This is a genomic window from Hymenobacter koreensis (genome assembly GCF_039541855.1).
Classification (GTDB): domain Bacteria; phylum Bacteroidota; class Bacteroidia; order Cytophagales; family Hymenobacteraceae; genus Solirubrum; species Solirubrum koreensis.
This window is the reverse complement of sequence record NZ_BAABHA010000001.1, coordinates 461,374-572,916: the sequence shown is the minus strand read 5'-3', so window position 1 is coordinate 572,916 and position 111,543 is coordinate 461,374. Positions and strand designations below refer to the sequence as shown.

Below are 111,543 nucleotides of genomic sequence, written 5' to 3'. Positions count from 1 at the left end.
CGTGGCCGGCGGCCCGGTTATCGACTGGCGCATGTACGAAATCATGTACACCGAGCGGTACATGGACACGCCCCAGCAAAACCCCGAGGGCTACCAGCAAGCCAACCTGCTGAACCACGTGAAGAATCTGAAGGACCCGCTGCTCATGATTCACGGCACCGTTGACGACGTGGTGGTGTGGCAGCACAGTCTCTCTTACCTCAAAAATGCCGTTGATAACGGCGTGCAGCTCGATTACTTCGTGTACCCCGGCCACCCGCACAACGTAGGCGGCAAAGACCGCGTGCACCTCTACACCAAAATCACGAACTACCTGGACATGTACCTGAAGCCGGAAGCAGCGCCGGCCGGTACAGGTGCCAGCAGCGGGCAATAGAACCTTAAGAGCATAAATACCGTCATCCTGAGCGCAGCGAAGGACCTTACCACGCGTGAACAGCTTGTTCTTCTGTGGTGAGGTCCTTCGCTGCGCTCAGGATGACGGCAATGATTGCCATCAATTCGTTTCCTCCGATTCCGTTTCTCATGCCCGCTCCTTCCGCCGACTTTAAACGCGCCCTGAAACAGCTTTCCGATAAAGAGAAGGAAGACCTGCTGCTGAAAGCCGTGCGCCGCGACGCTGAGCTCTACGACCTGCTGCGCTACGACATTCTGCCCGACGTGGACCTGCGCACCGTGCAGGACGAGCACGCCGAGCGCATTGCCGCGCTGCTGGAAAAGGCCAACGGCCGCGTCATGAACCGGGCCCTGTCGCGCAACCTGGGCAAGGCCGCCAAGGAAATCGCCCGCGCCAAACGCATCACCAAAGACAAGCGCTTGGAAGTGGAACTGAACATGTACACCCTGCGGCTTATCCTAGACGAGTACAGTCAGTACTTCGAGGGATTCGTGTATGCGTTTTACGTGGCTACGGTGCGCCTGCTGCTGCGTACGGCCAAGCTCATCCCCAAGCTGCACGAAGACCTGTGGCTGGAGTACAAGCCCGAATTCGACGAGATTCTGACGACGCTTCGCAAACACGAAAAACACCGCCAACTCCGTTACCCCTTGCCTACGGAGTTAGAATTACCCCATTAAACGCAAAACGGCCCCTTCCACCGCGGTGGGAGGGGCCGTTTAACTTCTGGTCAGCGGTTCGGTGAAATTACTGGGCCTGCTGCTTGGCTACTACGTTGAAGTTCAGCGTGAATTCATTGTCGATGGCCTTGTCGGCAGCAGCGCCAAACAGGGTCGAGCCGTACTTCACGTCGTACTTGGTGCGGTCGATGGTAGCTACGCCCGAAGCTGCAGCTACACCGTCTTTCACGCCTACTTTGGCGGGGAAGGTTACGGGGTTGGTTTTACCTTTAACGGTCAGGTTGCCCGTTACCAAAGCGTTGTTGCCTTTGGCATCAGCCTTGGTCGACTTCACGTTGGTAATAACAAACGTGGAGGTCGGGTATTTGTCGGCGCTGAAGAAGTCGTCGTTCTTCAAGTGGCCTACCAATTTGGCGTTGTATTCGGCGTTTTCGATGTCCTGCACCTTAATGGCGTCCATATCGAAGGTGAAAGTGCCACCCACAATCTGGTTGCCTTTCACCTGCACCTGGCCGTCTTTCAGCGCGATGGTGCCGTTGTGCTGGCCGCCTACTTTCTTACCTACCCAGCCCAAGGAGCTGAGCTGAGGCTGTACGGCGTATGCGTTGCCGCCTTTGGTGGCTTTAACCGCCTTGGTTTGCGGTTCGCCTACTTTTTGAGCCTGGGCCGGAGCAGCGAACAAAGCGCCTACGGCGAGCAGCGAAAAGAGAACTTTTTTCATGATGGGTAAGGGAACTACGAAAAGTTGAGAGGCAAAAAAAGACGGGCAGAACTGCCCTTAGTCGCGAATTTTATCGAGCAAGGCGCTGAGCTGAGCGGCCTCCTCCTCGGTTAGATTGTGCAGGCCCAGGTGACCTTGGCCTACGGTTTCGTCCAGCTGTTTTAGCAAGTCCAGGCCGCTGTCGGTAATGCGGATGTCTACGGCGCGCCGGTTGCTGGGGCAGGTGGTGCGGGTAACCAGCTGCTTGGCCTCCAGCTTATCCACAATGCGCGAGGCGTTGCTGGTTTTATCGAGCATGCGCTCAATGAGCAGGTTTACCGTGGCGGGCTTGGGGTGCTGGCCGCGCAAAATGCGCAGCACATTAAACTGAGGCGGCGTAATGCCATACGGGCGGAAGGCACAGGCTTGGCGCAGCCCCATCCAGTTGGCCGTAAACATCAAATTGATGAGGGCTTTCTGGTGTGGACCTCTGAAGGTGTGCTGTTGGATTTCTTCTTCGATCTTCATCATTAGCTGGATGATGCTGCAAATATATGTACATACATTTAATGTAACAACATTGGTTCAATAATTTTTTACTTTTTCCAGAGTCGCAGCCACAAGGGCCTGGTTGCCGTATGCACGATGCAGAAACCAGACCACCTTCATCCGCCATGAAACAGCTGACTTCCCTGCTATTGTTTGCGGTGGCCCTGCTTGCCGCTCCTGCCCTGCAAGCCCAAAGCAAAGCCACTCCCGCCAGCGCCGCCGATAACAAACGCATCGACCTGCAAAACGGCGACCAGTTTGTGATGCAGAACGGCAGCGTGGTGCGGCGCCGCAACGGCCAAACCACCGGCCTGAACCAGAACGTGATGCTGCCCAACGGCACCAAGGTGAACGTGAAAAGCGGTATCGTGGAGTTGCCTACCGGCAAAATCACAACCCTGAAGGAGGGCGACTACGTGAAGGCCGATGGCGGCATTATGTTCGCTACACCGCAAAGCGCCGCCGAGGCCCGCGGCACCACCGCCCCCGCCGATGCCAAATTTGGCGAATACGTGGAGCGCGGCTCCGTAGTCACCACCAACGACCTCGATACGCGCCTCACCGACATGAACCGGCGCATGGAACTTATGGGCCAGAAAATTCAGCTGCTGAACCAGAAAATTTCCCTGCTCAGCCAAGGCAATACCAAAGCCCCCGACACCAGCCAGCTCGACGGCCAGATTCGCAGCCTCGACGAGCAGCTACGGGCCGTTAAGTAATGACCACCGTGTAAACCGCAGCGGCGCCTCAACTTTCAGTAGTAGAGGCGCCGCTGCGGTTTTTGAATGGTGCTGGTCCGTGTAGCTTAGGATGGTTGCGGAACCTTGGTTTGCGCCATAAGTTGGCCCTCCGCTTCGGTTACCACCCCAAAGGGTTCGTTGCGCACGATGAGCAGGCCATCCAGGTCGCACACCTCCGCAAGCGAGCTAAGCTGCAACGCCGACCAAATGCCCAGCGAGGTTTCCACCATGCAGCCGATCATGGTACGCAGCCCGTGGGCCTGGGCTTCGCGCAGCAGCCGCACGCCGTTCAGGTAGCCGCCGGCTTTCATGAGTTTCATGTTCACCATGTGAAACTGCCGGCCGATGTCGGCAAAGTCGGCCGCATCCGTTACCGATTCGTCGGCAATGAGCGGCCAGGGCGAGCGGCTGTGCAGGTAGCGGTAATCGTCGGTGAGGGCGGCGGGAAGGGGCTGTTCCAGCAGCTGCACATTCAGGCCGGGCAGGCGCCGGGCGTGCTCCGCGAATTGCAGTAGACTGTCGGCGTCGTGCCAGGCTTCGTTGCCGTCTACCAGCAGCGGGTGGCCGGGTAATTCCTGGTTTATGGCATGCAGCAGTGCCACGCCGCTTTCCTGATTCACTTTCACTTTGATGAGGGCGAACCGCGCTAGGCCGTGCTCGTGCACAAACCCGGCTACGGCTTCGGGCGCCATAATGGGCAGCGTGAAGGCGGTGGGCACTTGTGCAGCCGGCAGGGCCAAGCCCAGTAACTCCGCTACCGATTTTCCCTGTTGCAGTGCTTCGCGGTGCACATACGCCGATTCCAGGGCAAAACGCAGAGCATGCGCGGGCTGATGAGCTTCCAGCACGGCCGTTAATTCAGCCACCGTTTTTACCCGCGCTAAATCGGCTTGCAGGCTTTCAAACTGGGTTAGCAGCAGCTCCGGGGTTTCGCCGTAACGCACATTGGGAGCGGCTTCGCCCCAGCCAACAACTTGAGGCGCAACGGCATCGGCCACGCGTATGAGTAGATTGGTTTTGGTATCGGAGGCGTTGCGGGAGATTTTCCAGGTGAAGCGCAGGGGTAACTCCAGCGTTTGGATGGTCCAGTTCAGCATTAGAGGGTAATTAGGACGCATAAGTAGGAAATCGAGACGGAAAAATCAGCTGCCGGGCAAACGGTTATCTTTGCTCAGTTTCGTCGGGCTACCCCGCCGGAAATTACCCGAACTTTCCCCTCTATGAAGTTGAACCGCGTGGCCTTGTCGGCACTGGCCCTGCTGTTGGTGGCCGCACTGCTAACCGCTCTGTCTCATTACGGCATTCTGGCGCTGCCGGCTGCCGTTCCGCTGGCTGCCCGCTGGGTGGCGCTGGCTGCCATGGTTACGTGGGCCGCGCAACGCCGCTCCCTCACGTTCTGGATTGTGGTGAGCATGTTGGTAGGCGCTGAAGTAGGCGCCGATTTCCCCGAAACGGCCCAGAAGTTCAAGGTGCTGAGCGACGTATTCCTGCGCCTCGTTAAAACCATTATTGCGCCGCTGGTATTTGCTACCCTAGTAGTCGGCATTGCCGGCCACGCCGACCTTAAGAAAGTGGGCCGCATGGGCGTAAAGTCCCTCGTGTACTTTGAGGTGGTTACCACGTTTGCCCTCTTTATTGGCTTAGCGGCCATTAACCTCACCAAAGCCGGCCGCCTCGACCCCGAGGTACTGGCCGCCGCCCGTGCTGGCAACGTTACGGAAACCATAGCCGCTGCGCCCACCCAAACCGCAGCCGATATCATCCTGCACATCTTCCCCGATAACATTGCCAAATCCATTGCCGAAGGGCAGGTGCTGCAAGTGGTGGTGTTTGCCATCATCTTCGCCATTGGCCTGGCCATGGTAACTGATAAGCACCGCCGCCCCATGCTGGAATGGTCGGAAAGCCTGTCGGAGGTCATGTTCAAGTTCACGAACGTGGTCATGTTTTTCGCGCCGCTGGGCGTAGGCGGTGCCATTGCCTACACGGTGGGCAAAATGGGCTTCGCTCCTCTCATTAACGCAGCGCAGCTGCTGCTCACGTTGTACGCGGCGCTCATTGCCTTCATGATCTTGATTCTGCTGCCGGTGGCACTCATTGCGCGCATTCCGCTGAAGAAATTCATCAAGGCCATTGCCGAGCCGGTGAGCATTGCCTTCGCCACTACCTCCTCGGAAGCGGCGCTGCCGCGGGCCATGGAGGCCATGGAAAGCATTGGCGTACCGCGCCGGGTAGTAGCCTTCGTAATGCCCACGGGCTACTCGTTTAACCTCGATGGCACCACGCTGTACCTCTCACTGGCAGCCGTATTCGTGGCCCAGGCGGCGGGCATTGAGCTTACGCTGGGGCAGCAGCTGGTAATGGTGTTCACCCTCATGCTCACCTCGAAAGGCGTGGCCGGCGTACCCCGCGCGTCGTTGGTAATTCTGCTGGCCACGGTGGCCTCGTTTAATCTGCCCGCCTGGCCGGTGTTCATCATCCTCGGTATCGACGCGCTGATGGATATGGCCCGCACGGCCGTAAACGTTATCGGCAACTGCCTGGCCTCGGCCGTTATTGCCCGCTGGGAAGGCGAGTTCGACGACAACTACCAGGGCGAAGCCGTACTGGACTACCACGTGCAGCCCGATGCAGCCCCCGCTGAACTCCACCATTAAGGTGTGATTTACTCTTGACTTTAAACGACCAGCCTGCGGTTATTAGCGGGCTGGTCGTTTACCATAAAGAAGGTTTATCTAACTACTGAGCAGGGTAATTATCAAGGAGAAATACACATAAGTATGTTTTAATATATTTCATATTAATTATTAAAATACCTATAATTGTTCCCCCGCTTCGTGCGGGGCACGATTCTCTTTTTCCAGCTCCTTGCTCCCATCCTGTATGGGCTTCACCTTATGACACACGCATTACGCTTTTTATTGCCTGTGCTGCTGGTTACTGCCCTTCTTGGTGGCTGTAAATCGGCTGAAAAGGTGATGTTCCAACCTTCGTCGGTGGCGCTGTCGAGCCGGCTGCCTTCCCTGGAAGTTTCAGTGGATAACGGACCACTCAACAATTCCGACGGAGCCTGGCCCGACGACGCGCAAACGTTGTTTGAGCGGGAAGTACGCATGAACTTGGCCGAGCCCGAGGACACAATTCGCTTTGGTTACGCCAGGCTTCAGATTACCGAAGTGGCCAATAACCGCGCCGGCAAAGCGCTACAAGCATTTCAGCTGATGACGCTCATGACCCCGGCCCTGCTGGGCGTACCGCTGGAATGGTACCGCACGGCGGTAAAAGCAGAGGTGCAGATTGTAAACTCCCGGGGCAAAGTTCTGGGCACTTACGCCGAAACGGGCGAATCGAGCATCCGCGTGGCCATGTACCACGGGTATTCCCAAACCCAGGCTCCACGCTTGGCCGACATGGAAGCCCTTCGGCAGGCCATTGCCAAAATCAAGCTAAAAGTTGAGGTGGACGCCGTTCGGCTAGGCTCCGAGTTGCTAACGGCAGGTCCCTTGGAAGCCGGCAAACCCGATGTAGAAGCAGCAGCGGAAGCTTCGCTGGAGGAGTAAACCTGCAAGGCTTTTTCCTCAACTGCATTTTCCCACGCAGCTTGCGCTGTTTAAAATTAGGTGCCCTATTCTAACAAAATAAGGAGTAGCTGGTCATAAGCTTTACATGCCAGAACGCCTATATTAGCTAGGCTAAGCTTATGACCACACCTCCCACTTCTCCCGCCGGAGAACTGCTGTGGGCGCAGCCACAAACAGCGCAGCCTGCAGTTGAACTCCGTCCTTTTATCACCGCTTACAGTGCTTTTGAGGCCGCCTTGCCGCCCGGCGAAGAAATACACGCGCAGGTAATTCCGCCCGGCGTCCCCGTTATTACACTATTGTTAAGTGGGCACATTCGAATTACGGATGGCCCTGCCGCTGGCCAAACGGCGCCGCCGGCTGCTTTCACCGGCCAGCTTACCCGCAGCGGTGGAACAGCCTGCGGAGGCCACTTGCACACGTTTATGGTGCATTTTTCGCCGGCTGGCGCGCATGATTTGCTGGGCATCGATATGAAGCCGCTGCAAAACACTACCGTGGAGCTGTCCGCAGCCGCGGGCGCGGGCACCGAGGCCTATTTGCAAGCCATTCAAAAAGCACCAGACTTTGTCACCCGTTGCCACTTAACGGACGCTTTTTTTGAAGACGTACGCCAGCGTTCCGGGCAAGCCCCTGGCCTGGGAGCCGCCGCAGCCCAGCTTCTAATGCAGCACGCAGGCAAACTAGAGGTGGAAAATTTGGCGCAGCGCCTGGGCATATCGGCCCGCACCCTGCTGCGCCGCTTCACCCACGAGGTGGGCGTTTCGCCCAAAAGCTTCGCCCGCCTGATGCGTTTTCGGGCGGCCCACAACTACCTACAGGCGCCCAACGCCACCTGGGCCGATGCGGTGCTGAAGTTCGGCTACACCGATCAGTCGCATTTGATTCGCGACTACCGCGACTTCGCCGGCGAAACTCCGCGCCAATACGACCCCGAGGCGCGCGTGCTGGACCGCTCGGCGACCGTAACCAAAAAACCCGAAGCCGACGCGCGGTAGATGGTCAAGCAGGAGCGTGTCCGATTTTTACAATACTACCCTTTTTAAACCCTATATAATTAGGCCCTTGAATCGTGTCATCGACCAATGGCTTTATCTTATTTAGTTCGTAGAACACCGCTCCTAAGCTGTTTTGCCTTGGGAGCTGCGTTGCTCCTTACCATCTCCTGCCAGCGCCCCGCTACCACGGCTAAACCGCTGGCTCCCGCCTCGTTAACCGGCACCTGGACGGCCACCGGCTACACCTGCGGCGGCCCTACCCCGCCCCAGCTCGTGCGTGTAGTGCAGCAGGGCACTCTGGCCAAGGCCACCAAGCTGCGCGGCGACGACTGCGTAGGCGAAAACGAACCTACCTGGGAAGCCATCTACCTCGGCCGCAGCCCATTCCAGGCGCGCCTGTTCAACCGCATGGGCGAGAACCCGGCCACCGTGCGCGTGCTCGGCCCCGACAAGCTGGAAATGCGCGATGGGACGGAGCAGGTCATTGTGTTTGTGCGGCAGCCCGCGCCGGTGTCGGCGGCGCCCACTACAACGCCCGCTCCTGCCCCGAAAACGCCGGCTAAAGCCGCTCCGTCTCCTTCCTCAAAAAAACCAAAATCTTAACGCGCACCATGATTTCCATTGCACTTCTGCAACTGGGCACTTCGGCCCTCCTGGCTTTCAACAATTGGCCGGCGCCGCCCAGCACGTTTGGGGCCAAGGTAGACGGCAAAGCCCTGACGGGCAACCCCGGTTCCAACAACTGCCTGCTGATGATGAACGCGCTGAACGTAGGCGCCAACATGGCCGACGGCAGCTACGTGACGGTTGAGATTATGCCGGCGGCTTTTCCCAAACTGCCCGTGACCTTGTCGGCAAGCGGGGGCAGCCTGGAGAAATACGCCAAGATCTTCTACTACCCCAAGGGCATTAAAGACGCGATGAACATGTACACCTCCGTCGGCAGCACCGGTACGGTTACCATCACGCGCTATAATGCCGCTGCGCGCACCATTGCGGGCACATTCAGCGGCCAGTTGGTGCGGGGGCCCGGCTCCAAGGCAACGGTTAAAACGGTGCAGCTCACCGACGGGCGCTTCGACGTCACTTTCAACAAAATGTAATTATGATCCGACCCCTACTTTCCTCTGCCCTGCTTTACGGCCGGGGGTTACTGCTGGTGATGCTCCTGCTGGCGACTTTGGGCGCCGCCCCGGCCCAACTGACGGGCGGCACCTTCCGCTGCAAAATCAACGGCAAAGCCGCCGCCAGCAGCACCGAAGCTCCTCGGGCCATGCTGATGGGCAACGCGCTGTCGTTTTTTGGCAACGCCGGTGCGGTCGGCGGCATTTCCATCAGCATCTACCCGGCCAATTTTGCCAAGTTGCCGGTCACGCGCCCGGTCACGAGCGCGCAAGAGATGGAGAAGTATGCCCAGGTCGATTATTTTCCCAAAGGAACGTGGGGCCAAGAACGCATTCGGGCCCGGGGCGGCAACGTCACCGTGACCAAGTTCAACGCGGCGGGCGGCACGGCCTCGTGCACCATCACGGGCTGCACGGCCAAGCTGGCCAACGGGCAAACCATCGCCCTTAACGACATCGTGTTCGAGAACGTGCCCGTAACCAAAATGGGGCGCTAGCCGCAGCTGGGCCGAGTTGCGTTGGCTTACCTAAACTATTTACCTGCAAACGACCTATGCGCAATTTTTACCTGAAACTCGTCGGCTTGGTGGCGCTGCTGGGGCTGATGACGACGCTGGCCTTTCGTCCAGCCGCGGCCCCGGCGGCCGGCGGCACGGTGGCCCTTAAGCTCAACGGCAAAGCCTACAGCTTGGTGCCCACCAGCCGCTACCTCACCATGGGCACGGCCAACATCCACGCCAACCTGGGCGCCGGCGACGTGTCGTTGGCCTTCTACCTGCCCGATAACCTCAAGCTGCCCCTGCGCCTGACCTTGGGCGACGCCATGGCTTCGACCAGCGTCATCTACACCCCCGATAACGCCCAAGCCGGTAAGTTTTTCTACTGGTCGTCGAAGGGTACGCTTACCGTCACGCGCTACGACGCGGCCACGCGCACCGTGTCGGGGACGTTCAGCTGCACGGGTCAGCTGCGCAAAAACCTGAAGGACGTGCCCGGCAGCACCGTGCAGCTCACCGACGGCCGCTTCGACAACGTGCAGCTCGTTAAGTAACCCGCCCAATCTGCTTCCGCCCTCATGAAAAAACTGCTATTCGCGCTGTTCCTGGTCTTGAGTTGTCAAGCCCAGGTGTTGGCCCAGGGCCTGAACCTGGCCGCCGAAGACCCCAACAAACCCACCGACCTAGCCCTGGCCCCCGACCCGGACCTGCCCCACGGCAAAACCGCGACCGTGCGTGGACTGGCCAACGTCGAGGGTCAGCGCATGCTGGTGCGGGGCCTGGGCGTAATGCAGCCCGTGGTGGTAACGGTTTTTCCCGAGCAGAAAGACGCGCGGGTGCGCGTAGAGTTGTTCAAGGAAAACTGGCAGCAAGCCGAGCGCAGCGAAGTCAGCGCCGACTCCGGCCGGGTGCAGCTGCGCTTCCGCACCGAGGGCGACCTGGGCATTTGGGTGAAAGGCGAAGACGGCGCGCCGGTGCCCTTTTACGCGGTGGTTTGGGTGGGCGACGAAGTGGAAGCCCCCGTACCCAACCCCTTCACCCCCACTCCCGTGGCGGATATGCAAAGCGGCCCGTCCAGCGCCCCCAGTGCTGCCGCCGGCGGCTTGGGCACCACCGCTTGGCTGGCCATAGTGGCGGGGCTGTTGGTGGTTATAGGAGGGTTGTTGGTGCTGGTACTGCGCGGGCAACGCCGCGGCCAAACCGGCGCCACCGTGCTGCTATTGAGCCTGCTGAGCACATCTGCCTGGGCCGATCCGGTGGAACCGCTGCAGCCGGTGTCGGCGCGCGCGGCGGCGGAGGCCTTTGCGCGTAACCAAGGTTTAGACGCCGCCAATGCGGCAGCTGGCGCGGCGGGCGGAGTCGTGGCGTCCACGCTTACCTCCTTCGGCGGTATTCTGCTGAACGCGCGCGAGTTTCTGGACTCCTGGCGGACGCTCACGGGCCGCGACGCCGATAGCCAGCCCATTCTGATGCCCGACGGCATGCCCCAAGTGCCTTCGGCCTGCGCCGGCAATGCGGCGTGCGCGAGTTGCTACGGCGAAGCCCAGGAAAACCTGAAGAAAACGCGCATCGTGCTGGAAAAGCTGCGCCTGATTGGCAAGCGCACCAAGGAATTTTCCGATAAGTCCATAGCCCTCGGCGACGCCGCCTCCACGGCCGTGCCGGGCAGCGCCAGCGGCTTAGCCTGGATTCAGGAGAAGCGAAAAATTCAGGACGAGATGAAAAATTTCGAACCCGTGTATGACCGCAAATACCGCGAGCTAATGGGTAATCTGCGCGACAACCTGCAGGCTATTGGCCGCTGCGAAGCGCAACTGGGCGTGCCCGATTGGTACAACCGCTACGGCTTCTTGTACTTCCAATTCATGGAAGGTCACTACAAACGCAACTGGTAATGAAGCTCCGGTTCGTAATGGTTGTGGGAAGCAGCTTACTTGCCGCTTGCGGTTCCAACGACCAGCCGGCTGCTCAAACGCCGGCTTTGCCCGACACCGAAGCCGGCCGGTCCGTAGCCGATGCCCGCCATTTGCCCGCGCCCTCCGGCGACCCGCAGGACGACGCGCCCTCCGCGGACGTGCCACCGGGTCCCACGCCCATGCAGCGCCAAGCTGGCGCCGCGGTTCAACTTACCGCCGACAGTCAGCCTTGGGTAGCCGACAGCCTGCTGGCGCAATCGGGCCCCGGTTTGCTGGGCGACTACGAGGAGGTAACGCTGCGTGTGCGGGCAGGCACGCCAGTAAAGGACGTGTTCTTCAGCGAGCTAGTATTGCGCCTTCCGCTGACGCCCGAAATCATAGCGCACGTACCCGTTGCCATTCCGCTCGACCAAGGGCTGCGGGCTGAGTTCTTGGCCTGGAGCCGGCGCCGCGGTTCGGGGCCGCCCCTTTTCGACGCGGCCGCGCGGCAGGCCGGCTTGCACCAAGACTACGGCGAAGCCCCCATGGCCGCGCCAAAGGGCACGTTTACGCTGCAAACCCTCGACCGGGCCGGCCGTGTCTTTTCGGGCCAGCTCGACGTGACGTTCACCACCAACCCCGACGGCCCGGACTCGCGGCCGGTGCGGCTGCAGGGTCAGCTGACCGACGTGCGTTACTAACGCGCTGGCTGTCATTTTACCCTAACGCGAGGTTTCTCCTTGCTCGGCATCTTAGCGGCACAGCTGCGCGGGGCAAGCATCATTCTGCAAAGCCAAGTACGCTGCTATGTACCACTCTCCTGCTTTGCCCGAGCCCCTTCTCCATTGTCACTTTCCTCTCTGCTCCATGAAACACCTGTACTGCTACTGCTTGGCGGCCGCACTGCTCAGTGCCTGCTCCTCCGATTCGGCCACTCAGACGCCTGAGCAAAGCGCCGGTACAACCGGCTCCAACGCCGCTGCGGCTGACGCCAATGCGGCCACGACCGATGTATCACCAGCCACCAGCACCGCCTCCGACCAAGCGGCCGACCCCACCGCCGGCGTTCAGCCCGACGAGCCGTGCCAACTGCTGTCGGCAGCCGAAGCCGGAACCGCCTTGGGCGTATCAGGCACCTTGCAACCCATAACCAACCAGAACGACGTGACGAGCAAGTGCCTGTACCAAACCGCCCCCGACGCGCAAGGTGCCACCACCACGCCGCTTGCGCTGGAGTGGACCCGCGACGTGGCTTCCCACCGGGCCTACGCCAGCAGCAAAGAAGGATTGAAAATGCTCAACATGACACCGGAACTGGTGTCTGACCTGGGCCAGGAGGCGTTCTGGGGCATCGAATCGGAGCTGTTTGTGCAGTTACCGGGTGGCATGCTCACCGTCCGAACCACCGGCAGCTCACCTGCCGAGCAACGTGCCCGCTGCCTGAAAGTGGCCCAGATGGTGCTACCCCGCCTTAAGGCTTAACACAAGCGGATTCGGCTTTACGCCCTGCCTCGAGTTTATCGACTTCGGTTGGCCAGCTAGCTTGCTGCTGACCCCAAAACCACGGGTTCGAAACACTCGCAGGGCACGCTTTCAAACCCATGACTTTTCATTTTTGCCGGGCCGGCTGGCTTAGCAACCATTTTAGTTTCCAGATGAAATACCTGACCTTGATTTGCTTAATGCTGGCATTTGGTTCGGCCCAAGGCCAAACCACAACCCAAGCGCCTGCCGCAGCGGTGAAAGCAGAGACGCCGGTGCAAGTGGTGGAACGCCAGCTGAAAGCCTACAACGCCCGCGACGCGGCTGCATTTGCTGCTACTTACGCCGACAACGTGGAGCTGCTGGACTTTCCGGCCCAGTTGCAGCTAACGGGGCGTGCGAAGCTGCAAGCAGCTTATACGCAGTTTTTTGCCTCAGCCCCAAAGCTGCGCTGTGAGATTCTGCACCGCAGCGTCTTCGGTAACCGCGTAATCGACCACGAACGCGTGACCGGCATGCCCGATGGTAAGCCGCTGGAAGCAATGGCCGTGTACGAAGTGGAGAACGGCCTAATTCGGCGCGTCACGTTCATCAAATAAGCAGCGCCGCTTCGGGCTCGTTCACCATGCGTGTTACTCGTTTAGATCTTTTGCTTTGTTGGTCCCGCCGACCTACTACCTGGACTGCGTTGCTGCTGGGGCTAAGTCTCGTGTCGGGTGTAGCCAATGCCCAACGCCGCCCACCGCCGCTGCCTGCGCCGGGCAACGCGCGGCCGGCGCCCACGCCGCCCAAAGTAAACGTGGTTCCGGCGCCCAGTTTCCCCACCGATTTCACCAAGCTGGCGGCCTTGGCCGGCGGCGGACCCTACGACCTGGTGCTGGTGGCGGTGCGCAGTCGCCTGCCCTTCGAGCCCAAGGATGGCAGCGCCGCGGTCGTGCGCGAGGTGTACTACGCCGAAGCCCTATGTCGCGCCAACGCCGACCCCGGCCTGAAACTGTTGTTTTATGGCCAGCCTTTGCGAGTGGAAAACGGCTACGGCCAACCCAACAATACCCACCTGCGAACCTACACCCAAGCCTTTGCCCCGGCCGCCCGCCCCGACCAACCCGACGGCCCGCTGTGGGAAACGTTTGGCACGCCCGGTGCGCCCCTGGCCAAGTACCGCTCCGACGCGCCAGGCGCCGCCCTCTACCCTTACCCGCACCGCTACAATTTACAAGCTCCTACGGTAGACCAGTTGGTCTACAACGACGAGCGGCAGCAGGTCTACGAGTTCAAAATCAGCCACGACTTGCCCCTGCAGGCCAAGCCCCGCCCGCTGCCAGTGGGTTTTGTGCGCACGGCAGCCCCGCAAGACGCCTACTACTTTCTGTCGGTGCCCAAGGCCAAGCAGACGCTCGTTTTCCCGCAACAGCCGCCCACCGCCGACAACGGCATTTTCCGCTACACCGTGCCCGGCAAAACGGTGGTGTACGGCGGCGCCGGCGTGCCCCAACGCCAGGAAATCTACGCTGTGTGCCGCACCTATGCTTGGCAAAGCGCCACCGTGCGTCACCACGTGCCCGGCAAGCAGGCTCAACGGTGGTTGTTCGTCACGGCCGACGAGGTGGCCCAGTTGGTTAGTCCGCGTTGAGCGCCGGTATAAGTATCTATATTGTTGTATATAATCAACAAATAGAAACTTGCAAATACCCTAAATGTCGGCACGAGGCCCGCGCTGCAACAAGCGGCTGACACTCTTGGCTACTTTACCCCACCCGGGGTAGGCAACTGACCTTCTCACGCTTCGCAATTCACTGCATCTACCCCCAACTCATGAAACACATTTCCGCTTCCTTGCTGCTGCTTGGGCTGATGGCTTGCTCGCAGTCGGGCACTGATAAACCGGCCGAAACCGCCACGGCACCCGCCGCAGCCGACGCGCCGGTAACGGCCACGGCAGCCCCGGGGGCCAGCACGTCGGCTGCCATTGTGCACGACAACAGTGTCATCGTATCGGGCGACAAATTCAAGGAACGCACGGTCATTTCGCTGCCGAACGGCATGGGCTCCACGCAGCTCTTCCCGGCCATGGATGGGGCGCCGGCCTACGCCATGATTACCATCAATGCCTCGAACGAAGAGTATACCCGCACCTACGGCACCACCGTGACCACCGCGGGCAACGAGCCGGGCACCTTTGAACTGGGCCCGTCGCAACCGGCCCGCATGATGCTGAACTTCAACGAGCTCGACAACGCTTACTACGACTCCTACCACCCCGGCGCCTCGGGCACGCTCACGGTCAGCAAGTTCGACGAGAAAGGCAAAGCGGTGGCCGGCACCTATTCGGGCACTTTCACCAATGATACCGGCGGCCGCATTACCGTGCACGAAGGCCGCTTCGGCACCGACAAGAACATCGTTGTCGGACCGTAACCGCATGTAGCTTTGGGCCAATGCCTTACTCCCACCGGCTTACTGCCTACTTCCTTGTTTTGATTTCACCCCCTCACGCCCATGCGCTCTGATATTCCTCCCTCCCCCGCCGACTACACCGGCCCTTACGATGCGCTGCTGGAAAAAGAGCTGGCGCCGCTGTTCCTGGAGAAGCTGCCCCCGGCCCCGCTGGGGCTGAAAGATGGTTTCGTGCGGTATTTTCCCTGGATTACGGTGGTCCTGATGGTGCTGCTGCTGCCGGTGCTGCTGTTGGCACTTGGCCTGGGCGCAGTGCTGGCGCCGCTCGGTTTTGTGGGCGGCCTCAGCGGCGGCTTGGTGGGCATGGTAACCCTGGGGCTGTCGGCTGTCATTTTGGTGCTCGATTTACTGTCCCTACCGGGGCTGTTTGGGCGCAAGCGCCGCGGCTGGGTGTGGGCCTACTACGCGCAGTTGCTGGGCCTGGCGGCGGGGCTGCTGTCGTTTTCGTTGTTTAGCCTGCTGCTGGGCGGTGCGTTTTTGTGGCTGCTGTTCCAGGTGCGCGGCTACTACAAGTAACTCCGTACCGCGGTGCTCATTGGCTTGCTGACTCCGTTACGCGGCCTGCTGGCGGTCGGCTTGGTGCTGAGTTCCGACGCGGGCTCGGCGGAGCTAACCATTAGCGGGCCGGGGCTGAACGTGCGCGGCACGTTTCCCACTGCGCGCTGCCGCGCTCCGTTATTGCCGGGCGGCCGGGGCGTGCGGGGCAACCTGGGCAACGTGTACGAGGTGCCGTATCCGGGCGGCACCTTCACCCTGCTCGACAAAATAAAGCGGCAAGAAGGCGCCCAGGACCTGGCCAACCGCGGCGGCACCCTAACGGCCACGCTTACCCTCACCAACGGCCGCACCTACGTGCTGGCGCGCCGGCCCGGCGCCGTGGTAGTGACTAACGCCCTGCGCCTGGTGGCTTTCGACGTGTGGCTGCGCGCCGCCATAGACACGGCCGAAACCCAGGGCCTGGTGCGCGTGCGTGGCCACTGCGCCTGCCAATAACCGCTTGTTTTCAATGCTTTACCAAGTTGCTTGCCTTATGCGCTATTCGTTACTTCCGTTGCTGGCTGCACTCATGGGTGCATTAGCGGCCCAAGCCCAAACGTCAGGCTCGGTGGGCATCGGTACCACGGCACCCGAGCCCTCGGCCGCGTTGGACGTGCGCGCCGCCGATCCGGTGAACCGCCCGCAGGGCTTTCTGCCCCCGCGCCTTACGTACGGGCAGCGCACGGGTATCAGCAACGCGGCTGCCGGCTTGCTGGTGTACCAAACCGACGCCAGCACCAGTCCAGCCGCGCCCAGCGGCTACTACTATTACACCGGCACGCAGTGGCTGCCGCTGGGCGGCCCGGCCGACAACCTGGGCAACCACACGGCCACCCAGGACCTTGATTTGCAGAGCCACGCGCTGCGTATCGGGGGAGGCACGTCGGCCAACGTGCTCATCGGAGCCGGGGCCGGCCAAGCCCTGACCACCGGCACGCTCAACACCATGCTGGGGGTCAACAGCGGCGCGCTGACCACCACCGGCTCGCGCAACCATTTTGTGGGGCTGGGAACCGGTGCGGCCAACACCACCGGCGCCAACAATTATTTTGCGGGTTACGCCGTGGGCGCCGCCAACACCACCGGCCGCGACAATTACTTCAGCGGCTACCGGGCGGGGTCTGCCAACACCACGGCCTCAGGCAACCACTTTACGGGCTTCGAGGCTGGCTTCGACAACACCACCGGCGAAAGCAACTACTTCAGCGGGTTTCAGGCCGGCACCCGCAACACCACCGGCAGCTTCAATAGCTTTATCGGCTACCAGGCCGGGGCCCGCAACACCACCGGCTCGGCCAACTTTTTCGTGGGCTACTCGGTCGGGGCCCGCAACACCACCGGCGTGCGCAACCACTTTGCGGGGCACTTGGCCGGGCTCAACAACACCACCGGCAACGACAACTATTTTGTGGGCTACCAAGCCGGCGGCAGCAACACCACGGGCTCCTTCAACCACTTCAGCGGTTTTGGGGCCGGGGGCGCCAACACCACGGGCGAGTTGAACCACTTTGTGGGGCACCGGGCCGGCGAAAGCAACACCACGGGTTCGTACAACGACTTTAGCGGCTACCGGGCCGGCGCCTCCAACACCACCGGCTCGTACAACTACTTCGCGGGCCCCTCGGCCGGGGAAAGCAATACTACCGGCATGTTCAATCACTTTGCCGGCTACGCGGCCGGCCGAAACAACACCTCCGGCTCCAATAACTACTTCGACGGCCATTTTACAGGGCTCAGCAACACCACAGGAGGCGGAAACCACTTCGTGGGTTACAACGCGGGCCGGCTCAACAACACGGGTTCCGACAACTATTTCAGCGGCACCTGGGCCGGAGCGGGTAACACCACCGGGACGCGCAACCACTTCAGCGGGCAGGAAGCGGGCCGCGGCAACACCACGGCCAACGAGAACCACTTTGTGGGCTACCAGGCGGGGTACGCCAACACCATCGGCACGCGCAACCACTTCAGTGGCTACCAGGCCGGGCGTGCCAACACAGGCGGCAGCTACAACCACTTTAGCGGCTACGAGGCCGGCCGGCAGAACACCGCGGGCAACGATAACACGTTTCTGGGGGCCGAGGCGGGCGAAGCTAACACCACTGGTTCGGGCAACGTGTTTGTAGGCAGTCTGGCGGGGGGCAGCTCCGACACCGGCTCGTTTAACACCGCCGTGGGCACCGGGGCCGGGCCGCGCTCGGCGGCCCTGAGCAACACCGCCGCCGTGGGCCACAACGCCCGGGTCAGCCAAAGCAACTCGCTGGTGCTCGGCGGCACCGATTCCGACGCCGTGCGCGTGGGCATCAACACCGACGCGCCCCAGGCCCGCCTCGACGTGGTGGGCTACCTGCGCGTGAGCGGCGACAACAACGCGCCGACCACCGGCACCGTGCCCAAGCTGGCGTTCCGCACGCTCACGGCCACGCTGCCGGCCACGGCCGGCCAGCAGGTGCTCGTGGCCCACGGCCTGACGGACGCCAAAATCCTAGCCCTGCAGGTGCTGGCCGACTGCGGCAACGGCAACACCACCCCGCCCAGCTTTACCGACAACCCCGGCGAGTTGTACCACGCGTACCTCAACGTGGGCCGGGTGGTGCTGCGCGCCGGCCAGGGCAGCTCCTCCAGCCAGGTCCTGAGCCGGCCGGTGCGCATTCTGCTCACATATCAGGAATAGCCTGCGGGTTGTTCCAGCTCACTTTTTTCACTGCGTATGATGCGTTTCGACTGGTATGTATGCGGTGCGGCCCTGCTGCTGAGCGCCGCCACGGCCCGGGCCCAGTCGGGCGGCTCGGTAGGCATCGGTACCACCACGCCCGACGCCAAAGCCGCGCTGGACATCCGTAGCACCGACAAAGGCCTGCTCGTGCCGCGTCTCACCGAAGCCCAGCGCCTGGCCATGGGCACGGGCCTGCCCGCCGGCCTGCTGGTGTTTCAAACCGACGGCACGCAGCCTGGCTTCTGGTATTTCTTCAACGGGCAGTGGCTGGCGCTGCCCAGCGGCAGCGGCGGCCCGGGCGACAACCTGGGCAACCACACCGCCACCCAAGACCTGAATCTGCAGGGTTTTGCCCTGCGCATGGGCGGGGGCAGCGGCCAGAACCTGCTCATCGGGCAGAGCGCAGGTGCGGCCTTGACCACGGGCACCGAAAACCAGTTTGTGGGCTATTTGAGCGGCCTCCAAACCTCCACCGGCAGCCAGAACCACTTTACGGGCTACATCAGCGGGGGCCTCAACACCTCGGGCCAGCAGAATTACTTCAGCGGCTACCGCACCGGCGCACGCAACACCACCGGCTCCTTCAACACCTTCGTAGGGCACACCAGCGGCTTCAACAACGTGGGCGGGGAGTACAACCTGTTTGCGGGCATCGGCGCAGGATTCAGCAACACCGCCGGCAACAACAACGTGGCCCTGGGCGCCAACGCCGGCGTAAACCTGACCACCGGCACCAACAACACCTTCCTGGGCGCCGGCGCCGGCTTGGGCACCACCACCCAGCGCAACCGGGCCGTGGCTCTGGGCTACAACGCCAAAGTAGACGCCAGCAACGCCTTGGTGCTGGGCGGCACCGGCACCGACGCCGTGCGCGTGGGCATCGGCACCAGCACGCCCCGCGGCCTGCTCGACGTGGACGGCTCCGGCGATATTTACCTAGCCGACGATCCGCAAAACGGCACCCTGCAAAACATCTACTTGCCCGGTCACGTCTTTCTTTCGCCCTACAACAACTCTGGCGTGGCTTTCCTGCAAGCCCGCCGCCCCGACAACTCGGGCACCCTGGCCCTGCAGCTGCGCAGCTGGAACAACGGCCAGCCCGTGGAAGGCCTGCGCATCACCGGCCCCGGCCGGGTGGGCATCGGCCTCACCAATCCGCAGCAGGCCCTGGACGTGGCCGGCCGCACCCAGAGCAGCCAGGGCTTTGTGACGCCCAACGACCAGCGCTACGCTTACGCCACCCCGCGCACGCAGTACCTGGTGGTGTCGCCGTCGGCGTTTAATGGCCCGGGCTGGGTTTCGTTTGCGAATTCTACCGAAAACTCCGGCGCCCTCACCGCCGCATTGCGCTCCGGCGGCGGCGGTCAGGCGCAGGCGCAGGCGCAGGTGCAATTGCCCGACGGCGCCACCGTCACCGGCCTGCAAACCTGGATAACCGACATCGACCCCGACCGTGACGGCTACGTGCAGCTGCTGCGCTACGAAGTGCCCAAGGGCGCAGGAGAGGTCATGGCGGAAACCACCAGAACCACCGGCAGCAACAGCGGCCAGCTGCAGGCGCTGGCCGACAACACCATTGTCAGCCCGGTCATCGACAACCAGCGCTACCAATACGTGCTGAGTTACATAGGTGCGTACGACGCCAACCAGGCCATCAACATGCTGCTTTACAGCACTCGTATTACGTACACCGTGGGCCAGGTGGAGTAACGCACAATGCCAGCAGGAGCGCAGCAGTAAAGCAGCTTGGGTCTAGGGGTCCCGTATACATTCAGCTTCCGCATCGCCCTTCCCGCTGAGTTGCCCGGAGCCGGTTAAACTGTACCACATAGTTAGGAACACCAAGGCCTAGAGTGCCAGCTCATCCAGCCGCTGGTCGGGGGTAAGCCCATAATTGTTTTCACTGCTTAAACCTTAGCAAGGAAGCAGCATCTATGTGAGCAGAAAGTAACCACCCACTTCCTCACATAAACATGAAAACCAGCTCCTTTCTCAAAGCCGTTGCCCTATCCTTCACCTTACTACCGGCTGCTGCGGCCGTAGGCGCCTCGCTGCCCCAAACCTGGAGCGAGGTTGAATTCGAACGCCCCGGCAACGGGCATGGCCGGGGTCACGGCAAAAACCCCGAGTTGCGCGCCTATGTGCAGCAAAACGTACTGCCCGTGGTACGCCAGCAGCGCCAGAAACTGGAAGCCCAACTCAGCGCCGCCGACAAAACCCAACTCGCCGGCTACCGCGCCCAGTTGAAAGCCGTGCGCGAGAAAAAAAAGGCCTTCCACCAAAGCCTGCGCCCGGCTGGCACGCCACAAGGCGAAAAAGGGCAGCGCCCAGAGCTGACCGACGCCCAACAGCAGCAAATGCAGCAGTTCCACTCGGAGCAGCGCGCTATTATGCTGAACGTGGCCCAACTAGCCCAGAAATACGCGGCGCCCATTCAGCAGCTAGCTGCCGAAGTACAGCCCCAGCGCACCCAGTGGGCCGCCGACATGCAGGCCCTGGCGCAGAAAAACGCCACGCCCGAGCAAAAGCAAAAGATGGCCCAGTGGCAGAACAAAGCCGGTAAGCACCGCGGCGGCCACGGCGGTGTGCGTAAGTTTTTTGCTCCCACTCGCTTCCTCTTGATGGACCCGACCGCTCCCATCGAAAGCAAAGCCGCCTCGGCGGACCGCGGCGGCCGCGCTGCCCTTTACCCCAACCCTGCTTTTGGTGCCCAACGCCTGGAGTACGAGGTGAAAAAGGAAGGCAACGTGAAAGTGGAGTTGCTGAACGAGCAAGGCAAAACACTGCGCACTTTGCAGGACGGCAAGCTTAATAAAGGCCCACAGTCACTCGAGGTGAATCTTTCGGACCTGCCCCGCGGCACCTACTACTACAAAATCAGCGGCAAAGACCTGAAAGAAACCCGCCGCTTTGCGAAGGAATAACTCTGGTGGAAGTATGGGCGTTCCGGCTCTCAAATTCCGTTAATCACCCGTGGGGCCGCGGCTTAAAGCTGCGGCCCCACTATTTTTACGGTGGCGGCGTTAAGCTTCCGCTGCAACGCGCTTGCGGCTTTTCTATGTACCGGTAATGTCTGTTTCGTGATTCGTCCCTTACTCGCTGTTTTGCTGGGCGCCGTGTTGTTTGCCGGTTGCTGCGGCGCCGCTCGCTGCGACTACCAGGACGAACGCGCCGACGCGCTTTTTTTCCAGTTTGCCGATACCACCGCCGGTAGCCAAGGCTTCCGGCCCGCCGACATCGACACCATTGTAATTGAGCGGTACGCGCTGCGGGATACTCCGCGCGTGAACAAGCCCGACACGCTGCGGCTGATTCGGACCCGCACCGATGCTTATTCCCCGCTGGTTATTGATAACGCGAGTCCTTTTGGGGCGCAGGTCGGGCGCAAGTTGAGCGACTACCGCTACGTGCTGCTGTTGCCCGGCCGCCGGCGTCCTGCCCGGCGGGTGGAGCGGTTCACCATCACCTCCATCCAATTAGACGGCAAGCTGGAGGCCGACGGTTGCTGCACGTACTACCGCAACACCAGCAAGTCGTTCTTACTCAACGGTCGGCAGGTAGATGCGTACGACCCAACCAACGACGACCAGCGCGTAACGGTGAAGCTGCAGCGGCCGTAGTTTGGGCGAACGGCGACGCACCGGCTGCGTATAGCAACTTGCCGCCGCCGTTTTACCTTGGCGGAGCTCCTTTTCCGCATATGCCCAGCCCTTCCGATTCCCACACGGCACCCGAGCCCGTTGCTTTCTTCTTTCAAACCACGCTCAGCCTCGAGCCCATTATTGCGTGGTGGCAGGCCCGTACCACCGACCCCAACCCGGGCTTAGCGCTATTGGCACGCGGCATTATGCAGGAGGTGGAACGCCAGCCCAGCCTGCGCGGCCCCCTGCTCGATCCGCATACCTTAAAGGAAGACTGCTGCCAGCTCATCGAGTCGCTGATGGTGGCCGTGTTCCCGCCGGCTTCGTTCAACGACGACATCATCGGGGCTATTCCGCCGTTTCAGCGGTACAGCTTCTACCACACGCCCCGGTTTGCGCAGGTCCTGCTCAGCGCCGACCACCGCGTGAAGCAGCCGCTCAACATCGACCAGGCCGACATGGAGCGCCACATGGTGCACATGGTGTATTTCCTCATTCTGGAGAAGCTCTACGGCGTGGACCTACCCGACGCGGGCACCATCATTTTTACCGTTCCCGATTACCACATCGGGCTGTACCGGCACTACTCGGTGGTGTTTAACTCGGCGTTTCTGGATGTGCACGTGGTGGGCGAGCGGCCTGAGCTGACGCACGCGCAAATCGAGCAGCTGGCGCGCAACCCCCACAACATGGCCCTGTGGCGCGAAATGCTGCCGCCTGAAAACTTTGCCCTGGAAGGCTTTAACCTGGTGCATCTTACGGATGTAACCAACCAGGAAATCCTTTCGGAGCTGAAGTACGATTTGCTGGAGCGCGACGTGCTGCAAGCCGCCGACCGTTTGGAGCAAATTCAGGAAAAGCTGCGCGTGCTGTTCGGGCGCCCCGCGCTGCAATTGGGCATAGCGGCGTACGACGACAAGAAAAAGGCTTTCGTGGACTTCGGGCGGCGCATCAACCACTCGTTTCTCATGAAGCAGCTGCAGCGCCAGCACGCCACCTCGGGCTTCCGGCGCATTTACCAGCAGCTGTTGCAGGAGCGCCGCCCCTTGGTGCTCGAAGACGTGGAAACCGCCGACATTCCCAGTGACCTGCGCGAGCAGTTGCTGGGCATCGGCATCCGGTCGGTTATTCTGGCCCTGCTGCCCTACGGCGACGATGCGGTGGGCCTGCTGGAACTCGGCTCGCCCAAAGCCGGCGACCTGACTCAGTTTGACCTCGACAAGGTTACCGCGTTTCAGCCGCTGTTTGCCGTGGCCGTGAAACGCAACGCCGAAGAGCTGCAAACCCGCGTGCAAGCCGTTATCCGAGAGAAGTTTACGGCCATTCACCCCACTCTGGAATGGCGCTTCACCGATGCGGCCCTGAACCTGCTGGAAAAGGTGGACGAAGGCAACAAAAACGCCGAAATCGAGCCCATTGTGTTCCACGATGTGTACCCGCTCTTCGGCTCGGTAGACGTGCGTGGTTCCAGCACGGCCCGAAACGAAGCCATCCAAGGCGACCTGGTTGAACACCTTACGTTGGCCAACCGCGTGCTCAAAAAAGCCACCGAGTTTCAGGCCCTGCCCATTCTCGACGAGCTGAAGTTCTACGTTACCAAAAACCTGCGGCGGCTGAAGCAGGGTATTTTGTCGGGCGACGAGGTGAGTATTTTCGAGTCGCTGAAAAACGAGGTAGAACCGCTGTTTCAGTACATGGCCCAGCACACGCCCGAGCTTCGGCCCGTTATCGGCGAATATTGGAACAGCATCGACCCCGAGCTGGGCATTCTGTACAAGCGCCGCAAAGCCTTCGAGGAAAGCATAACCCGCCTGAACGACGCCGTGAGCGACTTTCTGGACGAGGAAGACCACAAGGCCCAGCAGATGTACCCGCACTACTTTCAGCGCTTTAAAACCGACGGCGTGGAGTACAACGTGTACGTGGGCGCCTCCATGGTGCACGACAAGCCCTTCGACCTCATTTTTCTGAAGAACCTGCGCCTCTGGCAGCTGCTGGTGACCTGCGAAATAACGCGCCTCACGCACCGCCTCAAACCCACGCTGCCGCTGGAACTGGAAACCACCCAGCTGATTCTCATTCACAGCCAGTCGCTGAGCATCCGTTTTCGCGCCGACGAGCGGCAGTTCGACGTGGACGGGGCCTACAACATTCGCTACGAAATCATCAAGAAGCGCATCGACAAAGCCACCGTGCTGGGCACCGGCGAGCGGCTCACCCAGCCCGGCCACATTGCCCTGGTGTACGCCCAGGCCCGCGAAGCCGCCGAGTACCACGAGTACATCGATTACCTCCAGGACCGCCACCTGCTGGAACCCGAGGTGGAAGAGCTGGAGCTGGAAGAATTGCAGGGCGCCAAGGGCCTGCTGGCCCTGCGCGTGAAGGTAAAAATGGACGTTTGAGCCCTAGACCAACTGGTGAGGCATGCCCGGTGATTCTGCTACAAGCAGCTTAAGCCACTGTGAAGCGTCTCGCCATTCTACTTCGTAGAGCTGGGTATAATCCCCCCACCAGTTGTTCTCTAAGCCCAGAAAGTAACAGCCCTCGTCGGCCCCATTGTAGAAGGTCAGCGTGTCGTGCTCGAATACCAGCCGAATGGCGGTAGTGAGCAGGTTGCCGTAGAAACCGGCGCATTCCCCCAGGAAAATCTGCAGTAGCGGCTGGCCCAGCAGCTGGTGCAATGGCGAGTCAATTTCAACGGGCGCAGGCTGGCCGAAATAGTCCGGCTCGGCACGGAGCAGATTGGTACGGCTATCCAGATGCACTTCGATTTGTTCGGCATCGTTGGCAATCAGTACCCGAAGGCCGCTTAGCGCCGGATCAGCAGGCCCGAAATACAGGCCCAGAGGTTGTTCTTCCGACCGCCTAAGTGGTTCAGATCCTTCGTTCTGGCACCAACCGGGATAGTCAATTCGGTAGCATTCGATGACGAGCACAGTCTGACCCTGATTAATGCGAATAACCTACTCCGGATTTTGCCTGGCCTGTTGCAGGCGGTACTTCACCGTTAATCGAACCAGCACCACCCAGCTGATGCCCGCCGCGAAGCCGGCCAGCACATCGGTGGGGTAATGCACGTGTAGGTAAATGCGCGAGAGGCCCACCAGCAGCCCCCACAGCAGCAGCAGCGACGCCCACACCGGGTGGTGCCCGTGCCGCCACAGCTGCCAGGCCAGCATGCCGTACAGCGCCAGCCCAATCATGGCGTGGCCACTGGGGAAGCTCAGGCCCGGCTGATGCAACAGGGCCGTTAGCGGCCGCACGCGCCCAAAACCCATTTTCAGCAGTTGATTCAGCAACGAAGCCCCGATGACGGTGGCCAGCACTTCCACGGCTTCGCGGCGCAGCTTACGCCACCACAGCAAGCCGGGCAGCCCCAGGCCGGCAATAATGAACCACAGCGCCGAGCCGAAAAACGTGAGCCGCAGCACCCAGGGCGTAAGGCCGGGGTAACGGGCCCGCAGCGCATCGAACCAGGCAAATACCTGCGTATCGAATGCCTCGGGACCGTCGAGGAACACCAGCTTGGTGATGATCAGAAACGCCAGGAACGACACGAACAGCGCGCCGCTGATAAGCAGCAGCTCGGCGGTGAGGATTTCGGTGAGGCGCAGCAGAAAGCGGGACAGACGGCTCATAGGGCAGCAAGTAACGCTGACTTTACGGTTTTCGGTAGCACCGGGCGCCTCGCAAATTCGCCAAAAACACGAAAGCCGGCCCTTTCGGAACCGGCTTTCAGTTGTTGTGCGCTCGGAGAGACTCGAACTCTCACACCTTTCGGAACTGCCGCCTGAAGACAGCGCGTCTACCAATTTCGCCACAAGCGCAGCGGAGCGTTTCAGAGCTGCTTTTCCTTACAGAGAAGCGAAACGTGGGACAAAAGTAGTGCATTGGGCCCGTAGGAGTCAAGCCGGGTGCGTAATTTTTTGTTAATACAGCGGTTCGGGGCTGACTATCAAGCCTAAAATTTCAGTTCTCTATGGGCGTGGGCTCTACGGGTACGGTGGTGCGGGTACGGCGCTTGGTGAAAAGCTCCAGGCGCTTGAGGGCCGGCAGGGCAATGAGCAGCCACAACACCCCAGCCGAGAAGCCCGCCAGCACATCGGAGGCGTAATGCACGCGCAAGTACACCCGCGTAAGTCCGATGAGCAGAATAAGCACCACCAGCAGCACCGTGAGTAGCCAGCGCAACGAGCGGTTTTCCACGTGCTCCCACACCAGGTACACCAGCAGGCCGTAAAACGAAGCCGAAATCATGGCGTGGCCGCTGGGAAAGCTCAGGCCCGAGGCCGAGGTTAAGGGCAGCAACGGCCGGGGCCGGTTGTAAAAGTTCTTGAGCAGCAGGTTCAGCGTAATGCTGCCCAAGGCTACCACGGGCACTTTCAGCGAGTACCAGCGGTGCTTGCGGATAAAGAGAAAGTAGGCAATGATGGACAGCGCCGCGCCGCTGATGAAGTTGCGCGAGGCCAGAAACGTCATGAAATCAACCCACTCGCGGTTGTTTTCACCCAGGAACCAGTGCGACCAGGTAAAGGCGGCTTCGTCGAAATCGAGTTGCCCGTCACCCAGCACCTGCCGGCCCAGGGCCAGAAACACCACCACGCCCACGGTGCCCACGAGCAGAATCAGGGCAAATTCGGTGATGAACAGGGCGAAAGCGGCAAGGATGCGGCGGAGGTAAGTGCTCATGCAAGGAAGTGGCGCGGGGCAAGATTTGCCTTCAGCTACGCCAACCGTGGCCCGAAGGATGTGGGGGCCGGGCTTACCTTGCTAGCCGCCGGCCACTGCCGGTTGCGCAAATGGCCGTTCCCAACTTCGACTTTGCAGCCGCTTTTTACGACCCGCTGGCCCGGCTAGTGTTTGGCCGAACACTGCTGCGGGCGCAGCAAGCGGTGCTGCGCCACGGCCTGCCGAACACGGACGCGGGACGCCTGCTTTTCATTGGCGGTGGTACGGGCCAGGTATTGCCCGAGCTGCTAACGCTTCGGCCCATGGTACAGGTAGTGTACGTAGAAGCTTCGGCGGCCATGCTGCGCCGAGCCGAGCAACACCTGCGGCAATCGGCGCCCGAGCAGGTGGCGCGGGTGCAGTTCGTGCACGGTACCGAGGCTGACTTGCCGCCGGATGCGCGCTTTGATGCCATACTGGCCTTTTTTCTGTTCGACTTGTTCACGCCGACTGAGCTAGCAGAACTTCTGCACCGGTTGCAACAGCACGCAACACCTAAAACGCAATGGTTGGTGGCTGATTTCGCACCACCTCAACGGCCGTGGCAGCGGGGTTTGCAGTGGCTTATGTATCAGTTTTTTCGTCGGGCCTCGGGCGTATCGGGTCGAGAGCTGCCGGATATTGCGGGGGCCCTGCAGGAAATTGGGCTAACGCGACGCTGGCGGCAACAGTGGGCCAGCGGGCTGGTAGAAGCAGCGGTGTACTCGGCGGAATAGTAAGCCGCCGCCTCCCGATAACTGCTTGCTGGTTTTCGCGTGTGCGGTGAGGAACGTACTTTCGGCGGCTACTTCTCCCCTGCCATGATTCGTTCTACCGCCGCCCGGCTGCTGCTGGGTTTGAGTTTGCTGACCGCGCCGCTTGCCGCCACGGCCCAGGCACCCGTGCAATACCGCATTGGTTTCCCGAACGCCGTACACCACGAGGCGCAGGTAACAGTAACATTCAGCCAAGTGCCCGCGGGCCAGCCGCTGCAAGTGCGCATGGCCCGTTCTTCGCCCGGACGGTACGCCCTGCACGAGTTTGCCAAGAACGTGTATGATGTAAAGGCCACCGACGGCAGCGGCAAAGCCCTGCGCGTAACGCAGCCCGACCCGTACGGCTGGGACGTAACCCCCGGCCCCGACGGTACCGTGCGCTTCAGCTACACCCTGTACGCCGACCGCACCGATGGTACCTACGCCGGCATCGACGCCCAGCACGCCCACCTGAACATTCCGGCCACGTTTGCCTTTGCTCGCGGGCTGACCAACCGCCCGGTGGAAGTACGCTTCGACATGCCAGCCGGCTGGAAAGTAGCCTCGCAGCTGCAAGCCAGCGGCGACGCGTGGCGCGCGCCGCATTTCCAGTATTTCATGGATTCGCCTACCTCCCTGGGGGCGCACCAAATGCGTACCTGGCAGGAAGACGGCCGCACCATTGAGCTGGCCGTGCTGCACCCCGGCACCGATGCCGAGCTGGACCGCTTCACGGAGCAAACCAAGAAGGTGGTGAAGGAAGCCCGCGCGGTTTTTGGCGAGCTGCCGCAGTTTGATTTCGGGCGCTACACTTTCATTGCCAATTACCTGCCCCAAGCTAGCTCCGATGGCATGGAGCACCGCAACTCCACGTCGCTCACGGCGCCCCGCTCGCTCGGCGGCCCCGGCGCGCTGGACAACCTCGGCACGGTGTCGCACGAGTTTGTGCACGCCTGGAACGTGGAGCGCATTCGCCCGCGCGACCTGGAGCCGTTCGATTTCGAGCGGGCCAACATGAGCAACTCGCTCTGGTTTGCCGAAGGCTTTACGCAGTACTACGGCGACCTGCTGCTGCGCCGTTCCGGAGCCTTTTCCTCGGATCAGCAATACTGTCAGGAGGCACTGAACGGCTTGGTGAATTCCATGATCCTCTCGCCGGGCGCCCAGCGCAATTCGGCGGTGTACATGAGCCAGCAGGCGCCCTTCGTGGACGCGGCCAAGTCCATCGACCCTTCGAACCGGGCCAACACTTATCAATCGTACTACTACGTAGGGGGCGCTAATGCTTTAGCCTTGGACCTGATGCTGCGCAAGAACTTTAAAACCGACCTCGACGCATTCATGCGCGCCGTGTGGCAGCAGCACGGCAAGGCCCAGCAGGATTACGCCCCGGCGCAGCCTTACCGCATTCCCGATCTGCAGCGCATTTTAGGGCAGGTAAGCGGCGACACGGCTTTTGCGGGAGGCTTTTTCCGCAACCACATTTACGGTCACCAGCTGCACCGCTTCGCCGATTTGCTGGCTCCGGCCGGCATGGTAATGCGCGTGGCCAAGCCCAACGAGCCAGCCCTGGGCCAGCGCGGCCAGGTAGCGTTCGACAAAGGCCGCTACTTCATTACCTACAACACCCAGCTCGGCACACCGCTGTACCAAGCCGGCCTCGACCGCGACGACGAGCTGCTGAAGCTGGACGGCAAGCCCTTGAAGGACGAGAAAAGCCTGGCGGCTATTCTCAAAAAGCACAAAGTGGGCGACACCGTCCCCCTGGAATACCGCTCGCGTGGGCAAGTGCGCACCGTGAGCATTCCGCTAACCGCCGACCCTACAGTGGAAATAGTGCCCGCCGAGCAAGCTGGTCAGCAGCCCACGCCCGAGCAGCTGGCATTCCGGGCGGCGTGGCTAAGCAGCAAGGCCAAGTAGAGACGAAACCTGCGGCGCATTTTACCGCTTAGTGAAAAGCCGGGCCCTGAGCTCGGCTTTTCACTTTCTTTAGCTTCGAATTACCTCTATTATGCCCCTCCCCGACCGGCGCATACTGCTCATTTACGCCGTTATTTTCCTCGATGTCGTGGTGGGCTCGGCCATCGGCCCAATCATGCCGGAATACGTGCGGGGGCTGCGGCAACCGCAGCTGTGGTTGTCGTTGGGTACTGGTATTTTCCTGGGCGTGCAGCTGTTTTCGGCCCCGCTGCTGGGCAAACTTTCCGATGGCTACGGCCGCCGGCCCATCTTCATCGTCTCGGCCATTGGTACGTTTCTGGCCAACTGCCTGCTGCTGCCCGTGCGCACCGGCTTGTACTTGGCTAACCGTGCCTCCGATGGCCTCACGAACGGCATGTACACCACCGTGCGCTCGGCCATAACCGACATTTCGCCGCCTGATAAGCTGTTTAAAAATCTGGGCATTGAGGGCGCCATTATCTCCCTGGGCTTTGTGCTGGGCCCCATGTGCTCGGGGCTGCTGCTCACGTTTTACCACATTCCCGAAGGCCACCAAGCCGCGTACGTGGCCGGCTTTGCCGTAGTGCTGGCGGCTGTAAACATTGGCCTGAGCTTGTGGCTGCGCGAAACGCACGCCCAGCGCACTGGCGTAACCGGGCCTGAGCTACGGGCTGCCTTGCTGGAAGCGGTGAATCTGCCTACCCTTTGGCAGCGGCTCCGAATCAAGAACCAAACCCATCCTGGGCTGCTGCGGCTGGTACTTACGCAGGCGTTGTTCACGCTCAGCATCGGCTACTATTTCTACTTCGTACCCTTTGCCAGCCTGAGCGCCTTGCAAATGGATGCCCGCGCCATTTCTTACTTCTTCATGTCGTTCGGCACGGCCAGTATTGCTATTAACTATCTGTTTTACACCTACGTGGCAGACCGCATTAACCAGCGCAAGGCCATTTTCTGGCTGGCGTTGCTGGGCGTGCCGGTGCTGGCGGCTTACGGCTTGGTGGGCAGCTCGCGGGTGGCCGTTTACGTCATCGTCGCCTTCGACTGCCTGACGCTTTCCCTTATTCAAGGCCTGCTGGAAGGGCTGCTGGCCCAGCGCACCACCGATGCCGACCGCGGCGAAATTTTCGGGCTGAACCAAGCGGTGCAGGGCCTGGCCAGCTTTGCAGGCACGTTGGTGTTCGGGGTGCTGTCGGTGGTGGATTTGCGGCTGCCGTGGGCGTGGTTTGCACTGTGCCTAGCCGGGGTAGCATGGTTGGTGGGCCGAGCGGGCAAAGCGGTTTAGCTGCTACGTGGTTTCAGCTAAAGGTTGGGTAGTTTCAATTCATTAAGCCGTTTCGCAGGCGGCATCCTGCTCATCGGTTCATGAAAACAAGCAGCCCCAGCTGATGGCCGGGGCTGCTTGTTTTGATCAGATCGTGTTGCTACTTCCGCCGGCCAAACAGGCGCAGCAGGTATAGGAACAGGTTTACGAAATCCAGGTAGAGCGTGAGGGCACCGAGCAAAGCGGCTTTGCGGTCCATTTCCTGGTCTTCGAGCCCGATAAACGCGAACTGCTTCACCTTTTGGGTGTCGTAAGCAGTGAGGGCCACGAAGAGCAGCACGCCCACGTAGGTGGTAATCCAATACAGCATTTCGTTGGCCCAGAACAGGTTTACCACCGAGGCAATGATGAGCCCGATTAGCCCCATTAACAGCAGGTTACCCCAGCTGCTGAGGTCGGTGCGGGTGAAGTAGCCGTAGAGGCTCATGGCCCCGAACGTGCCGGCGGTAACGAAGAACGTGGAAGCCAACGAGCCGGTGGTGTACACCATAAACACCAGCCCCAGTGTTAGGCCGTTCAGCACGGAGTATGCCGCGAAGGCTCCGATTGCCTGATTTATGGGCATGGTAAAAATGCGCGCCGACAACCAGCCCACCACGAATACTTCCAGTAACAACAAGCCCCAGAACACGAAGCGGTTGCCAAATACGAGTTCCTGCAATTCGGCTGATGCACCCACCACCATGGCTATGCCACCAGTAAGGGCCAAGGCACCGGCCATCCAGCCGTATACCTGCGTCATGAAGCGCGTCTGAATGGCGGAGGCTTCTTCGGCCGTTAGCAGAATTTGAGGCGGTTGTTCTGCCGGGTTTTCGGGTAAAAGTTCGTCCATGTAGAAACGGTGGTTGAGGAGGTAGAATGGATGAGGTTAAGCAAAAACGCATGTAAAATAGTTGTTTGCGCGTAACTAGCCCATCTGTTTCTGCGTGCCCGGCCGCAACCTTTTGTTTCTATGCCTGCTAAGTCCCATTACGTTCGCAACGACGCCCTGCCAACCATCCGCCGCAACTACCCCGGTAACTTGATGTTCGGCAACCAGTTTGCCAACGGCGACGCCCTGTACACTCCGCAGTTTTCAGACGTTTTCCGGTGGAAGCTGCTCACCAAAAACCCACAGGCCAACGAAAAAAAGCAGGACACTTGGGTGCCTGCCGTGCAGCCTTGCGCCGAGCTATTGCGCCAACAACCCGATGACACTCTTATTTGGCTGGGCCACGCCACGTTTTGGCTGCGCATGGGCGGCGTAGCCCTACTATTCGACCCACTCCTGTTCGACTCACCTTTTCTGCGGCACCGTCACCCCTTGCCCTGTACCCCCCAGGACCTTACCGACCTCAATTATATCCTTCTCTCCCACGGCCACCGCGACCATCTCGACGAAAAGTCGCTGAAGCTGCTGGCGAACCAGAACCCCCAGGCGCAGGTACTGGGGCCGCTGCGGGCCAGCAAGGTGCTACGTGGTTTAACCGGGAAGCTACCGGTGCAGGAAGCCGGCTGGTGGCAGCAGTTCGACCTGGGGCCGAATGCCGCGCTGGAAATTTTCTACCTACCCGCCCGCCACTGGCACCGCCGCGGCGTCGGCGACCTGAACACCGTGCTCTGGGGCTCGTTTCTGATTCGCGAGGTGGCTACCGGGCGCACCGTTTACTTCTGCGGCGACTCGGCCGAGGGCCCGCACTTTTACGAAATAGAAGAGCAATTCGGGCCTCTCGATGTGGTATTGATGCCCATTGGGGCCTACAAGCCGGCATTTATGATGCGCTTGAGCCACATGAATCCCAACGAAACGGCCAAGGCTACCAACCAGCTGCGCGCCGGCCACCTCGTGCCCATGCACTTCGGCACGTTCGACCTCAGCGACGAGCCGGCTTCCGAACCCATTCGGCTGCTGGAACAAATTGCGGCCGAGGGCTGGCTGAGTGCCCGGCTGCACACCCCTGCAGTAGGTCAGCCTCTTTCCTTAGCTGATCTGGAATAAGGTTTTCTGACTCGCATTGCATGGCGCGCTACTACATGCGTTAGGAAACGGCAAGAAGATGACGCCTTGTTTCTGGTAAAAAACAACGAGCTGAAACCAGCGACGGTACCGCCGGTTTCAGCTCGTTGTCAATGTTAGGTTTGGTCATGCTAGGCATGACCTTCTGAAGGTGCGCGCGAAAACCTCGGTCAAGATCTTAGCCGCGGGTAACCTTGCCCCGCAGGTCCCAGTGACTGGATTTTACCTCCAGGCTATCCAGCTGGCGCTTGATAGTACGGGTGTACCGCTCGCCGGCAATAGCTCCGTCGGGCCGGCGTTTGCCAAAAAACAGCGTTACGGGTTCCCCGTGCTCATTCGTCAGGAAAGTAATGTCGTAGCCCTTAAACACGTCGTCAATCCGCGTCGAAGGCTCGTATTTCTTGCTCAGCTTCTGGTCTAGCAAACGGTGTAAAGGCATGGCGCAGGGTTGGTGTTTCGCCCCTGCTGTACGCACCCTAAATCGGCTGGTTTTGGTTGAGCTTTGGCGCAACTGAGCCGCTAACCGAAGGCCTAAGCGCTAGCATTCAGCCGCCGAAAATCACGAAAGCGCCTGCGGTTGCGGCTGCGCACCACCCGATCCAGCGGGCCGCGACTTGTCCTGCGGCAGCGGCACAAACTCCGCGTTGTCGTTGGGCGGCAGCAGAATCCGGCCGGCTTCCCAGTCGGCTTTGGCCTGGTCTATCCGTTCCCGCCGCGACGACACAAAGTTCCACCAGATGAACCGCTCGCCCAGCGGCTCGCCGCCGAGCAGCATGAGCGTGCTGGCTTCGCGGGCCAGAATGATGGGGTCGACGCCGGGCGTGAAAACCAGGAGCTGCCCGGCCGTGTACACGTGGCCGGCCACTTCCACGCTGCCTTTGGCCACGTAAGCGCCTCGTTCCTTGTGGCCCTGCGGCATACCGAAACGGGCGCCCGGCTGCAATACCACGTGCAGGTAGAACAGTGGCGAATGGGTGCGCACGTCGTTGCGCAGGCCGAACGCGTCGCCGGCAATCAGGCGCATCCACACGCCGGTATCGGTAAAAACGGGCAACTCGTGCGGCTGGTAGTTGGTAAAGGCGGGCGCGGTTTCTTCGTCGGCTTCGGGCAGGGCCACCCAGGTCTGAATCATTTCCAGTTGCCCACCGGCCAGGGTGGCGGGGTCCTCAAACCGCTCGGAGTGCGCAATGCCGGAGCCGGCCGTCATCCAGTTTACTTCGCCGGGCCGAATGATTTGCTGCACGCCGAGGCTGTCGCGGTGTGTTACCTGACCGCCGAACAAGTAGCTGACCGTAGATAGGCCGATGTGCGGATGCGGCAGCACGTCCATGTTGGTCATCTGTTCGGGCTGCAGATTCACCGGCCCGGCGTGGTCCATAAACACAAACGGCCCTACCATGCGCCGCTGTCGGAACGGCAAAATACGGCGTACATCGAAACCGCTGCTGATGGATGCCTGGCGGGCATCAATGACGAGGTCTAACATGGTAGTAAATTGAAAAGGGTGGTTCTGGATAAAGCCTGGGCGCAAGCTTTTACTTCTGCTGAGAAAAGAGTCCAACGCTTGGCCTGAGCAGAAATGTAAACCGGGAATTCCAGAAATAGTAACCTACTTCCGGTCAAGCCTCCCTGCATGAACTACCTGCAGAGTATTCGCTTGCTGGCCAAGATTTACGAAGCCGTTGTTTCAGCTGCTTGTGTTTCAGTAGCCGCTACAGCTAAACTATTACCGGCACGTTATCTTTACCCATTCTTTCCCCCTGCCTATGTCTCCTAAGCTGGTCCTGAGCCTGATTGCCGGCTACTTCACCATCCTCATCATCATTGCGCTTATCACCTCGCGCAAGGCCACCAGCGCCAGCTTTTTTGTAGCCAACCGCAACGTGCCGTGGTACATGGTGGCCTTCGCCATGATCGGTACCTCCCTGTCGGGCGTGTCGTTTATTTCGGTGCCCGGCATGGTGCAGGATAAAGCCTGGAGCTACATGGCCGTGGTATTCGGCTATTTGGTCGGCTACCTGGTTATTGGCATGGTGCTGCTGCCGCTGTACTACAAGCTGAACCTGGTTTCCATTTACACCTATCTGGAGCAGCGTTTCGGGTTCTGGAGCTACAAAACCGGAGCGGCGCTGTTTCTCATTTCGCGCGCCATTGGGGCAGCCCTGCGCCTGTACGTGGTGGCCGGCGTGCTGCAAGTAGCCGTGTTCGACGATTTGGGCGTGCCCTTTGCCGTTACCGTGGCCGTGAGCATCCTGCTCATTTACCTCTACACTTTCCGGGGCGGCCTGAAAACCATTCTCTGGACCGACACCTTCCAGACGCTGGCCATGCTTACTTCGGTGGGCATCAGCATCTACCTGATTTCGGCCGAGCTGAACCTGGGCTTTCAGCAGGTAATCAGCACGGTACGCGAGTCGGAGATGTCGCAGATTTTCTTCTGGGAGTGGACGGATTCACGCAAGTTCTGGACACAGTTTATCTCGGGCATGTTCATTACCATCGTAATGACCGGCCTCGATCAGGATTTGATGCAAAAGAACCTGAGCTGCCGCTCCCTGGGCGACGCGCAGAAGAACATGTTCTGGTTTGCCCTCATTCTGGTGCCGGTGAACATCCTGTTCCTCTCGTTGGGCGTGCTGCTCTACCAATACGCAGCCGCGAAAGGCATTCAGCTTCCGGTAAACGCAGCCGGCAAAATCATCGGCGACGACGTGTTTCCGCTGCTGGCCACCGAGCACTTCTCGCTGTTCGCGGGCATCGTGTTTATCTTGGGCATCATTGCGGTAACCTACTCCTCCGCCGACTCGGCCCTCACGGCCCTCACCACTTCTTTCTGCGTGGACTTCCTCAACATCAGTAAGTACTCCGAGGAGCAGCAAAGCAAAATGCGCCACCGTACGCACTTCATGTTCACGGTGGTACTGGTAGTTATCATCCTGATTTTCCGGGCCCTCAACGACCAGAGCCTGATTACGGCCGTGTTCAAAGCGGCCGGTTACACCTACGGTCCGCTGTTGGGCCTGTTCGCGTTCGGCATTTTCACCCACCGCCAGCTCACCGACCGCCTCGTGCCCTGGATGTGCGTATGGCCACCCGTGTTCTGCTACATTCTGAACGCCAACTCCAAAGCGTGGCTGGGCGGCTACGAATTCGGCTTCGAAATTCTGCTGGTAAACGGGCTGCTCACCTACCTCGGCCTGCTGGCTATTTCGCGCCCGGCAGAAGTAGGCACCCAGGTGAACCCCGCAGCGGCCGAATTGGTTAGCTAGGGCGTACCTTTGCCCACCGCCGCGGGCGCGGGCCCCCGAGTTGAACAATTCGGGGCCCCGCGCCCGTGGCCAGCCCACTTCGTCCTGTGAAATACACCTTACTCGCGTTTCTGCTGCTGGCTGCTGGTGCCGTTTCGGCCCAAACCACGCCGGCTCCCGCGCCAGCTGCGGCCAAACAGCCTACCGTGCTGCGCCCCGGCCGTATGCAGGTGCAGGCCAAGCCCGCCGCCAACCGCCCAGATGTAGCTCCGCAATACGCCGGTGGTGCTCAGGCTCTTGGTCAGTATTTCCAGGAAAACGTGCAGTACCCCGAAGCCGCCCGCAGCAAGGGGCTTTCCGGGCAAGTTTTGGTGGGCTTCACCGTGGGCACCGACGGTCATGCTTCCGAGGCTAAAGTGGTAAAAGGCCTCTCGCCCGAATGCGACGCCGAAGCCCTGCGGGTTATTGCCGCCATGCCCGCCTGGAAGCCAGCATTGCGCAAAGGCCAGCCGGTGGCCGTGCCGGTGCAGCTGCCCGTTCCGTTTGGGTACTCGCAGGACCTGAAAGTGGAGAAGAGTAAAGTAAAGTTTGAGTAGAGACGACTGAAGAAGTGGAGGCGGTTGAGCCACGGGCCATTTCCGTTGTGCTTGCCCCCTTCTTCGCATGAGATATAATGGCAGCTAGAAGCGGATTGAATACCAGCGGCAACGCCGGCACCGACGTACCCAAAGCAAAACTCACCAAAGAGACGATCCAGCACGGGCTGCGGATTTTCCGCTTTGTGCGGCCTTACCGCGTCAAGTTTTTTATCGGCTTGCTGCTGTTGCTGCTGTCGAGCGCCACCACCATGTGCTTTCCATGGGTAATTGGCAAGCTCACCGATGCCGCCAACGGCAAGCCCTTTGTGCTGCCCAATGGCTTCACGCTCAGCATCAGCCAAATTGCCATGGGCCTGTTTGGGGTTATCCTGCTGCAGGGTCTGTTCTCGTTCGGCCGTATTTGGCTGTTCACGCAGGTGAGCGAATTTACTGTGCGCGACATTCGGCAGGCGCTCTACGCCAAGTTTGTGTCGCTGCCCATTCCGTACTTCGAGAAGAACCGCGTGGGCGCTATTACCTCGCGCATTACGTCTGATGTAGCCCAGATTCAGGACTCGTTTTCCCTGACGCTGGCCGAGCTGTTTCGGCAGGTGATGACGCTGGTGGTAGGCATTGCCTTTATCATGATGGTGTCGGTGAAACTGTCGCTGTTCATGCTGCTCACTTTTCCGCCCATTGTAGTGGTAGCCATGGTGTTCGGCCGTAAAATTCGGGTGCTGGCCAAAGCCACCCAAGACGAGCTGGCCAAAACCAACGTGATTGTGGAAGAGACGCTGCAGGGCATTAACTCGGTGAAGGCGTTTACCAACGAGCAGTTTGAAACCCTGCGCTACGGCAACTCGCTGATGGCTACCACGCGGGCCGCGCTACGCAGCAACCTCTACCGCGGCGGCTTCGTGTCGTTCGTAATTATTGGCCTGTTCGGCGGCATTATTCTGGTGCTGTGGCGGGCCGCTTCGCTAGTAGCCGCGGGCCAAATGACCATCGGCGACCTGACCTCCTTTGCTCTGTACACCATTTTCATTGGCGCCTCGGTAGGCGGATTGGGTGAGCTTTACGGCAAAGTGCAAAGCACCCTGGGCGCCTCGGAGCGTATTCTGGAAACCCTCGATGAAGAATCCGAGCCCGTGCACCGCGCTAAACCGGCTGGCCAAGCTCCGGTACAGCTACGTGGTGATATTGAGTACGAGAATGTGCAGTTCCACTACCCCACGCGCCCCGATTTGGCGGTACTCAAAGACATCAGTTTCAGCATTGAAGCCGGCGAGAAAGTGGCGTTGGTAGGGCCTTCGGGCGCGGGCAAATCCACTATTGTGCAGCTGCTTATGCACTTCTACGAGCTCAGCGGCGGCCACATCCGCATCGATGGGCACGACCTCAACCAACTCGACCTGACTGAGCTCCGGCAGCACATTGGTATTGTGCCGCAGGAAACGCTGCTCTTTGGCGGCACCATTCGCGAGAACATTCTCTACGGCCGCCCCGATGCCTCCGAGGCCGACATCATCGACGCCGCCCGCCGCGCCAACGCTTGGCAGTTTATCCAGAGCTTCCCCGAAGGCTTGGAAACGATAGTGGGTGAGCGGGGAATTAAGCTTTCGGGCGGGCAACGCCAGCGCATTGCCATTGCCCGCGCCATCCTGAAAAACCCGGCCATTCTGCTGCTCGACGAAGCCACCTCGGCCCTCGACTCGGAAAGCGAGAAGCTGGTGCAACAGGCCATGGACGAGCTGATGCAGAACCGCACCAGCATCATCATTGCCCACCGTTTGAGTACCATTCGGAAGGTCGATAAGATTCTGGTTATCGACGGCGGCCGCATTGTGGAGCAAGGCTCGCACGAGGAGCTGAGCGACAACGAGAACGGCCTGTACGCCAATCTGCTGAAGTTGCAGTTTGAGCTGACGTAGGAAGCAAATTATATTAGAGCTATGATTGAAATTAAAGAGGTTATAATTCCAAAGGAAGATTATGTACAAATCAACTCTATTCTACTCCGTCAAAAGTTCTGGGCGGCCCGCAGTCGTTTGCTAATCTACGCGGGGCTAGTCGTGCTCGTGGTGTTACGATTTGCAGCGGCGTACTGGCAATATGCTGATACCCATGTGGATCCACCTATCTTGCTTGGCTTAATGCTGCTAGGCTTGTTGTCTATGCCCTGGTTCTTGCTACGCCGGATGAAAATAATGGTGCTCAAGCAGTTTGCGGCTAGTTTGACCTCGCGGTTTGCTACTACTTTCCAATTATCGGATGCCATTATTGTAAGCGAAAATCAAGTAGCCCGTACAGAAATAAACTGGTCTACTGTGCACCGAGCGTGGCATTATGGAAATTGGTTGCTGCTATTTGTTGGCGACAACGGCGCATTATACTTAGACATAAACCGTTTGGTGCCGCCTAGCCAGACGACAGACTTGCTGCAACTGTTAAATCGTAAAGGCATTTACATTAAGTAAGGTTTATCGTTTCTTCTTTAGTTGCGTTGTGCAAACCCGCCTCCACGTCACGTTCAGTGAAAATCACCTCGACGTGCTAACAGTAAAGGCGCTTTTCTACGAGGCCATGGACGCCAATGCCCGTTTCAGCCGCGGCTGGAGTGACTCCCCTACGTCGGTGCGCTTTGTGATTTACGGCGAGTATTCGGGCTTGTCGTTGATGCGCTTTCACCGGCTGCTGCACCACCACGATTCGTTGGCGCGGCTGCTGGTAAACGGACAAGCTTTGGGAACCTGAGGGGCCCTTGCCGGTTGTCTTGCGGAAAGCAAAGGTTCGCTTCGTGCCCATCCGCCGAAACCCGTACTTTTACGCCCATAATCACACTCTTTTACCATTTCCCTTCATGTTGAACCGGACTTCGCTGCTGGCCGCTCCTGCCCTGGCAGCCGCCCTCTTCTTTTCGGCTCCGGCCGCCCAAGCCCAGATCAGCACGCCGGCCGCCAGCCCCAAAAGCACGGTAACGCAGCGCGTGGGTCTTACCGACGTAACCGTTACGTACTCGCGCCCCAGCCTGAAAGGCCGCACGGCCATGGGCACGCTCATGCCAATTGGTAAGCGGTGGCGTACGGGTGCTAACCAAACCACCACCATCAAGTTCTCCGACGACGTGACCGTGGAGGGCAAGAAAATTCCGGCTGGTGAGTACGGCATTTACACCATTCCCAACAAGGCCGAGTGGCTGGTGGTGTTCAACAAGAGCACCAAGCAAGGCGCCGACGTTGACGGCTTCAAGGACGACCAGGACGTGGCTCGCGTAAACGTGAAGACCTACAAACTGGGCAACAAGGTGGAAACCTTCACCATTGGTTTCTCCGACCTCACCCCCGCCACGGCCAACCTGGACATGATGTGGGAATTCACCGGCGTGAAGCTCAAAGTAGCCACCGACGTAGACCCCAAGGTAATGGCCCAGATCGACGAGAAAGTCGTGAAGAACGCCTCGCCTTCGGCTAACGACCTGGCCGCTGCCGCCGTGTACTACTACGACAACAACAAGGACCTGAAGCAAGCCGCCGAATGGATTTCGAAGGCCAACGCCAACGAGCCCAAGTTCTGGAACGTGCACACTGAAGCTAAAATCAAGATGAAGCTGAAGGACTACAAAGGCGCTACTGCAGCTGCCGAACAGTCGCGCAAGCTGGCGCTTGATGCCAAGAACGCCGACTACGTGAAGATGAACGAAGACCTGATTGCCGAAGCCAAGAAAGGCAAGTAAGGGCCTCACCCCCCGCCCCCTCTCCTAGGGGAGAGGGGGAGCCAGCCATCAGCAACCTCAGCAACGATTGCGGGGCCGCCGAGCTTAGCTCGGCGGCCCCGCTTCGGTTTTGGGCTTTCTAACAACGCGGCTCCAAGCGGTGGCGCAGGCGCTAGCCGCAGCTGCCGCAATCGTTGCTGATGTTGCTGAGGTTGTTTAGCGTGGCTCCCCCTCTCCACGGGAGAGGGGGGCGGGGGGTGAGGCCCACGGAGGCTGTGCCCTGGAGGAATCCCGTGAGGCCTCGGAAAAGAGGGCCTTAACTCACTAGCTGCTTGACCGGTTTGGGTGCATTCCGCTCGATGATTTCGGCTATGCCCATCACCAAAAAGCAGCCCAGGATATTGTACCAGAGGTAGGCAATGGTGGTCGTCCAGAACAAGACCAGCGTCACGAGCTGGGTAATAACCGCCGCCAAAAACACGGCCCGGCCGTTGATGTGTTTCTGAAAAAACGCCACTGCGAAAATGCCCAAAATGGTGCCGTAGAACAAAGACCCCAAGATGTTCACGGCCTGAATAAGGTTTTCCATTTGGGCCGCAAACAGCGCAAACCCAATGCCCAGCACGCCCCAGCCAATGGTGAGCCAGCGCGAGGCTTTTACCAAATGCTCTTCGGAACGAATGCGGCCACCCAGGGCCGGCCGGTACAAATCGATGACGCTGGTAGAGCCCAAGGAGTTAAGGCCGCCGGCAGCGGAACTCATGGCGGCACTCAGTACCACGGCCACCAGCAAGCCCACGAGGCCGCGCGGGAGGTAACGCAGCACAAAGGAGATGAACACGTAATCGGTGTCCTTGGCGTCGGCACCGGGGTCGGTGCGGCGCACGAGCTCGGTCCAGGCGGTACGCACCCCGGCTGATGCAGCCTGGGTGGTTTGCAGCCGTTGCTGGGCCAGGTTTTCAGCCACCGGATTCTGAGCGCGTTGGGCTGCTACGAGGGCGGTAGCGGCGGCGTGCTGCGCAGTTTGCACGGAGGCATAGGTTTGCTCCAGCTGACGGGCTTCGGCTGACGCGGGGCCGCTCATCACCTTCTCGTAAGCGGGGCGGTTAAAAGTGAGCGGAGCCGGCTGAAACAGATAAAACACGAATAGCAGCACCCCAATCAGCAGAATGCCGAACTGCATGGGCACTTTCACGAGGCCGTTCATAAGCAAGCCCAAGCGGCTTTGCGTGATGCTTTGGCCCGAGAGGTAGCGCTGCACCTGGCTTTGGTCGGTGCCGAAGTACGAGAGGGCGAGGAACAAGCCGCCGGTCATGCCGGTCCAGAAGTTGTAGCGGTCGGTCCAGCTGAAATTGAAGTCGACGAGGTTCAGCTTGCCCATGCGGCCCGCCACGTGCATGGCATCGGAAAAGCCAACCTGGGGCGGCAGGTAATGCACCAGCAGGTAGCCGGCCGTGGCCATGCCACTGAAAATAACGGCCACCTGCCATTGCTGCGTGATGGTAACGGCGCGGGTGCCGCCGCTCACGGTATAGGCAATAATGAGCGTACCCAGCAGCACTACCGTAACCGAAGGACTCCAGCCCAGCACCGCCGACAGCACCAGCGCCGGCGCATACAACGACAGCCCGTTGCTCAGCCCGCGCTGCAGCAGAAACAAGCTGGCCGCCAGGGTGCGCGTACGCCCATCGAAGCGGGTTTGCAGGTACTCGTAGGCCGTGAATACCCGCAGGCGCTGGTAAATGGGCACGGCCACTATGGAAATCAGGACCATGGCCACGGGCAGGCCAAAGTAGAACTGAATAAACCGCATGCCGTCGGCGTAGGCCTGGCCGGGCGTACTCAGGAACGTAATGGCCGAGGCCTGGGTAGCAATAATGCTCAGGCCCACGCCCCACCAGCGGGTGTTGCGCCCGCCCAGCAGGAAGCCATCGAGGGTGTTACCGGCTTTGCGGGTGCGCCAGGTGCCGTAGCCCACAATAAGGGCCAGGGTACCGGCCAGCACCAGCCAATCGAGGTTGCTCATGCGCTCAACCAGTTGCTAAGCCACACGAAAAAGCAGATTTCGGCGGCCAGGGCGGCCAAAACCAGCGTGTACCACCCCCGCCAGGTAGGCAGCAAAGGCGGCGAGTTGTCGTTTTCGGTGGGCGGGTGAGCGGGAAGGGGCATTGAAAAGCGGGAAATGGAATGCGAAGAACAACAAGAATTGTGCGAGGCTGCGCCGGCAAAGAACGAAACTCCCCTCCTCAGACGAGGAGGGGACGCCAAGCCGTAGGCTTGGCCGGGGTGGTTGACAATCGTTGCTGACGTTGTTTACGCCGGGCCTGTCCGGCCTAGCCCCCCGTTTACCGAGTGGGGCCGAGGACGAACCACGCGGCGCGGCTGCCGGTCACCCCCCCGTTGCCGCTAAAGCGGCAACATCCCCTCCTCATCTGAGGAGGGGAGCTTGTTCGTGCTAATTCGCCTTGTCCTTGCCCAGCTCAATCATGTTGGTGATGAGGCGGTAGGCGCCGGGCACGCCGGCGGGCAGCTCGCGGAAGAACGAGAGGCCGGTGTAGATGTAGTGGCCTTTGCCGTAATCGGCCACGAGAATGGCGCTGTCTTTGGGCTTCTCGCCGGGGTCGTTGCTGCTGATGACGGGCTGGTATTTGGGGTCCCACTCACTGGGGTAGTACAAGCCCTGCTCCTGCTGCCAGCCTTCAAAATCCTTGCTGGTGATTTTGTTGGGCGTGTTCAGCAGCGGGTGTTGGGGCTTGAGGAAGCGTACCGGTGCGTTTTCCACGGTTACCCGGTCGTTGCTGAGTTTAAGCGGGTACGGGCCGATTTCGGGCAGCACGGTGCCCCGGCTCACGGTGTACTGCACCACCAGGTTGCCGCCGCGTTCCACGTATTCGAGCAGTTCTTTCTGCTGGTACTTGAGGCGGTCGATGGTGTTGTAGGCGCGCACGCCCAGCACCACGGCGTCGTAGCGCTTGAGCTTGTCGGCGGTCAGCTCCTCGGGCTTGAGCAGGGTTACGTTGTAGCCGAGCTGGCGCAGGGCGTCGGGCACTTCGTCGCCGGCGCCCATGAGGTAGCCGATGTTGTCGGCGCGGCGCTTCAGGTCGAGCTTCACCAGCGGGGCCACGGCCTCGGGGAACAGCGTTTGCACCGGAATGTGCGGGTAGTTGATGGTCTGGATGCCGCGGGTGTAGGACTGCCCATCCACAGTAGCCACGGCGCGGAGCTGGGTACTGCTTTCCTGGTTGCCTACGGGCTGCACCTGGAAGCTCACGGTGCGCTCCTCGTCCCTGTTCTTAATGTCGAACGGAATGCTGGCGGGCTCCACTTTCCAGCCGGCAGGCACTTGCAGCGCCACGGTGCCGCGGGCATCAGCGCGGCCGGCTTTCAGGTTAACAGGAACGGTTTTGGGCTGGTTATCGGCAAACACGTAGGCCTGGCCGATGATGTTCACGGCTACCGGTGGTACCACGGTTAGCGGGCGGTACAGTTCGCCGTAGACAGGGTCGGTACGTTTGTATTGGACGGGCTTAGAGTAATAAAGCGCTGTGCCAGCTACTTCCACTTTAAATAGTACTTCACTTACGGGCGGGTTCTCAGGAGTGCCTAGCACTTCCCAGCTCTCCACCCGGTTTGCCTGTTGTGGATGTTCGGGCCAGGTATAATTCTCTACGACATCGGGCACGCGATACATACCGGTAGTCCCCGTTTCCCGCAACCAGTAAGGTTGAGAAGGAAAAAGTTTAGTAGGTGCCGTAATCGTAACCTGCTTAGCGACGGGTTTGCCATTTACAAGCGCCTCATCCAAGCTTTTTCGCGCTGAGTTGCCCACAGCAGCCAACTCCCCATCTATAGCAGGAGCTTCAAACCACTTGAGCGTTACTGGCAACGAAGAACGATTCAACGCTTCGATGGATAAGTTAACCTGGTTTCCGGGCGTAGCTGTAGCTTCTGACGCATTAGCAGTCAGACTCAACCCCAGGCAGGCATACACCAACTCATCTATCTTCTCCCTTTTTTCCGTTTTCCAGAAGTCTGCTCCGGGCATTTTATCTATTGCCGCCCGCACCTTCAGCAGCCCTGTAACCGAAGCCGATGGATTGGCTGGGTCGTATTTCTTAATCACGTCCTCCACCAATTTCCCCACGGCCGCCCCCCCTTTCACGCGGCTCCAGCTCATGTCAATGCCCTCAAACGGGTCTTTGCTGGCCTTCTCCCCTTTTGTGAACTGCAAATACTCCAGCGCCTCACCGCGCGTAGCGGCCGAGCCGAAACCTTGGGAACGGTGCTGTGAGCGGCTGCGGGCGGCAATTTCGCCGTAGCTCTGGCCCAGCAAAGGGTTGTAGCCGCCGGCATCGAGTTTCAGGTAGCCGTCCATGTTTTCGCCGGGCTTCACGAAGAAGGAGCCGGTGTTCCAGAACAGGCGCTTGGGCTGCCAGGGCTGCACGTATTTCAGCTGCTCGGGAAAACGCTTTGGGTCGCCGGCGGCGTCGAAGGCTTCGGCGGCGAGGATGGCTGAAGCGGTGTGGTGGCCGTGGCCGGCGCGGGCATCGGGCGGGAAACGGGTGATGAGCACGTCGGGGCGGCGCTGGCGAATCACCCAGACCATGTCGGCCAATACCTGTTCTTTGTCCCAGATGGTGAAGGTTTCCTCGGCGGTTTTGCTGAAGCCGAAGTCGTTGGCGCGGGTGAAAAACTGCTTGCCGCCATCGATGCGCCGGGCGGCCAGCAGCTCCTGGGTGCGGATTACGCCGAGCTGTTCGCGCAGCTCCGGGCCGATGAGGTTCTGGCCGCCGTCGCCGCGGGTGCAGCTGAGGTAGCCGGTTTCCAGCAGGCGGCCGTTGGCCATGTAGGAAATCAGGCGGGTGTTTTCGTCGTCGGGGTGGGCGGCAATGTAGAGCACCGAGCCGAGGACGTTGAGCTTTTTCAGGCCCAGCAGAATTTCGGAAGACGAGTAGGTTTTGGGGGCTTGCGCCTGGGCACTGAACAAGTTACCGTGTGCAACCAGCAAAGCCAGCAGCGCGGCACGGAGGCGAGGAATACGCATTCGAAAAGTCGAAATTGGAACGAGGCAGGTAAAGGTATGGGTTTAGGGAGGCGAGTAAAAAACCCTTTGGGTGGGCAACAGTTTCCGGTAAAGCCCGTCCCTAGCCTATATTCCGACCTCCATCTTTTCTAATAGCGCGTTTTTTGGCGCCCCGTTGCATGCGTTTACACTCCCGTCCGTGGCTGGCCACGCTTGGTTTTGCTCTCTTACTTCCCGCCGCATCGTTCGCCCAAGGCACCGCCGCGCCGGCTGCTCCCGCAGCTGCGCAGTGGACCCACCTCGACCCCAAGGCCAATAACGTGATGGGCATCAGTACCGACCGCACGTACAGTGAGCTGCTGAAAGGCCGCGTGCCCACGGCCGTAGTGGTGGCCGTTATCGACTCGGGCGTGGACACCGCCCACGCCGATTTAAAGAGCGTGCTGTGGAAAAACCCCCGCGAAATTGCCGGCAACGGCAAAGACGACGACGGCAACGGCTACGTGGACGACATGCACGGCTGGAGCTTTTTGGGCGGCAAAGACGGCAAGAACGTGGACATGGATACCTACGAGGAAACCCGCATCGTAGCCCGCCTGAAGCCGCTTTACGAAGGCAAAACCCGCACCCAGGTACCTAAGGCCAAGCAGGCCGAGTACGACCTGTACCAGCGCGTAAAAAAGGATTACGACAAGAAAGTAGCCGAGGAAACCCAGCAGTACAAAGAGCTGGGGCCGCTCAGCCAGCAGCTCCAAAGCATTACCGGCCAGCTCAAGCAGGTGCTGGGCGTGCAGCGTCTTGACACGGCCGTGCTGCGCAAGCCGCCCGTAACCGACCGCCAATTACTGCAGCTCACCTCGCAGCTCTACGGCAGCCTGAAAGCCTCCGGCCAGCCCGATATGGAATCGGTAGTGGACCAGATGCAGAAGGCCGCGGTGGAAACCAAAAAGCACTTGGATTACTCGCTGAACCTCGATTTCAACCCGCGTAACATCGTGGGCGACGACGAGAATAACGTGAAGGAGCGCAACTACGGCAACGCCGATGTAACCGGCCCCGACGCCCTGCACGGTACCCACGTAGCCGGTATTATTGCCGCCGACCGCCAGAACAACCTCGGTATTCAGGGCGTGGCTGGTTCGCCGGTGCAAATTATGGCGCTGCGTGCCGTGCCCAACGGCGACGAGCGCGACAAGGACGTGGCCAACGCCATTCGCTACGCGGTGGATAACGGCGCCAGCATCATCAACATGAGCTTCGGCAAGTATTACTCGCCCCAGCGCGAGGCCGTGGACGATGCCATTGCCTACGCCGCCAGTAAAGGCGTGCTGCTGGTGCACGCGGCCGGCAACGAGTCCAACGACATTGACGCGGTTACCCACTACCCAGCGCCAGTGCTCCAGAAAGGTAAAACCACCACGGCCCACCCGAATTTTCTGACGGTAGGCGCTTCGGCCAGCACCAACAACGAAAGCCTGGTAGCCGACTTCTCGAACTACGGCAAGCGTGTGGACGTTTTTGCGCCCGGCGTGGGCATTTACTCCACCATGCCCGGCAGCAAGTATGGCAACGAAAGCGGCACCAGCATGGCCGCGCCCACGGTGGCGGGCGTAGCAGCGGTGCTGAAATCGTACTACCCCCAGCTTTCGGCTACCGATCTGAAGCGCATCATCATGCAATCGGCCGAGCCGGTGCGCACCAAGGTGCGCAAGCCCGGCGGCAAAGGCACCGTGGATTTCACCACGCTTTCCAGCACGGGCGGCGTGGTAAACCTGTACCGCGCCGTGGAATTAGCCCAGCAAGCCCAAACGGGCAGTGCCAAGGGCGGCGCGGCTTCGGGCAAGTAAGCCGCCACCGTTAGTCTGCAGTTTCGGCCGCGGTCCAGCTTTGGGTCGCGGCCGTTTGCGTTGGAGCCCACGCCGCCCGGCCTTTGGCATCGGCGCCGAAGCGGTTGGGGCCGTGGCTGCCGTCTACAAACGTCAGCCCGATGCTCAGGAGCACGTTCAGGATAGGCACCACCAGCAACAGGGTTAGCCAGCCGCTCAGGTTCATGTCGTGAAACCGCTTGATGCTTTGCCCGATGCTGATAACAAACAGCAGCAACAGCAGCACAAAAGCCGTTGGCGGCGCCGTTTCGTCAATAATGAGCGAGAGGAAATACAGCGGCAGCGACACCAGCAGGTTCAGAAAGAAATAGCTACGGCGGCGCAAACGCCCGCGAAAGGATAAAAAAGAGAACATAAAGCAGCAAATAAGCGGCGGAACCGCTTGGTATGGTGGCGTTAATAGGGCTATTTACCCAAAAACCCTGGCCCTGGCAAACCCTGATTTTCAGGCTGCTTTGCGGGCGGCCATTCGCTCCACTGGCACCGTCCCGACCAGACAAAAGCAGCCAAAGGGGCTTTTTGGCGTACTTGTAAGCTCATTCATCGCCCTGCGCCCATGCCTACCCAGCAGCCTTCCACCCAGAACCTAGTGCGCCCGCAACTCCCCAACGGAATGCCGTCTGGTGCGTCCGGCCAACCACCGCGGCCCGGGGCCCTGCGGCTGCTGCGCGGCCAGTTGCTTAACGCGGCCCTCATAGTGGCGGGAATTTTTTCGGCGGCCCTGGGCCTGAAGGGCTTTTTGCTGCCGAACGACTTCATCGACGGGGGTGTAACCGGCATGTCGCTGCTGGTGGCGGAGGTTACGGGCTGGCCGCTGTCCATTCTCATTATCGTGATTAACGCGCCATTTGTGCTGCTGGCCTACCGGCAGCTCGACCGCGTGGTGGCCATCAAAACCTTGCTGGCCATTCTGGGCCTGGCGTTGGTGCTGTGGCTGTTTACCTTCCCGGTTCTCACTCAGGACAAGCTGCTGATTTCGGTGTTCGGCGGCTTCTTTCTGGGCGCGGGCATCGGCCTCACCATCCGCGGCGGCGGCGTACTAGACGGCACCGAAATAACGGCCGTCTTCATCAGCCGCAAAACTCCCTTGAGCGTTGGCGACGTGATTCTGCTCATCAACGTGCTGATTTTTGCCGTGGCCGCCTACCTCTTGTCGGTTGAAACGGCTTTGTACTCCATTCTGGCTTACCTCTCGGCAGCCAAAACCGTCGATTTCATGATTGATGGTCTGGAGGAATACACCGGCGTCACTATTATTTCGGTGCACAGCGAGGCTATTCGGAGCATGATTACCGAAAAGCTGGGCCACGGCGTAACCCTGTACGCGGGGCGCAGCGGGTACGGCGGCCACGGCCACCAGCAGCAGAACATGGATATCGTGTTTACCGCCGTTACCCGCCTGGAGGTAACCCGACTCAAAAGCGAGGTAGAGGCCATCGACCACCGGGCATTCCTGCTGATGCACAGCATTAAGGACACCCACGGCGGCTTAATCAAGAAGCGGCCGCTGCATTAAGCTGCACCCGAACAACGCGTATGCTGCACCTGCAAGGATGGCCGTAACGGCCTACCGCCAAAACACATACCACCGAAACAACAGCCCATTCAGCTGCCAGCTTAACGCCATACCTATTCCCACCACCGCAGCGGCTCGCCATACCGCGCCGCCCCAGGTAAGGCCCAGCCCCCGGCGTCCTACCAGCACTAAGTAAATCAGCAGCAAAACGCTCTGTAGTATGCTGGAGTAGGTGCCGGGTTTGCCGTTCGTAAGCCACAGCATGGGGAAGAGTGCCACCAAAAACCACAGGTGAAACGCGGCTCCCGTTACCACCTGCACAAAAAAGGCCTCCGCGTAATTCAGCCGTTTGTAATACACCAGCCACGTTATTAGCGCAAACAGGGGCAACAGCAGCAGCAGCCACCACAGGTTGTAGTACTTGCCCACATGCTCAAAATACTGGCCTACCCGTTCTACTTGCTCGTTCGAAAAATAGCCCCGGAACTGCGCCTGAATGCTAGCAGCCGTGCCTTCGTAGTACTTCAGCACGAGGTTTAGGGTGGTAACAAAACCCGCCATCAGCAGCAAAAACTGAAACGGATTAAAGTAGCGCTTGCGGCGGCCCGCTAAGTAATCGGACACCACCCGGCCGGGGTGCAGCAGCACTTGCCGGGCGTAGGCAAAGATGCTTTTGTCGGCGTGGGTAAACACGTGAACCAGTTCGTGCAGCAGGTGCCCCACGGAAAGCCGGTGCGGTCGGGCCTGGCCGCAGTACGGGCAGAATGGCCCAGTAGCTAGGGGTTGCGCGCAGTTCACGCAGGCTTCGGTGGTGGTTGGATGGCTTTCGGCGGCAGGCGCGGGTGCGGGGTTCATGGCGCGGCGGGATTTAGCCGTAAGTAAAAAAGAAAAGCCGGGGCACCACCACCGCGGGCTATCTTCGCTGCCTGATTTTGCCCTATGCCTGCTGCTACCCTCTCCCTCGCCGACCTCTACCTCTACCCTGTTAAGTCCCTGGGCGGTTTCCGGGTGACCGAGGCCGAGGTTCAGCCGCGTGGCTTCCGCCACGACCGGCGCTGGCTGATTGTGGATGCCCGCAGCCAGTTTATGACGCAGCGCACCACGCCCGAAATGGCGTTGCTGCACCTGGAGCCGGCGCACAACGGCTTTATCATCCGGCACACCCGCCGGCCCGACCTGCTGCCGCTGCTGGTGCCCTTCGAAGCCCAGCCCGACCGTACCCAGTTCGTGACCGTGTGGGATGATATGGTGTTTACCTACCGCGGCACTAACGAGCAAGACCAATGGCTCACCGAAGCCCTCGGCCAGCCCTGCCGCCTCACCTACATGCCCGATGTAGCCCTGCGCCCCGTAGACGGCGCGGCCGTGCCCGGTCTCGTTAGCTTCGCCGATGCGTACCCCTTCCTGCTCATCAGCCAAGCCTCCCTCGACGACCTGAACCAGCGCCTCGCGCAGCCCGTGCCCATGAACCGCTTCCGGCCGAGCCTGGTGGTAAGCGGCGCTACGCCCTACGTTGAGGACAGCTGGCATGGCTTTCAAATTGGCAACACCGCCTTTGAAGGCGTTAAACCCTGCGCCCGCTGCCTGGTTACCACCACCGACCAGCACACGGCCGAGCGCAGCGCTGAGCCGTTGCGCACGCTCTCGGAGTACCGCAAAGTGGGCAACAAGGTAATGTTCGGCCTGAACGTGGTGGGCGCGGGCAGCGGCATCCTCCGCACCGGCGACGCCGTGCAGGTGCTTACCTACCACAACGCGTAGCTGGTCCGGGAATTCAGCCGCAAGCCCTTACTTTCACCGCTATGTCGCTGACTGCTTCGGCCTTTGTTCCTGTTTCCACGCGTTTGCTCGTGCCGCGCCTGGTAGCCCTGTGGGCCTTAAGCGAAGCCCTGCTGGGCGGCGTGCTGCACGCCCTGAAGTTGCCGGTAACGGGTTTGGTGGTAGGTGGTGCGGCCGTGGTATTGCTGCGGCTGCTGGGGCACTACGCCCGGCGGCCCGGCATAGTGTTGCGCGGCATGCTGGTGGTATTGGCCCTGAAAGCCATGCTCAGTCCGCAAAGCCCGCCCACGGCCTACGTGGCGGTAGCGTTTCAGGGGCTGATTGGGGAATGGCTGTCGTGGGGCACATCGTTTCCGCGTTTGCGCGGCATGGCACTGGGGTTGCTCACCATGCTGGAATCGGCGGCGCAACGCGTTCTGATGCTATGGCTGGTGTTTGGCAACGGGTTACCGGAAGCATTCAACCAGTTTGTACAAGGCTTGCTTGGCCCCTGGGCCGCACAGCAACCCAATTACGCGCTTTTGCTGGCCGGCGGCTACCTCGCCTTGCACGCTTTGGTGGGTATAGTGTTGGGCTGGTGGGCCGGCGGCTTACCCGCCCAGTTGCCACACTTGGCTCAGCTTTACCCCTGGCTCTGGCAGCCCGATGAACCCCAAACCGACGAGGACACGCCCGCCCAAGCGGATACCCCGCCGCCTGCGCGGCGCTGGCGTATGAGCCGCGTGCTCCTGATTATCTGGCTGTTCATCGCCGCTTTGTGGCTGGCCGCCGCGCTGGGCTGGGCACCCGTCGTGGGCCTCAATCAGTCGAAGCTCATTGGGCTGCTGCTGCGCTCAGCAGTTATTTACGGCGGCTGGGCCTTGCTGGTGGCGCCGCTGTTGTTGCGCGTGCTGCGGCGCTGGCTTAGCCGCCCCCGCGGCCGCTGGGCCTCCGATTTAGCCGCCACGCTACGCTTGTTGCCCACCACCCGCCGCTTGGTAGCGCAGTGCTGGCGCATAACGGCGGGGCACCGCGGCTGGCGGCGCTGGCGCTGGTTTGGCCGCGCCTTGGCCGTAAACGTGTTTGTGCAGCCGGTGCGGCAAAGCGCCTGAGCCGCTAGTTCCTGCATCATGATCATTCACCTGCTCAGCGGCCCCACCCGAAGCGGCAAAACCACCCGCCTAAGCGCTTGGGCAGCCACCGAGCCGGGCGTTGCAGGCCTGCTGATGCCTACCGTGCCTGGCGTGGGCCGGCTGTTCCAGGATGTGCGCACCGGCTTGCGCTGGCCCACCGCTGCTCGCCCCGGCAACTGGCAGGCCCAGTGCGTAGGCCCGCACCGCTTCTCGGCCGCTGGTTTTGCCTGGGCCAACGAAACCTTGCTTGGTGCGGCCTCCCATCCGGCCACCCGGTGGCTGCTGATCGATGAAATAGGCCCGCTGGAACTACGCGGCCTGGGACTGGCTCCGGCGTTAGGCCGGGTGCTGAGTAAGGCCGCTTACCAACCCGAAAATGTGGTGCTGGTGGTACGGGCCGCGCTGTTGGATACCATCGTTCAAGAGTTCAATTTACGGCGGTGGCCCTGCCAGCCCTTTTTATAGGTGGCTATCTACTGCAGAGCATTTTACTTGGAAGTTTACGGCGGTCGACAGTCCAATTTACTTGGTATTATGCTGCAAGCCGCCTAGCTTTGCTAAGCCAATTCGATATACAAAAAACACTAGGCCGGCTGCCCTCCGGCCCTTGTACGTTTCGGACTTCGGTTGGCGCCCTGCCCTATTAGCCCCACCATGCACCGAATGCACGCACGCATACTTGCTGTTTCCCTATTTCTGGCTTTTACCCTTGGGCTTCTGACGCGTAGCCAACCCGCCACGGCGGGCACTACAGTCAATGCCCCGTCGTTGCACGCCGCCTGGAGTGAGCTGCTGGCTCGCCACGTGCGCACCGATGGGACGCTGAATTACCAGGGCCTGCTCGACGACGAAGACGCCCTGCTGAGCTACCTGCAGCAAATCAAGCGCATGCCGCCGCAAGCCACTTGGCCGCGCGCCGAGCAAGCCGCCTACTGGCTGAATGTGTACAACGCCACCAGCGTATACCTCACGCTGCAATACTACCCCGTGGAACGCCTCAGCGAGGTGCGCGTTAAAACCATCGGCGGCAAGCTGTCGGTATGGGATGCACCCGAAGTGGTGGTAGGCACCCAAACGTACTCCTTAAACCAGCTGGAGCGCGACATCCTGCCTAAGCTATTGCCTAACGACCCGCGTCTGCATTTCGCCCTAAACCGCGGCGCGCACTCCGGTCCGGCCCTGCTGCCCACGGCCTTCGACGGCGCTGTGCTGGACCAGCAGCTTGCGCAGCAAACGCAACGCTTTGTAAACGATCCGCTGCGCAACCGGCTCACGAACACCCAGGTACAGGTATCGAGCTTGTTCGACTGGCATGCTACGGCGTTTGGGCAGAAAGCCGCGCTGGTGGCTTTCCTGAACCGCTACTCCACCACGCCCATTGCCGAAACGGCCGAAGTGGTGTACCTGCCTTTCGACTGGACCTTGAACGACAGCGGCCCCCGGCCGGCCACGGCTCAGCGCAACCCCGGGCACTAACCCCGGCCCGCAGCATCAACCGGCCGCAGCCGTTTCTTTAGGGAAGCGGCTGCGGTTGTGTTTAGGGGCAGTATGGCGGAGGTGCAACGCCACGGCCCGGCCGTACGTTTGCTCGCATTTCTGCCTTGCCATTCGCTCTGCCGTGTCCGAACTAGCCGTTGTCCTCGATTTTCTGCGTCAATTGGGCGCCAACAATTCCAAACCGTGGATGGATGCGCACCGCGCCGATTACCAACGAGCCCGCGGCGTTTCCAACCGACTGGTAGCCGATTTGCTGCAGCGGGCCCAGGCATTCGAGCCTGATTTAGCCTCGCTGAGCACCTCCGATGTCGTTTACCGCATCAACAAGAACGACCGGTTTCAGCAGAGCGACGAGCCGTACAAGCGGCACATGGGCGCAGGCTTGAAGCGCGGCGGCCGCCACAGTCCCTGGGCGGGCTATTTCGTGGCCCTGGAACCGGGTGGCGAAACGTACGTGGGCGCCGGCCGCTGGCTGCCCGAACCCGCGCAGCTGGCCCGTATCCGGCAGGAAATTCACTACGGCCCCGATGCCTTTCACGCGCTACGCCAGGATGCCACCCTGCTTCAGCATTTCCCGACTGGCCTCGACCGCAGCAATGCCCTGAAAACCGCACCCAAGGGCTACGACCGCACCGACCCCGACATCGAGTGGCTGCGCCTGAAAAGCTACTTTGTGTGGCGCAGTTTCCCCGACGCCGAGGTACTGCGCCCCGATTTTACCGACCGCGTGGTGGCTGCCTGGCGGGCGGCCCAGCCTTTGGTTAGTTACCTGAACCACGCCATGCAGGATCATGGATAACACGCAAAAGGAGAAGAAGTAACAAGCCCGTTAGACCTGTTACTTCCTCTCCTTTTGCGTGTTACCTAAATCAGCTTTTAAAACAAGCCAAAAAGCTTGCCCTGGATTTTCTCGATGATGGTGCCCAGGTCTTCGGGGCGGTCCACGTAATTCAGGTCGTTTACGTCCACAATCAGCAGCTTACCATCCTTGTAGTTGCTGATCCACTGCTCGTAGTGCTCGTTGAGGTTGCGCAGGTACTCAATGCGCATGTTGTTTTCGTAGTCGCGGCCGCGCTTCTCAATCTGCTGGATGAGTTTAGGTAGATCGGCCTTGAGGTACAGCAACAGGTCGGGCGGGTCCACCATGCTGATCATGGAGTGGAACAGATTTAGGTAGTTCTGAAAGTCGCGGGGCACCATCAGGCCCGACTCGTGCAGGTTAGCGGCGAAGATGTGAGCATCCTCGTAAATGGTGCGGTCCTGAATAACGCCCTTGCCTTCCAGCTTCATTTCCTTGATGCGCTGGGTTTGGCGGAAACGGCTGTTGAGGAAGTACACCTGCAGGTGAAACGACCAGCGGGGCATGTCGTCGTAGAAATCCTTGAGGTACGGATTGTCGTCTACGTCCTCCAAAAACACTTCCCAGTTGAAGTGGTGGGCCAGTTTATGAGCCAGCGTGGTTTTGCCGGCTCCAATGTTGCCGACGATGGCGATGTGCATGAGCGGGAAGCGAATCGAAAGTAGGGTTACAAAAGTAGCGCAAACCAACCATGCCCCGACAATCTTTTGGCTCGCTGGCAAGAATCGTGTATCTTAAAAGATACAACAGCCGCCTTTGACCATGCCCCGTTCAACCCCGATGCTGCACCGTACGGCCGAATTAGTGCAAACAGTTCACGATGCATTTGGGGCCACAGTGGCCGAATTCAATTACTTCCCAAACGAACGCGTGCTGTATGTGCACTGGCACGGCCACCTCACCGCCGACCTGGTGGTACGCGTGGCCGAAGCCAGCCTGGTTTGGCACGAGCAGTTGCACCCCTTATCGATTCTCAACGACAAGCGCGGCACCAGCGGCGACTGGGGCGAGGCTGCCATTTGGCTGGAATTCGAATGGATTCCGGTGGTTAAAGGCCACGGTCTGCAGGCTCTGGCCTACGTGCTCGATCCAGACACCCCGGTTTCGCTGCCTAACGCCCAGGTAAAAGAGCTGCTGGAAGAAGCCTTGGTAGTGCGCACGTTTTACGCCGTGGCGCCCGCCTGGCGCTGGCTGCGGCAACGCACTACCCGGCTGCTCTTATCTACTTCGGCGGCTTAGTTGGCCATGGCGTCTTTGGTGGCGCGGGCTTTTTCGAAGGTGCGAAACTCGCCCTGCCACGACCGGATGCGCAGGCGTTCCTCCAGGTCTACTTGCTCCCGAACTTGCTCGTAGCGCTGATTAAGGCGCGTAAGCACGGCGCTGGCAGCAGCCCAATCGTCGCTGGTCCACTCCTTGCGCTGGGCACGGGCAGCATCGATAAAGCGGCCGTATAAATCATGCAGCTCGGTGGGCCGGGCGCGGGCAAGGTTCACGTTCTCGCCCAGCAGGCGGGTTTGGGCCGACTGCGCCGTTTCGGGCCGGCGAGCTTGCCCGTCGAGGCGCTCCTGCTCGGTTTCCCAGGAGTTATATCGGCGCTTGAGCACGTCGTACTCGCGTTTCGACTGGTTGGAGAGGCTGTCGGCGGCCCGGTCGATGCGGCTGCTCTGGCGGTCGAAATCGGCTTTGAGCTGTGGTAGCTCGCGCTTGATGGTAGCATCGGCGCGGTTCACGGTTTCGTTTACCCAGCCGCCCAGCACGCGCAGGTCGCGCTCAACCGGCGCCAGCACCGACTCGGAAATAGTCCCGCTTTGCTTAGGAGCAGGTTTAGCGGCAGGCTTGGGTTTCGCAGCGGAGGTATCCTTAGAAGCGGGCGGGGTAGTGGTTTTAGCTGGCGTAGCGGGTTTGGTTTGCGCCAAAGCGGCCACGGGCGCCAGCAATGCCGTCGTTAATGCCACGGGCACAAACAGTCGTTGGCGGAGGGCAAAAGCGAGTGGCGAAAGGAGACGTTTCATAGCAAAGAAAAAGGGTGGGTGCCAGTAAAACGCGGCGTGCTGCCGCCTGGTTGGGTAGGCTTACTCGAAATTTCGAGCCAAAATCACCGGACCTGCCCCGCCAACGTTCGTTTTTTCGCCAAATTGTCCCCTCACTTGTGCCTTATGTCCGACTCCGCGCCCCTCTCTGCGCCTCACGCGGCTGCCCCCGCGGTAACTATTCAGCCTGCCACCCTGGCCGATATTCCAGTAATCATTGAGCTGGCCGAAGCTACCTGGGAGCCCACGTACCGCTTTATCATATCCAAGGAGCAGATCGATTACATGTACCGCGTTATTTACACGCCGGCTTCGCTGCGGCGGCAAATGACCGACGACGGCCATGCTTTTCTGCTGCTGCACGCCGAGGGCTACCCGGCTGGGTATGCCTCTTTTAGTGCCCGTCCCGAGGACCCTGGAGTATTTAAGCTGCACAAGCTATACTTGCTTCCTTCGCACCAAGGGCGGGGGATGGGGCATCAGCTAATTGACGCCGTGGAGCAAGCGGCCCGCGCCGCCGGCGGCCACTGGCTGGAGCTGAACGTAAACCGCCACAATCCCGCGCTGCATTTTTACGAACGCCACGGCTTTCAGCAGCACCGCACCGAGGACATTCCCATTGGGCCGTACTGGATGAACGACTACGTGATGCGCAAACCGTTGAGTTAATCGGCCCCTTCTTTCTCACCTTCTTTTCCGCCTTCTGTGCTGCTTCGCTCATTCGTTATTTTCCTGTTCCTGCTACTGGCAGCTGGCGTAGCTCCCACCCTGGCTCAAATTCCCAAACAACGCCATATTGAGGCTATTCAGGCCCAAAGCGCAACCTGGAACCGCGCCTTTAACGGCCGCGACTCCACGGCACTGTACGCGCTGTTCAGCTCACGCGCTAACCTCTGCGAGGCTGCCGGCTGCTGGACCTCCACCGCCGACGTGCGCCGCGCCATGCGCAGCCTCTGGCGCACCCGCCCCGACCTCACCTGGATGAACCGCACCTTGCAGGTGCAGGTTAACGACCAAACCCTGGTGGCCTATGAAACCGGCGAATGGACCGAAAACTGGACCCACAAGCAAGCTGCGGCCAAGTCGCAGGTTACGGGCCGCTACTGGCTGATGTGGGGGTTTGAGGACGGCAAATGGCGCATTTTATCCGGCATTTACACCCCCATTACCTGCACCGGCAATTATTGCCGCGAGCAGCCGTAACCCGCCTTTCACTTTTTTAACCTGTCACCAAAAACACCTTGTATGGCCATTAAACTAACCGTCAACAACAACGGCTCATTGCGCGTTGAGGGCGAAGACATCGAAATTGTGGATGCTCAAGGCCAGCCTTACGGTTTGGGCGGACGCACTCTCGTAAGCATCTGCCGATGCGGGCTGTCGTCGCAAAAGCCTTTCTGCGACGGGTCGCACAAAGGCCATTTTGAGCACAACGCAGTAGCCTTCGACTTGCCGCCGAAAAAAGTTTAACCACGGATTCGTGCAGATTCGACGGATTCCGCGGATTTTGTAGACGATTAACCGGCCCGAAGCATCAGCTTCGGGCCAGTTGCATTTCTAGAGTATACAGATCGGAAGTACACGCATAGTAGCTAAACAAGCAGCCCGGCCGGGTGGCCGGGCTGCTTGTTTAGGGCGTCCACAAAATCCGTGAAATCCGTCGAATCCGCCGTAATCCGTGATTAGCTCTGCTGAAACAGCGAATCCACCAGGGCTACGTATTCGTCGCGAGCTTCGTCCTGGCTTTTGCCGTTGAGGCTGCTCCAGGCATCGTATTTGGCAATGGCTTTAAAATCGAAGCCCCCGGGCCGGTCGCCGCTGATGTCGCCTTCGGTAGCTTGCTTGTAGAGGGCGTAAAGCTGCAGCAGTATCGTGTTCGAGGGCTTGCTGGGCAGTTGCTGGGCGCGCTGGGCGGCTTGTTCGAAGGCTTCTTGGGTGGCCATGGGAGGAAGTGAAAGAGGTTGGGGTGAATGCGCCGGGGCCTGTTGGGCTCTAAACTATTCGGCACGCCGAACATACGGTATTTGGCCGAAAGCTGATGCGCCTTACCTTGCGGGGCCCACCCGCCGACTTCTTTTCCTCACCGTATGCGTCTTTTTACTTCCGCTCGTGCGCCTTTCCTGCTGGCGTTATCGATCCTGGCCGCTCAGCCGTTGCTGGCCCAGAAAACCTACCTCCATTGCGGCCGCCTGCTCGACGTGCGTGCCGGCAAGCTGTTACCGGAACGAACCCTGGTGGTAGAGAACGGGCGGGTGCAGGCCGTACAAACCGGCTACACCGCCGCCGGCCCCGCCGACAAGGTCATCGACCTGAAGAGCCGCACGGTAATGCCGGGGCTAATCGACTGCCACGTGCACTTGGAAGGCGAAACCAGCAAAGACAACTTTCTGCGCGAGTTTACCCTGAACCCCGCCGACGTGGCCTTCGGCTCCCTCGCCCACGCCCAAAAAACCTTGCTGGCGGGCTTTACCACCGTCCGTGATTTAGGCGGTTCGGGCGTGAATGTGTCGTTGCGCAATGCCATTAATCGTGGCCAAGTGGTGGGGCCACGCATTTTTACGGCCGGCAAAGCCATTAGCGGCACCGGCGGCCACATGGACCCCACCAACGGCTACCGCCAGGACCTGATGGGCGTGCCCGGCCCCGCCGACGGCGTGGCCAACAGCCCCGAACAAGCCCGCCAGGCCGTGCGCGAACAGTACAAACGCGGCTCCGACCTCATTAAAATTGCCTCCACCGGCGGGGTGCTTTCAGTAGCTAAAGACGGCTCGTCGGCTCAAATGTCGGAGGAGGAAATCCGGGCTGTGGTGACCACCGCTCGTGATTTGGGCCTGGTGGTAGCCTGCCACGCGCACGGCGCCGAGGGCATGAAACGGGCCATTCGGGCGGGCGTAACCAGCATCGAGCACGGCACCCTCATGGACGACGAAACCATGAAGCTGATGAAGAAGTACGGCACCTGGTATGTGCCCACCATTACGGCCGGCAAATCAGTAGCCGACTCGGCCAAAATCCCCAACTACTACCCGCCGTTGGTTACTCCCAAAGCCCTGGCCATCGGGCCGAAGCTGCAGGGCACCTTTGGGCGGGCTTACAAGGCCGGCGTTAAAATTGCCTTCGGCACCGATGCCTCGGTGTACCGCCACGGCGTGAATGCGCTGGAGTTTCGCTACATGGTGGAAGCCGGCATGCCCGCGCTGGAAGCTCTGCGTTCAGCCACGCTTTCGGCCGCCGAGCTGCTGGGCCAAACGGAAAACCTAGGCAGCCTGGAGCCCGGCAAGCTGGCCGACGTGGTGGCCGTAGACGGCGACCCGCTGCAGGACATTGACGCCATGCAGCGGGTGCGCTTCGTGATGAAACAGGGCACGGTGTACCGGCAGGAATAGCCTTGTGGCATCGGTATGGTCTGATAAGTCAGCCAAAGACCGAAGAAACACCGCCAACAAAGTTCACGAAAATCATGTCCAATTCGAGTTTCGTGAACTTTGATTAATGAACGAGTTTCCTGAACTCAATCTGAACCGCTGGGCCGCTTTGCTGGGTCAGCAGCCACTCGTGAGCAACGGTTCAGGGAAAGGAGCGTTTATTTGAGTAAATGAGTCAAATCCAATCAGCAGTGCTGACCTATCTCACTGTGCCCGGCGCTAGCCCCCTGACACGCTAATGGGTAACTGTTCCAGGCTTAGTCTTTTGTTATATTACCCTAACCCGCGAAGGCACATAGGACCTATGTGGTACAATCAAACGACTTTCCCGACCCGCACTGCCTACGCGACGAGGCTAACGGTGCTGCTGGTCCTGCTGGTGTTGCTGGGCAGGCTCCCGGCCAATGCCTCATGCTTTTGTCATTCCCTGCCTCCGAGCCCCTACCTCGACGCGTGTGGGTTTATCTTTTCGGCCAGGTATGTGGGCATGTACACCGACACGGCCCTGCACGACACCTACGGGGGCGCGCCGCGCGTGCACCAGTTCCGGGTGCGCCGCTACTGGCTGGGGCTACATCGCCACACCGAACGCCTGTCCCTGACGTTTGAGCATGAGTGCAAGCCACGCGGCCTGCGCGAGGGCATTGAGTACTTGGTGTACCTTCGAGGGCCGAGAGACCACGGGGGCGTCTCCAGCATGGACTTGCCGTCCGTTTCCTTTTGCGACAGCCTGATCGAACTGGCGGGGGCTCGGAAGAACCTTGCCGCGTTGGATTCTGCGTTTGGACCGGGCACCGTGCCGACCCCGGCGCCCGGCACACGCGAGGCTTCTACATTGTCCGCATATGGGCTTCCGGCGGGAAGAGCGGCTCCAACACTCGACACCCGCCCGGCGGGAGGGCCGCCCGGCTACCTCTGGCAGACCACTACTTGGCTGCTGGCTGCCCTGAGCGCGGGGTTGCTGGTGCTGCTGATGCGGCGTAAGCAAGCGAATCCGGCGTCTTAACGGCCCGCGTCACTCCCTCATTCCTGCTCCAGCTCAGCACGTTAAAAAAGCTCCCACTGCACTTGCTGCTTCGTGACTTGTTGTTCTCCAACTGGCAGTTACTGCAAGCATGGAGGGCATTGGGTGTAGCGCTTGGCATTATAGAGTAGCGTGACAGATTCCATTTCCAAAGCAGGGCCGCTGCCGCGGGGCATTTCATAAACTTGGCCCATCGCCTGCTTAACTAAGCTTGCTTCAATTTTTGACCACTGAGCGGGTAAAAGATGCGTAGCTCGAAGTATCGTGGCTTCCTTGGGTATGCCCACGTTGTCACCCGTCGGCGCCCGGCGCATTGTTATTTTCAACACCACATAACCGTACTGCGAATTAAACTCCCGCCATCCTTTTTTTCCGAGCACCGAGCACAATGAGGCGGTAAGTTCCCGGGCCCATACCCCGCAGCCGTACGCGGGCCACTGAGCGGCATAGCTCACAACCGGGCGGGCTACAGGCTTGGGTTCTCTAATCGAATGGCCTCCCTGCTGAGGCTCACAGGCGAGCAGGAATAGCGCCAGCAACCATACAGTTGTCGGCAATGAAAAGAAGGGTACAGGGCGGAGCAGGCGCATATAGGGAAAGTTAATGCCTTCTCCGTGCACACCAGTTGAAGAAGCGACTGGCCTACCACTTTTTTGTTAGATGCTGACCTTTGAGTTCTACCATTATTCAAGCATTCGTGGTAGGGATGGTTTAGTTTACGAAAACGGTCGTTTACGTTATGCTGAGCTTGTTGAAGCATGACAATTTACAAGCACACTTAGGAACAGTTCAAGGCCGTATTCAACAAAAAACGCTGCCTTAATAGGGGCAGCGTTTTTTGTTGAATACGGCCGCCGTTGCCTTGTAATTTGCGCAGTGCGCTTTGCTAATTCAGCAATGCATCAACTTGCTAGTCAATTGCTTATACCCCACGGCGAAACTCTAACCGGCCCGGCATAGTAAGCTTTGATGCCGCACGTCCCCACTGCTCCTCCCCCATGAAATCAGTCAACGTCGACGCGCTCGTTAAGAAATTCATCCAGCACAAACTCACCCTGGCCTTAGCCGAAAGCTGCACCTGCGGCTGGGTAGCGGCCCAACTTGCTCCGGCGCAGGGCGTGAGCAACGTGCTGTTGGGCTCGGTGGTAACCTACCACGCCGAAGCCAAGCAGCGTCTGCTCGGCATCAAGAAAAAAACCCTGGAAGAATACTCGGCCGAGAGCCAGCAGGTGTCCAACGAAATGGTGGAAGGCCTGCACAAGCATCTGCCCGCCGATGTGTGCGTGTCCATTACCGGTTTGTTTGGGCCGGGCGCCTCCGAAACGCCCGACAAGCCTTCGGGCAGCATCTTCGTGACGGTTATGATAGAAGGCCGAGCCCACGAGTACCGCGAGGTATTGACCGGCCCGACGGATAAGTTTCGCGACCGGGCGGCCGATTTTATTTACGCCAAGCTCGACGAATTGCTGGACCGCCGCCAGGATAGCCCAACGGGGCGAATTAAAGGCAGTTAAACTGCGTTGCTTTTGCGTGCAAAGCCCCCATATTTGGCTTATGTTACGCTATACTATGCTGGCCGGCTTGCTGGCCCTGGCAAGCGGCTCAGCCGCTGCTCAAGGAGTTGCTACTCCCCTCCCTCCCGCTACCACGTCGGACACCCCGGCCCGGCCAACCCCGCTGCCGCACCTCTCCAATTTTCGCACCTCGTCGCTGGCCATTTCGCTGGGCTGGGGGGCACCCTACGGCTTCGGCATTGAGTATGCGCACATGCTGGGCTCTAACTTCGACGTAAACGCGGGTGCGGGCATCGGTGTTGGCGGCAAAATTGGTATTGGTACCCGCTACTACTTCCGTCCCGAGCGCAACTTCACCCCTTACGTGGGCGCGAACCTTACCCGCTCGGGCCGCGTCGACAACGTAGACGTCACCTACAACAACGAAACGGCCAATTACAGCATGACGCCCAGCGGCCTACTCAGCCTGCGCGGTGGCTTCCGTTGGCAGCCGGGCCACGTGGGTCTTTCGGGTACGCTGGGCTACGGTGCCCGCCTCACCGGCGACCCGGTGGTGTACTCGCCCTACACGCCCCAACCTTCGCAGCCCCTACGCGACCTGGTGCAAACCATCAGCCCCGGCGGTATTGAAATTTCCATTGCCATGCACATCGGCTTGGGCCGGTAAACGACTGTTCATAAACACATACGCGCAAAGGGCACCGGGGCAGCTACGTATTGCCCGGTGCCCTTTGCGCATTTAATGGCTCCGGCGACCAAGCACTAAACGCAGGTTTTGGCGCACTACGTCGCCCATGGAGTCGCACCGGTCGAACTCGGCGGTTTGGTGGTGCAGGTTCAGCTCTTTTTTGAGCTGCGCGATTTTATCGGCGGGGGCCAGTTCTTCCTCGCGCATACAGTCCACTAGGTCTTTCAGGCGGTACCGCTCGGCGCGGGCGCGGCGGGCCATTAGGGTGCGCTCCTCGGTTTGGTACTGCCGAATGGTTTCGGTCTTCAGCAGGCTGCGCACCAGCTCTACCACGGGACGGTTATCCGGGAAATACTGCGGCAGGTACATGCTTTTGTGCCCTTCGTAGCTCTGCTGATCGAAATCTATGGCGCGCACGCGGTACTGCTCGTCCTCAAAGTCGGGGGTTACGTCGATGACGTAGTTGTAGGCGCGCATGTCGCCGAGCAAGCGGGCGAAGCACCGCTCGTTAAACTTCACAAACTCTTTGGCAATGCGTACTTGGTTGAGGTGCGGCCGGTCGAGGCGGGTGCGAATGAAATCGTCGCCGGGAATTCCGGCAATGTGTTCTTCAATCAGCGTATCGCCGTGCACGAGGAAGTTAATGGAGTTGGGCGACAACAAATGCTCCAGCTCCAGGCCGTACACGCGGGAGGCGTCGGCCCGCTTCACGTAGAAGTAGTCGTAGTTGTCGTTGAACTGGTTCACGATGCGCACCCGAAACGGATTAGAATTACCAAAGCGGCAGTAGTCGATGCGGTCGGCCAGCAGGTGCTCAGAAAAGGACAGGTCGCCGTCGGTTTTCAGCAGGGCGTACACTTCCGTCAGGCCCTGGCTCAGCTCCAGCAAGGTGTGGGGCTCGTACTGCAGGGTTTCCCACAGCGTGTCGCGACCGGTGCGGTCGAGCAGCGGGAAGGCCCCGGAAGAGCGGCGCAAATCGGCGTAGGTAACGGGCAGCGTGGTGTCGCGGTCGTACTGCTGCAAGTAATGACGCAGGCCCGGGCTGATGCGGTAACTGGGCTTCTTCTTCGAGATGTCGTTCATGCGGAAACGGGATACTGCAGACAAATGAACGACAAACTCTTTTCTGTGGCTGAGAATAGGAAATTTCCGTGCAGCTATCCGTTACCCAACGCATCCACCAATCGATTTTTTCCCGAACTTTCGGGGCCGTTGCTTTCGGCGTTTCTCTTCGCTCTGTTTCGATGAAAAAACTGCTTCTATCCCTCATGCTGGTGATGCTATGCCCGGCATTGTCGCCCGGCTGGGGCTTTTTTGGCCACCGCACCATTCACCAAGTAGCTGTGTACGAGCTACCCGCATCTATGCAGCCGTTCTATTTCCGGCACATGGCCCAGATCGTGCGCCTCTCTACGGCTCCCGATGAGCGGCGCAACGATGACCCCACCGAGGCGCCCAAGCACTTCATCGACATGGACCACTACGGCGACAACCCCTTTGGGCTGATGCCCAAGGCGTGGGACAAAGCCGTGGCCAAATACACCGCCGACACCCTCAACAGGTATGGCACTGTGCCGTGGGTGGTGCTGGACGTGAAAGAAAAGCTCACGAATGCCTTTAAGGAAGGCGACACCACGGCCATCATTGCCCTGTCGGCCGATTTGGGTCACTATGTATCCGACGCGTACGTGCCGCTGCACACCACCGAAAACTACGACGGCCAGCTAACCAAGCAGCACGGCCTGCACTCGTTGTGGGAATCCAAGCTGGTGGAGCGCAACATTTCCAAGTACAAGCTCGACGGCGAGAAGGCCGAGTACCTCAAGGATCCGCTGACATCCATTTGGCAGGTGGTGCAGGAATCGTACGGCTTCCTGGGCGCCACGTTTGACTACGAAACCGAAATCAGCAAGAAGTTTACGCCTGAAAAGAAGTATACCTACTCGCACAAGTACGGCAACACGCGCCGCTCCTATTCCGACGCCTTCGCCGACGAATACCACAAGAAAGTGGGCGGTATGGTGGCCTTCCGCATCAAGCTTGCTACCACCATGGTGGCTTCTATGTGGTACACCGCCTGGAAAGATGCCGGCAGCCCCGATCTGACCAAGATGATGCGTCCTGGCAAGCTCAGCAAGGAGGAGAAAAGCGTGCTCGACGGCCAGCTAGCCGCTTGGAAGAAGAACGAGCTGGTCGACCAAAACCTGCTCTTGGCCATGCAAAAGCAAGAGGCAGTAGCCAAACCCGACGCCGTGGGCGCCGCCGATGGTGCTGCCCCCGCTCCGGTTGTAGAAGCGGCTCCGGCCCCAGCACCCGCTGCTACCGCCCCAGAAACGGAGAAGGTGAAAGTAAAAGAGAAAAAGGAAGACGGCGGCAAACAGAAAACCAAGGAAAAGAAAAAGAAGGAGAAGGACCCGAATAACCCCTTCGGAGACCAATAAAGCCCGCTTCCCCATACCTTCACGCCCCGGCTGCTGCCCGCAGACCGGGGCTTTTGGTTTAAGTCATCGGTTGTTCGTTACGGGTTGTCCGTAGTCAGGATAAGAAAACAGCCTGACCACGGGCCAGCTGCAACCATTATTCACATCGCGCTATGCGTAGTTTCTCTTCCGGCTTGCTGGCAGTGCTAACCGTTGGCACGCTGCTCACGGCTGCCTGCACCCAATCGAACCCCGAGGCCGACAAGGACGCCGAACTGGCCGCCATGGAAGACGGCTCGGGCCGCCCCGGCCCGGACTTGATGAGCATGTCGGACTCGAACTGCGTGGCGGTGCTTACCAAGTACGGCCAGGAACACCCCGAAACCGAGGTGCTGGTGAAAACGCGGCACGGCAACATTCGGGTGAAGCTTTACAAAGACACCCCGCTGCACCGCGCCAACTTCCTGCTGCTGGCCAACAAAGGTTACTTCGACCAAACCGTATTTTACCGCGTGGAGAAGGGCTTTGTGGTGCAGGGCGGCAACTCCAACACGCGTACCATTATGCTGCGCAAATACCATATTCCGCCGGAAATCCGGCCGCAGTATTTCCACAAGCCCGGTGCCCTGGGCATGGCCCGCTTCGACGACGAGAAGAACCCCGGCCGCCTCTCCTCCTCACACGACTTCTATTTCGTGCACGGCCGCAAGCTGGAACCCGCGCAGGCCAAAGCCGTGGCTGGTCGTCCGCTCACCGCCGAACAGCTGCAAATTTACGCAACCCAAGGCGGCGCGCCGGCCCTGGATGGCCTCTACACGGTATTTGGCGAGGTAACCGAGGGCTTAGACGTGGTTGATAAAATTGCGCAGGAGAAAGTAGACCCGTCCAGCTGGCCGCTGAACGATGTGGGCATGCAACTGGAGGTCATTAAGTAACGCTACTCACCGCGGCGCACGCCTATCAAGCGCGTGTGCTGCGGGTCCATCGGGTCTTCACGGCGGTATTCCTGCAGCTCAGCCCGGGTGTAGGCCCGCACCGCATCGGGTGAAAACACACCAAGGGTGCGCACGTCGGCATCCGCGGTTGCGGCCGGCTTTAGGGCAGGGCGTGTAAGCACGGTGTCGCCTGCCAAGCGGAAAACCTGATAGAAATAGAACTGCTGCTGGGGCGCACCCTCGGGCTGAAAGCGCACCACCAGCACGTCGCCCACTTTGGGGTTAGCTAAGTATTGGGTAGTGCTATCGGGTGGGGCAGCAGCCACGGTTTCGTTCGGCGTGTTGGCAGTGGCCGCCGTCTGCTGTGGATCTTTATGCTGGCAGGCGGCTGATAGCAGCAACAGAGCGGCAAGAGTGGTTTTCTGCATCAGAAGTAAGAAATGGTAAACGGCGCGGGCAAAGCTGCGCTTTTGAACGGAAATCGAGCCCAACAGAACGAGAACAAATACAAAAAAGGGCGGCCCGCAACGTGCGGGCCGCCCTTTTTGCTGATTCAGCTCAGCTTACCATACCTTGGCGCGCTCGGTTTGCGCACGTACCATTTTGGCGTTTTCCTTGCAGCCAAAGGCTTCAAAGAACTGCGGCATGTTCATCAGCGGGCCGTTCGTGCGGAACTGCGCGGGGCTGTGCGGATCCGTCATTACCTGCTGGCGCAGGTACTCCGGGCGGGCGTTGGTGCGCCACACTTGGGCCCACGACAGGAAGAAGCGCTGCTCGGGCGTGTAGCCGTCGTACTTGGGCGCGTTGCCGTTCGGGTACTGCTTTTTCAGCTGCTTCTGCAGCGCGGTGTAGGCAATGCTCAGGCCACCGAGGTCGGCCAGGTTTTCGCCCATGGTGAGCTTGCCGTTCACGAATACCGAGTCCAGCGGCGAGAAGGCATCGTACTGCTTGCCAACAACGGCAGCGCGGGCTTCAAACTTCTCAGCATCTTCCTTGGTCCACCAGTCTTTCAGGTTTCCTTGGGCGTCGTACTGACGGCCCTGGTCGTCGAAGCCGTGGGTGATTTCGTGGCCGATTACCGCGCCCATGCCGCCGTAGTTCACGGCGTCGTCGGCGTTGGGGTCGAAGAAGGGCGGCTGCATGATGCCGGCCGGGAACACGATTTCGTTCATCGACGGGTTGTAGTAGGCATTCACCGTGGGCGGCGTCATGCCCCACTCCTTCCGGTCGATGGGCTTGCCGAACTTGCTCACGTTGTCTTTGTAAGCCCACTCGCGGGCGGCCAGCATGTTTTTCAGGTACGACTCGCGCGAGATGTTCAGGGCGGAGTAGTCCTTCCACTGGTCGGGGTAACCGATTTTTACCGTAAAGGCGTTCAGCTTCTTCATGGCCTCCGTCTTGGTGGTGGCGCTCATCCAGTCGCTGTTCTGGATATGCTCGCCCATGGCCTCCTTGATGTTCTGCACCATTTCCATGGCCTTGGCCTTGGTAGCCGGCGTGAAGGCTTTGTCTACGTACAGCTGGCCGAAGGCTTCGCCCAGCGCCCCATCGGTGGCGCGGTTCATGCGCTTCCAGCGCGGCTGCTGCTTTTTAGCGCCCGTCAGCACCTGGCTGAAGCGGAACGACTCATCCCCAAACGCCTTGGGCAGCGCCGACGACGCGGACGAGGTCAGGTGCCAGCGCATGTACGTTTTCCAGTCGTTCAGCGGCTCGGCCTTCAAGGCGGCGCTGGCTTCCTGGAAGAAGGCCGGCTGACCTACGATAACCGATTTGGCGGAACCCAGACCCAGCTGCTGCAACATGGCGGGCAAACCCAGGTTCGGGAAGCGCTTGTTGGCGTCGGCCACCGTCATCTTGTTGTAGTTGGCGTTCGGGTCGCGCAGTTCCACGCGCGACTTCGAGGCCTTGGCCAGGCGCGTTTCGATGCGCATTACCGTGGCGGCGTTTTTGGCCGCGGTGGCCTCGTTGTCGCCCAACATCTTGAAGGTGTTGGTCAGGTACGTGGTGTACGCCGCCCGAATGCCCTTGGAGCGGGCGTCGTCCTTCAGGTAGTAGTCGCGGTCGGGCAGCGAAAGGCCGCCCTGGTACAGGTTCACGGCGTACTCGTCGCTCTTCTTGTCGTCCTGGCCCACGTAGGCGTTGAACAGGGCGCCGGTTTGCAGCATTTGGGCGCGGGCAATCTGGCTTTGCAGGCCTTTCAAGTCCTTTACCGCGCTGATGCGGGCCAACTCGGGCTGCAGCGGCTTTATACCAGCAGCCTCAATGGCTGCCGTGTCCATGGCCGAAGCGTAGTAGTCGCCTACTTTCTGGGCGTTGGTGCCTTTGGCGGCGCTGGTGTTAGCAGCGGCCTCTTCCAAGATCTGCCGCATTACGGCGTTGTTCTTGTCAGAAAGCTCGTTGAAAGAGCCCCAGCGCACTTCGGCGGCCGGAATGGGATTGTTCTTGTACCAGTTGCCGGACGCGAACTGGTTGAAGTCCTGGCAGGGGTCCGTCGATTTGTCGATGTTGGCGACATTCAGGCCGGTTCCTTTTTGAACAGCTTCTTCAACGGGCGCGGCCGTGGTGGTAGGCGCGGTAGTAGTTGCCGTGGTGGTCGGCTTCGAACCAGAGCAGCCCCACACAGCGAGGGACGCCCAGGCCGCCACGACCAACGTCACGCGGTTGCGGTTTTTCATGGGAAAGGAAATTGGTGAACGGGGGAATTGCTGCCGTTAAGGTAAGGCAGAATTACGAGCCACGCACCCGCTGTGAAGGTACCTAAGCCCGATGCGGTCCTGCATTAGCAGGTTTTGAAGCCCTTTGGCTTCAGCAAATGCCCCCGTATCTTGCCCCCGATGAAAGACGTGAACGAGCGACACCGTAACTTTTTCCAGGACGTGTACGCCGTGGTGCGCCTCGTGCCGCCGGGCCGCGTAACCACTTACGGCGCCATTGCGCACTACCTCGGCAGCCGCTCAGCAGCCCGCACTGTGGGATGGGCAATGCAGTCGGCCCACACCTTTTCCGGCGACGAGTTTGTGCCCTGCCACCGGGTGATTAACCGCAACGGCATGCTTACCGGCAAGCAGTTTTTCGGCTCGCCCACGGCCATGCAGGAGGCGCTGGAAGCCGAAGGGTTAGTGGTGCAGGAGGATCAGGTGCAGAACTTCAAAGACAAGTTCTGGGACCCCAGCCTTGAGCTGCAGGCCTAACGGCTTAGCTTTTCTTGGCTTTGACCTCGCGGTGCCGCTGCTGCAGGCGCAGGCGCTTCACGTAAAACTCACCCTCTTTTACCGTCACGGGCTTCAGCTCGGCCGTTGAGCGGCTCGCCGTTTTGGGCAGGTATTCGAAGTAGTTGGTGCCGGCAAAGCTGGGCTGAAACGCCGAGCAGGTCACAGCTTCCCCGCCTACGCAAAGCTGCGCTTGTTTGCGTTTATCGGTCCAGGGTACGGCCACGAAGCTGCTTTCCTGCAAATCCCCCACGGCGCCGCCGTTCAGCTGTACTGCCAAGGGTTGTTTAACATCGGCGCGCCGGTACACCACAATGCTGGTCGAGTCGGGGGCATCGGCCGCCCACTCTTCGTCGGCCGTGGCCTCGATGTGGCCCGTGAGCAAGCTCATGCGGTAGAACTGCTTGTGGCCGCTGGTGGCCGCCGTGGCTATGGCAGTTCCAATTAAACCGGCGGCCAAGGTGCTGGAAGTCACGGCAGCACGGTCGGCAGCGGAAGGTCCGTAAAAGGTAAACCGGTTGCCGTTGGGCTCAAGCGCACAAAAGCGGCGACGGTGCAGCACATACGTTCGTTCACCGTCGCAATAGCCCCAGGCGTCGCGCACGGGAGTCCGTACGTTGTTATCACCTAGATAAAACACTTCCACATCGTCGATGCCGGCCCATTCGCCCCGCTCGCGCGGCGTGCGCGAAATGATTACCGGGCGGGCGCCCGTGGTTTCGGGGTTGTTGTTTCGAAAATCATCGAAGGTTCTGTACAGACCCGGATTAGGGGCTTTGGTTAAGGTAATGGGATAAGGCACCAGCGGCCCTGCGTTGGGCTCGGGCGTTTGGGCCTGCTCCAGCGTAAGCACTTGCGCATCCGATGGCGAAACCGCTCCGGTAGTGTTGAACTGGATAAGGCAGTTTTGCAAAGCCTTGGCAATTGTCAGGGGGTGCTTGCCATTTATGTCCAGCCCGCCGGACTCCGCCAGCCCGCTGGCGCGAAACACCACCCGAAACCGATTAGCCTCCTGCGGCAGCAGGAAATCAACCACCAACTCAGCTGTGGCTTTTTTCGAGCCGGCCAAATTCTCGCTGATGTGCAGCTGGTGCACGCGGAGAGCAAACGTGCTGCTACCGGTGGAAACCGGCAATGTGCGCAACAGGCTCAGGAACTCGGTTTCCAGGCTGCGCTTCAAATTGGCTTCGGTACGCACGTAGTCTAGGCCCGTGTACACCTGCCCGATAGTGGAATGGTCGGGGCGAGCATCGATTATTTGAGTAATGGTGCCGCCCAGCAACGGCGTGGCGAGGGTTTGGCCGGTTAGGTCCACCAAGTGCGTTTGGGCCCATACCGGAGCCGCAGCCAGCACCAGCATAACGAGTAGCAGTAGTTGTTTTTTCACGTACGAGGAGAAACAATAGAATACAGCGGAGCCTCTTTTTCACGGCAAGCTCCAATTCCACATCTAAAAGTACCAGTGCCGAACGGGCCGCGCAAATTATTGGGTTTCCAGCAGCTTGCGGACGTGCATTTCGCCCAAATTGCCCGGCACGCGGCGCATACTGGGTGCCGCAGTGCCGTTAAAGCGAACCTCCACGTAATTCGTAGTGGAGCGCTCGGGTACAAAACGTAGGCAATTATCAGGAGCGGAACCCACGCACAGCACAATTTCGGCCCCGCTCTCGGTGCAGGGAATGTCCACAACTCCCGCCGCCGCCAGCGCCGAGGCAAGCGGCTCGCCGTTCACGGCCAGGGCCACCGCCGGGCCCGATTCGGAACGGCAGTACACAACCAGGCTCGTGGACTCGGTGGAGGTTTGAACCAGGTCCAGGCTCAGACCTTGAGTGCCGTGCTTTACCACCTGCCCGTTGCGCAGGTTTACCTCGTACGTCACCGTGCTGGGCGTCCGTTGCGTGGCCTTAATGCCGCCCATCAAACCAAACCCGGCCAGTAAGGCAGCACGTTCGGCGGCTTCTTCCGGGCTAAGCTGGTAAGGCCCGCGAAACCGGAAGGCGCGCGGCGTACGTTCCAGGGCATAGTACTGGCCGTAGAAGTACACAAAGGCTTGCTTGCCGTCGGAGAACCCCCAAACGTTGCGTATCGGCTCGGTCCGGTGGCCTTTGTCGTCGAGGTAATACGGCTTGGCGGTTACCACATCGTCGCCCCGAAGCGTTTGGTTGCTGCTTATCGTGGCACTGGCCAGCTGCTCGGGCATGTTGTTCCGGAACTGCAAGTAGTCGCGGTATACCCCGGGGCGTAATACCGTATCGGTTTCGATGGCAAACCGGGTATGGGGCTGGCGCAACTCAGGCTGCTGCAGCGTGGCCAGCGGCTGCGGAGCGGGCAGGGTTTCGGGCAAGGGCTGCACCAGCAAATGCCACAGGCATTTTTCCAGCGCCCGCGTAATATTCCCGGCGTGCTCGGTGGTTACATTCATGGCCTTGCTGCCGTGCGTGGCGGCCGCTTGCCCCATGTAAGCGTACCCGTTCGGCTGCTCGGCCCACAGCTGAATGCTCACCTCGGCCGTAGCGGATTCACCCAAACGAAGCGGCTGCTCCACAATTTGCAGCTGCGTGAGGCGCAGTACCACAGCGCGGGCGCCGGGCTCAGGCTTGAGGTATTGTTTCAGCAAACGGCTGATTTCGGGTCCCACACCGCGAACCACGTCGGCCCGGGTGGGGGCATTTTCGGGGCCTTTCAGCACCCAGCCCACGGCGCCGGGGGTAGGACGTGCATCAATCACCTGGGTTATAACCACCGGACTGGGCAACAGTAACAGCTTCTCGGCGGCCAGGCTTATGCCATGCACCTGGCCATGCACGGGCGCTGCCCAAACCAGCAACGCACCCAGTACAACTGCTAATAGCTTACCCATGAAAAACACTAACTAGCTGTTGCAGAGGCCTAATTCCCCGCCCTATCGTATAGGTAATAACCTAACTGCGGTGGCCTGACGCGCTACTGCTTGGCCGAAGCCAGCGCGTGCCCTGCCGCATCGCGGATGGCGTTGCGCATCTCCTCGGGGCTGGCGTTTTTGAGCAGGTAGCCGTGGGCTCCTTCCATTTTCAGGCTGTCGATCAGCTCGGGCTCATCGTGCATGGAAATGATGACCACCCGAATGCGCGGGTACTGCGCCCGGAGCAAACGCGTGGTTTGCAGGCCATCGAGCACCGGCATTTGCAGGTCCATCAGAATTACATCGGGCCGGGGGTCCTGCCCGTCGAGGCGCTCGAGCAGTTCTTGTCCGTCGCCGGCTTCAAACAGGACTTCTACTTCGCTAAAACTGCCAAGCAACGCCCGCAGTCCTTTGCGAAAAAGGATGTGGTCGTCGGCAATGGCCAAGCGGACAGGCGGGTACGTACTCATTGAACAATAGCTACGGCAACAGAGGTAACAGCTTGCCCGGCCGGAAGATAGGCAGCCGGGAACGAAACCCAAACCCGGGTGCCGGCCCCGGGGGCAGATTCGTGACGCATGGTTCCGCGCAGCAGCGCCACGCGGCTACGCAGGTTGGTAAGACCCAGCCCGGTACGGGTGCCGGGCAGTGGCAGGGCATCGGTGGCAGCCAGTTCAAAGCCCACGCCGTCGTCGGAGTATTCCACGGAAAGCCGGTCGGGGGCAAAGTCTAAAATGATTTCGATCTGGCTGGCCTGGGCGTGCTTCAGGCCATTGCCCAGCAGTTCCTGCACTACGCGGTATACGGCTAGCTCGTGGTGGGGCAACAGCCGACGCGGGTTTCCGGTTTGGTGAAGCAGCACGCGGGCTGCACCGCCCCCGGCAGCCCGGCACAGGGCCTCGGCAGCAAACGAGAGGCCGAATTTTTCGAGCACGGCCGGCAGCAGGTTGCGCGAAATGCGGCGCACCTCGGAAATGGCTTGGTCCAGCATGGCCGTCATTTCGTAGGTGGCGGCGGTATCGGGCAGCGCGCTCAGGTGCAGCTTTACAATGGAAAGCATGGTGCCCACGGCGTCGTGCAGATCGGCGGCAATGCGGCGGCGCTCTTCTTCCTGCGCCAGCAGGGCCGCTTCCAGCGACTGGTGCTGGGCCTGTTCCCGCTCGTAGCGCAGCTGCTCCTGCTGGGCCAGCAACCGCCGCTGATAACGCAGCACAAAGCCCACAATGCCCAGCGCCAACACCAGCAGCACCGGCGTTACAAGCAGCAGGGAAGCGAGCAGGGAGTTCATGGTGGTGGTGGAAAAGAAAAAACCCGCTGAAGCGAGCCTCCAACTTGCTTTTGGGCCTGGGCTTGAAGCAAACTAGCGTACTGAGCACCCGGCGGGGTATTTTATCCCGGCGCTGCTTATAAAAGTATACATATGACGCTGGATTCTGCGCCCGCCCCCCAATAATTTATAACCGCACGAGCCGGAATGTGGGCGGGATTTTACCCTGACTCCCCGGCTTGGGCGGCATGGGCCTGCACCACACGACCTATCAATTGCGCGGTGTTCCTGTCATCGGGGCTTTGCCGCTGGGTTGGCACATTCCCGACGCACGGGGCCTTTTTAGTGCAGGGCGCGCCGCAACGAGGGTTCTGCTTGCGGATTCGCATCGCGCCACAGCCCTATCGTTATCAGCACCATAGCGAAAATGTACGCCAGGTTAATGATAATAGCGGTTGAATAAGCAACGAGACGCGAGAATTCCGGATCGTTTTTCAACGTGACGTACCCCATCACGGACCCCGTGTAGTACACCGATAGGCCAACGCTTACCACAAACATAAAGTCGTTCCAGGGGCTGCGCACGCGTAGTTCTCGCACCCACTGTTCAAAGTAAGCAAAGGCGTACACGAGCATCAGTACTACCTGCAACACCCGGGCGTAGCGGTTCATTTGGTTAATGCCCGACAAAAAAGTGGCATCGGCTATGGCTACCGCAGTGAACACGGCCTGCGCCAGCAAAAGCCAGCTTTTCAGGCGTTCGTTGCGTAGCGCCAGGTGGTAAGCCCAACCCAGGAGCAGGGTTTCCACCCAAACACTGATGTGAAACAGATACGCGTTGGGGAGGTGCTGTTTTCGCGTCCAGGTGTCGACAAACGCCTCTATCGTCCAGAACAGGAAATACCACACCACAGCCCGGGCAGGCCCCGACAAGTTGCGCCAGCGCCACACTCCAAGTAGGAGTGGTAAGATTACTCCGTATGAGCTAACAAGTTGAAGAACTTTGCTCAGGGAATAAACCCATTCAGGAACTAGTGCTGGCATAATCTGGCTAAAAACCTATCCCGGGCGTGTAGCGCTTGCCTAATCTGCGCACGTTTCGTTTTATTACACAACCTACGTGGCCGGCATGGTCAGCCGCTACTGTAAGGCCGCGTGTATACCAGCGGCACCCTATTGTAGCGGACTGCTGAGGTCGCTGCACGGCGGCGAAAGTTCGCCTTTGTTTCCTACTCTGCTGATCAGGTCTTTTCCTTCGGCGTCCACGCCCACCAGCACCAAGGTCATGTTGTCGTTGTCGTCGAGGGCAAAGTAAAACCGGATGCCCGTGGCACCGGTACCCGGAGCCGTAAGCTCTTGTAAAAGGGCGTTGCCAAAAAACACGCCTTTGCTTGTATTCAGCCCCGCATTGCGGTAACGTGCGGTCATTTCTACGCCTTCCTCAAGGGGAATGATACTGCCTTCGGTTCCGGTAAATGACATGTGGTGTGTGAAAAAGTAGAATGAGCTCGGACTAGTTGCGCTTCGCATTGAAGCGGCCAAATATATAAGAAGGAATATAAAATGTACTCTTTTGCCAAGAAAGTTAGTTCCACCTCCTTGACCGAGGAAATAGTCCAGTTCTGGTTTTCGGGCTATGTGGCGGCTTTGGCTAGGGCACGTGGCATTGAGTCAATTGCATCCCGCCGGTCGCGGCTGATGGCCCAGGTCATCAGTACCAATGCCACCAGAAACAGGCTGTCGATAAGCAGGCCCGCCGTACGGACTATCATGAGGTCATCCGTAAGCTTAAAGAAAATGTATCCGGTAATTGAGCCCGCGTAGTAAATGGCCAATCCGATACTAACCCGGAATACGGTATCGTCCCAGGAATGGTAATTAACGGATATGCGCTGCATGTAATGATCGAAATAGAGGATGATTACCGAAAGCATAAGCAGCGTTTGGCCCAGTCGGGCATAGGCATTCGGTTGGTTGAGACCAGCCAGCACGGTGGCATCGGCCAGGGCCAGCAGGGTGAAGGCAACACCCATGACCGGCAGCCACCGCTGTAGCCGGCCAAGGCCGAAGGCGCGGTAGTACATCCAGCCCAACAGCCAGGTTTCTACCAGCACGTCCAGGTGATGGAGGTAAATGTTGGTGTGCAACACTTTGCGGCTCCACAAATTGATGGGCGCCTCCACCGTCCAGAACGCAAAATACCACACCAGGGCCTTAGCCGGCGGGGTTAAGTATTTCCAACGCCACAAACCGATCAGCAAGGGAATGGCAATGCCAAAGCCGCCGATACGGTTTACCGCTCGGGAAGCAATGACTAGCCATTCGGGCGCAGGATCGGGCATAAACAGGACAAAGAAGACCAAACAAACGGCTGTATTTACAGCAAAACCAGTCGGTGAGTTGACGCTACTCCTAGGTGGTAGCTGCTTCGTCGTCCTCGTCATCAAGGGCATCGAAAACGCGGTCGAGGGTAGCCTCGGCGGTGCGCAGGCGCTGCTTGCAGAAGCGAATGAGGTCGGCGGCACGCTGGGCGCTGGCGGTTAGCTCGTCCACGTCCACGGTTTCGGTTTCGAGGCGGCGCAGTAGGGTTTCCAGCTCCGCAATGGCGTCGCGGTAGGTGCGGTCGGCGGGTTGTTCAGGCATGGTTCAGGAATGCGAATCGAAGCTGGCGGCCATGTTTACTACCTGCACCGGCAGCGGCCCGTCGGATAGCTGAAGCATGAGCAGGGTGCCGGGCGGCGAGTCGGAGGTTATGGGCTGCAAGGCGTCGGCACGTACGTAGCCGCGGCGGCCTAGGGTTTGGGGGTCGAAGGCGGTGTGGCGGGTAACAGCGGCAGCCAGGGCCAGGGCGTGGTGGGCAGTGGCACGCACCGTGGCCAGCTCCAGCTGGTAGCGGTGGCGCAGCAAGGCTTCGCGGCGGGACTGATGCAGGCGCCGGAAGCGCCGCAGTACCAGCCGGCCTAGGTGGCGTACGCGCTGCCGCTGCCGGTCGGTAGCAAGGCGCGCGGCACGGCGCAGGTGCTGCTGCTGGGTGCTTAACTGCCGGGCTTCGCGCTGCAACGCTTGCTGGGGCACTTCCACAGCGCGGCGCAAGCGTTGGCGCAACATGGTTTGCTCGTTGCCGAGCTGGCTTTGGCCCAGCTGCACCAATTGCCACCCTAAGCGGGCCAGCACAGCGCCGTACTGGCCGAGCTGGCCTAACGCCAATTCGTGAATTTGCGCGCCGTAGCCATCAAGTGCCGCTTCCAGCCGGGCCAGTCGCTCCACCAGAAAAATAGCCACGGCCGTGGGCGTCTTCAGGGCCGTGTGCGCGGTAAGGTCCACCACGGCTTCGTCCTTGTCGTGGCCAATACCGGTAATAACGGGCAGCGGAAATGAGCCCACGGCCGCCGAAAGGCCGTAATCGTCGAAGCACAGCAAATCGGTGCGCGAGCCGCCGCCCCGAATGATGATAACCGCGTCAAAGTTGCGTCGCTGCCGCCGCACCATATCCAGCGCGGCCAGCAAACTGGCGGGCGCATCCTGCCCCTGCATGGTAGCGGGGAACAGCGCCACTTCAAACGCGTACGGCGCTTCTTCCAGCTGGCGCACAAAGTCCTGCCAACCCGCCGCCGTAGCCGACGAAATAACGGCCAGGCGCTGCGGCGCCAGGGAAAGCGGCAGGCGCTTGTTTCGCTGCAGCAAATCCTGGGCTTCCAGCTTGGCCACGGTTTCGGCGCGCTGCCGGGCCAGCTCGCCCACGGTGTAGCTGGCGTCGATGGCAATGATATCGAGGCTGAGGCCGTACTGCTCGTGGAAGCGCACGTGGCAGCGGGCCAGCACGCGCATACCGGCCCGCAGGGTTTGGCCGGTTTGCTGCTCGAAATGCGGCAACAACACCTCAAAACGATTGCGCCAGATGGCGGCCCGCACCTGGGTGCGCATTTCGCTGCCACCGGGGCCGGGCGCGGGGTCGGTGAGGGTGAGGTAGCAATGGCCGGCGCCAAAGCGCGGCAACGTTAGCTCGGCAATTTCGGCCGTTACCCAGTAGGCGTCGTCGAAGGCCAGCGCGAGGGTGTCGCGTACGCGGCGGAGCAGCTCGGCCAGCGGCAGAGGCGCGGGCGGAAACAGCGGCGTAGAAGCGGATGCGCGACGGGTGGTTCGGGGAGCCATGCAACGCGCAAGGTACGCATTTGAGCGGGTGCCTGTGCGGCTTCCGCGGCCGGCTTATGGCAAAAAGGCCCAAGCTCGTCAGGAACCCCGTTCCTCCCCAGCCGTACACCCACACCATTGCCGCATTACCCAAATCCGCTCCTATTTCCATTTCTCACAACCTAAAACAACCTACCCATGGGATTCTTTGAAGGCAAGCTTAACTCGCTCGAAGACCTTTTTGCCGAGCAACTGAAAGATTTGTACAGCGCTGAAACCCAATTGGTGAAGGCGCTGCCCCAGATGGCCGGCGAAGCCCGTGACCCACGCCTGCGCCAGGCCTTTGAAATGCACCTGCAGGAAACCCAAAACCAGGTAGCTCGTCTGGAGCAAATTGGCCGCGGCTTGAACATTAGCCTCGATGGCCACACCTGCAAAGCCATGCAGGGTTTGGTGGCCGAAGGCAAGGAAACCATTAGCGAAGACGCTAAAGACGAGGTGAAAGACGCCGCGCTTATCGCAGCTTCGCAGCGCATCGAGCACTACGAAATTTCGGGCTACGGCACGGCGCGGCACTTTGCCGAGCGCCTGGGCCACTCCGAGGCCGCTTCGCTGCTGGCGCAAACCCTGCAGGAAGAGCAGTTCGCCGACACCAAACTGAACGATCTGGCCAAAGGCTATATCAATCAGCGCGCTATGTAAACGGGAGGCTTCCGGGCCCCGTATTTTTAAAAAAAGCCTGCAACGTGCAGGCTTTTTTTGTGTCCGTGACACCCAAAACCGAGGCAATCCTGCGGGCCGCCCAACCTTTTTCAGCCCGCAGGTGTTTGTGCCTATCGGTCCTGCCGCGCAAGGCGTTGGGTCCGATATTTTTTGCTTTTTACCCACCCGCTTCATGCCTCAGACGACCGAGCCAACGACCAACACCCCCGAGGTTTACGACGAATACGACCGAAAACCGAGTCGGGCCTGGCTGTGGTGGCTGCTGGCCGCGCTAACGGTAGCGGTGCTGGCCTTTGTTAAGATTACCTACTTCCCCTCCCAAAGCGCCGAAGGCGGCAAGGGCGGCGGAAAAGGCGCCGCCGCTGGAGGCCCGGCGGCCAAAGGCGGCCCCGGAGGAGGCCGGGGCGGCGCGGGTGGCGGCGGGGCTCCCCTACCCGTGCAGGTGTACGTGGTGAAGCCCACTCGCCTCACCGATGCCATTGCCGCCACCGGCTCGGTGCTGGCCGATGAGCAGGTAACGGTGCGAAGCGAAATTAACGGCCGCATTACCAGCCTGAACTTCAAGGAGGGCCAGCCGGTGCAAAAAGGCCAATTGCTGCTTAGCATTAATGCCGACGAAATACAGGCCCAGCTCAAGCGCCTGCAATACAACCTGAAACTGTTCCGCGACCAGGAAAAGCGCCAGCGCACCTTGCTGGAAAAGGAATACATCAGCCAGCAGGAGTACGAGCAAAGCAACAACCAGGTGCTAACCGCGCAGGCCGATTTGCAGCTGCTGCAAGCCAACCTGGCCAAGGCCTACATTCGAGCGCCGTTTAGCGGCGTGGTGGGGCTGCGCTCGGTATCGGTGGGTGGGTACGTTACGCCTAACACGCCCGTGACCACGCTCTCGCGCATTACGCCGGTTAAAATTGATTTTGCCGTGCCGGGCCGCTACGCTAACGCTGTGAAAGTGGGCGACGCTGTAACTGTACTTGACGAGGCCAACAGTAAGAAATACGAAGCCAAGGTATACGCCATTAACCCGCAGATCGACCCGGCTTCGCGCACGTTGTCGGTGCGGGCGGTGTACCCCAACGGCAGGCAGGAGCTGCGCCCCGGCGCCTTTGTGCGGGTTAACCTGAACATTGGCCAGGTGGAAGAAGCCATCCAGATTCCTACGGAGTCGGTGTCGCCGGAAGCCAGTGGCTACCGCGTGTACAAGGTGGTGGACGGCAAAGCCCAGCCACAGAACGTGAAGATTGGCATACGCTCGGAAAAACTGCTGCAGATAACCGAAGGCCTGGCCGCCGGCGACACCATTATGCGCACCGGCATTCTGCAGGTTAAACCCGGGGATAAAATCAGAATCCAACCGGCACAATAGGCTCCTCCAAGCTCCCCGGCTCTTTGCGGCCGGGGAGCTTGCCGCTTTAGCGGTGACCGGAGCGGTTTGGGCAGGCCACGTGCACCAGCCGCTTCAGCTTCACAACGTCAGCAACGCAAAAACACCCGCTTAGGCAACTAAGCATTTCGGCCATTTCGGAGGTCGGATTTTTGTTCCCGCAGTACCTATGTCTTTATCCTCCACCAGTATCAGCCGCCCGGTATTGGCCATCGTGATGAGCCTGGTCATCGTGCTCTTCGGCGTGATTGGCTACCGCTACCTCTCGGTGCGCGAATACCCCAGTGTTGACCCGCCCATCATTACGGTGTCGGCCAACTACACCGGCGCTTCCGCCGATGTAATTCAGGGCCAGGTAACCGAGCCGCTCGAAGAAGCCCTGAACGGTATCCAGGGGATTAAAAACATGACCTCCACCTCGCGCGACGGCCGCGCTACCATTACGGTGGAGTTCGACCTGGAAGCCGATCTGGAAACGGCTGCCAACGACGTACGCGACAAGGTATCGGGGGTTGGGGGCCGCCTGCCGCGCGACCTGGACCCGCCTACGGTGCAGAAGGCCAACGCCGACTCACAGCCGATTGTAATGACCTACCTCAGCTCCGACAAGCGCACTTTGCTGGAGCTGACCGACTACGCCAACAACACCCTGAAAGAGCGTCTGCAAACCATTCCTGGTGTGTCGGAAGTGCGGGTGTACGGCGAGCGGAAATACTCCATGCGCCTGTGGTTGGACCCCGTGCGCCTCACGGCGCTGCGCGTTTCGCCGAGCGAAGTGCAGCAGGCCCTGGCCCGCGAAAACGTGGAGCTGCCTTCGGGCGCCGTGCAAGGGGCTAACACCCAGCTTACGCTGCGCACCATGGGCCGCCTGTCGAGCGAGAAGGACTTCAACGACCTGATTCTGCGCCGCGACTCCACCTCCCTCATCCGCATGTCGGACGTGGGCTATGCCGAACTCTACCCCGAAAACGACCAGACGCTGTTTCGCGTGAACGGCGTGCCCATGGTGGGCCTGGCGGTTATTCCGCAGCCGGGCTCGAACCAGATTGAAATTGCCGACGAGTTCAACAAGCGCCTTGAGCAGTACCAGGCCGATCTGCCCAAAGACCTGAAACTGGCGCCGGGCTTCGACAACTCCATCTTCATCCGCAACTCGCTCGACGAGGTGAAGAACACCATTTTCGAGGCCTTTGTGCTGGTGGTGGTCATCATCTTCCTATTCCTGCGCGACTGGCGTTCCACACTCATTCCGGTGGTGGCCATTCCGGTGTCGTTGGTGGGTATCTTCTTCGTGATGTACCTGCTCAACTTCTCCATCAACGTGCTAACCATGCTGGCCATCGTGCTGGCCATTGGTCTGGTGGTCGACGACGCCATTGTGGTGCTGGAGAACATTTACTCGCGCATTGAGGCGGGCGAAGAACCCATGGAAGCGGCCCAGAAGGGCTCCGAGGAAATCTTCTTCGCCATTGTATCGACCACGGTGGTACTGGCGGCGGTGTTTCTGCCGGTGGTGTTCCTGGAGGGCATCACGGGCCGCCTGTTCCGCGAGTTCGGCATTGTGGTGGCCGGCTCGGTGCTGATTTCGGCCTTCGTGAGCTTAACGCTGACACCGATGATGTGCTCCCGCCTGCTTAAGCGCCCGGTGGGCGAGCATGGCCACAGCTGGTTTTACCGCAAAACCGAGCCCTTCTTCGTGGCCCTCACCAACGGCTACAAAAACAGCCTCGACTCCTTCCTACGCAGCCGCGTATGGGCCTGGGTAATTGTGCTGGGTACGCTGGCCGGCACGTACTATTTCTTTAAAACAATTCCCTCTGAGCTAGCTCCGGTGGAAGACCGCAGCCGCGTGAACGTAAACGCCACGGCCCCGGAAGGCGCTTCGTTCGAGTTTATGGACCGCTACGTTACCCAGCTCACCAAGCTGGTAATGGACTCCACCGGTGAAAACCGGGCCAGCGTGTTTACGGTAACCTCGCCGGGCTTTGGCGGCGGCGGCGGCACCAACACGGGCATTGCCCGCGTGCTGCTGGTGGATGCCGACAAGCGCGAAAAACCACAATCGGAAATAGCCGATGCCCTGAGCGCCGGCGTGAAAAAGCTGACGGCCGCCCGTACCTCCATTTCGCAGGACCAAAGCATTGGCGGCGGCGGCGGCGGCGGCTTGCCGGTGCAGTTCGTAGTGCAAACCCAGGACTTTGAGAAGCTGCGCACGGCGGTGCCCAAGTTTCTGGCCGCGGCCCAGGCCGACCCTACGTTCCAGTTCGTGGACGTGAACCTGAAGTTCAACAAGCCCGAGCTGCGCATCAACATCGACCGCGAGAAGGCCCAGAGCCTGGGCGTGTCGGTGCAGGACATTTCGCAAACCTTGCAGGCGGGCCTCAGCGGGCAGCGCTATGGCTACTTCATTCGCGAAGGCAAGCAGTACCAGATCATCGGGCAGGTGCGGCGCGAAAACCGCGACCAGCCGCTGGACGTGCGCCTGCTGTCGGTGAAAAACAACCGCGGCGAGCAGGTGCAGCTCGACAACGTAATTACCCTGAGCGAAAGCAGCACGCCGCCGCAGCTGTTCCGCTTTAACCGTTACAACTCGGCTACGTTCTCGGCGTCGTTGGCCAAAGGCAAAACCCTCGGTGAGGGCATTGCCGCCATGCAGCGGCTGGCCGAGCAAAACCTGGACGAAACCTTCTCCACCGAATTATCGGGCGCTTCCCGCGACTTCCAGGACAGCTCTTCGTCGCTGATTTTCGCCTTTGGCCTCGCCCTGCTGCTCATCTACCTCACGCTGGCCGCCCAGTTCGAGAGCTTTAAGGACCCGGCCATTATCATGGTAACGGTGCCGCTGGCCCTGGCCGGCGCCTTGCTCAGCCTGTGGTACTTCAACCAGTCGCTGAACATCTTCTCTCAAATCGGGGTGATTATGCTCATCGGTCTGGTAACGAAAAACGGTATCCTCATCGTGGAATTTGCGAACCAGCGCGTGGAGCAGGGCGTGGAATACCGCCAGGCCCTGCTAGAGGCCGCCGCCACTCGTTTTCGTCCCATTCTCATGACGTCCTTGTGCGCCATTCTGGGTATTCTGCCCATTGCCCTGGCCACCGGTGCAGGTGCCCTCAGCCGCCGGGCCATGGGCATCGGGGTAGTGGGCGGCCTGATTTTCTCCACGGCCCTCACGCTGTACATTGTGCCGGTGATGTACTCGTACTTCGCGTCGGCCAAAAAGCGCAAGCACGTGCAGCCTGAAGCCGAAGCCCCCGTGCCCGACAAGCCGGTGCAAGAACCGGCGTTAGCGTAAACGTTACCCCCCCCGTTCCGCCCTGCAAAGGCGGGGCGGGGGTGAATATCGACCATAAACAAGGCAAGAACGGACGGTGCGCACCCTGGCGCGAGCCTCTGCGAACCTCTGCGAGAACCGGCATTCGGTTCGTCAGAAATGCCCTCATCAACCCTCGCTCTGAAAATCATTCCAGTGCTTCGCTCCTTCTCTTTTATCGTGCTGCTGCTGGCCCCGCTCCTGGCCTTGGCGCAGCAACGGCCCGTTAAACCCAACCCCGGCGACCAGCTCGCCAAACCTGCTACAGTAGCGCCGGCCCCGGCCCTGTCGCTGGAAGAGGCCATTCGGTTGGGACTGGAGAACAACTACGGCATTCGTATTGCCCAGCGCGATGAGCGCATTGCCACCAACAACGTAACCCGCGGCAACGCCGGGCAACTGCCCACGGTGAACGGCAACTTCACCCGCAACTACACCATTAACAACGTGCGGCAGGAGTCCTCGGCCCGCCCCGACCCGAGTATTGCCACCGGCGCCCGCTCCAACCAGCTGAACACGAACGTGGCCCTGACCTGGACTGTATTCGACGGCCTGGGCATGTTCATTGCCTACGACCGACTGCGGACCCTTGAGCTGCAGCAGCAACAGATTACGCGCAACACCGTGGAGCAAACGGTGGCCAACATCACCGATGCCTATTTCGCCGTGGTGCGCGAGTCGGGCCGCATCCGGGCGTTCGAGGAGGCCCTGAAGATCGGGCAGGCCCGCATCGACCTCACGCAGGCCCGCGTGAATGTGGGCGTGGCGGCCAAGGTGGAGCTGCTCACGGCCCAGGTAGACTTTAACGCCGACCGCGCCGCGCTCATTCAGCAGCAGGAAGCCCTGGCCACGGCCAAGGTAAACCTGAACAACCTGCTGGCCCGCAAACCGGAAACCGACCTGGCCCCCGCCGACTCCATTGTGGTAAACCGCGACCTGCGCAAAGACGCCGTGGTAACCGGCATTGTGCAGCGCAACCCGCAGCTGCAGGTAGCCCGCCTGGGTGTGGACGTGGCCAACTACGACCGCCGTCTGGTAACGGCCAGCCGCTTTCCGCAGGTGGGCCTCACCAGCGGCTACGGCCTGAACCGCAACGTAAACGGCGCCGCCTTCTTCGGCAGCGCACTGGTTACCAACACCGGCCGCACGCAGGGCTTTAACTACGGCGTGGTGGCTACCGTGCCCATTTTTGATGGTTTTAACCGCCGCCGCCTCGAGCAGAACGCCCGCATCAACATCGAGCAGAGCCAGCTCCAGCTCGAGCAAACCCAGCTCGACCTTAACTCCCAGGCCGAGCAAGCCTATTTGCAGTACCAGAACCGCCTGCAAACCCTTGATCTGGAAGAAGCCAACATTCAGCTGGCCCGCCAGAACGTGGCCATTACCCTGGAGCGCTACCGCCTAGGCCTGCTCACGCCGCTGGCCCTGCGAGAAGCCCAACGCAACCAGATTGACGCCGAAAACCGCCTGCTCGATGCACGCTTTAACGCCAAGCAGGCCGAAACCACGCTGCGCCAGCTCAGCGGCGAGCTGGTGCAACAAGCCCCGCAAGCGAAGTAAGGCCGGCGCGGCTGTACGGTCCCTAACACGTTAGCCCAACCCCACCCTACCGCTCCCGGTAGCGCAACCCACCGCGCTGCCGGGAGCGTTCGTGTTTGGGTGGCCGGGTGCCGGCCGGGTGCCGAGGTGAGGGCCTTAAATTCGGTTTAGCCGCTCAACTACCGGCTGGCTATTCCCACGGGCTACCCGGCTGCAGCAGCCGGGTAGCCCGTGGCGCCGCCGCCCAACTCGCCATAGAAAAACAACAATATTCTGGTACTGAAGTATTCGATGAGTTTATTTTGCCTACGGGTTCCGCGTGGAGCCCCCCCCCTATAAGCGCCCCATTTACGCTACCCTATGAAAACATTCTACCCGCTTTTGCTGGTCGGTTCGCTGCTGGTTGCCAGCTCGGTTACGCACGCCCAGACCGGCTCGGTAGGTATCGGCACCAGTACCCCCGATGCGAAGGCCGCCCTCGACATCCAGGCCACCGACAAGGGCCTGCTTATCCCGCGCCTCACCGAGGCCCAGCGCACGGCCATGGGCGCGGGCCTGCCCGCCGGCCTGATGGTGTTCCAGACCGACGGCCCCGAGCCCGGCTTCTGGTACTACTTCGGCGGCCAGTGGAACCGCATTCCCACGGCTGGCTCGGGCGACAACCTGGGCAACCATACCGCCACCCGGAACCTGAGCCTGAACGGCAATTGGCTCAGCAACGACGGCCAGAGCACCGGCCTGCGCCTCGATAACACCGGCAACGTGGGCCTGGGCGTGCCCGCCCCCAATGCCCGCCTCGACCTGGGCCAGGGCGCGCTGATGCTGGCGCCGGCCATCGGCAACAACGCCGCCCGGCCGGCCGTGGGCACGGCCCGCATTGCCGGCGAAATCGGCGCCTACGGGCTGGCCGGCGGCAGCACGCCCGCCGCCACCGCCGACGACGGCTACCTGCGCCTCTCGGCCGGCGGCGGCACCAACGCCGCCACCAAGAGCTTTATCGATTTGGCCGGCTTCAGTCAACAGGCCGACGTGAACCAAACCCTGCGCCTGGGCACCGCCGGCGCGGAGCGCCTGCGCGTGCTGGCCGACGGCCGGGTGGCCATTGGGCGCACCAGCGCCCAGCAGCAGCTGCACGTGGCCGGCAACATCGCCGCCGACGGCACCCTGGGCGTTATCCTGGCCGCGGCCGACCGCCCGCTCATCACCCGGTCCTGGGACGCCTTCACCTCCGGCAACTACCAGGGCATTGGGCGCTGGGGCGTTTTCATGGAATCCAACGCGCTAACCTTTGGGGTGCCTGCCGTAGCCAGCAAGCGGTTCCAGTGGGTGAGCTACAACGCCAACTCCACGGTGGCCAGTACCCTCATGACGCTTACCCAGGAAGGACAGCTGCAGGTCAGCAACGGGGTGAGCGTGCCGGCCGCGGAGAGTTACGCGTACGCCACGGCCAAGACGCAGTATTACATGGTCGCGCCGTTCGATTTCATGGCGGCCAACCCGGCGACTCATCAGCCCGTGTCGTTCAACACCACCTCCGGCCAATCGGCCGAAATTTACCTGAGCGGCTCGGGCAACGGCCGGGTACTGGCCCCGGTGCACCTGCCCCAGGGCGCTACCGTGACCAACCTGGAGCTGCAGGGGTACAAAAACGACGGCGGCAGCACTCCCATCATAGCCCGCCTGGTGCGGATTCGGGGCGTCAACGGCACCACCAACTACGCGGGTTCCAACACGCCCTACGCCAGCATTACCGCCAATCAGAACGGCTTCCAGACGGTGAGCACCGCCGTTAACATGGCCATCGACAACAGCCAGTTTAGCTACTTCGTGGAGGCCGAGATGAACAGCAGTCAGAACGTAACGCTCACCAACGTGCGCCTGACGTACACCGTGACGCAGGTGGAGTAACCCGCCCCCCGCACATCTGCCGGGCTCCTTGCTCCGCGGGCGTCGCCTTTCCCCCCGCTGCCGGCGGTGCCCGGCAGCAAGCTCGAGCATGTAAAGGCCGTCCTGTCGAGCGTCAAGACCGTCCTGCTAATAGCCCGTCCTGTCGAGCACCGAAACCGCCCTGCTAAAAGAACGTCATGTCGAGCGCAGCCGAGACATCTCGCGTGCTGACGCCCGATAGCAAAACCAACGCCCCAGTAAAAAGCCGCTGAACCGGCGCCCTCCTGCGGCTGCCCGGCGGCGCGCAGCCGCACCGCCCCAAGCGTTCCGGACAAGCAATTTGTCGGGGCGAGGAGCTACCTTTCTCCTGTTTCCTCCCGCGTCCCCTACTTGTTTCGCCCATGCCCGTTTTGCGCACCCGCCACGTACTTTTTGGATTGGCCGCGGCCCTGCTGCTGGGCGGAGCGGTAGCCGCCGCCCTCTCCGGCTCTCTGCCTGGCTACAACCTCAACGCACCCGGCAGCGGCGCCCTTGGCATGGTGGTGGGCGTGCTGCTGCTGGGCCTGGGGCTGCCTTTAAGTGTGGGCTGGGCCACTTTGCAGGCGCTCCGCTACTGGCAGCCGCGCTACCTGGCCCACGGCGGGCCGGTGCTGGCGCTGGCCTGCGTAGTCAGCTGGTTTGGGGCGGGCTGGCTGCTGCGCCTGCTCTCCACTATCGACCCCACCGGCCTGGCCAGTATGGTGCTGGCGCCCGCGGCCGGCGCGTGGCTGGGCTGGCGCCTCACCCGCCGCCCCCGCCCCGCCACACCGCCTAACTCGTGATACCCTCAGCAAAAAGCCTCCCCTTGCGTAAGGGGAGGCTTTTTACTGAGGTCAAGCCCTCGGGATACAGTCTTCACCGATGAAGGCCCTATCCCGAGGGCTTGGGAAGCATCCTTCACCGGTGAAGACCACATCCGAAGGGCTTGGGAAACCTTCTTCACCGGTGAAGACGCTATGCCGAGGCCTTGGGAGGCGTTCTTCACCGGTGAAGGCCATGTGCTGAGGTCTTGGCAGGCGCTCTTCACCGGTGAAGGCCATGTGCCGAGGCCTTTGGCTGACTACCCGGCGGCTGGCACGGCGGACGCAGCCGCCTTCCTGGCGCGCTGCTGGGCCGGGCTGCGGTTGGGCAGCCGGTCGTAAGCGAAGTAGGCGCGGGCCAGGCCGGGCTCCTGGCGGTGTACGTAGAGGGCGGCGCAGTACACGGCCCACAGGGCGTCGGCCAGGGCCTGGGCGTCGGGGCCGAGGGCCGAGAAGGTGTCCTTCACGGCCTTGGCGCCCTGGTTTTTGCTGGCCGTGGCGGCGGTGTAGGCCGTGAGCAGGGCACGGGCCTGCTGGCCGGCGGCTTGCAGGGTGGCCTCGGGGTGGGTTTCCAGCCGCTCTACGTAGGCCGTGAAGCGGGTGAGGCGCTGGGCCTTGGGGGCCTGGGTGAGGCCGCTGAGCTTCTCGGGGTAAAACAGGGCCTGCTCGGCGGGCTGGTCGTAAAAGCGGGGTTGCAGCAGCTTCTTGTCGGTGGCCTGCACCAGTTTTTTGAGGGCGTCGAAGGCCTGGTCCTCGGTTTGGGTGCCGCTCTGGCGCTGGCCGCTGCCGGTGGCGCGCTCGGTGAGGCCGCCGCGGAAGGCGTCGAGGGCGGCTTGCAGGGCGGGGCGCTCGTCGCGCAGCAGCTTGGCCACGGCCGTGGGGCGCAGGGCCTCCAGGGTGTAGTCGGCAAAGCTGGCAAAGGCGTCGCGCGAGGCTTGCAGGCGCCGGAAATGGTTGTCGTACCGTTCTTCGTACATAACGGGTAAGCGGGGTAAGAATGGAGGATGAGAACAGGCGGCCGGGGCGGGCACTAGCGGTGTGTAAGGGGGCCCGGGCCAAGCGGATAGCGCAGTGTAAACGGCTCAAATATTAGCAAAAAACAATACACTCGCAACCCCGGTTCGCCATAGGAGCGCAACTCTTTTGGCCTGAATTTTACCCGCTTAGCCGCACCCTTTTCACCACACCTTATGATTCACCGCTATCTGCTCCGGCCCCTGTAGGGGCTGTTTGCCGGCCTGTGCCTGCTGGCCTACTCCGCCACGGCCCAGGTACTGCCCGCCACCTTCGACGCGGGCGAAACCCATTCCCTGAGCATCCACCCAAACGGCACCCTCTGGGCCTGGGGCTTCAACGGTAGCGGCACCCTGGGCACCGGCACCCAATCGGTGGCCGTGCCCGCCCAGGTAGGCACAGCCACCAATTGGGCGCAGGTAAGCACGGGCAGCTCCCACACCCTGGCCGTGCGCGCCGACGGCACGCTCTGGGCCTGGGGCAGCAACTCCATCGGCCAGCTCGGCGACGGCACCACCACAGACGCGAACCGCTTCGACCGCGTGAGCCCGCTTCTCTCCGCCCTGCCGCTGCCGGTGGCGCTGGTTTCGTTCACGGCCGGGCGAGATGGGCAGCAGGTGCGCCTGCGCTGACAAACGGCCCAGGAGCGCAACAACGCCGGCTTCGCCGTGGAGCAGAGCCCCGACGGACGGCGCTGGCAGCAGGTGGGTTTCGTACCCTGCCAGGGCACCAGCAGCTCCCCGCATACCTACGCCTTTGCCCTACCCGGGGCCGGCGCCGCCTACTACCGCCTCGTGCAGCAGGACACCGACGGGGTAGAAACCCGCTCGGCGGCGCGTTTCGTGGCCGGCAGCGCGGCCGCCGCCCTGCAGCTCTACCCCAACCCGGCCCGCGCCACGGCGGAATTGCCGGGCACCCTGGCCACGGCCGAGGTGCAGCTGCTGAGCCTGCAGGGCAGTGTAATGCGCCGCTACCCGGCCGGCACCACCCAACTCGACCTGCGTGGGCTGGCCGCCGACCCGTACTTGGTGCGGGTCGGTGCTCAAGTCGCACGCCTCGTAGTGGAGTAGCCGAAGCACTGACTTGCGGCCCGGTACGCGGCGGCCGCCGGGCCACAGTCGTGCCGGTTGAGGTGAACAGGTGGCAGGTGCTAGTAGTGTGTAATAACGCGGGAGTAAGCGGGCGTAAGATGCGGCATACGGCCGGGTTTTACAGAAGCGACGCATATTGCACGGCCTGAATATTTGCCGGAACTTTACGGGGATTGTTCCTCGCTTTACTCTGTGCTATGAACCACTTTTTACGCCTGCTGGCCCCAGCCGTGCTCATACTTAGCGCCGGTGGTTTTCGCGCCGCCGCCCAGTCGGTGGGTATTGGCACCACCACCCCCAATGCCTCGGCCGCCCTGGACGTTTCCTCTACCGACAAGGGCCTGCTGCCCCCGCGCTTGAGCCAGGCCCAGCGCGACGCGCTGGCGGCGCCGGCGCCGGGTCTGCTCGTGTTCAACACCAGCACCGGGCGCTACAACCTGTTTGCTGGCGCAGCCGACGGGGGCTGGGTAGAGCTGCTGGCCGGCAACTCCGCGGGCTACGACACCCCCAGCACCACCCATCCGGCCCGCACCTTCGCCTACACTGGCGGCGAGCAAACCTATACCGTGCCGGCCGGCGTAAGCCTGCTGCGGGTAGACGCCAGCGGCGGGGCCGGCGGCGGGCAAGCCGTGGCCGGCTCGGTAGGCGTAGCCGGGGGGCGGGTGCAAGCGGTGGTGCGGGTGCGTCCCGGCGAGGTGCTCACCGTGCGAGTCGGCGGCGCGGGCGCCCGGGCCAACCTAGGCACCATAGACGGGGGCTATAACGGCGGAGCCAGCGGAGCGAAGGTGGGCGGCGGCGGTGGGGCCACCGACTTGCGCCGGGCCGCCTCCACCGGCCGTACCGACGACCTGCTCCCCAGTCGCAACGCCTTGCTGGTGGCAGCTGGCAGCGGCGGTAGCAGCGGCCAGGTTGGCGGGGCCGGCGGACAGGCCGGCGGCGGCAATGGCGGCGCGGGCGGGAGCCTGTCGAATGGGTTGTTGGGCGGCGGCGGGGCCACCCAAAGCGCCGGGGGCAGCGGCGGCGGCGTCGGCTTGCCCGGTACGCTGGGCCAGGGTGGCGCCCCCCATGTCTCCAGTGTCGGGGCCGGCACCCCCTTCAACGGCGGCGGCGGCGGCGGCGGCTACTACGGCGGCGGCGGGGGCGGCGTTAGTTGTTTGGATGTGTGTGGCTCCGGCAGCGGCGGCGGCGGCGGGGGCTCGTCGTGGGTTAGCCCGGCCGCGCTGCTAGGAAGCGTTACCTACTCGGCGGCTCCCATCGCCGGCCCCGGCAGCCTCACCCTCACGCCCCTGAACAGCCTCCCGGCCCCGGCGCTCGACGCGGCCAACTTCACCAACCTACCCGCCAGCGACAACCTGGGCGACCATACGGCCCGCGAAAACCTGCGCCTGAACAACCAATGGCTCAGCAACGACGGCGAGAGCGAGGGCCTGCGTCTCGACAACAGCGGCAACCTGGGCCTGGGCACGGCCGCTCCGGCCGCCACCCTGCACGTGGCCGGCGGCAGCAGCACCGTGCGCCTGGAGGGCCTCGGCGGCACGGGCACGCGCCTGGTAACGGCTGACGCCAACGGCAACCTAAGCACCAGAGCCCAGCAAAGCGGGCTGGTCAGCGTGGGCACCAGCGGCAACGCCTACGAAGCGCGCACCGTCACCTTCCCCACGCCCTTCAGCAGCCCGCCGAGCGTGGTGCTGTGCACCCCGCGCCTGGACGCCAACGGGGCCGTGCCCAACGCCAACCTGGGCATGACGGCGGTGGTGCGCAACGTCACCAGCACGGGCTTTACGGTAGTTGTGTCGCGCTCCGACGCCAACGTGGGCTGGGGCACAGCCGTGAGTGTGAGCTGGCTGGCCCTGCCCTAGGCGGTTCGCGCGTCTACTCCCGTACCTTTAGCACATGAGTACTGCCCCCGCCGCTTCCGGCCTCGATTACCTGGACCTCTCCTACCGCCCCGACCTGCGGGTACTGACGGTGCGCTGGCTGCGGTCGGTTTCGTTTCCGGAGCTGCAGGCGGGGTTTCGGCAGGCCCTGGACATGGCGCTGGCTTGCCAGGCGGCGTACTGGCTGGTGGATGTGCGCCGCCGCACCGAGATAGACGCTATTCCTTCTACCTGGGTGGCCCAGCACCTGCTGCCGGAGGCCGCCGCCGGCCTGGCGCCGGCCACGCTGTACGTGGCCTATCTGCTCTCCCCCGTGCGCGCCGAGCAAATAGTCACTAACCCCGCCCTGCAGGCCGCCACAGCCCAGGCCCAGGCCCCCACGCAGCCCTACCGCCTCGAGACCTTCATCGACGAGGGCCCGGCGGTGCAATGGCTGCTGAGCAAGCGCCAGTAGCCCCTTGTGCCCCGCGGAATCCGGGGACGCCTCCACTAGCAGGCCATACTCTTCGTCTTCACACCCGGAAACTACGGGGTGGGCAGGCTGCGCAGCTGCTGCAGGGCCTGCTGGGTTTGGGCCTGGGTGCGCTGCTCTTTCTCGTCTTCGGCGGTGGGCGGCTTGGGCGGGCCGTCGTAAAACGCGAGGATGTTCTGGCGTACGGCCGGCGCCAGGGCTTCGAACTTGTTGTCGGCCAGCTGGCGCAGCCACTGCCCGTAGGTTTCGTCGGCCAGAGGGTACTCGCCGGCCTTGGTGGGCTTGCCGGTATCGAAATCGGTATTGGCGAGGCGGGGCGGCTGCGGCAGGGTTTGCTGCTCTACCTGGGCGCAGTAGCGTTTCAGGGTGGTGCGGAAACTGCTCCGAAACAGGGCCTGCGCCTCGGGCGTGGGTACCCTGAAGGCATAGGGTTTCAGCGGCCCCACTTTGGGCATGAGGCGGATAAACCCGCTCAGCAGCCGGGCGCCCAGGCCGGGCTTTTGGTAGGCGCCGCCAAACTCGCGGCGGTACTGGCGCGGGTAGTACTCGTACACAAAGTCGCGGCGGCGGGCGCTGGGGCTGAGCTTGAGGATGTCGGCGCGCTTGGCCCGCCACGCGGCGCGGGTAGCGGTGGGAATAAGCTGGCTGATGACGAAGCGGTACGAGCCGATGCTCAGGTCGACGTTGGCAATGACCTGACCCAGCTTCAGGCCGTAGGTTTTCAGGAAGGCGCGCTCCAGCACCTCCTTGCTCACCTGAAAGCCAATGGCGCGGTGGTAGTCGTCGGAGCGGTAGCGGCCGGCCGCCACCTGCACCACATCGAAGGCAAACTCCAGCTGGGTGTGCTGCTTGGGTGCCTGGTCGTAGGTAATAACGGGGCCGAACTCGGCTTTCAAATCGGGGTATACCGAAGCCATGGCTACGTTGGTGCCCTCGGGGTGGCCGTTTGTGTCGGCGGTGTAGTGGGCCAGGGCACCCAGGGCAAAGGCGTACTCGTTGCGGTTCTGGGCCTCGTCGAGTAGGGCGCGTACAAAGTCGCCGGAGCGCACGTAGTGGGTGAGGTTGGTGAACAGCACCGAGCCGAAAGGGTAAAACCCCATGTCTTGGATAATAGCCCCGCCATACGCGTAGCCTTTGGCCTCGGCCAGCTGCTCATTGGTAGCGTTGGGAAACCGCTGCTGCAGGGTGGGCAGCAGGCAGGGGGCCCAGGTCGAGTCGATGTTGGCCATGTGCGTGAGCACCGAGAAGCCCGAAGCGGATAGAGGCGCTGCCAGCAGCAACACCAGAAGAATACGAAGCATGTGCGGCAGCGGAACCGTAGAGGCTCCACTTTGCGCCAACGGCAAACCAGCGGCCCGCGTTGCCGTAGGCTAGGCAGCTACATTCCCCGTTATGACTCAAAAATCGTCCGGCAGCCACCTGCCTCTGTATCTATCGATTGGCATGCTTGCGCCGCTGGTCGGCGCTTACTTCCTCTGGCCCGCGTTTCAGGAAGGCGTGCAGGAGGCGTGGGCAGTACTGCGCACCGGCGAACAGGACAAAGTAGCCGCCTGGATTCAGCAATTCGGCTACTGGGGCCCCGTGCTGGTGGTGGTTACCATGGTGGCCCAAATGTTTCTTATCGTCATCAACAACGCCCTGCTCATTCTGGTATCGGTGTTGGCTTACGGGCCCATCTGGGGCTCTTTGCTGGCCTGGATAGGCGTGCTCACCGCTTCCAGCGTGGGCTACTGGATTGGGCGTGGCCTGGGTAGCGCCTTCGTCAGCAAACTGCTGGGCCAGAAAAACGAGGAGAAAGTCACCGGCTTTGTGGAAGACTACGGCCTGGGCGCCGTGGCGGTGGCCCGCCTCACGCCCATTATTTCCAACGACGCCATCAGCTTTGTGGCCGGGGTGGCGCGCATGGGCTACTTCCGTTTCATTGGTATTACCGCCGTGGCCGTGATGCCGCTCATCGGCCTGCTGGCCTACCTGGGCCAGGACAGCGACCGGCTGAAAACGGGGCTGCTGTGGGTATCGGGCGTGGGCTTGCTGCTGTTTGGGGGCTACATCTGGTGGGACAAGCACCGCCGCAAATAAGCCGCTTTACACCGCCTTTAAAAAGCAGCGGGCGCCTCCTGATTGGGGGCGCCCGCTGCTTTTTCAGCCTATGATGTCACGTACTACGCGGGTACGGCCCGGGCCAGCTTTATGCTGAACCCGGCCTCCTGCACGGCCGCTATTACGTCCTCGGCCGTTACGTCGTCGGCCTGCACAGTCAGGGTTTTGTCGGGCGAGGCGGTGTCTACCTCCCAGCCTTCCAGGCCCACGGCATCGTTAAGAAAAGGCGTAACGGCTTTCACGCAGCCGCCGCAGTTGATGTTGGTTTTGAAACGCAGGGTTTGCATGGTGTTAGTCGGCAAAGCGTGCTTGGGCTTTGCTGCATCTACTAACAAATGTAGGCCCGGTATGGATTACGTTTCGTGAATATTCCCCATCTGCGGCGCTGACCAGGGAGCGGGGCTACGCGGCGGCGCGGCAGGCCTCTTCGCAGCGGCGGCAGGCGGCCGCGCACTCCTGGCAATGCTGGTGCTGGTGCTGGGCGCACTCGTCGCCGCAGGCCTTGCAGATTTCGGCGCATTCGCGCATCAGGTGCCGGGCGTGCTCGGAACCCCGGGCCAGCAAACGAGCCGTGAGGGCACAAACGTCGGCACAGTCGCGGTCGAGGGCAATGCAGCGGGCCATCATTTGCACGTGGCTTTCCTGCAGGCAGGCAGTGGCGCAATGTTCGCAGGCGGCTACGCAATCGTTGAGGGCCTGCAGCAGGGCTTGATTTTGGTTGTGCATGGGTATCAGGAATTGGGTTGAACCATTCCTGGGTATACCCTTCGCACAGCGTAATCGTTGCCGAAAGCCAGTGTAACATTGCTACACCGCTGGTGCACAATTCCCAGTGATGCAGCGGCTTTACGCAGCTTTTTCCAGGTCCATGCCGCATTTGGGGCACTTGCCGGCCTGCTTGCTCTGGCTGCCTTCGCACTGCATGGGACACACGTACGTGGTGCTGCCGGTGTTGGTCTGGTCGCCGGTGCCGCCATCGGTACCCGGCCGCGACACCTCGTCGGCGGGCTGTTCAATGATGGTCGAGTCGGCGGTGGCCTCGGTGGGCGGCGGAACGGCGGCCTCGTCGTTAGCGGGTTTGCTGTTGCAGGCCGTGAACAGGCCGCTGCTCAGCAAAAAGGCTACCACGAGAAAACGGGAAGTGCGCATAGAAGTTGGCGTTTGGAATGAGCGCGTAAAACTCCGAAAGAAACCCCGGATTGCCGCTGTAGTCTGCAACCGGGCGGCAGGGGCTGCCAATAGCTCGGAAAGTTCAGCAAGCAAAACGCCCGCCTCGGGTAAACCGAAGCGGGCGGGCCTGTGTAACGTGGCCGATAACCAGTGGTTATGCCTTCTTTTTCCATTTGATGGTGCATCCTACGGCCTTGGTGGCGCTGGTGGTAGCCGCCTTGCCAGCCATCAGGTCGGCAAGGGCCTGCTCCACGTATTTGGCGGTGGCCGCTTTGGCGTCTTCGGTGTTGTTATCGATGGCCCCAATGTAGGCCACCTTGAAATCGGCGGCGCCGGTGCGCTGCAGCACGTACACATGCGGTGTGCGCGTGGCGCCGTAGGTACGGGCTACTTCCTGGCTTTCGTCGAACACGTAGGCGAAGGGGTATTTCTTGCTGCTGGCCTGCTTTTGCATTTCGGCGTACGAGTCGCCGGGGGCTATTTGCGGGTCGTTGGGGTTAATGGCCACCACGGGGTAGCCCTGCGGCGCGTACTTCTGGTGCAGGGCTATAATCCGGTCTTCGTAGGCCTTCGCATAGGGGCAGGTATTGCAGGTAAACACCACAATATAGCCTTTGGCGGCGCTGTTGCCGGCCAACGAGACGAGTTTGCCGTCTACGTTCTTCAGCTTGAAATCGGCGGCTTTGTCACCTACCTGGTAACCGCCTTCGGCAAAAAGAAAACTGCTCAGCGTGGCCACCACGGCCAGCAGTACCACCAGAAACAGGGGCTTTTTCATGGCAAACAGAAGTAAAGTGAGGTGAAAAGACGGCCCCGGGCTGGGGCTTGAATCACGGTTTAACCAGTTTGAGTGCGCTTTCCAGCTCGGTCAGGGTCAGGGGTTTCTCAAACGCCTGGCGCCGCTGCTGGCGGTTGTTGAAGATGAGCGTAAACGGCAATGCCCCCGACCAGCTGGGGTCGACTTTATCGATGAAGGCGTTCTGATCGGTTTCGTTCAGCAGCCACACCGTCGAGCGCAACCCCTGGCGCTGCACAAACGGCCGCACTTTGGTATCGAGTTTGGAGGCGAAATCCAAGCTCACGAGCACCACCTTCACTTTGTCGCGGGCATGGCGCGTGCGCAGCTGTTCAAAGTTAGGCAACTCTTCCACGCAGGGTGCGCACCACGTAGCCCAGAAATTCACCACGTAGGTTGTGTCGGAGGGGCGCGCCAGTAGCTGCTGCAGGGCTGGCAGCTTCACCACCCGAACCTGCTGACCCAAGGCCCCTACCGCCCCCACCAGAAGCAGTACGCCGCTTAGCAAAACCCTTTTCATGCCATCGAAGCTACATCAGCCACCCGCCCAATGGAGCACCCGGCACAAACGGCGGCCGGAGGCGGGCGGCGAGTACCGACAAGAAAACAACCGCAGGGCTGCACCAACCCAGTGGTACTTGTACGGGCGCGGAGTCGGTGAACCTGCCGTGCAGCACCATACCGGGGCCCAAAAGCGAGACTACTTTCGAAAGAAAGCCACGCGGGCGGGGTCCACCGTTCGTTTGCGGCTGCGGGGCGCCGAGAAAACCGCGTTGTCCTCGGTATCCTCGGTAATGCAGGCGCCAGCCCCGATGATGTTGTTTTTGCCCAGCCGAATGCCTTCGCGGATAACGCAGTTCATGCCGAGGTAGCAACCATCGCCGATGGTGGATTTTGCCCCGATGTAAGCCAGCGAGGCCAGTACGTTGTGCCCCACCGTGGCATGATGACCAATGCTGGCGCCCACCAGCACGGCATTATCGCCGATGGTCACAAAGGGGTGGATGCGCGTACCCTGGTCCACAAACGCGTTTTTGCCCAGCACCAGGTCTTTCCATACCTGAGCTTTCGAGCATACGTAACTCGCGCACTGGTACCCCTGATCTTGCATGCGGGCGGAGGCGGCAGCGCGGGCGTTGTTGCGGCCCAGAGCAATGTGCAGCTGGTGGGTACTCGCCGGAAACAGCTCGCTCAGGTCTTCGGCCGCTACCACGGGCAAGTGGCAAAACGTGGTCATGTCGGCCGGCAGAAAAGCACGGTCGAGGCAAAACCCTACCACCTCGTGCGGGCTGTCGTGGGTGAACAGATAGTAGGCCAGTTCGGCCTGACTGCCAATACCAAAAATGATGATGCGCATGCGGGGTAGGTTGAGGCTGTTTCGGGCAAAACAGGCCGGTGGCAGCTCCTTGCAACAGGGCAAAACCCGCTGGTTATCATTACCCAAGCCGCTGTGGGCGCAAGGATTTTAAAAACTACTGCTCAGTACCTGCCAGCAACCCACAAGTATACACCGCTAAAAAGCAAAAACCGCGCTCCTGAAAGGAAGCGCGGTTTGCTGCAGAGGAGGAGGGATTCGAACCCCCGGAGGTTTAACCCTCAACGGTTTTCAAGACCGCCGCAATCGACCACTCTGCCACTCCTCTAGTAGTAATTAGAAATTGAGAATGAAAAATTAAAAATGCCGGCGTTCAACGGCCAATTTTTAATTTTTCATTCTCAATTTCTAATTGAAAACGCAGAGAGGGGGGGATTCGAACCCCCGATACCCTTGCAGGTATAACGGATTTCGAATCCGTCGCATTCGACCACTCTGCCACCTCTCTGGGACCCAAACGAGTGGATTGGGACGGCAAAACTAGCAGGACTGGCGAGTTTAGGCAACGTTTCGACCGAAATTTTTTCCGCCAGTGCGCCTCGTGGGTGCTTTCGGGGTGAGCATCAGGGGCTAATGAGCACGGGCCGCTTTCTGCTCTGCGGCCGCGGCCCGCTTGCGTTTTCCCCTGCCGCTTACATCATCCATGCTAATGTTCACCTCGAAGCCCAGAATCAGGGTCATACACACGAAATCCAGCCACACCATGAAGCCCACCAGCGTGCCAATGGAGCCGTAAAAGTTGTTGTAGCTGTCGAATATGCGGATGTACAGCGCAAACAGGCCCGAAACGAGCAGAATAAGAACCGTGGCCACCACAGCCCCAATGGATAAAAACGGCCACCGACTGTGCACGGCCGGCACGTAGTAATAAATGGCGCAGGTACCGAACAGGAACAGCCCCACCACCGACCCATACTTGAGCAAGCCGAGCAGAAAACCCGTTAGCCGCTCGGGCACGATTTCGTAGTACACCAGCGCATCCACGATGTAGGTGCCAAACAGCAAGGCTACCACCGATACCAGCAGGGCCATGGCTAATCCCACGGTAAGTACCGTGGCAATAACGCGCTTGCGCAAGTAGCTGCGGCGCCGGAAAATAGAGTGCTTTTTGTCGAAGGCGTCGAGCAGGGCCATGATGCCGTTCGAGCTGAGCACCAAAGCCGTGGCAAAACCGAAGGAGAGCAAGCCGCCGTGCGGAATGTTCACGATGTCCTCGATGGTTTCGCGGGTGGCGGCGTACATCTCGCGGGGCATGATGTCGCCCAGAAACTGCAGGATATCCTGGTTCAGGCCCGGCACCGGAATGTAGGGAATGAGCGTGAACAGGAAGATGATGGTGGGAAACAGCGCCACCGTGAAGTTAAAAGCCATGTACGAGGCCCGCTTGGTGAGCGAGTCCAGCTTAAGCTGCTGCAGCATAGCATCCACCACGTCGTAGAGCGACACGCGCCCCCCCTGCAGTCGAATTCCGCTCAGCCACATGATAAACCGGCGGTACGTGCGGGTGCGCCGGGCCTGGATAACGCGCTGGTAACGGTTGGGCAGGTTCATTCGATTAACGGCCGAATATCAATGCGTAATGAACATGTACGGAACGCAAAGCGTGCCGGTGGTTACCCCGCCGAGGCGGCGGGGGCAGCGGCATCGGCGGCAAAGTACGGTGCTATGCCGCTAAGCACGTGCGGCGGAATGGCCGTGGGGCGGCCGTTGTGGCTGCTTACAAACACCATGAGCGTAGAGCCCTCTGTGAGCAGCTCGTCGGCTTCGTTGTAAATCTCATACTCAAACAGCACGCGGGAGCCCTGCGGCATTTCGCGCAGCATCATGCGTACGCGCAGCAGGTCGTCGTAGCGGGCGGGGCGTTTGAATTTGATGCGCAGCTCCCCTACCGGCATGCCTACACCTTCGGCCTCCATTTCGCGGTAGCTGATGCCGAGTTGCCGAAACGCCTCGGTGCGGGCCACCTCGAAGTACGCGGCAAAGTTACCGTGGTACACGTAGCCCATTTGGTCGGTTTCGGCGTAGCGGACGCGGATGTGGGTATCGGATTGGTACATTCTAGATAGTGTGCGAAATGAGGGTGAACGTGCTGATGTGCTAGCGGGAACAAGCATTATCACATCAGCACATTTTCAGATCAGCGAAGCGCCGCACGTTAGTTCTACTTCATAATACCCGAGCGCGTCAGCGCAGCCTGGTAGCGGCGGGCGTTCAGAATGTGGTCCCGCTCGTTGGTGGCGAAGGCGTGGTAGCCGCTGAAATCCTCCTTGGCGCAGAAGTAGATGTAGTTGTGCTGCTCGGGGTTCAGCACGGCATCGATGCTGGCAATGCTGGGCAGGTTAATGGGGCCGGGCGGCAAGCCGGCGTACTTGTAGGTGTTGTAGGGCGAGTCTTTCTGCAAGTGCACATTCAAAACGCGCCGAATGCCGAAGTCGCCGTTGGCGTACACCACGGTGGGGTCGGCTTGCAGCTTCATGCCACGCTTGAGGCGGTTCAGATACACGCCGGCTACGCGGGGCCGCTCGTCGGCGTGCTGCTGCTGCTCGGCCTCTACTATGCTGGCCAAGGTGCTCACCTCGGTGCGGCTCAGGCCCTGGGCTTTGGCTTTGGCGTCGCGGGCAGGCGTCCAGAACTTCTCGTATTCATCCTTGAGGCGCTTGAGTACCTTCTGAGGCGGGGTGGTGTAGTACAGCTCGTAAGTGTTCGGGATGAACATCGTGAGCAGGCCCGTGGTGTCCTCAAACCCCAGCGACTTGGCGTAGGCGTTGCTGCTGAGCAGGGAATCGAACTCCTGCGGGCGGGCGGCAAACGACTGGCTGAGCTTACCGGCCAGGTCGCGGCGCAGCCGGATGTTCTGGAACGTAAGCTTGAGCGGGGCCTGAATGCCACGGCGCAGGTCGTTGATCTGTTGACGGTTGGTGTAGCCCTCCTTTAGCTCGAAGCGGCCGGGCTTCACCAGCTGGTCGTACTTCATGAGCTTGGCCACGAAGCGGAACGAGAGCTTGTCGACGATAACGCCGGTGGCGTCGATGCTGTCCATCACAGACTTGTAGCTCTGGCCGGGCCGTACTACCACGTAGGTGGGGCGGCCTTTGGTTTCCACGTTCGGCGTAAAGAAAATCTGGTAGGCGTAGTAAGAAAACGTAACCAGCAGCAGGCCAAAAACGCCTAACGGATAGGCTAAACGGTTACGACGACGGGTAGCGCGGGCGCGGTATTCAGCGGGGGTTGGCATTCGAGGAAGCTTAACAGAAACTTATTCTTGCCAGATGCCGGCGTAACTATTTGGGCAGATACGGCGTTTCCGGTAGATTTGACGAGCCAAAAGTACGGCCTTCTCCCCTTTGACAACCCTTTTCCTTTTACCCATGCTTCACTCATACACGCGTTTTGCTTTCCGTAGCGCAGCTGCTATGGCCTTCCTGATGAGCGTAGGTGCTTCGGTCGCCCAAGCTCAGACCCCCATTAACATTGCCAGCGGCACGGCCGTTTACCGCGAGAATTTCGATGTGATGGGCGCCGCTGGCACTACCTATCCAAACGGCTGGACGGGAATACGCTTTGCCGGAAGCGGAACCCCTAACGAAACGCTAAGCCCGATAGTAGTCTTGGCTGGCAGTCAATCCGGGGCAGTGTACAACGCAGGTGCCGACGGCGCCGCTGATCGTGCTTTAGGTTCGTTGGCTTCGGGCTCCACGGCCCCTGCCTTCGGAGCTGTTTTTTCTAACCAAACGGGAGCTGCTGTAACGCGCGTAAACATTGCCGCTCGTATGGAGCAATGGCGCACAGGCAGCAACAATACTGTGAACGAAGCCACGGTTTTTGAGTACAGCCTCAATGCTACTAGCCTGAATACTGGTACTTGGACAGCAGTAACCTCGCTGGATCTGAACGAAATTGCTATTACATCGACTACTGCAGCTCCACTTGATGGCAACTTGCCAACTAACTCAATGCCTATTGCCGGTACAATTACATTGAACTGGCCCAACAACACTACTATGTGGATACGTTGGAACGATGCTGACAATTTTGGCTCTGATGCACTGCTATCCATTGACAATTTTGCTATTTCGACCGGCAACACGGCTTTGGCCACCCGCAACAACACCCTTAACACCACGCTCAACCTGTTCCCGAACCCGGTAGCACGCGAGTTGAACGTTTCGGTAGGTACGGAAGGCCGCAACGCCAAGTACGAAGTATTGAGCCAGCTGGGCCAGGTTGTAATGACCGGCAGCCTCTCGGGCACCGAGCAGAAAATCAACGTTGCCAACCTGCAGGGTGGCGTGTACATGCTGCGCCTCACCACCTCGGAAGGCAGCACCACGAGCCGCTTCACCAAAAACTAAGTACTGGGCATTTCCGCAGTATAAGTTTGCGCAAACCCCGGCCTTCTGGTCGGGGTTTGTTGTTTTATCAGCCCGGCTATAGACTTGCCTTGCTTCAGCTCCTTACGTAACAAGCTGCGGGGCTTGCGCGTCATACACCTATTGCGTAACTACCGCGCCCTTTCCTGTTACCATTAACTCGCAAACCCCATGGCCCAAGCCCAGCTACTGCGCATACACCCCGAAAATCCACCCCAAAACCGTATTCAGCAAGCCGTGGACGTGTTGCGCAACGGCGGCGTAATTATTTACCCCACCGATACCATTTACGGCCTGGGCTGCGACATTACCAATACCAAAGCCGTAGAGAAGCTGTGCCGTATTCGGGGTCTGAAGCCCGACAAAGCCAACCTTTCCTTCATCTGCTCCGATCTGTCGCACATCAGCGACTACGCCAACGGCATTACCACGCCGGTGTACAAAGTGCTGAAAAAGGCTCTGCCCGGTCCGTTCACGTTCATATTCGAAGCCAGCGCCAAGGCGCCGAAGTACGGCGGCGTAAAACGTAAAACGGTAGGCATCCGCATTCCCGACAACCCTATTTCCATGGCGCTGGTGAGGGAACTTGGCAACCCCATCGTGAGTACTTCCATTCACGATGAAGACCAGATTATTGAGTACAGCACCGACCCCGAACTGATTTACGAGAAGTACCGCGTGCTCGTAGACCTCGTCATCGACGGCGGTTACGGCAATAACGTAGCCAGCACCGTAGTCGACTGCACGACCGAGGACTTCGACGTTATTCGGGCCGGCGCCGGCGACATTGAACAGTACTTGTAAAAAACGCCACGCATAGAAAAAGGCCGCCTGTACTCAGGCGGCCTTTTTCTATGCGTGGCGTTTCAGCTTCCAGCGTCGGTGCGACCATAAATAGTCGGCGGGCTTGGCCTGGATGTCGCGCTCTACGCAGCGGGCAAAAGCCTCGGTAATGGCGTGGCCGTCTTTGTCGAGGGGAGCGTCGCCGTCGTGGAGTTGTTCCGCCACAATTTCGTAGTAGCCCCGCCGCAAGCGCACAATGTTCACGTACAGCACGGGGCATTTAAACTGCGCAGCCAGCTTATCGGCGCCGGTGTAAAAGGCGGTTTCCTGGTGAAGGAAGGTGGTCCAGTACGTGTGTTCGGGGCTGGCGGGGCTTTGGTCGCTGAGCATCGACAACGACCGGGGCTGGCCGCGGCGCCGCAGCATATCGCGCAGGGTGTCGCGCATGGGAATGAGGTGCGAACCTGTGCGCGTGCGCAGCCGCAGCATAAAATCCTCGAAAAAGGCGTTGCGCAGCGGCTTGTACACGCCGTCGGCCTTGCCGGGGAAATACACCGCTCCGGTGGGCAATATCCACTCCCAGTTACCAATGTGCGAGCCTAGCGCCAGCACCGTCCGGCCGGCCGCAAACTGGTTGGTAAATAGCTCGGCATTCTTGATCTGCACGCGCCGCGCCATTTCCGCCGGGCTAATGGCCGCCAGCTTCAATATCTCCACGATTACGTCAGCAAAGTGCCGGTAGAAATCGGCGCTGAACTGCTGTATCTCGGCTTCGGTGCGCTCCGGGAACGAGCGGCGCAGGTTTTCCAGTACCACCCGGCTGCGGTAGCGCAGCACGTAGCGCATGAGCAGGTAAAACACGTCGGCTATGCGGTGCAGCACCGGCAGCGGCAAATGGGCCAGGCCCAGCAACAGCCAGTTCAGGGGCAAGTAATACCAGGCATAGGGCCGGCCGGGGGTCAGCGCTCCTCTCATCGGGGCAAAGATGCACCCTCGGGGGCGTAATCCTGCGTGCCGCGGCTGAGCTTGGCCGTGCGCGTGGCCAGCACTTTACCGGCGGCGTTGCGCACTTCCACCGTCAGGCTATAATCACCGGGCGGCAAGGGACCGAGAGGCAGTTCGCCTACTACAGGCGTTGGGCGGCCGGATTTCGCCTGATCAATGCGGGCATCGGCATCGGCTGCGGCACCTTCTTCCGACTCGATGTGGTAATGCAGCTTCAATGGCTGGCCGGCCGGAGCCTGGTACATTTCGAGGTAGAAGTACAGCTGCTCGGCACCGCGGGCGTAGGCGCCGTTGGGCGTGCGGCTAAGCAAGTGGTTGCCCCGAATGAAGTTGCTTTGACCGGTGGTTTGGCTGGCGGCTTTGGTCAGGAACACAATGTCGCTGAGCGCGGGCGCGTTGGCCGGAAAATCGAGCACCAGTGGCTGTACCACCTGCGTGGGCGCGGTGCTTTTGCGGTACAAGTCGCGCAGTTCGCCGCGCACTGCGTACTGGCCGGCTGGCAGCGTAATGCGCTTGAGGAAGCTCTGCGGATTTTTAATGGCAATGGTGGTGTCGCTGAGAACGGGCGGCTTCAGCGTTATGACCTCGGAGTAGGCGGGCTTGCCGTCGGGCTTCAGGATTTGCAGGGTAAGCACGGCGGCGGCCTGGTAGCTGCCGGGTGCGCGTTTGATGTACGTGAGGCCGTTGCCAGGCACGGTGGCGTACAGCTCCACCTCGTAGGTATTACCAGCAGCTAAGGTGCGGAAGCGGGCTACATCAAGCACCAGCTGCGGGGCGGCGGCCGATGCGGCACCGGCCAATAACAACATCAAAAAAAGCGGCAACAGCAGACGAACGCGCATAAGCACCAAAGCAACGATGACAGATTATTTTGCGAGTACAACGCAAATAAGCGGCCGAAGTGTCGGCTTCTCCCCTGCCGAACAATTTTTATGAAATCCGCGCGTACTTCGCATCACCTTTCCTGAAGCTTGCTTGCGGGCTACTGCTGACGCTGCCCAGCGTCAGCGCCGCTGAGCTTCGCTTCCGTTCCGCCATTATGTCTACCGCCGTGTCCACCGTTCTGTTTGAGCTGTCGTACTGCCCGCCCGCGGCGTTTTTCGCTGAACTTCTCTCGGCCGAGTCGTTGTTATTAGAGCGGCACGAAAACTACCGAAAGCAGACGTACCGCAACCGCTGCCTCATTCTTACGGCGCAGGGCGTGCAGCCGCTTACGGTGCCGGTAATCGATGGCAACCGCTCCGAAAAAGCGCCCATCGACCAACTGGAAATCGATTACCGCCAAAATTGGGTGCACCGCCACTGGCGCACTTTGCAGACAGCTTACGGCAACAGCTCGTATTTCGAGTTTTATGCCGACTACTTGCACGACATTTACGTACGTAAGCCAGACCGGCTCTTTGATCTGAATCTGGCTGTTTTACACCTTTTGTTGCGGTGCCTGCGCCTCACGCTTCCCGTTGCATTTACCGCTGAGTGGCACGCTAGCTACCCGGCCCAGGTGCTTACGGATCGGCGGGATTGGCTTACTCCCAAAGCTCTGCCTGACACCGCGTCAGGTGCCGGGCTGCGGCAGGAGTATCGGCAGTGCTTTGGCGCGGGGTTTGTACCCGGTTTAAGCGTGCTGGACCTCTTGTTCGCGGTGGGTCCGGCGGCCGGCACGTACCTCGTGCCCGCCACCAGCGCCGGGGGCGAACCAGGCTCCGAACCTTTGACCCAAACGGCCGGTTTAATTACTGACATCCGGTAACTCACTCTGCCGCCCTTGCGCGACACCGGATTCTTTCTCACCTTATCTGCATGGAAGCGAAATTCTCAAACCGCGTCAAGGAAGTCATTTCCCTCTCCCGGGAAGAGGCTATCCGCCTTGGCCACGACTATATTGGTACCGAGCACTTGTTGCTGGGCATGATTCGCGAGGGCGAAGGCACGGCAATAGCCCTGCTCAAGAAGTTGGGCGTGTCGGTAGAGGAGCTGAAATACGCCCTCGAACAACATACTCGTAACACTGCCACCCAAGGAATCAGTATAACGGGCAGCATCCCGCTCACGAAGCAAACGGAAAAGGTGCTGAAGATTACGTATCTCGAAGCCAAAATCTTCAAGAGCGAAATCATCGGCACCGAACACCTGCTGCTGTCGATTCTGCGCGATGAAGACAACATATCTTCCCAAATCCTGAGCAAGTTCAACGTGAACTACGAAGCCGTACGCGACTCGCTAGACTACCACGGAACCGGTAGCACCAGCCAAAACCCCACTTCGGGCCCCTCCGACACCGACGACGACGACAACGACAAACTGTTTGGCTCGTCCAAATCGTCGTCGGGAACCGCCAAGAAACCCGGTGAAAAATCGCGCACGCCCGTCCTCGACAACTTCGGACGCGACCTAACCAAGCTGGCCGAAGACGACAAACTCGACCCCATTGTGGGCCGCGAGAAGGAAATTGAGCGCGTAGCTCAAATCCTGTCGCGCCGCAAAAAGAACAACCCGATTCTCATCGGTGAGCCCGGCGTAGGTAAAACGGCTATTGCCGAAGGCCTCGCCCTGCGCATCGTGCAGAAGAAAGTATCGCGCGTGCTCTTCAACAAGCGGGTGGTAACGCTGGACTTGGCCTCGCTGGTAGCCGGTACCAAGTACCGTGGCCAGTTCGAGGAGCGCATGAAGGCCGTGATGAACGAGCTGGAAAAGTCGCCCGACGTGATTCTGTTCATCGACGAGCTACACACCATTGTGGGCGCCGGCGGTGCCAGCGGTTCGCTCGACGCTTCGAACATGTTCAAGCCGGCTTTGGCCCGCGGCGAGATTCAATGCATCGGTGCCACTACGCTCGATGAGTACCGTCAGTACATCGAGAAGGACGGCGCCCTGGCTCGTCGTTTCCAAATGGTAATGGTGGACCCCACCACGCCGGAGGAAACCATCGAGATTCTGCACAACATCAAAGATAAGTACCAGGACCACCACCACGTGGTGTACACCGACAAGGCCATCGAGGCCTGCGTAAAGCTGTCGGACCGCTACATGTCGGACCGGTTCCTGCCCGATAAGGCCATCGACATTCTCGACGAGGCCGGCGCCCGCGTGCACATCAACAACATCGTGGTGCCCGAGGATATCCTGAAGCTCGAGGAGAGCATCGAGAATATCAAGGGCGAGAAAAACCGCGTGGTGAAGTCGCAGAAATACGAGGAAGCCGCCCAGCTTCGCGACAAGGAGAAAAAGCTTCTGGAACAGCTCGAAACCGCCAAGAAGAACTGGGAGGACGAGACCAAGAAGAAGCGCTACACCGTGAAGGAGGAAAACGTGGCCGAAGTAATTGCCATGATGACCGGCATTCCGGTGAGCCGCGTAGCCCAAAACGAAAGCGCCAAGCTGCTCAGCATGGGCGAGGAGCTGAAGGGCAAGGTAATTGGTCAGGACAAGGCCATTGCCCAGCTCGTGAAGGCTATCCAGCGTACCCGCGTTGGTCTGAAAGACCCGAAGAAGCCCATCGGCTCGTTCGTGTTCCTGGGCCCGACGGGTGTAGGTAAGACGGAGCTGGCCAAGGTGCTGGCTACCTACCTCTTCGACAAGGAAGATTCGCTCGTGCGTATCGACATGTCGGAGTACATGGAGAAGTTCAGCGTATCGCGCCTGGTGGGCGCGCCTCCCGGCTACGTGGGCTACGAAGAGGGCGGTCAGCTGACGGAGAAAATCCGCCGCAAGCCGTACTCGGTTATCCTGCTCGACGAGATTGAGAAGGCGCACCCGGACGTGTACAACCTGCTCCTGCAGGTGCTCGACGACGGTATTCTGACCGACGGCCTCGGCCGTAAGGTGGACTTCCGCAACACCATCATCATCATGACCTCGAACATCGGGGCGCGTGATTTGGCTGACTTTGGCGTGGGCATCGGCTTCGGCACGAAGGCACGGCAGGACAGCATCGATGACCTCACGAAGAGCACCATCACGAATGCCCTGCGCAAGACCTTCTCGCCGGAGTTCCTGAACCGTTTGGACGACGTGATTGTGTTCAACGGCCTGCAGAAAGAGGATATCTTCAAGATCATCGACATTTCGCTCTCGAAGCTGCGCAGCCGCATCCAGGCACTGGGCTACAAAATCGAGCTGACGGAAGCCGCCAAGACCTTCGTGGCTGAGAAAGGCTACGACCCGAAATACGGTGCCCGTCCGCTGAACCGCGCCATCCAGAAGTTCATCGAGGACCCGATTGCTGAGGAAATCCTGAAGGCCCAACTCACGCAAGGCGACGTAATTGAAGCCACGCACGAGGAAGGCAAGGAGGAGCTGACGTTCACCTCGCGCAAGAGCGAAGAAGCTTCTACCCTCGCCAGCGACGAGCGGCCGGCTGACAAGCCCGAAGCTCCTGAGGGCAAGGAAGGCAAAGGCGAGTAAGATCCGCTAATTGATTGAAAGCAGAACGGCCGGTTGCGCAAGCAGCCGGCCGTTTTTTTGACTGTTATTTCTTTATACGAATTGAGAATCTGCAATTGTCAGAGCAACTCTATCTTCTTTTATGATACTACGGGTTTTGAGATAAGGCAACAACTTACCTTTAAGCAACCAATCCAATACATTATTAATAAAAATATGTGACGGGTTAGAGAAAGTATTTTGAATAAAATAAATTTGATAGTTCTTCGTATTATTTAAAAATAATTTCCATTCGTTTTTTGTAACAAGAAAACTCTGCTTCTGCTTAGCAGTTCCTTTACACTCAATATAGTATTCTATTGTTCCGTCTTCTTCCAAAATCTCAAAATCATGATCCTGATTAGATTCACCATTTTCATTCAACCATTTTACTCTATTAGGATATTTATTTTTTAAAAGATCAAACAAATATTTTTCTGAAATTAAACGAATACTCTCGTTTAATTCCGCATCTTCAATCACATCTGCAACTTGTTCCTTTTCTTCTCTAAGTTGATTTAACTCTACACGAACTTGCCTTATCTCTCGAACTATTTCACTTAAAACTATATTACTCTCTTCTTTCTTTACTTTATTTCCAACACTTATACTCTCTAAAACATTTGGCTCTGTTTTTTCACCTACTAGCTTAGAAATTTCCTGAATTTGGCTTACAGGCTTTGCAACCTCAATAATCTGTGGCTTGGATACAATTCTCAAGTTAGCGGAGTAGAAAGGAGAAAGCCCTGTACTGATAATTGTCTTGTTGTATACATCCCCACCTTTATAAGGAATGTCGCTATATGTGCCTCTTGTCAGCTTAGAAATTTCTTGTGCTTTTGCTCGTGCTACCTGGTCTAGCCCGATACCGATAACATGTATTTCACAATTTATACCTTCAGTTTGTGCTTTCTTACACTCGGAAATATAATCACCGCCTTTATCTTCTTGCCCATCTGTTACAAGAATAATTTTCTTATTACTTGCAGCATACTCTTTCAGAGTTCCTATAGATTGTCTTATAGCATCGGATATTGGAGTTCCTCCATTTTTAAATAACAATTTATTAATCACGGCAATAATAGCCTCTTTATCAGTTATCTGAAGAGGCAGCTCCTGTACAACAGGCGGCATGTCTTTTACTGCTGAAAACGACTTGATGCCAATTCTAGAAGAATAATCAAGAGAAGGGACGATATCTGACAGCAACATCTGCTTTGTCAATTCAATCTTATCCTTCATACTTCCTGAAAGATCAACGACAAACTCAATGACTGTTTCCATGAATAAGCATTTTATCAAACTTGATTATTTCTAGATGCATTGCTACTATACATCTACTTGATTCGGCTCAAGTTAGAGCGTGTTTGGGAATTGGTTGGGGGCTAAAGAAAAACGAGCCAGTAAGTTGCAGGCGGAGTTCCTAGGCTCCGGTCTGCATCATGGTTGACGGCTATCAACCCCTCACTGACTCGCAGTGGCAAGTTATGCGCTGCCTGCTGCCGCTGCAACGCAAGCGGCGCTTGTGCCTGCGGCGTGTGGTGGACGCGTTGCGGTACCTGTGCCGCACGGGCTGCCAGTGGCGCAGCCTGCCGGCGGCGTTTCCGCCCTGGCCGGCGGTGTATTACTACTTCCGCCGCTGGCAACACGACGGCACGCTGCAGCGGCTGAACCGGACGCTGAACGAGGCGGACCGCCAGGCGCACGGGCAGCCGGCCGCGCCGGCGGTCTTGTGCCTGGACAGCCAGAGCGTCAAGCTGGCCCCGCGCATCGCCGAGCACCGCGGCACGGACGGCGGCAAGTGCGTGAACGGGCGCAAACGGCAGCTGCTGGTGGACCGGCAAGGCCGCATCTGGGCCTGCCGCACGCACGCGGCCAACCTGCACGACAGCCGCGGCGCCTGTGCCTTGTTGCTCGAACGCCGGCACTGGGGCCCGCGCCTGACCACGGTCGTGACGGACCGTGCCTACCGCGGCCGCTTCACCGAGGGGCTGCTGGCGCGTGGCTTGCGCCACGAAGTGAGCAGCCGCCCGCCGTCCACCCGCGGCTTCGTCCCGGTGGGCTGCCGCTGGGTGGTGGAGCGCACGTTCGCCTGGCTGAACTTCTTCCGACGGCTCGTCATGGACTACGAGTACACGCCCGAGAGCCACGCGGCCTGGATTCTGTGGGCCAACGTCACGCTCTGCTTGAATCGGTTTCCTTAATTCCCAAACAGGCTCTTAGTAACTCTTGATTGCGTCAGCAACCAGATACGTCTGGATTCTACTTGATCAACTCCCCTCAAAAACGGGTTCGGCTTTTTTGTGCCCGCGGGTTACCTTTGGCTCCCGTTTCACTGACTTTTCCCCTCTCCTGCCCCGTATGTCCGATCCGCACGCCGACCCGACGCTGAGTGCCCTCGAAATCCTGGCTAAAAAGAACGCCGAGGCGCTGCTGGGCGGTGGCCAGGACCGCATCGACGCCCAACACAAAAAGGGCAAGCTCACGGCCCGCGAACGGCTCGACCTACTGATGGACCCGGGCTCCTTCGAGGAAATCGGCAAGTTTGTGATGCACCGCTCCAAGGACTTCGGCTTGGACAAGGAATACTACCTCGGCGACGGCGTGGTGACGGGTTACGGCACCATCAACGGCCGCCTGACCTACGTTTTCTCGCAGGATTTCACGGTGCTGGGCGGTTCGCTTTCCGAGACGCACGCCGAGAAAATTGTGAAGATCATGGACCTGGCCATGAAGAACGGCGCGCCAGTAATCGGCCTGAACGACTCGGGCGGGGCCCGCATTCAGGAAGGTGTGGTAAGCTTGGGCGGCTACGCCGACATCTTCTACAAGAACACCTTGGCCTCGGGCGTGGTGCCGCAGATTTCGGCCATCATGGGCCCCTGCGCGGGCGGCGCGGTGTACTCACCGGCCATTACCGATTTCATCCTGATGGTGGAAAACACGAGCTACATGTTTGTGACCGGCCCCAATGTGGTGAAAACGGTTACTCATGAAACCGTGACCAGCGAAGAGCTGGGCGGCGCCAGCACCCACAGTACCAAGAGCGGCGTGACGCACTTCACGGCGCCCAACGAGGTGGCTATCATTCAACAGCTAAAGCAGCTGCTGAGCTACCTGCCGCAGAATTGCGAAGACACCGCCCCCATGCTCCCCTACGAGCCCCAGGGTGACGAGCTGCGCGCCGAGCTGGACAGCATTATTCCGGCTAATCCCAACCAGCCTTACGACATCCGCGAGGTCATTACCGGCATAATCGACGCCGACTCCTTCATGGAGGTGCACCAGAACTACGCCGAGAACATCGTGGTAGGTTTTGCGCGTTTGGGTGGCCGCAGTATCGGCATTGTGGGCAACCAGCCTGCTATTCTGGCGGGTGTGCTCGACATCAACGCCTCCACCAAAGCGGCCCGCTTCGTACGCTTCTGTGACTCGTTCAACATTCCGTTGCTGGTGCTCGAGGACGTGCCCGGTTTCTTACCCGGCACCGACCAGGAATGGCGCGGCATCATCACCAACGGCGCCAAGCTACTCTACGCCTTCTGCGAAGCCACCGTGCCGCGCATCACCGTTATTACCCGCAAGGCCTACGGCGGGGCGTACGATGTGATGAACTCCAAGCACATCGGCGCCGATATGAACTACGCTTGGCCCACCGCCGAAATTGCGGTAATGGGTGCCAAAGGCGCTGCCGAAATCATTTTCAAGCGCGAAATAGCCGCCGCCGACGACCCTGAGGCCAAGCTGCAGGAAAAAGTAGACGAGTACCAGCGCAAGTTTGCCACGCCTTACCGCGCCGCCCACCGTGGCTTCGTAGACGAGGTGATTCTGCCCTCGCAAACGCGTCAGAAGCTCATCCGGGCTTTTAAGATGCTCGAAAACAAAGTAGCGCAGTTGCCTCGCAAAAAACACGGTAACATTCCGCTGTAATT

Annotated in this window: 113 protein-coding genes and 3 tRNA genes (1 of these 116 only partly in view); 69 read left to right on the top strand and 47 right to left on the bottom strand. The window is 60.3% G+C overall.

From position 1 onward, the window contains the following. Window positions 1-376 carry the end of a S9 family peptidase gene (locus ABD903_RS02610; RefSeq protein ID WP_345221109.1) on the top strand. 1,847 nt of this gene lie to the left of the window's left edge, so only the last 376 of its 2,223 coding nucleotides appear in the window; the start codon falls outside the window, past its left edge; the stop codon is at window positions 374-376. Between the two features lie 149 nt (window positions 377-525). Beyond that, a complete protein-coding gene (locus ABD903_RS02605; protein WP_345221108.1) occupies window positions 526-1,077 on the top strand; it encodes a hypothetical protein in 552 nt (183 codons plus the stop codon). A 67-nt stretch (window positions 1,078-1,144) separates the two neighbouring features. Here ABD903_RS02605 and ABD903_RS02600 read toward each other — a convergent pair whose 3' ends face one another. Further along, window positions 1,145-1,798 carry a YceI family protein gene (locus ABD903_RS02600; RefSeq protein WP_345221106.1) on the bottom strand — a complete coding sequence of 218 codons (654 nt, stop codon included), beginning with the start codon at window positions 1,796-1,798 and terminating at the stop codon, window positions 1,145-1,147. 57 nt (window positions 1,799-1,855) lie between these two features. Then, entirely contained in the window at window positions 1,856-2,308 is a 453-nt protein-coding gene (locus ABD903_RS02595) for a MarR family winged helix-turn-helix transcriptional regulator (protein ID WP_345221104.1), read from the bottom strand. A 143-nt stretch (window positions 2,309-2,451) separates the two neighbouring features. Here ABD903_RS02595 and ABD903_RS02590 point away from each other — a divergent pair, with 143 nt between their 5' ends. Then, the gene (locus ABD903_RS02590; protein ID WP_345221102.1) at window positions 2,452-3,045 is read left to right on the top strand and encodes a DUF6799 domain-containing protein; all 594 of its coding nucleotides are present in this window, start codon (window positions 2,452-2,454) and stop codon (window positions 3,043-3,045) included. Between the two features lie 86 nt (window positions 3,046-3,131). Here ABD903_RS02590 and ABD903_RS02585 read toward each other — a convergent pair whose 3' ends face one another. Beyond that, window positions 3,132-4,184: a dipeptide epimerase gene (locus ABD903_RS02585; RefSeq protein ID WP_345221101.1), complete on the bottom strand. Its 1,053-nt coding sequence runs from the start codon at window positions 4,182-4,184 to the stop codon at window positions 3,132-3,134. A gap of 102 nt (window positions 4,185-4,286) precedes the next feature. Between ABD903_RS02585 and ABD903_RS02580 the strand changes: the two genes are divergently transcribed. The 20 genes from ABD903_RS02580 to ABD903_RS02485 all read left to right on the top strand — a co-directional run bounded on the left by ABD903_RS02580 (window position 4,287) and on the right by ABD903_RS02485 (window position 24,396). Beyond that, the gene (locus ABD903_RS02580; RefSeq protein ID WP_345221099.1) at window positions 4,287-5,723 is read left to right on the top strand and encodes a dicarboxylate/amino acid:cation symporter; all 1,437 of its coding nucleotides are present in this window, start codon (window positions 4,287-4,289) and stop codon (window positions 5,721-5,723) included. Between the two features lie 240 nt (window positions 5,724-5,963). After that, entirely contained in the window at window positions 5,964-6,626 is a 663-nt protein-coding gene (locus ABD903_RS02575; protein WP_345221097.1) for a hypothetical protein, read from the top strand. A 140-nt stretch (window positions 6,627-6,766) separates the two neighbouring features. After that, window positions 6,767-7,645 (top strand): helix-turn-helix domain-containing protein, encoded by an 879-nt coding sequence (locus ABD903_RS02570; RefSeq protein ID WP_345221096.1) that lies wholly within the window; start codon window positions 6,767-6,769, stop codon window positions 7,643-7,645. A gap of 138 nt (window positions 7,646-7,783) precedes the next feature. Next, window positions 7,784-8,248: a hypothetical protein gene (locus ABD903_RS02565; protein ID WP_345221094.1), complete on the top strand. Its 465-nt coding sequence runs from the start codon at window positions 7,784-7,786 to the stop codon at window positions 8,246-8,248. 8 nt (window positions 8,249-8,256) lie between these two features. Next, a complete protein-coding gene (locus tag ABD903_RS02560) occupies window positions 8,257-8,748 on the top strand; it encodes a hypothetical protein (protein ID WP_345221092.1) in 492 nt (163 codons plus the stop codon). Between the two features lie 2 nt (window positions 8,749-8,750). Next, window positions 8,751-9,266, top strand: coding sequence for a hypothetical protein (locus ABD903_RS02555; RefSeq protein WP_345221090.1), 516 nt, complete (start codon window positions 8,751-8,753; stop codon window positions 9,264-9,266). A 56-nt stretch (window positions 9,267-9,322) separates the two neighbouring features. Continuing rightward, window positions 9,323-9,820, top strand: coding sequence for a hypothetical protein (locus tag ABD903_RS02550; RefSeq protein WP_345221089.1), 498 nt, complete (start codon window positions 9,323-9,325; stop codon window positions 9,818-9,820). Window positions 9,821-9,844: 24 nt separating this feature from the next. Next, on the top strand, window positions 9,845-11,161 hold the full coding sequence (locus ABD903_RS02545) for a hypothetical protein (RefSeq protein ID WP_345221087.1): 1,317 nt from the start codon (window positions 9,845-9,847) through the stop codon (window positions 11,159-11,161). Then, window positions 11,161-11,862, top strand: coding sequence for a hypothetical protein (locus tag ABD903_RS02540; RefSeq protein ID WP_345221086.1), 702 nt, complete (start codon window positions 11,161-11,163; stop codon window positions 11,860-11,862). The genes ABD903_RS02545 and ABD903_RS02540 overlap by 1 nt, the downstream gene beginning before the upstream one ends. Window positions 11,863-12,028: 166 nt before the next feature. Continuing rightward, the gene (locus ABD903_RS02535; protein ID WP_345221084.1) at window positions 12,029-12,643 is read left to right on the top strand and encodes a hypothetical protein; all 615 of its coding nucleotides are present in this window, start codon (window positions 12,029-12,031) and stop codon (window positions 12,641-12,643) included. A gap of 173 nt (window positions 12,644-12,816) precedes the next feature. Beyond that, the gene (locus tag ABD903_RS02530) at window positions 12,817-13,242 is read left to right on the top strand and encodes a nuclear transport factor 2 family protein (protein ID WP_345221082.1); all 426 of its coding nucleotides are present in this window, start codon (window positions 12,817-12,819) and stop codon (window positions 13,240-13,242) included. A gap of 50 nt (window positions 13,243-13,292) precedes the next feature. Beyond that, window positions 13,293-14,276, top strand: a complete 984-nt coding sequence (locus ABD903_RS02525; RefSeq protein ID WP_345221081.1) for a hypothetical protein — start codon at window positions 13,293-13,295, stop codon at window positions 14,274-14,276. A gap of 182 nt (window positions 14,277-14,458) precedes the next feature. Then, window positions 14,459-15,061: a hypothetical protein gene (locus ABD903_RS02520; RefSeq protein ID WP_345221079.1), complete on the top strand. Its 603-nt coding sequence runs from the start codon at window positions 14,459-14,461 to the stop codon at window positions 15,059-15,061. Between the two features lie 81 nt (window positions 15,062-15,142). Next, on the top strand, window positions 15,143-15,616 hold the full coding sequence (locus tag ABD903_RS02515; RefSeq protein ID WP_345221077.1) for a chromate transporter: 474 nt from the start codon (window positions 15,143-15,145) through the stop codon (window positions 15,614-15,616). 24 nt (window positions 15,617-15,640) lie between these two features. Then, entirely contained in the window at window positions 15,641-16,093 is a 453-nt protein-coding gene (locus ABD903_RS02510) for a hypothetical protein (protein ID WP_345221076.1), read from the top strand. A gap of 37 nt (window positions 16,094-16,130) precedes the next feature. Continuing rightward, on the top strand, window positions 16,131-18,311 hold the full coding sequence (locus ABD903_RS02505) for a beta strand repeat-containing protein (RefSeq protein WP_345221074.1): 2,181 nt from the start codon (window positions 16,131-16,133) through the stop codon (window positions 18,309-18,311). A 36-nt stretch (window positions 18,312-18,347) separates the two neighbouring features. Continuing rightward, window positions 18,348-20,063, top strand: coding sequence for a hypothetical protein (locus ABD903_RS02500; RefSeq protein WP_345221072.1), 1,716 nt, complete (start codon window positions 18,348-18,350; stop codon window positions 20,061-20,063). Between the two features lie 263 nt (window positions 20,064-20,326). Further along, the gene (locus ABD903_RS02495; RefSeq protein WP_345221070.1) at window positions 20,327-21,277 is read left to right on the top strand and encodes a T9SS type A sorting domain-containing protein; all 951 of its coding nucleotides are present in this window, start codon (window positions 20,327-20,329) and stop codon (window positions 21,275-21,277) included. A 156-nt stretch (window positions 21,278-21,433) separates the two neighbouring features. After that, window positions 21,434-21,973, top strand: coding sequence for a hypothetical protein (locus tag ABD903_RS02490; RefSeq protein ID WP_345221069.1), 540 nt, complete (start codon window positions 21,434-21,436; stop codon window positions 21,971-21,973). An 80-nt stretch (window positions 21,974-22,053) separates the two neighbouring features. Continuing rightward, window positions 22,054-24,396 (top strand): GAF domain-containing protein, encoded by a 2,343-nt coding sequence (locus ABD903_RS02485; protein WP_345221067.1) that lies wholly within the window; start codon window positions 22,054-22,056, stop codon window positions 24,394-24,396. Window positions 24,397-24,399: 3 nt separating this feature from the next. Here the strand turns inward: ABD903_RS02485 and ABD903_RS02480 are convergent, their stop codons facing one another. The 4 genes from ABD903_RS02480 to ABD903_RS02465 form a co-directional block, all read right to left on the bottom strand. Beyond that, window positions 24,400-24,930, bottom strand: coding sequence for a hypothetical protein (locus tag ABD903_RS02480; protein WP_345221065.1), 531 nt, complete (start codon window positions 24,928-24,930; stop codon window positions 24,400-24,402). A gap of 27 nt (window positions 24,931-24,957) precedes the next feature. Next, window positions 24,958-25,632, bottom strand: coding sequence for a phosphatase PAP2 family protein (locus ABD903_RS02475; protein WP_345221063.1), 675 nt, complete (start codon window positions 25,630-25,632; stop codon window positions 24,958-24,960). A 107-nt stretch (window positions 25,633-25,739) separates the two neighbouring features. After that, a tRNA-Leu gene (locus tag ABD903_RS02470) sits at window positions 25,740-25,821 on the bottom strand. Between the two features lie 142 nt (window positions 25,822-25,963). Further along, window positions 25,964-26,683 (bottom strand): phosphatase PAP2 family protein, encoded by a 720-nt coding sequence (locus ABD903_RS02465; RefSeq protein ID WP_345221061.1) that lies wholly within the window; start codon window positions 26,681-26,683, stop codon window positions 25,964-25,966. 110 nt (window positions 26,684-26,793) lie between these two features. Between ABD903_RS02465 and ABD903_RS02460 the strand changes: the two genes are divergently transcribed. From ABD903_RS02460 to ABD903_RS02450, 3 genes are all read left to right on the top strand, one after another. After that, complete coding sequence (locus ABD903_RS02460) at window positions 26,794-27,438, top strand: class I SAM-dependent methyltransferase (protein ID WP_345221059.1); 645 nt, start codon at window positions 26,794-26,796, stop codon at window positions 27,436-27,438. 84 nt (window positions 27,439-27,522) lie between these two features. After that, window positions 27,523-29,376: a M61 family metallopeptidase gene (locus ABD903_RS02455; RefSeq protein ID WP_345221057.1), complete on the top strand. Its 1,854-nt coding sequence runs from the start codon at window positions 27,523-27,525 to the stop codon at window positions 29,374-29,376. A gap of 91 nt (window positions 29,377-29,467) precedes the next feature. Further along, the gene (locus ABD903_RS02450; RefSeq protein ID WP_345221056.1) at window positions 29,468-30,682 is read left to right on the top strand and encodes an MFS transporter; all 1,215 of its coding nucleotides are present in this window, start codon (window positions 29,468-29,470) and stop codon (window positions 30,680-30,682) included. Between the two features lie 139 nt (window positions 30,683-30,821). Here ABD903_RS02450 and ABD903_RS02445 read toward each other — a convergent pair whose 3' ends face one another. Continuing rightward, window positions 30,822-31,553, bottom strand: coding sequence for a Bax inhibitor-1/YccA family protein (locus ABD903_RS02445; protein WP_345221054.1), 732 nt, complete (start codon window positions 31,551-31,553; stop codon window positions 30,822-30,824). Window positions 31,554-31,673: 120 nt separating this feature from the next. Here ABD903_RS02445 and ABD903_RS02440 point away from each other — a divergent pair, with 120 nt between their 5' ends. Next, window positions 31,674-32,699, top strand: a complete 1,026-nt coding sequence (locus ABD903_RS02440) for an MBL fold metallo-hydrolase (protein ID WP_345221052.1) — start codon at window positions 31,674-31,676, stop codon at window positions 32,697-32,699. Window positions 32,700-32,895: 196 nt separating this feature from the next. Here the strand turns inward: ABD903_RS02440 and ABD903_RS02435 are convergent, their stop codons facing one another. After that, a complete protein-coding gene (locus ABD903_RS02435; RefSeq protein ID WP_345221050.1) occupies window positions 32,896-33,156 on the bottom strand; it encodes a hypothetical protein in 261 nt (86 codons plus the stop codon). 120 nt (window positions 33,157-33,276) lie between these two features. Further along, window positions 33,277-34,203 (bottom strand): pirin family protein, encoded by a 927-nt coding sequence (locus ABD903_RS02430; protein ID WP_345221048.1) that lies wholly within the window; start codon window positions 34,201-34,203, stop codon window positions 33,277-33,279. Window positions 34,204-34,350: 147 nt separating this feature from the next. Between ABD903_RS02430 and ABD903_RS02425 the strand changes: the two genes are divergently transcribed. The 7 genes from ABD903_RS02425 to ABD903_RS02395 all read left to right on the top strand — a co-directional run bounded on the left by ABD903_RS02425 (window position 34,351) and on the right by ABD903_RS02395 (window position 40,276). Continuing rightward, entirely contained in the window at window positions 34,351-34,494 is a 144-nt protein-coding gene (locus tag ABD903_RS02425; RefSeq protein WP_345221046.1) for a hypothetical protein, read from the top strand. After that, the gene (locus tag ABD903_RS02420) at window positions 34,484-35,986 is read left to right on the top strand and encodes a sodium:solute symporter (RefSeq protein ID WP_345221044.1); all 1,503 of its coding nucleotides are present in this window, start codon (window positions 34,484-34,486) and stop codon (window positions 35,984-35,986) included. The genes ABD903_RS02425 and ABD903_RS02420 overlap by 11 nt, the downstream gene beginning before the upstream one ends. A gap of 86 nt (window positions 35,987-36,072) precedes the next feature. Continuing rightward, on the top strand, window positions 36,073-36,561 hold the full coding sequence (locus tag ABD903_RS02415) for an energy transducer TonB (protein WP_345221042.1): 489 nt from the start codon (window positions 36,073-36,075) through the stop codon (window positions 36,559-36,561). 77 nt (window positions 36,562-36,638) lie between these two features. After that, window positions 36,639-38,474: an ABC transporter ATP-binding protein gene (locus ABD903_RS02410; protein WP_345221040.1), complete on the top strand. Its 1,836-nt coding sequence runs from the start codon at window positions 36,639-36,641 to the stop codon at window positions 38,472-38,474. A gap of 21 nt (window positions 38,475-38,495) precedes the next feature. After that, a complete protein-coding gene (locus tag ABD903_RS02405; RefSeq protein WP_345221037.1) occupies window positions 38,496-39,020 on the top strand; it encodes a hypothetical protein in 525 nt (174 codons plus the stop codon). A gap of 28 nt (window positions 39,021-39,048) precedes the next feature. After that, entirely contained in the window at window positions 39,049-39,297 is a 249-nt protein-coding gene (locus ABD903_RS02400) for a hypothetical protein (RefSeq protein ID WP_345221035.1), read from the top strand. 106 nt (window positions 39,298-39,403) lie between these two features. Next, window positions 39,404-40,276 (top strand): DUF2911 domain-containing protein, encoded by an 873-nt coding sequence (locus ABD903_RS02395; protein ID WP_345221033.1) that lies wholly within the window; start codon window positions 39,404-39,406, stop codon window positions 40,274-40,276. A gap of 295 nt (window positions 40,277-40,571) precedes the next feature. Here the strand turns inward: ABD903_RS02395 and ABD903_RS02390 are convergent, their stop codons facing one another. From ABD903_RS02390 to ABD903_RS02380, 3 genes are all read right to left on the bottom strand, one after another. Further along, complete coding sequence (locus ABD903_RS02390) at window positions 40,572-42,281, bottom strand: sodium:solute symporter family protein (protein ID WP_345221031.1); 1,710 nt, start codon at window positions 42,279-42,281, stop codon at window positions 40,572-40,574. Next, window positions 42,278-42,424 (bottom strand): hypothetical protein, encoded by a 147-nt coding sequence (locus tag ABD903_RS02385; RefSeq protein WP_345221029.1) that lies wholly within the window; start codon window positions 42,422-42,424, stop codon window positions 42,278-42,280. The genes ABD903_RS02390 and ABD903_RS02385 overlap by 4 nt, the downstream gene beginning before the upstream one ends. 286 nt (window positions 42,425-42,710) lie before the next feature. Next, the gene (locus ABD903_RS02380) at window positions 42,711-45,299 is read right to left on the bottom strand and encodes a PIG-L family deacetylase (RefSeq protein ID WP_345221027.1); all 2,589 of its coding nucleotides are present in this window, start codon (window positions 45,297-45,299) and stop codon (window positions 42,711-42,713) included. A 158-nt stretch (window positions 45,300-45,457) separates the two neighbouring features. Between ABD903_RS02380 and ABD903_RS02375 the strand changes: the two genes are divergently transcribed. Beyond that, a complete protein-coding gene (locus ABD903_RS02375; protein ID WP_345221025.1) occupies window positions 45,458-47,125 on the top strand; it encodes a S8 family peptidase in 1,668 nt (555 codons plus the stop codon). A 10-nt stretch (window positions 47,126-47,135) separates the two neighbouring features. Here ABD903_RS02375 and ABD903_RS02370 read toward each other — a convergent pair whose 3' ends face one another. Beyond that, window positions 47,136-47,519, bottom strand: coding sequence for a DUF805 domain-containing protein (locus tag ABD903_RS02370; protein WP_345221023.1), 384 nt, complete (start codon window positions 47,517-47,519; stop codon window positions 47,136-47,138). A 201-nt stretch (window positions 47,520-47,720) separates the two neighbouring features. On the opposite strand from ABD903_RS02370, the gene ABD903_RS02365 reads away from it, so the two are divergent. Beyond that, window positions 47,721-48,680, top strand: coding sequence for a YitT family protein (locus tag ABD903_RS02365; RefSeq protein ID WP_345221021.1), 960 nt, complete (start codon window positions 47,721-47,723; stop codon window positions 48,678-48,680). Between the two features lie 51 nt (window positions 48,681-48,731). On the opposite strand, the gene ABD903_RS02360 is transcribed toward ABD903_RS02365, so the two are convergent. Next, the gene (locus ABD903_RS02360; RefSeq protein WP_345221019.1) at window positions 48,732-49,535 is read right to left on the bottom strand and encodes a DUF3667 domain-containing protein; all 804 of its coding nucleotides are present in this window, start codon (window positions 49,533-49,535) and stop codon (window positions 48,732-48,734) included. A gap of 84 nt (window positions 49,536-49,619) precedes the next feature. On the opposite strand from ABD903_RS02360, the gene ABD903_RS02355 reads away from it, so the two are divergent. The 5 genes from ABD903_RS02355 to ABD903_RS02335 all read left to right on the top strand — a co-directional run bounded on the left by ABD903_RS02355 (window position 49,620) and on the right by ABD903_RS02335 (window position 53,867). Further along, window positions 49,620-50,441, top strand: a complete 822-nt coding sequence (locus tag ABD903_RS02355) for an MOSC domain-containing protein (RefSeq protein WP_345221017.1) — start codon at window positions 49,620-49,622, stop codon at window positions 50,439-50,441. A 41-nt stretch (window positions 50,442-50,482) separates the two neighbouring features. Beyond that, window positions 50,483-51,550, top strand: a complete 1,068-nt coding sequence (locus ABD903_RS02350) for a hypothetical protein (protein WP_345221016.1) — start codon at window positions 50,483-50,485, stop codon at window positions 51,548-51,550. An 18-nt stretch (window positions 51,551-51,568) separates the two neighbouring features. Then, complete coding sequence (locus ABD903_RS02345; RefSeq protein ID WP_345221014.1) at window positions 51,569-52,036, top strand: hypothetical protein; 468 nt, start codon at window positions 51,569-51,571, stop codon at window positions 52,034-52,036. Between the two features lie 198 nt (window positions 52,037-52,234). Next, window positions 52,235-53,047 carry a DUF547 domain-containing protein gene (locus ABD903_RS02340; RefSeq protein WP_345221012.1) on the top strand — a complete coding sequence of 271 codons (813 nt, stop codon included), beginning with the start codon at window positions 52,235-52,237 and terminating at the stop codon, window positions 53,045-53,047. Between the two features lie 142 nt (window positions 53,048-53,189). After that, window positions 53,190-53,867, top strand: a complete 678-nt coding sequence (locus ABD903_RS02335) for a DUF2461 domain-containing protein (protein ID WP_345221010.1) — start codon at window positions 53,190-53,192, stop codon at window positions 53,865-53,867. Between the two features lie 77 nt (window positions 53,868-53,944). Here the strand turns inward: ABD903_RS02335 and ABD903_RS02330 are convergent, their stop codons facing one another. Next, on the bottom strand, window positions 53,945-54,568 hold the full coding sequence (locus ABD903_RS02330) for a deoxynucleoside kinase (RefSeq protein WP_345221008.1): 624 nt from the start codon (window positions 54,566-54,568) through the stop codon (window positions 53,945-53,947). 121 nt (window positions 54,569-54,689) lie between these two features. On the opposite strand from ABD903_RS02330, the gene ABD903_RS02325 reads away from it, so the two are divergent. After that, a complete protein-coding gene (locus ABD903_RS02325; RefSeq protein WP_345221006.1) occupies window positions 54,690-55,166 on the top strand; it encodes a hypothetical protein in 477 nt (158 codons plus the stop codon). Here the strand turns inward: ABD903_RS02325 and ABD903_RS02320 are convergent. Beyond that, window positions 55,163-55,939: a hypothetical protein gene (locus ABD903_RS02320; RefSeq protein WP_345221005.1), complete on the bottom strand. Its 777-nt coding sequence runs from the start codon at window positions 55,937-55,939 to the stop codon at window positions 55,163-55,165. The genes ABD903_RS02325 and ABD903_RS02320 overlap by 4 nt on opposite strands. Window positions 55,940-56,083: 144 nt before the next feature. Between ABD903_RS02320 and ABD903_RS02315 the strand changes: the two genes are divergently transcribed. From ABD903_RS02315 to ABD903_RS02305, 3 genes are read left to right on the top strand one after another with little or no spacing between them, the layout of a single operon-like run. After that, entirely contained in the window at window positions 56,084-56,626 is a 543-nt protein-coding gene (locus ABD903_RS02315) for a GNAT family N-acetyltransferase (RefSeq protein ID WP_345221003.1), read from the top strand. A 36-nt stretch (window positions 56,627-56,662) separates the two neighbouring features. After that, entirely contained in the window at window positions 56,663-57,160 is a 498-nt protein-coding gene (locus ABD903_RS02310; RefSeq protein WP_345221002.1) for a YybH family protein, read from the top strand. 42 nt (window positions 57,161-57,202) lie between these two features. Then, window positions 57,203-57,427 (top strand): CDGSH iron-sulfur domain-containing protein, encoded by a 225-nt coding sequence (locus tag ABD903_RS02305; protein WP_345221000.1) that lies wholly within the window; start codon window positions 57,203-57,205, stop codon window positions 57,425-57,427. A 212-nt stretch (window positions 57,428-57,639) separates the two neighbouring features. Here the strand turns inward: ABD903_RS02305 and ABD903_RS02300 are convergent, their stop codons facing one another. Beyond that, window positions 57,640-57,900, bottom strand: a complete 261-nt coding sequence (locus ABD903_RS02300; RefSeq protein ID WP_345220998.1) for an acyl-CoA-binding protein — start codon at window positions 57,898-57,900, stop codon at window positions 57,640-57,642. A gap of 144 nt (window positions 57,901-58,044) precedes the next feature. On the opposite strand from ABD903_RS02300, the gene ABD903_RS02295 reads away from it, so the two are divergent. Both ABD903_RS02295 and ABD903_RS02290 read left to right on the top strand, forming a co-directional pair. Continuing rightward, window positions 58,045-59,343, top strand: coding sequence for an amidohydrolase family protein (locus ABD903_RS02295; RefSeq protein ID WP_345220997.1), 1,299 nt, complete (start codon window positions 58,045-58,047; stop codon window positions 59,341-59,343). A gap of 526 nt (window positions 59,344-59,869) precedes the next feature. After that, a complete protein-coding gene (locus ABD903_RS02290; RefSeq protein ID WP_345220995.1) occupies window positions 59,870-60,388 on the top strand; it encodes a hypothetical protein in 519 nt (172 codons plus the stop codon). Between the two features lie 98 nt (window positions 60,389-60,486). Here the strand turns inward: ABD903_RS02290 and ABD903_RS02285 are convergent, their stop codons facing one another. Continuing rightward, window positions 60,487-60,996 (bottom strand): hypothetical protein, encoded by a 510-nt coding sequence (locus tag ABD903_RS02285; protein WP_345220993.1) that lies wholly within the window; start codon window positions 60,994-60,996, stop codon window positions 60,487-60,489. Window positions 60,997-61,404: 408 nt separating this feature from the next. On the opposite strand from ABD903_RS02285, the gene ABD903_RS02280 reads away from it, so the two are divergent. Together ABD903_RS02280 and ABD903_RS02275 are read left to right on the top strand one after the other, a co-directional pair. Beyond that, a complete protein-coding gene (locus ABD903_RS02280) occupies window positions 61,405-61,920 on the top strand; it encodes a CinA family protein (RefSeq protein WP_345220991.1) in 516 nt (171 codons plus the stop codon). A gap of 40 nt (window positions 61,921-61,960) precedes the next feature. Then, window positions 61,961-62,587 (top strand): hypothetical protein, encoded by a 627-nt coding sequence (locus tag ABD903_RS02275; protein WP_345220990.1) that lies wholly within the window; start codon window positions 61,961-61,963, stop codon window positions 62,585-62,587. 72 nt (window positions 62,588-62,659) lie between these two features. On the opposite strand, the gene ABD903_RS02270 is transcribed toward ABD903_RS02275, so the two are convergent. Further along, window positions 62,660-63,691 (bottom strand): hypothetical protein, encoded by a 1,032-nt coding sequence (locus ABD903_RS02270; protein WP_345220988.1) that lies wholly within the window; start codon window positions 63,689-63,691, stop codon window positions 62,660-62,662. 161 nt (window positions 63,692-63,852) lie between these two features. Between ABD903_RS02270 and ABD903_RS02265 the strand changes: the two genes are divergently transcribed. Continuing rightward, the gene (locus ABD903_RS02265) at window positions 63,853-65,049 is read left to right on the top strand and encodes a zinc dependent phospholipase C family protein (protein ID WP_345220986.1); all 1,197 of its coding nucleotides are present in this window, start codon (window positions 63,853-63,855) and stop codon (window positions 65,047-65,049) included. 152 nt (window positions 65,050-65,201) lie between these two features. Further along, complete coding sequence (locus ABD903_RS02260; RefSeq protein ID WP_345220985.1) at window positions 65,202-65,963, top strand: peptidylprolyl isomerase; 762 nt, start codon at window positions 65,202-65,204, stop codon at window positions 65,961-65,963. A 2-nt stretch (window positions 65,964-65,965) separates the two neighbouring features. On the opposite strand, the gene ABD903_RS02255 is transcribed toward ABD903_RS02260, so the two are convergent. After that, window positions 65,966-66,391, bottom strand: a complete 426-nt coding sequence (locus tag ABD903_RS02255; protein WP_345220983.1) for a hypothetical protein — start codon at window positions 66,389-66,391, stop codon at window positions 65,966-65,968. Between the two features lie 135 nt (window positions 66,392-66,526). After that, entirely contained in the window at window positions 66,527-68,638 is a 2,112-nt protein-coding gene (locus ABD903_RS02250; RefSeq protein WP_345220982.1) for a M13 family metallopeptidase, read from the bottom strand. Between the two features lie 159 nt (window positions 68,639-68,797). Between ABD903_RS02250 and ABD903_RS02245 the strand changes: the two genes are divergently transcribed. Continuing rightward, on the top strand, window positions 68,798-69,154 hold the full coding sequence (locus tag ABD903_RS02245; protein ID WP_345220980.1) for an MGMT family protein: 357 nt from the start codon (window positions 68,798-68,800) through the stop codon (window positions 69,152-69,154). 4 nt (window positions 69,155-69,158) lie between these two features. Here ABD903_RS02245 and ABD903_RS02240 read toward each other — a convergent pair whose 3' ends face one another. The 9 genes from ABD903_RS02240 to xseA all read right to left on the bottom strand — a co-directional run bounded on the left by ABD903_RS02240 (window position 69,159) and on the right by xseA (window position 77,472). Then, window positions 69,159-70,559, bottom strand: a complete 1,401-nt coding sequence (locus ABD903_RS02240; protein WP_345220978.1) for a hypothetical protein — start codon at window positions 70,557-70,559, stop codon at window positions 69,159-69,161. Between the two features lie 96 nt (window positions 70,560-70,655). Continuing rightward, entirely contained in the window at window positions 70,656-72,032 is a 1,377-nt protein-coding gene (locus ABD903_RS02235) for a hypothetical protein (RefSeq protein ID WP_345220976.1), read from the bottom strand. A gap of 83 nt (window positions 72,033-72,115) precedes the next feature. Then, on the bottom strand, window positions 72,116-72,523 hold the full coding sequence (locus ABD903_RS02230) for a response regulator (protein WP_345220974.1): 408 nt from the start codon (window positions 72,521-72,523) through the stop codon (window positions 72,116-72,118). Further along, window positions 72,520-73,341, bottom strand: coding sequence for a sensor histidine kinase (locus ABD903_RS02225; RefSeq protein WP_345220972.1), 822 nt, complete (start codon window positions 73,339-73,341; stop codon window positions 72,520-72,522). The genes ABD903_RS02230 and ABD903_RS02225 overlap by 4 nt, the downstream gene beginning before the upstream one ends. Before the next feature lie 321 nt (window positions 73,342-73,662). Continuing rightward, the gene (locus ABD903_RS02220) at window positions 73,663-74,271 is read right to left on the bottom strand and encodes a hypothetical protein (RefSeq protein ID WP_345220970.1); all 609 of its coding nucleotides are present in this window, start codon (window positions 74,269-74,271) and stop codon (window positions 73,663-73,665) included. A gap of 222 nt (window positions 74,272-74,493) precedes the next feature. Next, window positions 74,494-74,802, bottom strand: coding sequence for a hypothetical protein (locus ABD903_RS02215; protein WP_345220968.1), 309 nt, complete (start codon window positions 74,800-74,802; stop codon window positions 74,494-74,496). A gap of 152 nt (window positions 74,803-74,954) precedes the next feature. Next, the gene (locus ABD903_RS02210) at window positions 74,955-75,662 is read right to left on the bottom strand and encodes a hypothetical protein (protein ID WP_345220966.1); all 708 of its coding nucleotides are present in this window, start codon (window positions 75,660-75,662) and stop codon (window positions 74,955-74,957) included. A gap of 70 nt (window positions 75,663-75,732) precedes the next feature. Then, window positions 75,733-75,963: an exodeoxyribonuclease VII small subunit gene (gene xseB / locus ABD903_RS02205; RefSeq protein ID WP_345220964.1), complete on the bottom strand. Its 231-nt coding sequence runs from the start codon at window positions 75,961-75,963 to the stop codon at window positions 75,733-75,735. Between the two features lie 3 nt (window positions 75,964-75,966). Beyond that, a complete protein-coding gene (gene xseA / locus ABD903_RS02200) occupies window positions 75,967-77,472 on the bottom strand; it encodes an exodeoxyribonuclease VII large subunit (RefSeq protein ID WP_345220962.1) in 1,506 nt (501 codons plus the stop codon). A 177-nt stretch (window positions 77,473-77,649) separates the two neighbouring features. Here xseA and ABD903_RS02195 point away from each other — a divergent pair, with 177 nt between their 5' ends. The 6 genes from ABD903_RS02195 (at window position 77,650) to ABD903_RS02170 (ending at window position 87,118) form a co-directional block, all read left to right on the top strand. Next, complete coding sequence (locus tag ABD903_RS02195) at window positions 77,650-78,153, top strand: YciE/YciF ferroxidase family protein (protein ID WP_345220961.1); 504 nt, start codon at window positions 77,650-77,652, stop codon at window positions 78,151-78,153. 193 nt (window positions 78,154-78,346) lie between these two features. Continuing rightward, entirely contained in the window at window positions 78,347-79,540 is a 1,194-nt protein-coding gene (locus ABD903_RS02190) for an efflux RND transporter periplasmic adaptor subunit (RefSeq protein WP_345220959.1), read from the top strand. Window positions 79,541-79,727: 187 nt separating this feature from the next. Beyond that, window positions 79,728-82,853 carry an efflux RND transporter permease subunit gene (locus ABD903_RS02185; protein WP_345220957.1) on the top strand — a complete coding sequence of 1,042 codons (3,126 nt, stop codon included), beginning with the start codon at window positions 79,728-79,730 and terminating at the stop codon, window positions 82,851-82,853. Between the two features lie 138 nt (window positions 82,854-82,991). Beyond that, complete coding sequence (locus ABD903_RS02180) at window positions 82,992-84,431, top strand: TolC family protein (RefSeq protein WP_345220955.1); 1,440 nt, start codon at window positions 82,992-82,994, stop codon at window positions 84,429-84,431. 339 nt (window positions 84,432-84,770) lie between these two features. Next, a complete protein-coding gene (locus tag ABD903_RS02175) occupies window positions 84,771-86,318 on the top strand; it encodes a hypothetical protein (RefSeq protein WP_345220954.1) in 1,548 nt (515 codons plus the stop codon). Between the two features lie 380 nt (window positions 86,319-86,698). Then, on the top strand, window positions 86,699-87,118 hold the full coding sequence (locus ABD903_RS02170) for a hypothetical protein (RefSeq protein WP_345220952.1): 420 nt from the start codon (window positions 86,699-86,701) through the stop codon (window positions 87,116-87,118). 278 nt (window positions 87,119-87,396) lie between these two features. Here the strand turns inward: ABD903_RS02170 and ABD903_RS02165 are convergent, their stop codons facing one another. Next, window positions 87,397-88,113 carry a hypothetical protein gene (locus ABD903_RS02165; RefSeq protein ID WP_345220950.1) on the bottom strand — a complete coding sequence of 239 codons (717 nt, stop codon included), beginning with the start codon at window positions 88,111-88,113 and terminating at the stop codon, window positions 87,397-87,399. Window positions 88,114-88,362: 249 nt separating this feature from the next. Between ABD903_RS02165 and ABD903_RS02160 the strand changes: the two genes are divergently transcribed. From ABD903_RS02160 to ABD903_RS02145, 4 genes are all read left to right on the top strand, one after another. Continuing rightward, window positions 88,363-88,782, top strand: coding sequence for an RCC1 domain-containing protein (locus ABD903_RS02160; protein WP_345221222.1), 420 nt, complete (start codon window positions 88,363-88,365; stop codon window positions 88,780-88,782). A gap of 36 nt (window positions 88,783-88,818) precedes the next feature. Continuing rightward, the gene (locus ABD903_RS02155; protein ID WP_345220948.1) at window positions 88,819-89,220 is read left to right on the top strand and encodes a hypothetical protein; all 402 of its coding nucleotides are present in this window, start codon (window positions 88,819-88,821) and stop codon (window positions 89,218-89,220) included. A gap of 218 nt (window positions 89,221-89,438) precedes the next feature. Beyond that, on the top strand, window positions 89,439-91,100 hold the full coding sequence (locus tag ABD903_RS02150) for an H-type lectin domain-containing protein (RefSeq protein WP_345220946.1): 1,662 nt from the start codon (window positions 89,439-89,441) through the stop codon (window positions 91,098-91,100). Window positions 91,101-91,134: 34 nt separating this feature from the next. Then, window positions 91,135-91,572, top strand: a complete 438-nt coding sequence (locus ABD903_RS02145; protein WP_345220944.1) for a hypothetical protein — start codon at window positions 91,135-91,137, stop codon at window positions 91,570-91,572. Between the two features lie 71 nt (window positions 91,573-91,643). Here the strand turns inward: ABD903_RS02145 and ABD903_RS02140 are convergent, their stop codons facing one another. Further along, entirely contained in the window at window positions 91,644-92,891 is a 1,248-nt protein-coding gene (locus ABD903_RS02140; RefSeq protein WP_345220943.1) for a zinc dependent phospholipase C family protein, read from the bottom strand. A gap of 91 nt (window positions 92,892-92,982) precedes the next feature. On the opposite strand from ABD903_RS02140, the gene ABD903_RS02135 reads away from it, so the two are divergent. Next, a complete protein-coding gene (locus ABD903_RS02135; protein ID WP_345220941.1) occupies window positions 92,983-93,669 on the top strand; it encodes a TVP38/TMEM64 family protein in 687 nt (228 codons plus the stop codon). Between the two features lie 83 nt (window positions 93,670-93,752). On the opposite strand, the gene ABD903_RS02130 is transcribed toward ABD903_RS02135, so the two are convergent. The 11 genes from ABD903_RS02130 to mltG form a co-directional block, all read right to left on the bottom strand. After that, the gene (locus ABD903_RS02130) at window positions 93,753-93,977 is read right to left on the bottom strand and encodes a heavy-metal-associated domain-containing protein (protein WP_345220939.1); all 225 of its coding nucleotides are present in this window, start codon (window positions 93,975-93,977) and stop codon (window positions 93,753-93,755) included. Between the two features lie 115 nt (window positions 93,978-94,092). Beyond that, window positions 94,093-94,416, bottom strand: a complete 324-nt coding sequence (locus ABD903_RS02125; protein WP_345220937.1) for a four-helix bundle copper-binding protein — start codon at window positions 94,414-94,416, stop codon at window positions 94,093-94,095. Window positions 94,417-94,536: 120 nt separating this feature from the next. Further along, window positions 94,537-94,839: a heavy metal-binding domain-containing protein gene (locus ABD903_RS02120; protein ID WP_345220936.1), complete on the bottom strand. Its 303-nt coding sequence runs from the start codon at window positions 94,837-94,839 to the stop codon at window positions 94,537-94,539. Window positions 94,840-95,014: 175 nt separating this feature from the next. Beyond that, window positions 95,015-95,638, bottom strand: coding sequence for a thioredoxin family protein (locus ABD903_RS02115; RefSeq protein WP_345220934.1), 624 nt, complete (start codon window positions 95,636-95,638; stop codon window positions 95,015-95,017). Window positions 95,639-95,690: 52 nt separating this feature from the next. Beyond that, window positions 95,691-96,176, bottom strand: a complete 486-nt coding sequence (locus ABD903_RS02110) for a TlpA disulfide reductase family protein (RefSeq protein WP_345220933.1) — start codon at window positions 96,174-96,176, stop codon at window positions 95,691-95,693. A 180-nt stretch (window positions 96,177-96,356) separates the two neighbouring features. Further along, complete coding sequence (locus ABD903_RS02105; RefSeq protein ID WP_345220931.1) at window positions 96,357-97,013, bottom strand: acetyltransferase; 657 nt, start codon at window positions 97,011-97,013, stop codon at window positions 96,357-96,359. Between the two features lie 201 nt (window positions 97,014-97,214). Continuing rightward, a tRNA-Ser gene (locus tag ABD903_RS02100) sits at window positions 97,215-97,299 on the bottom strand. Window positions 97,300-97,392: 93 nt separating this feature from the next. Continuing rightward, a tRNA-Ser gene (locus tag ABD903_RS02095) sits at window positions 97,393-97,479 on the bottom strand. A gap of 122 nt (window positions 97,480-97,601) precedes the next feature. Continuing rightward, window positions 97,602-98,582, bottom strand: coding sequence for a YihY/virulence factor BrkB family protein (locus ABD903_RS02090; protein WP_345220929.1), 981 nt, complete (start codon window positions 98,580-98,582; stop codon window positions 97,602-97,604). 62 nt (window positions 98,583-98,644) lie between these two features. Beyond that, window positions 98,645-99,088, bottom strand: coding sequence for an acyl-CoA thioesterase (locus tag ABD903_RS02085; RefSeq protein WP_345220927.1), 444 nt, complete (start codon window positions 99,086-99,088; stop codon window positions 98,645-98,647). A gap of 104 nt (window positions 99,089-99,192) precedes the next feature. After that, the gene (mltG, locus tag ABD903_RS02080) at window positions 99,193-100,266 is read right to left on the bottom strand and encodes an endolytic transglycosylase MltG (protein WP_345220925.1); all 1,074 of its coding nucleotides are present in this window, start codon (window positions 100,264-100,266) and stop codon (window positions 99,193-99,195) included. Window positions 100,267-100,399: 133 nt separating this feature from the next. Between mltG and ABD903_RS02075 the strand changes: the two genes are divergently transcribed. Both ABD903_RS02075 and ABD903_RS02070 read left to right on the top strand, forming a co-directional pair. Further along, window positions 100,400-101,383 (top strand): T9SS type A sorting domain-containing protein, encoded by a 984-nt coding sequence (locus ABD903_RS02075; protein ID WP_345220923.1) that lies wholly within the window; start codon window positions 100,400-100,402, stop codon window positions 101,381-101,383. Between the two features lie 189 nt (window positions 101,384-101,572). Continuing rightward, window positions 101,573-102,205: an L-threonylcarbamoyladenylate synthase gene (locus ABD903_RS02070; RefSeq protein ID WP_345220921.1), complete on the top strand. Its 633-nt coding sequence runs from the start codon at window positions 101,573-101,575 to the stop codon at window positions 102,203-102,205. 48 nt (window positions 102,206-102,253) lie between these two features. On the opposite strand, the gene ABD903_RS02065 is transcribed toward ABD903_RS02070, so the two are convergent. Next, on the bottom strand, window positions 102,254-103,159 hold the full coding sequence (locus tag ABD903_RS02065) for a lysophospholipid acyltransferase family protein (RefSeq protein ID WP_345220920.1): 906 nt from the start codon (window positions 103,157-103,159) through the stop codon (window positions 102,254-102,256). Further along, entirely contained in the window at window positions 103,156-104,031 is an 876-nt protein-coding gene (locus ABD903_RS02060) for a hypothetical protein (RefSeq protein ID WP_345220918.1), read from the bottom strand. The genes ABD903_RS02065 and ABD903_RS02060 overlap by 4 nt, the downstream gene beginning before the upstream one ends. A gap of 197 nt (window positions 104,032-104,228) precedes the next feature. Between ABD903_RS02060 and ABD903_RS02055 the strand changes: the two genes are divergently transcribed. Both ABD903_RS02055 and ABD903_RS02050 read left to right on the top strand, forming a co-directional pair. Further along, on the top strand, window positions 104,229-104,939 hold the full coding sequence (locus tag ABD903_RS02055; protein ID WP_345220916.1) for a WbqC family protein: 711 nt from the start codon (window positions 104,229-104,231) through the stop codon (window positions 104,937-104,939). A 50-nt stretch (window positions 104,940-104,989) separates the two neighbouring features. Further along, window positions 104,990-107,593 (top strand): ATP-dependent Clp protease ATP-binding subunit, encoded by a 2,604-nt coding sequence (locus tag ABD903_RS02050; protein WP_345220915.1) that lies wholly within the window; start codon window positions 104,990-104,992, stop codon window positions 107,591-107,593. A 72-nt stretch (window positions 107,594-107,665) separates the two neighbouring features. On the opposite strand, the gene ABD903_RS02045 is transcribed toward ABD903_RS02050, so the two are convergent. Continuing rightward, entirely contained in the window at window positions 107,666-108,895 is a 1,230-nt protein-coding gene (locus ABD903_RS02045) for a protein NO VEIN domain-containing protein (RefSeq protein ID WP_345220914.1), read from the bottom strand. 158 nt (window positions 108,896-109,053) lie between these two features. On the opposite strand from ABD903_RS02045, the gene ABD903_RS02040 reads away from it, so the two are divergent. Together ABD903_RS02040 and ABD903_RS02035 are read left to right on the top strand one after the other, a co-directional pair. Then, on the top strand, window positions 109,054-109,815 hold the full coding sequence (locus tag ABD903_RS02040) for an IS5 family transposase (RefSeq protein ID WP_345220913.1): 762 nt from the start codon (window positions 109,054-109,056) through the stop codon (window positions 109,813-109,815). Between the two features lie 157 nt (window positions 109,816-109,972). After that, on the top strand, window positions 109,973-111,541 hold the full coding sequence (locus ABD903_RS02035) for an acyl-CoA carboxylase subunit beta (protein ID WP_345220911.1): 1,569 nt from the start codon (window positions 109,973-109,975) through the stop codon (window positions 111,539-111,541). Window positions 111,542-111,543 lie beyond the last annotated feature (2 nt).

Excerpts from the sequence above, each read along its gene's own strand:
- ABD903_RS02295 (WP_345220997.1), top strand. The coding sequence starts at position 58,045 with ATGCGTCTTTTTACTTCCGCTCGTGCGCCTTTCCTGCTGGCGTTATCG.
- ABD903_RS02555 (WP_345221090.1), top strand. The coding sequence starts at position 8,751 with ATGATCCGACCCCTACTTTCCTCTGCCCTGCTTTACGGCCGGGGGTTA.
- ABD903_RS02265 (WP_345220986.1), top strand. The coding sequence starts at position 63,853 with ATGAAAAAACTGCTTCTATCCCTCATGCTGGTGATGCTATGCCCGGCA.
- ABD903_RS02500 (WP_345221072.1), top strand. The coding sequence starts at position 18,348 with ATGATGCGTTTCGACTGGTATGTATGCGGTGCGGCCCTGCTGCTGAGC.
- ABD903_RS02135 (WP_345220941.1), top strand. The coding sequence starts at position 92,983 with ATGACTCAAAAATCGTCCGGCAGCCACCTGCCTCTGTATCTATCGATT.
- xseB (WP_345220964.1), bottom strand. The coding sequence starts at position 75,963 with ATGCCTGAACAACCCGCCGACCGCACCTACCGCGACGCCATTGCGGAG.
- ABD903_RS02340 (WP_345221012.1), top strand. The coding sequence starts at position 52,235 with ATGCACGCACGCATACTTGCTGTTTCCCTATTTCTGGCTTTTACCCTT.
- ABD903_RS02360 (WP_345221019.1), bottom strand. The coding sequence starts at position 49,535 with ATGAACCCCGCACCCGCGCCTGCCGCCGAAAGCCATCCAACCACCACC.
- ABD903_RS02580 (WP_345221099.1), top strand. The coding sequence starts at position 4,287 with ATGAAGTTGAACCGCGTGGCCTTGTCGGCACTGGCCCTGCTGTTGGTG.
- ABD903_RS02065 (WP_345220920.1), bottom strand. The coding sequence starts at position 103,159 with ATGAGAGGAGCGCTGACCCCCGGCCGGCCCTATGCCTGGTATTACTTG.
- ABD903_RS02300 (WP_345220998.1), bottom strand. The coding sequence starts at position 57,900 with ATGGCCACCCAAGAAGCCTTCGAACAAGCCGCCCAGCGCGCCCAGCAA.
- ABD903_RS02530 (WP_345221082.1), top strand. The coding sequence starts at position 12,817 with ATGAAATACCTGACCTTGATTTGCTTAATGCTGGCATTTGGTTCGGCC.
- ABD903_RS02455 (WP_345221057.1), top strand. The coding sequence starts at position 27,523 with ATGATTCGTTCTACCGCCGCCCGGCTGCTGCTGGGTTTGAGTTTGCTG.
- ABD903_RS02165 (WP_345220950.1), bottom strand. The coding sequence starts at position 88,113 with ATGTACGAAGAACGGTACGACAACCATTTCCGGCGCCTGCAAGCCTCG.
- ABD903_RS02305 (WP_345221000.1), top strand. The coding sequence starts at position 57,203 with ATGGCCATTAAACTAACCGTCAACAACAACGGCTCATTGCGCGTTGAG.
- ABD903_RS02250 (WP_345220982.1), bottom strand. The coding sequence starts at position 68,638 with ATGAAAAACCGCAACCGCGTGACGTTGGTCGTGGCGGCCTGGGCGTCC.
- ABD903_RS02330 (WP_345221008.1), bottom strand. The coding sequence starts at position 54,568 with ATGCACATCGCCATCGTCGGCAACATTGGAGCCGGCAAAACCACGCTG.
- ABD903_RS02150 (WP_345220946.1), top strand. The coding sequence starts at position 89,439 with ATGAACCACTTTTTACGCCTGCTGGCCCCAGCCGTGCTCATACTTAGC.
- ABD903_RS02570 (WP_345221096.1), top strand. The coding sequence starts at position 6,767 with ATGACCACACCTCCCACTTCTCCCGCCGGAGAACTGCTGTGGGCGCAG.
- ABD903_RS02105 (WP_345220931.1), bottom strand. The coding sequence starts at position 97,013 with ATGCGCATCATCATTTTTGGTATTGGCAGTCAGGCCGAACTGGCCTAC.
- ABD903_RS02560 (WP_345221092.1), top strand. The coding sequence starts at position 8,257 with ATGATTTCCATTGCACTTCTGCAACTGGGCACTTCGGCCCTCCTGGCT.
- ABD903_RS02320 (WP_345221005.1), bottom strand. The coding sequence starts at position 55,939 with ATGAAACGTCTCCTTTCGCCACTCGCTTTTGCCCTCCGCCAACGACTG.
- ABD903_RS02090 (WP_345220929.1), bottom strand. The coding sequence starts at position 98,582 with ATGAACCTGCCCAACCGTTACCAGCGCGTTATCCAGGCCCGGCGCACC.
- ABD903_RS02370 (WP_345221023.1), bottom strand. The coding sequence starts at position 47,519 with ATGTTCTCTTTTTTATCCTTTCGCGGGCGTTTGCGCCGCCGTAGCTAT.
- ABD903_RS02545 (WP_345221087.1), top strand. The coding sequence starts at position 9,845 with ATGAAAAAACTGCTATTCGCGCTGTTCCTGGTCTTGAGTTGTCAAGCC.
- ABD903_RS02465 (WP_345221061.1), bottom strand. The coding sequence starts at position 26,683 with ATGAGCACTTACCTCCGCCGCATCCTTGCCGCTTTCGCCCTGTTCATC.
- ABD903_RS02045 (WP_345220914.1), bottom strand. The coding sequence starts at position 108,895 with ATGGAAACAGTCATTGAGTTTGTCGTTGATCTTTCAGGAAGTATGAAG.
- ABD903_RS02380 (WP_345221027.1), bottom strand. The coding sequence starts at position 45,299 with ATGCGTATTCCTCGCCTCCGTGCCGCGCTGCTGGCTTTGCTGGTTGCA.
- ABD903_RS02085 (WP_345220927.1), bottom strand. The coding sequence starts at position 99,088 with ATGTACCAATCCGATACCCACATCCGCGTCCGCTACGCCGAAACCGAC.
- ABD903_RS02260 (WP_345220985.1), top strand. The coding sequence starts at position 65,202 with ATGCGTAGTTTCTCTTCCGGCTTGCTGGCAGTGCTAACCGTTGGCACG.
- ABD903_RS02450 (WP_345221056.1), top strand. The coding sequence starts at position 29,468 with ATGCCCCTCCCCGACCGGCGCATACTGCTCATTTACGCCGTTATTTTC.
- ABD903_RS02475 (WP_345221063.1), bottom strand. The coding sequence starts at position 25,632 with ATGAGCCGTCTGTCCCGCTTTCTGCTGCGCCTCACCGAAATCCTCACC.
- ABD903_RS02600 (WP_345221106.1), bottom strand. The coding sequence starts at position 1,798 with ATGAAAAAAGTTCTCTTTTCGCTGCTCGCCGTAGGCGCTTTGTTCGCT.
- ABD903_RS02425 (WP_345221046.1), top strand. The coding sequence starts at position 34,351 with ATGAACTACCTGCAGAGTATTCGCTTGCTGGCCAAGATTTACGAAGCC.
- ABD903_RS02535 (WP_345221084.1), top strand. The coding sequence starts at position 12,029 with ATGAAACACCTGTACTGCTACTGCTTGGCGGCCGCACTGCTCAGTGCC.
- ABD903_RS02385 (WP_345221029.1), bottom strand. The coding sequence starts at position 42,424 with ATGCCCCTTCCCGCTCACCCGCCCACCGAAAACGACAACTCGCCGCCT.
- ABD903_RS02285 (WP_345220993.1), bottom strand. The coding sequence starts at position 60,996 with ATGCGCCTGCTCCGCCCTGTACCCTTCTTTTCATTGCCGACAACTGTA.
- ABD903_RS02170 (WP_345220952.1), top strand. The coding sequence starts at position 86,699 with ATGCCCGTTTTGCGCACCCGCCACGTACTTTTTGGATTGGCCGCGGCC.
- ABD903_RS02275 (WP_345220990.1), top strand. The coding sequence starts at position 61,961 with ATGTTACGCTATACTATGCTGGCCGGCTTGCTGGCCCTGGCAAGCGGC.
- ABD903_RS02055 (WP_345220916.1), top strand. The coding sequence starts at position 104,229 with ATGTCTACCGCCGTGTCCACCGTTCTGTTTGAGCTGTCGTACTGCCCG.
- ABD903_RS02485 (WP_345221067.1), top strand. The coding sequence starts at position 22,054 with ATGCCCAGCCCTTCCGATTCCCACACGGCACCCGAGCCCGTTGCTTTC.
- ABD903_RS02115 (WP_345220934.1), bottom strand. The coding sequence starts at position 95,638 with ATGAAAAAGCCCCTGTTTCTGGTGGTACTGCTGGCCGTGGTGGCCACG.
- ABD903_RS02130 (WP_345220939.1), bottom strand. The coding sequence starts at position 93,977 with ATGCAAACCCTGCGTTTCAAAACCAACATCAACTGCGGCGGCTGCGTG.
- ABD903_RS02040 (WP_345220913.1), top strand. The coding sequence starts at position 109,054 with ATGGTTGACGGCTATCAACCCCTCACTGACTCGCAGTGGCAAGTTATG.
- ABD903_RS02140 (WP_345220943.1), bottom strand. The coding sequence starts at position 92,891 with ATGCTTCGTATTCTTCTGGTGTTGCTGCTGGCAGCGCCTCTATCCGCT.
- ABD903_RS02540 (WP_345221086.1), top strand. The coding sequence starts at position 11,161 with ATGAAGCTCCGGTTCGTAATGGTTGTGGGAAGCAGCTTACTTGCCGCT.
- ABD903_RS02355 (WP_345221017.1), top strand. The coding sequence starts at position 49,620 with ATGCCTGCTGCTACCCTCTCCCTCGCCGACCTCTACCTCTACCCTGTT.
- ABD903_RS02215 (WP_345220968.1), bottom strand. The coding sequence starts at position 74,802 with ATGTCATTTACCGGAACCGAAGGCAGTATCATTCCCCTTGAGGAAGGC.
- ABD903_RS02590 (WP_345221102.1), top strand. The coding sequence starts at position 2,452 with ATGAAACAGCTGACTTCCCTGCTATTGTTTGCGGTGGCCCTGCTTGCC.
- ABD903_RS02585 (WP_345221101.1), bottom strand. The coding sequence starts at position 4,184 with ATGCGTCCTAATTACCCTCTAATGCTGAACTGGACCATCCAAACGCTG.
- ABD903_RS02290 (WP_345220995.1), top strand. The coding sequence starts at position 59,870 with ATGTACACCGACACGGCCCTGCACGACACCTACGGGGGCGCGCCGCGC.
- ABD903_RS02180 (WP_345220955.1), top strand. The coding sequence starts at position 82,992 with ATGCCCTCATCAACCCTCGCTCTGAAAATCATTCCAGTGCTTCGCTCC.
- ABD903_RS02255 (WP_345220983.1), bottom strand. The coding sequence starts at position 66,391 with ATGCAGAAAACCACTCTTGCCGCTCTGTTGCTGCTATCAGCCGCCTGC.
- ABD903_RS02435 (WP_345221050.1), bottom strand. The coding sequence starts at position 33,156 with ATGCCTTTACACCGTTTGCTAGACCAGAAGCTGAGCAAGAAATACGAG.
- ABD903_RS02365 (WP_345221021.1), top strand. The coding sequence starts at position 47,721 with ATGCCTACCCAGCAGCCTTCCACCCAGAACCTAGTGCGCCCGCAACTC.
- ABD903_RS02195 (WP_345220961.1), top strand. The coding sequence starts at position 77,650 with ATGGGATTCTTTGAAGGCAAGCTTAACTCGCTCGAAGACCTTTTTGCC.
- ABD903_RS02550 (WP_345221089.1), top strand. The coding sequence starts at position 9,323 with ATGCGCAATTTTTACCTGAAACTCGTCGGCTTGGTGGCGCTGCTGGGG.
- ABD903_RS02410 (WP_345221040.1), top strand. The coding sequence starts at position 36,639 with ATGGCAGCTAGAAGCGGATTGAATACCAGCGGCAACGCCGGCACCGAC.
- ABD903_RS02520 (WP_345221079.1), top strand. The coding sequence starts at position 14,459 with ATGAAACACATTTCCGCTTCCTTGCTGCTGCTTGGGCTGATGGCTTGC.
- xseA (WP_345220962.1), bottom strand. The coding sequence starts at position 77,472 with ATGGCTCCCCGAACCACCCGTCGCGCATCCGCTTCTACGCCGCTGTTT.
- ABD903_RS02075 (WP_345220923.1), top strand. The coding sequence starts at position 100,400 with ATGCTTCACTCATACACGCGTTTTGCTTTCCGTAGCGCAGCTGCTATG.
- ABD903_RS02125 (WP_345220937.1), bottom strand. The coding sequence starts at position 94,416 with ATGCACAACCAAAATCAAGCCCTGCTGCAGGCCCTCAACGATTGCGTA.
- ABD903_RS02230 (WP_345220974.1), bottom strand. The coding sequence starts at position 72,523 with ATGAGTACGTACCCGCCTGTCCGCTTGGCCATTGCCGACGACCACATC.
- ABD903_RS02210 (WP_345220966.1), bottom strand. The coding sequence starts at position 75,662 with ATGCCCGATCCTGCGCCCGAATGGCTAGTCATTGCTTCCCGAGCGGTA.
- ABD903_RS02120 (WP_345220936.1), bottom strand. The coding sequence starts at position 94,839 with ATGCGCACTTCCCGTTTTCTCGTGGTAGCCTTTTTGCTGAGCAGCGGC.
- ABD903_RS02460 (WP_345221059.1), top strand. The coding sequence starts at position 26,794 with ATGGCCGTTCCCAACTTCGACTTTGCAGCCGCTTTTTACGACCCGCTG.
- ABD903_RS02325 (WP_345221006.1), top strand. The coding sequence starts at position 54,690 with ATGCCCCGTTCAACCCCGATGCTGCACCGTACGGCCGAATTAGTGCAA.
- ABD903_RS02235 (WP_345220976.1), bottom strand. The coding sequence starts at position 72,032 with ATGGGTAAGCTATTAGCAGTTGTACTGGGTGCGTTGCTGGTTTGGGCA.
- ABD903_RS02575 (WP_345221097.1), top strand. The coding sequence starts at position 5,964 with ATGACACACGCATTACGCTTTTTATTGCCTGTGCTGCTGGTTACTGCC.
- ABD903_RS02175 (WP_345220954.1), top strand. The coding sequence starts at position 84,771 with ATGAAAACATTCTACCCGCTTTTGCTGGTCGGTTCGCTGCTGGTTGCC.
- ABD903_RS02440 (WP_345221052.1), top strand. The coding sequence starts at position 31,674 with ATGCCTGCTAAGTCCCATTACGTTCGCAACGACGCCCTGCCAACCATC.
- ABD903_RS02430 (WP_345221048.1), bottom strand. The coding sequence starts at position 34,203 with ATGTTAGACCTCGTCATTGATGCCCGCCAGGCATCCATCAGCAGCGGT.
- ABD903_RS02405 (WP_345221037.1), top strand. The coding sequence starts at position 38,496 with ATGATTGAAATTAAAGAGGTTATAATTCCAAAGGAAGATTATGTACAA.
- ABD903_RS02050 (WP_345220915.1), top strand. The coding sequence starts at position 104,990 with ATGGAAGCGAAATTCTCAAACCGCGTCAAGGAAGTCATTTCCCTCTCC.
- ABD903_RS02515 (WP_345221077.1), top strand. The coding sequence starts at position 15,143 with ATGCGCTCTGATATTCCTCCCTCCCCCGCCGACTACACCGGCCCTTAC.
- ABD903_RS02595 (WP_345221104.1), bottom strand. The coding sequence starts at position 2,308 with ATGATGAAGATCGAAGAAGAAATCCAACAGCACACCTTCAGAGGTCCA.
- ABD903_RS02395 (WP_345221033.1), top strand. The coding sequence starts at position 39,404 with ATGTTGAACCGGACTTCGCTGCTGGCCGCTCCTGCCCTGGCAGCCGCC.
- ABD903_RS02375 (WP_345221025.1), top strand. The coding sequence starts at position 45,458 with ATGCGTTTACACTCCCGTCCGTGGCTGGCCACGCTTGGTTTTGCTCTC.
- ABD903_RS02190 (WP_345220959.1), top strand. The coding sequence starts at position 78,347 with ATGCCTCAGACGACCGAGCCAACGACCAACACCCCCGAGGTTTACGAC.
- ABD903_RS02350 (WP_345221016.1), top strand. The coding sequence starts at position 50,483 with ATGTCGCTGACTGCTTCGGCCTTTGTTCCTGTTTCCACGCGTTTGCTC.
- ABD903_RS02070 (WP_345220921.1), top strand. The coding sequence starts at position 101,573 with ATGGCCCAAGCCCAGCTACTGCGCATACACCCCGAAAATCCACCCCAA.
- ABD903_RS02185 (WP_345220957.1), top strand. The coding sequence starts at position 79,728 with ATGTCTTTATCCTCCACCAGTATCAGCCGCCCGGTATTGGCCATCGTG.
- ABD903_RS02280 (WP_345220991.1), top strand. The coding sequence starts at position 61,405 with ATGAAATCAGTCAACGTCGACGCGCTCGTTAAGAAATTCATCCAGCAC.
- ABD903_RS02245 (WP_345220980.1), top strand. The coding sequence starts at position 68,798 with ATGAAAGACGTGAACGAGCGACACCGTAACTTTTTCCAGGACGTGTAC.
- ABD903_RS02315 (WP_345221003.1), top strand. The coding sequence starts at position 56,084 with ATGTCCGACTCCGCGCCCCTCTCTGCGCCTCACGCGGCTGCCCCCGCG.
- ABD903_RS02345 (WP_345221014.1), top strand. The coding sequence starts at position 51,569 with ATGATCATTCACCTGCTCAGCGGCCCCACCCGAAGCGGCAAAACCACC.
- ABD903_RS02445 (WP_345221054.1), bottom strand. The coding sequence starts at position 31,553 with ATGGACGAACTTTTACCCGAAAACCCGGCAGAACAACCGCCTCAAATT.
- ABD903_RS02505 (WP_345221074.1), top strand. The coding sequence starts at position 16,131 with ATGCGCTATTCGTTACTTCCGTTGCTGGCTGCACTCATGGGTGCATTA.
- ABD903_RS02145 (WP_345220944.1), top strand. The coding sequence starts at position 91,135 with ATGAGTACTGCCCCCGCCGCTTCCGGCCTCGATTACCTGGACCTCTCC.
- ABD903_RS02390 (WP_345221031.1), bottom strand. The coding sequence starts at position 42,281 with ATGAGCAACCTCGATTGGCTGGTGCTGGCCGGTACCCTGGCCCTTATT.
- ABD903_RS02225 (WP_345220972.1), bottom strand. The coding sequence starts at position 73,341 with ATGAACTCCCTGCTCGCTTCCCTGCTGCTTGTAACGCCGGTGCTGCTG.
- ABD903_RS02495 (WP_345221070.1), top strand. The coding sequence starts at position 20,327 with ATGAAAACCAGCTCCTTTCTCAAAGCCGTTGCCCTATCCTTCACCTTA.
- ABD903_RS02605 (WP_345221108.1), top strand. The coding sequence starts at position 526 with ATGCCCGCTCCTTCCGCCGACTTTAAACGCGCCCTGAAACAGCTTTCC.
- ABD903_RS02420 (WP_345221044.1), top strand. The coding sequence starts at position 34,484 with ATGTCTCCTAAGCTGGTCCTGAGCCTGATTGCCGGCTACTTCACCATC.
- mltG (WP_345220925.1), bottom strand. The coding sequence starts at position 100,266 with ATGCCAACCCCCGCTGAATACCGCGCCCGCGCTACCCGTCGTCGTAAC.
- ABD903_RS02270 (WP_345220988.1), bottom strand. The coding sequence starts at position 63,691 with ATGAACGACATCTCGAAGAAGAAGCCCAGTTACCGCATCAGCCCGGGC.
- ABD903_RS02060 (WP_345220918.1), bottom strand. The coding sequence starts at position 104,031 with ATGCGCGTTCGTCTGCTGTTGCCGCTTTTTTTGATGTTGTTATTGGCC.
- ABD903_RS02110 (WP_345220933.1), bottom strand. The coding sequence starts at position 96,176 with ATGAAAAGGGTTTTGCTAAGCGGCGTACTGCTTCTGGTGGGGGCGGTA.
- ABD903_RS02035 (WP_345220911.1), top strand. The coding sequence starts at position 109,973 with ATGTCCGATCCGCACGCCGACCCGACGCTGAGTGCCCTCGAAATCCTG.